Annotated in this window: 106 protein-coding genes, 1 other RNA gene and 2 pseudogenes (2 of these 109 cut by a window edge); 36 read left to right on the top strand and 73 right to left on the bottom strand. The window is 64.5% G+C overall.

The features are described 5' to 3' along the window. Window positions 1–1,036, top strand: the 3' portion of a protein-coding gene (locus EJ069_RS03990) for a 1-aminocyclopropane-1-carboxylate deaminase (RefSeq protein ID WP_126060185.1). 38 nt of this gene lie to the left of the window's left edge; 1,036 of the gene's 1,074 nt are visible here — the last part of the coding sequence; its start codon lies off the left edge, out of view; it ends in the stop codon at window positions 1,034–1,036. Between the two features lie 29 nt (window positions 1,037–1,065). On the opposite strand, the gene EJ069_RS03985 is transcribed toward EJ069_RS03990, so the two are convergent. Both EJ069_RS03985 and EJ069_RS03980 read right to left on the bottom strand, forming a co-directional pair. After that, complete coding sequence (locus EJ069_RS03985; protein WP_126060184.1) at window positions 1,066–1,791, bottom strand: hypothetical protein; 726 nt, start codon at window positions 1,789–1,791, stop codon at window positions 1,066–1,068. Window positions 1,792–1,795: 4 nt separating this feature from the next. Next, on the bottom strand, window positions 1,796–2,908 hold the full coding sequence (locus tag EJ069_RS03980; RefSeq protein ID WP_126060183.1) for an endonuclease/exonuclease/phosphatase family protein: 1,113 nt from the start codon (window positions 2,906–2,908) through the stop codon (window positions 1,796–1,798). A 165-nt stretch (window positions 2,909–3,073) separates the two neighbouring features. Between EJ069_RS03980 and EJ069_RS03975 the strand changes: the two genes are divergently transcribed. Both EJ069_RS03975 and EJ069_RS03970 read left to right on the top strand, forming a co-directional pair. Next, window positions 3,074–3,679 (top strand): BA14K family protein, encoded by a 606-nt coding sequence (locus tag EJ069_RS03975; RefSeq protein WP_126060182.1) that lies wholly within the window; start codon window positions 3,074–3,076, stop codon window positions 3,677–3,679. 165 nt (window positions 3,680–3,844) lie between these two features. Next, window positions 3,845–4,129 carry a PilZ domain-containing protein gene (locus EJ069_RS03970; protein WP_126060181.1) on the top strand — a complete coding sequence of 95 codons (285 nt, stop codon included), beginning with the start codon at window positions 3,845–3,847 and terminating at the stop codon, window positions 4,127–4,129. Window positions 4,130–4,346: 217 nt separating this feature from the next. Here the strand turns inward: EJ069_RS03970 and ilvC are convergent, their stop codons facing one another. The 3 genes from ilvC to EJ069_RS03955 form a co-directional block, all read right to left on the bottom strand. Then, window positions 4,347–5,366, bottom strand: a complete 1,020-nt coding sequence (gene ilvC, locus EJ069_RS03965; protein WP_042644009.1) for a ketol-acid reductoisomerase — start codon at window positions 5,364–5,366, stop codon at window positions 4,347–4,349. A 24-nt stretch (window positions 5,367–5,390) separates the two neighbouring features. Next, a complete protein-coding gene (locus EJ069_RS03960) occupies window positions 5,391–6,044 on the bottom strand; it encodes a TetR/AcrR family transcriptional regulator (protein ID WP_126060180.1) in 654 nt (217 codons plus the stop codon). A gap of 128 nt (window positions 6,045–6,172) precedes the next feature. Then, window positions 6,173–6,628, bottom strand: a complete 456-nt coding sequence (locus EJ069_RS03955; protein ID WP_126060179.1) for a MarR family winged helix-turn-helix transcriptional regulator — start codon at window positions 6,626–6,628, stop codon at window positions 6,173–6,175. 96 nt (window positions 6,629–6,724) lie between these two features. On the opposite strand from EJ069_RS03955, the gene EJ069_RS03950 reads away from it, so the two are divergent. Beyond that, on the top strand, window positions 6,725–7,030 hold the full coding sequence (locus EJ069_RS03950; protein ID WP_126060178.1) for a Rieske (2Fe-2S) protein: 306 nt from the start codon (window positions 6,725–6,727) through the stop codon (window positions 7,028–7,030). Window position 7,031: 1 nt separating this feature from the next. Then, the gene (locus tag EJ069_RS03945; protein ID WP_189341646.1) at window positions 7,032–7,751 is read left to right on the top strand and encodes a glutathione S-transferase family protein; all 720 of its coding nucleotides are present in this window, start codon (window positions 7,032–7,034) and stop codon (window positions 7,749–7,751) included. Here the strand turns inward: EJ069_RS03945 and EJ069_RS03940 are convergent. Beyond that, window positions 7,705–8,934 (bottom strand): NAD(P)/FAD-dependent oxidoreductase, encoded by a 1,230-nt coding sequence (locus EJ069_RS03940; protein ID WP_126060176.1) that lies wholly within the window; start codon window positions 8,932–8,934, stop codon window positions 7,705–7,707. The genes EJ069_RS03945 and EJ069_RS03940 overlap by 47 nt on opposite strands. Window positions 8,935–9,007: 73 nt before the next feature. Further along, window positions 9,008–9,418, bottom strand: coding sequence for a helix-turn-helix domain-containing protein (locus EJ069_RS03935; RefSeq protein ID WP_126060175.1), 411 nt, complete (start codon window positions 9,416–9,418; stop codon window positions 9,008–9,010). 170 nt (window positions 9,419–9,588) lie between these two features. Here EJ069_RS03935 and EJ069_RS03930 point away from each other — a divergent pair, with 170 nt between their 5' ends. Further along, window positions 9,589–10,482, top strand: a complete 894-nt coding sequence (locus EJ069_RS03930) for an SDR family oxidoreductase (RefSeq protein WP_126060174.1) — start codon at window positions 9,589–9,591, stop codon at window positions 10,480–10,482. 36 nt (window positions 10,483–10,518) lie between these two features. Here the strand turns inward: EJ069_RS03930 and EJ069_RS03925 are convergent, their stop codons facing one another. The 4 genes from EJ069_RS03925 to EJ069_RS03910 all read right to left on the bottom strand — a co-directional run bounded on the left by EJ069_RS03925 (window position 10,519) and on the right by EJ069_RS03910 (window position 16,405). Continuing rightward, window positions 10,519–11,559, bottom strand: coding sequence for an aldehyde reductase (locus tag EJ069_RS03925; RefSeq protein ID WP_126060173.1), 1,041 nt, complete (start codon window positions 11,557–11,559; stop codon window positions 10,519–10,521). 45 nt (window positions 11,560–11,604) lie between these two features. Then, complete coding sequence (locus tag EJ069_RS03920) at window positions 11,605–13,524, bottom strand: potassium transporter Kup (RefSeq protein WP_126060172.1); 1,920 nt, start codon at window positions 13,522–13,524, stop codon at window positions 11,605–11,607. Between the two features lie 140 nt (window positions 13,525–13,664). Then, on the bottom strand, window positions 13,665–15,578 hold the full coding sequence (locus EJ069_RS03915) for a potassium transporter Kup (RefSeq protein ID WP_126060171.1): 1,914 nt from the start codon (window positions 15,576–15,578) through the stop codon (window positions 13,665–13,667). Window positions 15,579–15,664: 86 nt separating this feature from the next. Then, the gene (locus EJ069_RS03910) at window positions 15,665–16,405 is read right to left on the bottom strand and encodes a pyridoxine 5'-phosphate synthase (RefSeq protein WP_126060170.1); all 741 of its coding nucleotides are present in this window, start codon (window positions 16,403–16,405) and stop codon (window positions 15,665–15,667) included. 108 nt (window positions 16,406–16,513) lie between these two features. Here EJ069_RS03910 and EJ069_RS03905 point away from each other — a divergent pair, with 108 nt between their 5' ends. Both EJ069_RS03905 and EJ069_RS03900 read left to right on the top strand, forming a co-directional pair. Beyond that, a complete protein-coding gene (locus EJ069_RS03905; protein ID WP_126060169.1) occupies window positions 16,514–16,912 on the top strand; it encodes an STAS/SEC14 domain-containing protein in 399 nt (132 codons plus the stop codon). A gap of 302 nt (window positions 16,913–17,214) precedes the next feature. Continuing rightward, complete coding sequence (locus tag EJ069_RS03900) at window positions 17,215–18,141, top strand: transposase (protein ID WP_245456620.1); 927 nt, start codon at window positions 17,215–17,217, stop codon at window positions 18,139–18,141. Window positions 18,142–18,421: 280 nt separating this feature from the next. Here the strand turns inward: EJ069_RS03900 and EJ069_RS03895 are convergent, their stop codons facing one another. The 8 genes from EJ069_RS03895 to EJ069_RS03860 all read right to left on the bottom strand — a co-directional run bounded on the left by EJ069_RS03895 (window position 18,422) and on the right by EJ069_RS03860 (window position 28,522). Next, a complete protein-coding gene (locus tag EJ069_RS03895; protein WP_126060167.1) occupies window positions 18,422–19,549 on the bottom strand; it encodes an ATP-dependent RecD-like DNA helicase in 1,128 nt (375 codons plus the stop codon). Between the two features lie 141 nt (window positions 19,550–19,690). After that, the gene (locus tag EJ069_RS03890) at window positions 19,691–20,035 is read right to left on the bottom strand and encodes a nitrile hydratase accessory protein (protein WP_126060166.1); all 345 of its coding nucleotides are present in this window, start codon (window positions 20,033–20,035) and stop codon (window positions 19,691–19,693) included. Continuing rightward, window positions 20,022–20,681, bottom strand: coding sequence for a nitrile hydratase subunit beta (nthB, locus tag EJ069_RS03885; protein WP_126060165.1), 660 nt, complete (start codon window positions 20,679–20,681; stop codon window positions 20,022–20,024). The genes EJ069_RS03890 and nthB overlap by 14 nt, the downstream gene beginning before the upstream one ends. Then, window positions 20,678–21,295 (bottom strand): nitrile hydratase subunit alpha, encoded by a 618-nt coding sequence (nthA, locus tag EJ069_RS03880; RefSeq protein ID WP_126060164.1) that lies wholly within the window; start codon window positions 21,293–21,295, stop codon window positions 20,678–20,680. Before nthA ends, nthB begins: the two co-directional genes overlap by 4 nt. 62 nt (window positions 21,296–21,357) lie before the next feature. Further along, on the bottom strand, window positions 21,358–24,507 hold the full coding sequence (locus EJ069_RS03875) for an efflux RND transporter permease subunit (protein WP_126060163.1): 3,150 nt from the start codon (window positions 24,505–24,507) through the stop codon (window positions 21,358–21,360). Next, entirely contained in the window at window positions 24,504–25,805 is a 1,302-nt protein-coding gene (locus tag EJ069_RS03870; RefSeq protein WP_126060162.1) for an efflux RND transporter periplasmic adaptor subunit, read from the bottom strand. The genes EJ069_RS03875 and EJ069_RS03870 overlap by 4 nt, the downstream gene beginning before the upstream one ends. Window positions 25,806–26,085: 280 nt before the next feature. Next, entirely contained in the window at window positions 26,086–26,658 is a 573-nt protein-coding gene (gene ilvN / locus EJ069_RS03865) for an acetolactate synthase small subunit (protein WP_042644054.1), read from the bottom strand. A gap of 82 nt (window positions 26,659–26,740) precedes the next feature. Continuing rightward, the gene (locus EJ069_RS03860; protein WP_126060161.1) at window positions 26,741–28,522 is read right to left on the bottom strand and encodes an acetolactate synthase 3 large subunit; all 1,782 of its coding nucleotides are present in this window, start codon (window positions 28,520–28,522) and stop codon (window positions 26,741–26,743) included. Between the two features lie 385 nt (window positions 28,523–28,907). Between EJ069_RS03860 and EJ069_RS03855 the strand changes: the two genes are divergently transcribed. Both EJ069_RS03855 and EJ069_RS03850 read left to right on the top strand, forming a co-directional pair. Next, window positions 28,908–30,827: a sigma-54-dependent Fis family transcriptional regulator gene (locus tag EJ069_RS03855; RefSeq protein WP_126060160.1), complete on the top strand. Its 1,920-nt coding sequence runs from the start codon at window positions 28,908–28,910 to the stop codon at window positions 30,825–30,827. A gap of 167 nt (window positions 30,828–30,994) precedes the next feature. After that, window positions 30,995–32,803, top strand: a complete 1,809-nt coding sequence (locus EJ069_RS03850) for an NAD(P)/FAD-dependent oxidoreductase (protein WP_126060159.1) — start codon at window positions 30,995–30,997, stop codon at window positions 32,801–32,803. A 93-nt stretch (window positions 32,804–32,896) separates the two neighbouring features. On the opposite strand, the gene EJ069_RS03845 is transcribed toward EJ069_RS03850, so the two are convergent. Genes EJ069_RS03845 through EJ069_RS03835 form a run of 3 tightly spaced genes read right to left on the bottom strand, consistent with a single transcriptional unit; the run spans window position 32,897 to window position 34,341 of the window. Beyond that, a complete protein-coding gene (locus EJ069_RS03845; RefSeq protein WP_126060158.1) occupies window positions 32,897–33,424 on the bottom strand; it encodes a GNAT family N-acetyltransferase in 528 nt (175 codons plus the stop codon). A gap of 37 nt (window positions 33,425–33,461) precedes the next feature. Continuing rightward, window positions 33,462–33,770 (bottom strand): hypothetical protein, encoded by a 309-nt coding sequence (locus EJ069_RS03840; protein WP_126060157.1) that lies wholly within the window; start codon window positions 33,768–33,770, stop codon window positions 33,462–33,464. A gap of 4 nt (window positions 33,771–33,774) precedes the next feature. Next, a complete protein-coding gene (locus EJ069_RS03835) occupies window positions 33,775–34,341 on the bottom strand; it encodes an XRE family transcriptional regulator (RefSeq protein WP_126060156.1) in 567 nt (188 codons plus the stop codon). A gap of 152 nt (window positions 34,342–34,493) precedes the next feature. On the opposite strand from EJ069_RS03835, the gene EJ069_RS03830 reads away from it, so the two are divergent. Beyond that, window positions 34,494–36,320 (top strand): ATP-binding protein, encoded by a 1,827-nt coding sequence (locus tag EJ069_RS03830; RefSeq protein WP_126060155.1) that lies wholly within the window; start codon window positions 34,494–34,496, stop codon window positions 36,318–36,320. Between the two features lie 173 nt (window positions 36,321–36,493). Here the strand turns inward: EJ069_RS03830 and EJ069_RS03825 are convergent, their stop codons facing one another. Further along, window positions 36,494–37,285 carry a GGDEF domain-containing protein gene (locus EJ069_RS03825; protein WP_126060154.1) on the bottom strand — a complete coding sequence of 264 codons (792 nt, stop codon included), beginning with the start codon at window positions 37,283–37,285 and terminating at the stop codon, window positions 36,494–36,496. A gap of 126 nt (window positions 37,286–37,411) precedes the next feature. Beyond that, a complete protein-coding gene (miaA, locus tag EJ069_RS03820; protein ID WP_126064620.1) occupies window positions 37,412–38,356 on the bottom strand; it encodes a tRNA (adenosine(37)-N6)-dimethylallyltransferase MiaA in 945 nt (314 codons plus the stop codon). Here miaA and serB point away from each other — a divergent pair. Both serB and EJ069_RS03810 read left to right on the top strand, forming a co-directional pair. Then, the gene (gene serB, locus EJ069_RS03815; protein WP_126060153.1) at window positions 38,346–39,233 is read left to right on the top strand and encodes a phosphoserine phosphatase SerB; all 888 of its coding nucleotides are present in this window, start codon (window positions 38,346–38,348) and stop codon (window positions 39,231–39,233) included. The genes miaA and serB overlap by 11 nt on opposite strands. Then, window positions 39,230–39,802, top strand: a complete 573-nt coding sequence (locus EJ069_RS03810; protein ID WP_126060152.1) for a GNAT family N-acetyltransferase — start codon at window positions 39,230–39,232, stop codon at window positions 39,800–39,802. The genes serB and EJ069_RS03810 overlap by 4 nt, the downstream gene beginning before the upstream one ends. 46 nt (window positions 39,803–39,848) lie before the next feature. Here the strand turns inward: EJ069_RS03810 and EJ069_RS03805 are convergent, their stop codons facing one another. From EJ069_RS03805 to EJ069_RS03780, 6 genes are all read right to left on the bottom strand, one after another. Beyond that, entirely contained in the window at window positions 39,849–41,366 is a 1,518-nt protein-coding gene (locus tag EJ069_RS03805; RefSeq protein WP_126060151.1) for a DegQ family serine endoprotease, read from the bottom strand. A gap of 142 nt (window positions 41,367–41,508) precedes the next feature. After that, window positions 41,509–41,697 (bottom strand): DUF2065 family protein, encoded by a 189-nt coding sequence (locus tag EJ069_RS03800; RefSeq protein ID WP_126060150.1) that lies wholly within the window; start codon window positions 41,695–41,697, stop codon window positions 41,509–41,511. Between the two features lie 6 nt (window positions 41,698–41,703). After that, window positions 41,704–42,666: a protease modulator HflC gene (locus EJ069_RS03795; RefSeq protein ID WP_126060149.1), complete on the bottom strand. Its 963-nt coding sequence runs from the start codon at window positions 42,664–42,666 to the stop codon at window positions 41,704–41,706. Then, the gene (gene hflK, locus EJ069_RS03790; RefSeq protein WP_126060148.1) at window positions 42,666–43,772 is read right to left on the bottom strand and encodes an FtsH protease activity modulator HflK; all 1,107 of its coding nucleotides are present in this window, start codon (window positions 43,770–43,772) and stop codon (window positions 42,666–42,668) included. Before hflK ends, EJ069_RS03795 begins: the two co-directional genes overlap by 1 nt. 247 nt (window positions 43,773–44,019) lie before the next feature. After that, the gene (locus EJ069_RS03785) at window positions 44,020–44,538 is read right to left on the bottom strand and encodes a dihydrofolate reductase (RefSeq protein WP_126060147.1); all 519 of its coding nucleotides are present in this window, start codon (window positions 44,536–44,538) and stop codon (window positions 44,020–44,022) included. Further along, window positions 44,538–45,554 (bottom strand): DUF4424 domain-containing protein, encoded by a 1,017-nt coding sequence (locus EJ069_RS03780; RefSeq protein ID WP_126060146.1) that lies wholly within the window; start codon window positions 45,552–45,554, stop codon window positions 44,538–44,540. Before EJ069_RS03780 ends, EJ069_RS03785 begins: the two co-directional genes overlap by 1 nt. Window positions 45,555–45,696: 142 nt before the next feature. Here EJ069_RS03780 and cobF point away from each other — a divergent pair, with 142 nt between their 5' ends. Then, on the top strand, window positions 45,697–46,461 hold the full coding sequence (cobF, locus tag EJ069_RS03775) for a precorrin-6A synthase (deacetylating) (protein ID WP_126060145.1): 765 nt from the start codon (window positions 45,697–45,699) through the stop codon (window positions 46,459–46,461). Window positions 46,462–46,557: 96 nt separating this feature from the next. Here the strand turns inward: cobF and EJ069_RS03770 are convergent, their stop codons facing one another. The 4 genes from EJ069_RS03770 to modA all read right to left on the bottom strand — a co-directional run bounded on the left by EJ069_RS03770 (window position 46,558) and on the right by modA (window position 49,614). Beyond that, the gene (locus EJ069_RS03770) at window positions 46,558–46,899 is read right to left on the bottom strand and encodes a winged helix-turn-helix domain-containing protein (protein ID WP_042644082.1); all 342 of its coding nucleotides are present in this window, start codon (window positions 46,897–46,899) and stop codon (window positions 46,558–46,560) included. Window positions 46,900–46,983: 84 nt separating this feature from the next. Next, window positions 46,984–48,096 (bottom strand): molybdenum ABC transporter ATP-binding protein, encoded by a 1,113-nt coding sequence (modC, locus tag EJ069_RS03765; RefSeq protein ID WP_126060144.1) that lies wholly within the window; start codon window positions 48,094–48,096, stop codon window positions 46,984–46,986. After that, on the bottom strand, window positions 48,093–48,797 hold the full coding sequence (gene modB, locus EJ069_RS03760) for a molybdate ABC transporter permease subunit (protein WP_126060143.1): 705 nt from the start codon (window positions 48,795–48,797) through the stop codon (window positions 48,093–48,095). Before modB ends, modC begins: the two co-directional genes overlap by 4 nt. Before the next feature lie 22 nt (window positions 48,798–48,819). Further along, window positions 48,820–49,614: a molybdate ABC transporter substrate-binding protein gene (gene modA / locus EJ069_RS03755; protein WP_126060142.1), complete on the bottom strand. Its 795-nt coding sequence runs from the start codon at window positions 49,612–49,614 to the stop codon at window positions 48,820–48,822. Between the two features lie 163 nt (window positions 49,615–49,777). On the opposite strand from modA, the pseudogene EJ069_RS33135 reads away from it, so the two are divergent. Next, a pseudogene (locus EJ069_RS33135) lies at window positions 49,778–49,986 on the top strand (molybdopterin-binding protein). A gap of 5 nt (window positions 49,987–49,991) precedes the next feature. Here the strand turns inward: EJ069_RS33135 and EJ069_RS03745 are convergent. Beyond that, window positions 49,992–50,786: a thymidylate synthase gene (locus tag EJ069_RS03745; protein ID WP_126064619.1), complete on the bottom strand. Its 795-nt coding sequence runs from the start codon at window positions 50,784–50,786 to the stop codon at window positions 49,992–49,994. Window positions 50,787–50,926: 140 nt separating this feature from the next. Next, window positions 50,927–51,238: a DUF2853 family protein gene (locus tag EJ069_RS03740; RefSeq protein WP_042644091.1), complete on the bottom strand. Its 312-nt coding sequence runs from the start codon at window positions 51,236–51,238 to the stop codon at window positions 50,927–50,929. Between the two features lie 167 nt (window positions 51,239–51,405). On the opposite strand from EJ069_RS03740, the gene ssrA reads away from it, so the two are divergent. After that, window positions 51,406–51,766, top strand: a transfer-messenger RNA (tmRNA) gene (gene ssrA, locus EJ069_RS03735). A 106-nt stretch (window positions 51,767–51,872) separates the two neighbouring features. After that, entirely contained in the window at window positions 51,873–52,430 is a 558-nt protein-coding gene (locus EJ069_RS03730) for an AAA family ATPase (RefSeq protein WP_126060141.1), read from the top strand. A gap of 45 nt (window positions 52,431–52,475) precedes the next feature. On the opposite strand, the gene EJ069_RS03725 is transcribed toward EJ069_RS03730, so the two are convergent. Continuing rightward, on the bottom strand, window positions 52,476–53,681 hold the full coding sequence (locus tag EJ069_RS03725; protein ID WP_126060140.1) for a multidrug effflux MFS transporter: 1,206 nt from the start codon (window positions 53,679–53,681) through the stop codon (window positions 52,476–52,478). A 207-nt stretch (window positions 53,682–53,888) separates the two neighbouring features. On the opposite strand from EJ069_RS03725, the gene EJ069_RS03720 reads away from it, so the two are divergent. The 4 genes from EJ069_RS03720 to EJ069_RS03705 all read left to right on the top strand — a co-directional run bounded on the left by EJ069_RS03720 (window position 53,889) and on the right by EJ069_RS03705 (window position 55,662). Further along, window positions 53,889–54,572, top strand: coding sequence for a TetR/AcrR family transcriptional regulator (locus tag EJ069_RS03720; RefSeq protein ID WP_126060139.1), 684 nt, complete (start codon window positions 53,889–53,891; stop codon window positions 54,570–54,572). Window positions 54,573–54,688: 116 nt separating this feature from the next. Beyond that, window positions 54,689–55,219: an SspB family protein gene (locus EJ069_RS03715; RefSeq protein ID WP_042644144.1), complete on the top strand. Its 531-nt coding sequence runs from the start codon at window positions 54,689–54,691 to the stop codon at window positions 55,217–55,219. 9 nt (window positions 55,220–55,228) lie between these two features. Next, entirely contained in the window at window positions 55,229–55,426 is a 198-nt protein-coding gene (locus EJ069_RS03710) for a DUF4169 family protein (RefSeq protein WP_126060138.1), read from the top strand. Between the two features lie 8 nt (window positions 55,427–55,434). After that, a complete protein-coding gene (locus EJ069_RS03705) occupies window positions 55,435–55,662 on the top strand; it encodes a ribbon-helix-helix domain-containing protein (protein WP_126060137.1) in 228 nt (75 codons plus the stop codon). Between the two features lie 248 nt (window positions 55,663–55,910). Here the strand turns inward: EJ069_RS03705 and EJ069_RS03700 are convergent, their stop codons facing one another. Together EJ069_RS03700 and EJ069_RS03695 are read right to left on the bottom strand one after the other, a co-directional pair. Beyond that, the gene (locus EJ069_RS03700) at window positions 55,911–56,837 is read right to left on the bottom strand and encodes a transposase (protein WP_126059570.1); all 927 of its coding nucleotides are present in this window, start codon (window positions 56,835–56,837) and stop codon (window positions 55,911–55,913) included. Between the two features lie 332 nt (window positions 56,838–57,169). Beyond that, on the bottom strand, window positions 57,170–61,099 hold the full coding sequence (locus EJ069_RS03695; RefSeq protein ID WP_126060135.1) for an AsmA family protein: 3,930 nt from the start codon (window positions 61,097–61,099) through the stop codon (window positions 57,170–57,172). 187 nt (window positions 61,100–61,286) lie between these two features. Here EJ069_RS03695 and EJ069_RS03690 point away from each other — a divergent pair, with 187 nt between their 5' ends. Next, a complete protein-coding gene (locus EJ069_RS03690; protein ID WP_126060134.1) occupies window positions 61,287–62,255 on the top strand; it encodes a Dyp-type peroxidase in 969 nt (322 codons plus the stop codon). A 14-nt stretch (window positions 62,256–62,269) separates the two neighbouring features. On the opposite strand, the gene EJ069_RS03685 is transcribed toward EJ069_RS03690, so the two are convergent. Continuing rightward, window positions 62,270–63,685, bottom strand: a complete 1,416-nt coding sequence (locus EJ069_RS03685; RefSeq protein ID WP_126060133.1) for an FAD-linked oxidase C-terminal domain-containing protein — start codon at window positions 63,683–63,685, stop codon at window positions 62,270–62,272. Between the two features lie 165 nt (window positions 63,686–63,850). Here EJ069_RS03685 and EJ069_RS03680 point away from each other — a divergent pair, with 165 nt between their 5' ends. Beyond that, window positions 63,851–64,336 (top strand): thioesterase family protein, encoded by a 486-nt coding sequence (locus EJ069_RS03680; RefSeq protein WP_126060132.1) that lies wholly within the window; start codon window positions 63,851–63,853, stop codon window positions 64,334–64,336. Window positions 64,337–64,481: 145 nt separating this feature from the next. Continuing rightward, window positions 64,482–64,679 (top strand): hypothetical protein, encoded by a 198-nt coding sequence (locus tag EJ069_RS03675; protein ID WP_042644109.1) that lies wholly within the window; start codon window positions 64,482–64,484, stop codon window positions 64,677–64,679. Window positions 64,680–64,690: 11 nt separating this feature from the next. Here EJ069_RS03675 and EJ069_RS03670 read toward each other — a convergent pair whose 3' ends face one another. Then, complete coding sequence (locus EJ069_RS03670; protein WP_126060131.1) at window positions 64,691–65,167, bottom strand: Lrp/AsnC family transcriptional regulator; 477 nt, start codon at window positions 65,165–65,167, stop codon at window positions 64,691–64,693. An 88-nt stretch (window positions 65,168–65,255) separates the two neighbouring features. Here EJ069_RS03670 and EJ069_RS03665 point away from each other — a divergent pair, with 88 nt between their 5' ends. Further along, window positions 65,256–66,179 (top strand): DMT family transporter, encoded by a 924-nt coding sequence (locus EJ069_RS03665; RefSeq protein WP_126060130.1) that lies wholly within the window; start codon window positions 65,256–65,258, stop codon window positions 66,177–66,179. Between the two features lie 9 nt (window positions 66,180–66,188). Here EJ069_RS03665 and EJ069_RS03660 read toward each other — a convergent pair whose 3' ends face one another. Beyond that, the gene (locus tag EJ069_RS03660) at window positions 66,189–67,037 is read right to left on the bottom strand and encodes a dienelactone hydrolase family protein (RefSeq protein WP_189476443.1); all 849 of its coding nucleotides are present in this window, start codon (window positions 67,035–67,037) and stop codon (window positions 66,189–66,191) included. Between the two features lie 356 nt (window positions 67,038–67,393). On the opposite strand from EJ069_RS03660, the gene EJ069_RS03655 reads away from it, so the two are divergent. Then, window positions 67,394–67,828, top strand: coding sequence for a hypothetical protein (locus EJ069_RS03655; protein WP_126060129.1), 435 nt, complete (start codon window positions 67,394–67,396; stop codon window positions 67,826–67,828). 16 nt (window positions 67,829–67,844) lie between these two features. Here the strand turns inward: EJ069_RS03655 and EJ069_RS03650 are convergent, their stop codons facing one another. Continuing rightward, window positions 67,845–70,157, bottom strand: a complete 2,313-nt coding sequence (locus EJ069_RS03650) for a glucose/quinate/shikimate family membrane-bound PQQ-dependent dehydrogenase (protein WP_126060128.1) — start codon at window positions 70,155–70,157, stop codon at window positions 67,845–67,847. Between the two features lie 238 nt (window positions 70,158–70,395). On the opposite strand from EJ069_RS03650, the gene EJ069_RS03645 reads away from it, so the two are divergent. Next, on the top strand, window positions 70,396–73,038 hold the full coding sequence (locus EJ069_RS03645) for a UvrD-helicase domain-containing protein (protein ID WP_126060127.1): 2,643 nt from the start codon (window positions 70,396–70,398) through the stop codon (window positions 73,036–73,038). A 9-nt stretch (window positions 73,039–73,047) separates the two neighbouring features. On the opposite strand, the gene EJ069_RS03640 is transcribed toward EJ069_RS03645, so the two are convergent. The 5 genes from EJ069_RS03640 to EJ069_RS03620 form a co-directional block, all read right to left on the bottom strand. Further along, on the bottom strand, window positions 73,048–74,094 hold the full coding sequence (locus tag EJ069_RS03640; protein ID WP_126060126.1) for an ABC transporter permease: 1,047 nt from the start codon (window positions 74,092–74,094) through the stop codon (window positions 73,048–73,050). Next, window positions 74,091–74,888, bottom strand: coding sequence for an ATP-binding cassette domain-containing protein (locus tag EJ069_RS03635; RefSeq protein ID WP_126060125.1), 798 nt, complete (start codon window positions 74,886–74,888; stop codon window positions 74,091–74,093). The genes EJ069_RS03640 and EJ069_RS03635 overlap by 4 nt, the downstream gene beginning before the upstream one ends. 88 nt (window positions 74,889–74,976) lie before the next feature. After that, window positions 74,977–75,984, bottom strand: a complete 1,008-nt coding sequence (locus tag EJ069_RS03630; protein WP_126060124.1) for a substrate-binding domain-containing protein — start codon at window positions 75,982–75,984, stop codon at window positions 74,977–74,979. Between the two features lie 83 nt (window positions 75,985–76,067). Next, window positions 76,068–76,973 (bottom strand): sugar phosphate isomerase/epimerase, encoded by a 906-nt coding sequence (locus EJ069_RS03625; protein ID WP_189476155.1) that lies wholly within the window; start codon window positions 76,971–76,973, stop codon window positions 76,068–76,070. A 2-nt stretch (window positions 76,974–76,975) separates the two neighbouring features. Then, window positions 76,976–78,007, bottom strand: a complete 1,032-nt coding sequence (locus EJ069_RS03620) for a Gfo/Idh/MocA family oxidoreductase (protein WP_126060122.1) — start codon at window positions 78,005–78,007, stop codon at window positions 76,976–76,978. Between the two features lie 197 nt (window positions 78,008–78,204). Between EJ069_RS03620 and EJ069_RS03615 the strand changes: the two genes are divergently transcribed. From EJ069_RS03615 to EJ069_RS03605, 3 genes are all read left to right on the top strand, one after another. Next, window positions 78,205–79,230: a LacI family DNA-binding transcriptional regulator gene (locus EJ069_RS03615; protein WP_126060121.1), complete on the top strand. Its 1,026-nt coding sequence runs from the start codon at window positions 78,205–78,207 to the stop codon at window positions 79,228–79,230. Window positions 79,231–79,520: 290 nt separating this feature from the next. Further along, window positions 79,521–81,002 carry an esterase-like activity of phytase family protein gene (locus EJ069_RS03610; RefSeq protein ID WP_126060120.1) on the top strand — a complete coding sequence of 494 codons (1,482 nt, stop codon included), beginning with the start codon at window positions 79,521–79,523 and terminating at the stop codon, window positions 81,000–81,002. A gap of 107 nt (window positions 81,003–81,109) precedes the next feature. After that, the gene (locus EJ069_RS03605; protein WP_126060119.1) at window positions 81,110–82,582 is read left to right on the top strand and encodes an MATE family efflux transporter; all 1,473 of its coding nucleotides are present in this window, start codon (window positions 81,110–81,112) and stop codon (window positions 82,580–82,582) included. Window positions 82,583–82,686: 104 nt separating this feature from the next. On the opposite strand, the pseudogene EJ069_RS03600 reads toward EJ069_RS03605, so the two are convergent. Next, window positions 82,687–83,946 (bottom strand): annotated as a pseudogene (locus EJ069_RS03600) (MFS transporter); the annotation flags it as partial. 86 nt (window positions 83,947–84,032) lie between these two features. Between EJ069_RS03600 and EJ069_RS03595 the strand changes: the two are divergent. Beyond that, complete coding sequence (locus tag EJ069_RS03595) at window positions 84,033–84,608, top strand: TMEM175 family protein (protein ID WP_126060117.1); 576 nt, start codon at window positions 84,033–84,035, stop codon at window positions 84,606–84,608. Between the two features lie 4 nt (window positions 84,609–84,612). Here the strand turns inward: EJ069_RS03595 and EJ069_RS03590 are convergent, their stop codons facing one another. Next, window positions 84,613–84,894 (bottom strand): hypothetical protein, encoded by a 282-nt coding sequence (locus EJ069_RS03590; protein WP_126060116.1) that lies wholly within the window; start codon window positions 84,892–84,894, stop codon window positions 84,613–84,615. Window positions 84,895–85,045: 151 nt separating this feature from the next. Between EJ069_RS03590 and EJ069_RS03585 the strand changes: the two genes are divergently transcribed. Continuing rightward, a complete protein-coding gene (locus EJ069_RS03585; RefSeq protein ID WP_126060115.1) occupies window positions 85,046–85,912 on the top strand; it encodes an SDR family NAD(P)-dependent oxidoreductase in 867 nt (288 codons plus the stop codon). 8 nt (window positions 85,913–85,920) lie between these two features. Here the strand turns inward: EJ069_RS03585 and EJ069_RS03580 are convergent, their stop codons facing one another. The 3 genes from EJ069_RS03580 to EJ069_RS03570 all read right to left on the bottom strand — a co-directional run bounded on the left by EJ069_RS03580 (window position 85,921) and on the right by EJ069_RS03570 (window position 87,882). Next, window positions 85,921–86,418 (bottom strand): low affinity iron permease family protein, encoded by a 498-nt coding sequence (locus EJ069_RS03580; protein WP_189476151.1) that lies wholly within the window; start codon window positions 86,416–86,418, stop codon window positions 85,921–85,923. A 322-nt stretch (window positions 86,419–86,740) separates the two neighbouring features. After that, entirely contained in the window at window positions 86,741–87,382 is a 642-nt protein-coding gene (locus EJ069_RS03575) for a DapH/DapD/GlmU-related protein (RefSeq protein WP_126060114.1), read from the bottom strand. Between the two features lie 71 nt (window positions 87,383–87,453). Further along, window positions 87,454–87,882: a CreA family protein gene (locus EJ069_RS03570; RefSeq protein ID WP_108702807.1), complete on the bottom strand. Its 429-nt coding sequence runs from the start codon at window positions 87,880–87,882 to the stop codon at window positions 87,454–87,456. Window positions 87,883–88,131: 249 nt separating this feature from the next. Between EJ069_RS03570 and EJ069_RS03565 the strand changes: the two genes are divergently transcribed. Both EJ069_RS03565 and EJ069_RS03560 read left to right on the top strand, forming a co-directional pair. Beyond that, window positions 88,132–88,716: an SCO family protein gene (locus tag EJ069_RS03565; protein WP_126060113.1), complete on the top strand. Its 585-nt coding sequence runs from the start codon at window positions 88,132–88,134 to the stop codon at window positions 88,714–88,716. A 58-nt stretch (window positions 88,717–88,774) separates the two neighbouring features. Beyond that, on the top strand, window positions 88,775–89,647 hold the full coding sequence (locus EJ069_RS03560) for a 50S ribosomal protein L11 methyltransferase (protein WP_126060112.1): 873 nt from the start codon (window positions 88,775–88,777) through the stop codon (window positions 89,645–89,647). A 9-nt stretch (window positions 89,648–89,656) separates the two neighbouring features. Here EJ069_RS03560 and EJ069_RS03555 read toward each other — a convergent pair whose 3' ends face one another. Continuing rightward, window positions 89,657–89,842 (bottom strand): hypothetical protein, encoded by a 186-nt coding sequence (locus tag EJ069_RS03555; protein WP_126060111.1) that lies wholly within the window; start codon window positions 89,840–89,842, stop codon window positions 89,657–89,659. A 345-nt stretch (window positions 89,843–90,187) separates the two neighbouring features. On the opposite strand from EJ069_RS03555, the gene EJ069_RS03550 reads away from it, so the two are divergent. Then, the gene (locus EJ069_RS03550) at window positions 90,188–92,032 is read left to right on the top strand and encodes an aminopeptidase P family protein (RefSeq protein WP_126060110.1); all 1,845 of its coding nucleotides are present in this window, start codon (window positions 90,188–90,190) and stop codon (window positions 92,030–92,032) included. Between the two features lie 96 nt (window positions 92,033–92,128). On the opposite strand, the gene EJ069_RS03545 is transcribed toward EJ069_RS03550, so the two are convergent. The 12 genes from EJ069_RS03545 to EJ069_RS03495 form a co-directional block, all read right to left on the bottom strand. Further along, window positions 92,129–92,425, bottom strand: a complete 297-nt coding sequence (locus tag EJ069_RS03545; protein ID WP_126060109.1) for an AzlD family protein — start codon at window positions 92,423–92,425, stop codon at window positions 92,129–92,131. After that, window positions 92,422–93,150: an AzlC family ABC transporter permease gene (locus EJ069_RS03540; protein ID WP_126060108.1), complete on the bottom strand. Its 729-nt coding sequence runs from the start codon at window positions 93,148–93,150 to the stop codon at window positions 92,422–92,424. The genes EJ069_RS03545 and EJ069_RS03540 overlap by 4 nt, the downstream gene beginning before the upstream one ends. A gap of 119 nt (window positions 93,151–93,269) precedes the next feature. Beyond that, complete coding sequence (locus EJ069_RS33695) at window positions 93,270–93,839, bottom strand: hypothetical protein (protein ID WP_348639372.1); 570 nt, start codon at window positions 93,837–93,839, stop codon at window positions 93,270–93,272. After that, window positions 93,791–94,663, bottom strand: coding sequence for a hypothetical protein (locus tag EJ069_RS33885; protein ID WP_348639357.1), 873 nt, complete (start codon window positions 94,661–94,663; stop codon window positions 93,791–93,793). The genes EJ069_RS33695 and EJ069_RS33885 overlap by 49 nt, the downstream gene beginning before the upstream one ends. Window positions 94,664–94,692: 29 nt before the next feature. Beyond that, a complete protein-coding gene (locus tag EJ069_RS03530) occupies window positions 94,693–95,790 on the bottom strand; it encodes a branched-chain amino acid ABC transporter permease (RefSeq protein ID WP_245456429.1) in 1,098 nt (365 codons plus the stop codon). 1 nt (window position 95,791) lies between these two features. Then, complete coding sequence (locus tag EJ069_RS03525) at window positions 95,792–96,691, bottom strand: branched-chain amino acid ABC transporter permease (protein ID WP_126060107.1); 900 nt, start codon at window positions 96,689–96,691, stop codon at window positions 95,792–95,794. 6 nt (window positions 96,692–96,697) lie between these two features. After that, entirely contained in the window at window positions 96,698–97,402 is a 705-nt protein-coding gene (locus EJ069_RS03520; protein WP_126060106.1) for an ABC transporter ATP-binding protein, read from the bottom strand. Window positions 97,403–97,417: 15 nt separating this feature from the next. Beyond that, window positions 97,418–98,572, bottom strand: coding sequence for an ABC transporter substrate-binding protein (locus EJ069_RS03515; RefSeq protein ID WP_126060105.1), 1,155 nt, complete (start codon window positions 98,570–98,572; stop codon window positions 97,418–97,420). 42 nt (window positions 98,573–98,614) lie between these two features. After that, entirely contained in the window at window positions 98,615–99,340 is a 726-nt protein-coding gene (locus EJ069_RS03510; RefSeq protein WP_126060104.1) for an ABC transporter ATP-binding protein, read from the bottom strand. A 130-nt stretch (window positions 99,341–99,470) separates the two neighbouring features. Beyond that, window positions 99,471–100,055 carry an XRE family transcriptional regulator gene (locus tag EJ069_RS03505; RefSeq protein WP_126060103.1) on the bottom strand — a complete coding sequence of 195 codons (585 nt, stop codon included), beginning with the start codon at window positions 100,053–100,055 and terminating at the stop codon, window positions 99,471–99,473. 172 nt (window positions 100,056–100,227) lie between these two features. Beyond that, entirely contained in the window at window positions 100,228–101,025 is a 798-nt protein-coding gene (locus EJ069_RS03500; protein ID WP_189476148.1) for an N-formylglutamate amidohydrolase, read from the bottom strand. Window positions 101,026–101,044: 19 nt separating this feature from the next. Then, the gene (locus EJ069_RS03495) at window positions 101,045–102,454 is read right to left on the bottom strand and encodes an aldehyde dehydrogenase family protein (RefSeq protein ID WP_126060101.1); all 1,410 of its coding nucleotides are present in this window, start codon (window positions 102,452–102,454) and stop codon (window positions 101,045–101,047) included. Window positions 102,455–102,611: 157 nt separating this feature from the next. Between EJ069_RS03495 and EJ069_RS03490 the strand changes: the two genes are divergently transcribed. Continuing rightward, complete coding sequence (locus tag EJ069_RS03490) at window positions 102,612–103,370, top strand: SDR family oxidoreductase (protein WP_126060100.1); 759 nt, start codon at window positions 102,612–102,614, stop codon at window positions 103,368–103,370. A 23-nt stretch (window positions 103,371–103,393) separates the two neighbouring features. Here the strand turns inward: EJ069_RS03490 and EJ069_RS03485 are convergent, their stop codons facing one another. From EJ069_RS03485 to ftsA, 7 genes are all read right to left on the bottom strand, one after another. Next, on the bottom strand, window positions 103,394–104,086 hold the full coding sequence (locus EJ069_RS03485; protein WP_126060099.1) for a TIGR02453 family protein: 693 nt from the start codon (window positions 104,084–104,086) through the stop codon (window positions 103,394–103,396). Next, window positions 104,086–106,293 (bottom strand): NAD-dependent DNA ligase LigA, encoded by a 2,208-nt coding sequence (gene ligA / locus EJ069_RS03480; RefSeq protein WP_126060098.1) that lies wholly within the window; start codon window positions 106,291–106,293, stop codon window positions 104,086–104,088. Before ligA ends, EJ069_RS03485 begins: the two co-directional genes overlap by 1 nt. Window positions 106,294–106,772: 479 nt before the next feature. After that, a complete protein-coding gene (recN, locus tag EJ069_RS03475) occupies window positions 106,773–108,446 on the bottom strand; it encodes a DNA repair protein RecN (protein WP_126060097.1) in 1,674 nt (557 codons plus the stop codon). Between the two features lie 8 nt (window positions 108,447–108,454). After that, a complete protein-coding gene (locus EJ069_RS03470; RefSeq protein ID WP_112127203.1) occupies window positions 108,455–109,324 on the bottom strand; it encodes an outer membrane protein assembly factor BamD in 870 nt (289 codons plus the stop codon). Between the two features lie 200 nt (window positions 109,325–109,524). Continuing rightward, on the bottom strand, window positions 109,525–110,472 hold the full coding sequence (gene lpxC, locus EJ069_RS03465; protein ID WP_126060096.1) for a UDP-3-O-acyl-N-acetylglucosamine deacetylase: 948 nt from the start codon (window positions 110,470–110,472) through the stop codon (window positions 109,525–109,527). A 356-nt stretch (window positions 110,473–110,828) separates the two neighbouring features. Then, window positions 110,829–112,496, bottom strand: a complete 1,668-nt coding sequence (gene ftsZ / locus EJ069_RS03460; protein ID WP_126060095.1) for a cell division protein FtsZ — start codon at window positions 112,494–112,496, stop codon at window positions 110,829–110,831. Window positions 112,497–112,563: 67 nt separating this feature from the next. Beyond that, window positions 112,564–112,576 carry the end of a cell division protein FtsA gene (gene ftsA / locus EJ069_RS03455; RefSeq protein WP_042637743.1) on the bottom strand. It continues 1,295 nt past the right edge of the window, so 13 of the gene's 1,308 nt are visible here — the last part of the coding sequence; its start codon lies beyond the right edge, outside the window — the gene reads right to left on this strand; its stop codon occupies window positions 112,564–112,566.

The raw sequence follows: 112,576 nt of genomic DNA, 5'->3' as shown, positions 1-112,576 counted from the left end.
CTTCGGCCCGACGCCGATCGAGCATCTGCCGCGTCTCAGCGCGGCGCTTGGCGGCAAGGTGCGGGTCTATGCAAAGCGTGATGACTGCAATTCCGGGCTGGCCATGGGAGGCAACAAATTGCGCAAGCTCGAATATATCGTGCCCGATGCGATCGCGTCGGGCGCCGACACGCTGGTGTCGATCGGCGGCGTGCAGTCGAACCACACGCGCATGGTCGCCGCGACGGCCGCCAAGATCGGTATGAAATGCGTGGTCATCCAGGAGAAATGGGTGCCGCACTACGATGCGGTCTACGACCGGGTCGGCAATATCCTGCTGACGCGCCTGATGGGAGCCGACAGCCGGCTCGTCGACGATGGTTTCGACATCGGCATTCGCAAGAGCTGGCAGGATGCGATCCAGTCGGTCAAGGATGCAGGCGGCAAGCCATACCCCATTCCTGCCGGCGCCTCGGTGCACAAGTTCGGCGGTCTGGGCTATGTCGGCTTCGCCGAGGAGGTCGCGAAACAGGAAGTCGAGCTCGGTTTCAAATTCGACTACATCATCGTCTGCGTCGTGACCGGCTCGACGCAGGCCGGCATGATCGTCGGCTTCGCCGCTCAAGATCGCGCCGACCGGGTGATCGGCATCGATGCCTCCGGCACGCCCGACCAGACCCGCGCCCAGGTCCGCCGAATCGTCGACGACACCGCCGCTCTCGTCGGGCTGGGCCGCGCCGTCCGCGAGGACGAAATCGTCATCAACCCCGACTATGCCCATCCCGCCTACGGCGTTCCATCGAACGAAACGAACGACGCGATCCGGCTGGCGGCCCGCACCGAGGCGATGATCACCGATCCGGTCTATGAGGGAAAGTCGATGCAGGGGCTGATCGACCTGACGAGGAAAGGCTTCTTTCCCGAGGGCGCGAGAATTCTCTATGCGCATCTCGGCGGCGCGCCGGCCATCAACGGTTACAGCTATTACTACAAGGACGACGGCGTTACGCGCAAAGGCGCGCCGCGTGACGACGCGCTGCCACCGCTCTTTCCATAGAGCGCACCCGCTGGCACTGATGCTACGGGTCAGGAAACCTTGTCGCTGCCATCGAAATGCCATTCGATCAGCGGCTTCATATGCCCCATCAGCCCGTCGGGCAAATCGGCGGCGTGGCGGATTACGACTGGCCCTTCGATCTCCGGATCGGCCTCGGCGGCGACGAAGGCGCTGATGCGCCGCGCCAGTGCGTCGGCCGTTTCGGCGACACGGTAGCGGCGGAAGATCACCGTGCCGCGCGCCGTCGATAGCGCATGATAGCGCTGTCCACGCTCGGCCGCCGAAAGATCGAGCCCTGTCTCCTCTCCCACCTCGCGGATCATGTTGGAATCGACGTCGACCTGACCGTCGCGAAAATCGACCGGCTCGAACGAACCGGCGGCGAAATACACGCGGCCGGCATTGATCGTGTGCCGGCCCATGCGGATCGCCACCAGCGCGTTGTCCCCGGCGACCAGCATGGCATGCGCATAGGCGTGCTCGGCGCCGGAATTCTCGCGCCGCTTGCGCCACAGCATGAAGGTCGAATAATTGACCGCATGGCAGCGGCCGACGAGGCGGCTGTCGCGGTACGCCAGCTCGGAAAGCAGCACCACCGTGCCGTCGAACAGCGCCGGTTTGGCCGCGATTTCCTGACGCCAGTTCTCGGCGATCGCTTCCGCATTGCTGACGGCGAAGGGGTGCGGCCCGGGATCGAGGCGGACGTCGATCGCATCGACCGGCAGGATGACGTTGCGGGGCAGATCGAAACTCAAAGGGTCACGCCATGTCCAATGTGATTGCCACGGGGCAATGGTCCGACGCTTTCGGCCTGTCCCAGCCGGCGCGCGGAAAGCGCTCGACCTCCTGCCCCGCCGGGAAGATGGTGCGCCAGGGCTGGCCGTTGCGGATGATGTCGGGCACGGCGGTCGCGTTCTTCGCCGCCAGGGCTTTCGACAGGAGGATGTAATCGAGCTGGCAAAGATGCCGCTCCTCCGGGCCGCGCGTGTGGTAGAAGCTCCAGCGGTCCATCTCCGGCCGCCGCTCGACGACATTCTCGCAGAAGCCGCCGGCGGTCAGCACATTGATCGAGGACTGGGCTTCATCGACGACCTCGAAGCGATAGCCGTCGAAGCTGTCGCCCTCGATCCTCACGCGCTGCCGGTAATCGTTCATATCGCCGCAGATCGCCCAGCGCTTGTCGGCGGCATGGTCCTTGCCGAAACGCTCCTCGATGATGCGGCGCACGGCCTGCGCCTCGGCCATGCGCAGCGGCATTGTCGCCTCGCGGCCGTCCAGCCCGTTGCGCGGCGAGCCCATCGACTTGAAATGCACGAGATAGAGTGTCAGCGGCACGCCGCCGACAGTGAGGTCGACCTCCAGGCAGTCCCGCCGAAAGATGCGATCGCTGGCCACATGCCCGAGCGCCGCAAGCTCCGGCGTGAAGAGGCCGAACCGCTCGAACGTGACATAGGCGTGGCTCGTCATGCGCACGAACTCGATCGGCTCGCCCTGCATGGTCTCGTTGCGCATCATCACCGCGACATCGATGCCGCGGGAGTCGTTGCCGGCCGTGGTGTATTTCTGACGGTAGCCCTGCCCGATCATCTTGAACAGATAGCCATATTCGAACGCCTTCAGCGCCTCGATATTGTCGACCTCCTGCATGCAGATGATGTCCGCGCGGGTGGCCGCGATGGCGAGCGCCGTCAACTGGCGGGTGTCGTCGGACTGGGCGATCGCACGGGCCTGCTCAAGAGTCCGGTATTCCGCCTCGCTCTGGATGTCGAACAGCGCCAGCGTGCGGTCTTCATTGAGCTGGTTGCGATAGCCCGAGAAATCGAACCTGTTCATCAGGTTTTCGACATTGAAGGTGGCGAGGCGCAGCGACATGGCGGTGACCTTTGCGCGCAAGCGAGGCCGAAAACAAGAGCCGGTCGTATGCTCGTCATGGTTGATGGAACCTTTCCGTTCATCCTCCGTTCAGACGAAAAGTTCCAACAATAGCCCATTCCCGGGGTGCTCTGGGCGTGGGGCCTTTACTCCTTGGAGAGTGAAATGAAACCGCTGTTATCTTCCTTCAGATCCGGGCTTTTGGCCTTGGGACTCGTTGCCGGCGTGACCGCGCCGTCGGTGGCCGGCCCGATCCTGCAGCCCGATTTCTCGACCGCCAGCAGCGCGGTGGCACCCACGATCGTCCCCGTCCGCGACAGTTGGGCTGGCGGCAACAACTACTCGCCGCAGATATATGACTGGCGCTGGCGGCGCGGCGGCGAGTGGCGCGGCCGCGATTTCAGACGCGACGGCAACCGGCACTTCTCCCGCAACTGGGACCGCAACTGGGACAGAGACAGGTGGAATGGCGATGGCGACTGGCGCTGGCGGCACCATCACCGCCGGCACTTCCGTGACAGCGACGCCGCGATCCTGGGGCTGGGCCTTGGCCTTGGCTTGGGCAGCTTGGCCTACAACAATTACTACGATCCTTACTATTATGACCCCTATCCGCGCTATGTTCAGCCGCGGCGCATTTACCGGACGGAGCGGCTTTCCAGGGCCCATGTCCAATGGTGCTACGACCGCTACCGGTCCTATCGGGCCTGGGACAACACGTTCCAGCCCAACTACGGCCCGCGCCGGCAGTGCATTTCGCCCTATATCTGAGCGGCCTGCTGGCACAGAAACGGCGCCCTTCGCGGCGCCGTTTTATTTTGCCGCAACCCTGTGCCGCGACCTTGATAACCCTAAATTCATCGGCGGCGCCTATGCATCCAGTCGGTGCTCGACATGCCGATTCGCAGCGAAAAATTCGCCAGAACGTACCCTGCAATGGCCGAAAACGAACTCAGAATCCAACGCCGCCAACGCGTCCTGAAGGGCGCGGCGATCTTGACCGGCATCAACAATTCCGAGGTGACGTGCACGGTACGCAACATGCATTCGAACGGTGCGGAGTTGAAAGTGCCGATCGACGCACGCGTGCCGGACGAATTCCTGCTCTATGTGCCGGTCGATGGCATCGGCTACAGGGCCGTGGTGCGCTGGCGCCGCGAGGACCGCATAGGCGTCGAGTTCACCGGCACCGAGCCCAAGCCACACTGGCACTACGGCTGAGCTGCGGCGGCACTGCCGTCAATCTCGCAACGAAAAGGCCGGCGGATCGATCCGCCGGCTTGCAGCTTCGCGGCCGGAAGCTTGATGACAATTCGCCCTGCCGAGTCAGCTGGTGCGGGTTTCGAGAACCGGAGCGGAGCGGACATAAAGTCCGTGAGCACCGGAAGCGCAGAAACCTGCGGCAGATGGCCGGCAGGGTAGAATTGGCGCGAGCTTCCTAGTTCTTGGCCTTGTCGACCAGCTTGTTCTTGGCGATCCACGGCATCATCGCGCGCAGCTTGGCGCCGACTTCCTCGATCTGGTGGCTGTCGTTGTTGCGGCGGATGCCCTTGAAGCGCGCCAGGCCGGCCCGATATTCCTGCATCCACTCCGAGGTGAACTTGCCGGTTTGGATGTCCTTCAGAACGCGCTTCATCTCGGCCTTGGTGTCGGCGGTGATGATGCGCGGACCCGAGACATACTCGCCCCATTCGGCGGTGTTCGAGATCGAGTAGTTCATGTTGGCGATGCCGCCCTCATAGATCAGGTCGACGATCAGCTTCACTTCGTGCAGGCACTCGAAATAGGCCATTTCGGGCGCGTAACCGGCTTCCACCAGCGTCTCGAAGCCGGCGCGGATCAGTTCCACCAGACCGCCGCACAGAACAACCTGCTCACCGAACAGGTCGGTCTCGCATTCCTCGCGGAAGTTGGTCTCGATGATGCCGGAACGACCGCCGCCGACACCGCAGGCATAGGAGAGCGCGAGATCGAGCGCGTTGCCCGAAGCGTCCTGGTTGACCGCGACCAGGCACGGCACGCCGCCGCCCTTCTGGTACTCGCCGCGCACCGTGTGGCCCGGGCCCTTCGGCGCGATCATGACGACGTCGACCGAAGCCTTCGGCTCGATCAGGCCGAAATGCACGTTGAGGCCGTGCGCGAAGGCGATCGCGGCGCCGTCGCGGATGTTCGGGGCGATTTCGTTCTTGTAGATGTCGGCCTGCAATTCGTCGGGCGTCGCCATCATCATCAGGTCGGCCCATTTGGCGGCGTCCGCCACGCTCATCACCTTGAGCCCGTCGGCCTCGACCTTCTTGGCGGTCGCCGAGCCGGCTTTCAGGCCGATGGCGATCTCCTTGACGCCGGAATCCTTGAGGTTGAGCGCATGCGCCCGGCCCTGGCTGCCATAGCCGATGATGGCGACCTTCTTGCCTTTGATGAGATTGAGATCGGCGTCACGATCGTAATAGACACGCATTTGCTGTTCCTTCCCTTTTGAAGATCAGAAGGCCATAGGCCCGGTTTTTGCTCCGAAAAGAGCGAGAAACTGTTGCGTCGCGCGGCGGGCATCGCCGCCGATCGTCGCCTCAGTCAATTCCACCCGGTCGCCGAGCAGCAGACGGATCTGCACGTCGCGGCCGACCAGGCCGAAAAAGGTCCGGAACGCCGTCTCGGCGTCCTCGAAATCGAGCAGCCCGGCTTGACGCCCTGCTTCAAGCACCGGCTTCAGCCGCCTGGCCAGCGCGAAGCGGCCATTCTGCAGCACAATGGCGCCGAGGTCATCCTTGCCGGAGCCGGCATGGCCGACCGCCACGCGGTTGAGCGCGATCGACGTATCGCTGGAGATCACTTTGAGCCAGTCGGAGGCGAAGCGTTGGAGGCTTGCCGTCAGTGACGCGAGGTCGAGTCCCTTGCGATCGACCGGCGCCACGCGCACCTTGGAGGCCTGCCACTGCACCGTAGCGTTGAGCAGTCCGTCGCGGTCGCCGAACCATTTGTAGAGCGTTTCCTTGGAGCAGCTCGCCCGCCGCGCCACCGCGGTCATGGTGAGGTTGTCGCCCTCTTCCACCAGCAGGCGGAGCGCCGCGTCCAGAACGGCCTGCTGGCGCTCCGTCAGCGTTTCGCTTGTGTCGATATCAGCGCCCGCCTGCAGCACGTTGTTTCCCGGTTTTCTGGCCGCCTAGAGGCGTACCGTACGTTACGGTTCGGCTTATTGCGCATTCCTGTTTCCAATGCAAGGGGTGCGGCGAAAAATGACCGGCGAAACTGCGAAGGGCTCGTCAGCTAATCGCTGGCCGGCGGATCGCGCAGCCGTCCGAGCAGGCTGGCCAATGTCTTCAGCTCCTGGGCTGAAAGCCTGCCGTCCATTCGGTCGGCAATGCAAGTGCCATAGACCGCCCAAATGCGGCGGCGCATCTCCCGGCCGCTTGCCGTGATGCGCACGGTCTGCCCGCGGCCATCGTCGGAGACGGGCAGCTTTTCGACCAAGCCATCCGCCTCCAGCCGGGCCAGCAGCCGTGAGACGCCGTACTGCGCCAGCAGCACGCGATCGATCAGCTCGAACGGCCTGAGCCCGCCCTCGCCCGCTTCGGCGAGTTCGTGCAGCACGTCGTACCAGGCGAGCGGCGGCAGGGCGTTTGCCTTCAGCGCGTCCTCGGTCCTCTTGACCAGTTGGCGCGAGACCCGCACGAGGCGCGCCCAGGCTGCAATCGCTTCTGGAGATGGCGACGTCCTCGTCATCGGCGCAGCCTAGTCGATAGATGCAACTGCATCAAGCTTGACGATCGATGCATTTGCATCCATATAGATGCAATTGCATTAACAAGGAACTTTCCGATGAAACATGAAATCTGCAAGATCGCCGACATTCCCCAGATCGGCAGCCTGATCGCGCCCTTCTTCGGTCGCGAGGTCCATGTCTGGCGCAGCGGCGAGCGCATCCGCGCGGCTGCCAATGTCTGCCTGCATTTCGGCGGACCGCTGGACTGCAAGGACGGCACGCTTGTCTGCCAATGGCACGGCGCGAAATTCGACATGGAAAGCGGCGAGCGTCTCGAAGGACCGGCGCCGAAAGGCTCGCGCCTGATGTTCCTGTCGACCCGCGTCGAGGATGGCGCGCTCAACTATGTCTGGGGAGAGTGAGATGACCGCAAGACTCACCCTCGTCAGCCATCACCTCTGCCCCTACGTCCAGCGCGGCACGATCGCGCTTGCCGAGAAAGATGTGCCTTTCGATCGGCTCTATGTCGACCTTGCCGACAAGCCTGTTTGGTTCAAAGCTGTCTCGCCGCTCGGCAGGGTGCCTCTGCTCCGCGTCCAACACGGCCAATCGGAGGAGGTGATTTTCGAATCCGCCGTCATCCTCGAATTCCTCGAGGAAACCGAAGCCAATCCCTTGCACCCTGCCGATCCGCTGGCGCGGGCCAGGCATCGCGCCTGGATCGAATTCGGCTCGGCCATCCTCAATGGCATAGGCCGCTTCTATTCCGCCGCCGACGAAGCTGCTTTCCTCCATGAAAGCAGAGTGCTGTCCGAAATGTTCGCTCGCGTGGAGGCGGAACTGCCGGCCAGGCAAAGCGGCCCATGGTTCGGCGGCGAGCGCTTCTCGCTGGTCGATGCCGTCTACGGGCCGATCTTCCGCTACTTCGACACCTTCGACCGCATCGGCGATTTCGGCATTCTGGATGGCAAGCCGCGCGTCCAGGCCTGGCGCGTGGCCTTGAGCAGGCGGCAATCGGTCAAGGAGGCGGTCGGCGCGGAGTATCCGCGGCGGCTGCATGCCTTCCTTCGGGCCAAGGGATCTTACCTATCCGGGATCATCCGGCGGCAGGCCACTGAAACTCCGCAAGCCCGATCCGCCTGAACGGGTCGATCACCGTTCCGGCGACCATGGCGGCGAGGAATTGCGGCCCCGGCGGCACACGCGCCAGCGCCGCCACCATGCGGTCACGGACAAAGGGCAAAGCCGCTGAGTCCGACTGGTAGAACGGCGTCAGCGACAGTGACAGCGCCTGGAACACGCGCACATGCCAACGGCGTGCGCTGGCATAAGTCGCCAGCGCGTCGTCGAGGCTGTCCGCCCGCGCCAGCGCATGGCCGAGGGCGGCGGCGTCGAGCAGCGCCATGTTCGCGCCTTGCCCGAGCTGCGGGCTGGTCGAATGCGCGGCATCGCCGATGACGGCAAGCCGCCGGCCTGCCGGCAGTGTCATCGTGTGGTGACCGTAACGGGCGAGCGAGAGCTGCCCGAAACTGTCGATCTGGCTGGTGAAAGCCTCGCACTCCGGCCAGACCGAAACCACTCTCGCCTTCCATGCTTCGAGCCCCTCGGCCTTTACCCGTTCGGCATCGGCCGGCTTGAGGCTCCAGAAGAAGGCCGCCATGTCTTGCGCGCCAGGCTCCGGCCGGCCGATCGGCAGCACGCCGACCATGATGCTTGCCTTGTCGTAGCGCTGCAGCAGCGCGCTTCTGTCAAAGCCGTCCCGCCAGCCGAGCGACGCCCAGAACGCGCCATAGGCCAGCGGTCGCGGCATGGCGGCATCGCCTAGACAGTGCCGCAGTTTCGAGCGCGCGCCGCTGGCGTCGACAATGAGGTCGAACGGCCCGAGCCGCTTGCCGTTGGCGCAGACCAGCGTCGCGCGCTCGGCCGTCTCCGGTGTCTCGACCTCGACATCGGTCTCGATCGCGATCGCTTCGCGCAAGGCGGCGCGATGGAGCACGCCGAACAGCGCCGCCCGATGGACCGCGAGGCCGAAGCGACGGCCGCGCCGCGCGTCGTAGCGGACTTCGAGCACCGTGCGCCCGGTCTGGGCATCGGTGCCGTGCAGCCGCTCGATACGGCTGCCGAGCGAAAGGATGTCGTCGAGCAGGCCGAGATCGGCGAGCACTGTCAGCCCGGTCGGCTGCAGGATGAGCCCGGAGCCGACAGGCTTCGGCGCGTCGAAGCGCTCGAAGATGGTGACCTTGTGCCCCGCCCGCTTGAGATAGAGCGCCGCGGCCAATCCGGCCGGCCCGGCGCCGGCAATCGCGATGTCGTAGGATCTGCTCATTGCCCGCCCAAGCCAAGCCGGCCGGACAATCTCCCAACACAGCAGTCAAATCAAGCTGGCGCTTTGACGCCTGTCAGGCTTGAGCCGCGTCGAAAGCGGCGCGTGCCTCGCGCACGGCGTCATGGTTGAGCTCGGCCCACTGGACCAGCATCTGCAGGGGCGCAAACATCGAGCGCCCGAGATCGGTCAGGCTGTATTCCACGCTCGGCGGCTTGGTGGGGAACACCTCGCGGTGCACATAGCCGTCGCGCTGTAGCTCGTAAAGCGTTTGCGTCAGCATGCGCTGCGAGATGTCGGGAACCAGCCGGCGCAGCTCACCGAAGCGGTAGGGCCTCTCCGCCAGCGCCATGACCAGCAGCGAGCTCCATTTGCCGCTGATGCCCTGGATCACGTCGCGGACCGGACAGTCGGCGAAATTGCCGCCGTTGGTCATGGCCTTATAGACCTCGAGCTTGGCTTTCAGATTGAAGATCTTGCTGTCCATCGCGACATCCGCTGGTCGAGTTCGGCCGGCCGGGGTGGTTCCCCCGCCGTGCCTACCTCCCGAAAAACTGCCTTCTTTACGGCCCGAGGTCAATTCCTATTTTAGTGCTGGTCTCTTTTTGAGACCACAATTTGATCCGCCTTCGACGCAATTTTTTCAGGGACTCCCCCATGACCGAAACCCTTCTCGTCACCGGCGCTTCCGGCCAGCTCGGCCGAGCCGTCATCAATCACTTGCTGGAGGCGCAGAAAATTGCGCCCTCGAGCATCATCGCCGCCACCCGCAACCCCGAGAACCTCGCCGACCTTGCAGCGCGCGGCGTCGCCGTCAGGGCCGCCGACTTCAACGACAGCACCTCGCTGGAGAAGGCGTTCGCTGGCGCCGACCGGGTGCTGATCATCTCGACCGGCGACCTCGATCTGAAGACGGGCCGCCGGCTGAAGCAGCATGAGACGGCCGTGGCCGCAGCCAAGGCGGCAGGCGTTTCGCATCTGCTCTACACCTCGATGCCCAATCCCGAGCCGGGCTCGCCCGTGCTCTTTGCCGGCGATCACTACGGCACCGAGCAGGCCATCAAGGCGAGCGGCATCCCCTACACCATCTTCCGCAACGGCTGGTATCAGGAGAACCTGTTCATGTCGCTGCCGCACGCCATTTCGTCGGGCAAGTGGTACACGGCGGCCGCCGACGGGCGCATCGCCCACGGCGCGCGCGACGATATGGCCGCCGCCATTGCCGCCGGCCTCGCGTCCGGCTCCAAGGAAAGCCACATCTACACGCTGACCGGCCCGCAGGCCTACACCACGTACGAGATCGCAGCGCTGGTGAGCGAGGTGACCGGCAAGGCGCTGGAAGTCATCCAACTGCCGGACGAGGCGCTGACCGAAGGCGTCAAGGCGGCGGGCGTTCCCGAGGATTTCGCCCGCATCATCGTCTCCTTCGATGCCAACACGCGTGCCGGCCGCATTGCAGAGGTGACCGATGCCGTCGAAAAGCTCTCGGGACGCAAGCCCCGGACGCTGAAGCAGTTCCTCGAAGCGAACAAGACGGCCCTGCTCGGCTGAAGCAAGGCGCGCCTGAGAAGGCCTCTCAGGCGCGCTTCACTTCGACTTCTTGAGCAACCCAAGCCGGACCAGGCTTTCCGCAGTAGCAACCAGCGCCTCTTCCCGTGATCGCGGCGTCCAGCCAAGCAGGCGCATGGCCTTGGCGCTCGTCGCGTTCCTGGCTTTGCCCAGTTCCGACACGATCTGGGCCGCCTGCCCGTCGAACAGCCCGACGATCCGGACCAGCCAGTCCGGCAGCACTCTTGTCGTAACCCGCGACGCCGCATTGCCGAGCCGCGCTTTCAGCGTCCGCGCGATCTCGAGCATCGTCATGAAATCGCCGCTGATGGCCAGGAACCGCTCCCCTTTGGCGGCAGGATTGGTCATGGCGCGCAGATGCAGGTCGGCGACGTCGCGCGCATCGACGACGCCGAACACCATGCGCGGCAGTCCGGGCACCTCGCCATCCATCAGCCGCCTGATGAAATCCGTCGAGGTCGAATGATCCGGCCCCAGGACCGGCCCGAAGATGCCGACCGGATTGACCACTGCCAACTCCAGAGACCCGCCCTCGCGATCGATGAAATCCCACGCCGCCCGTTCGGCCAGCGTCTTCGACTTCACATAGGCGCTGACCTTTTCCGAAAGGTTGGTCCAGTTCTCCTCCGTGAAGGGCTTCTCGACGACCGGTGTCTGGCCATAGCCGACAGCGGCAAAGGAAGAGGTAAGCACGACACGTTCGACCCCGGCGTCGCGCGCGGCCCGCAGCACGCGCAATGCCCCTTCCCTGGCCGGGACGATCAGGTCGTCCTCATGCTTCGGCACGCCGGACGGAAAAGGCGAAGCGACGTGAAGGACGTACCGGCATCCGGCGACCGCCTCAGGCCAGCCTTTGTCGCTCATCAGATCGGCATGCACGAAGGAAAGCGCGTCGCTTGGCTCGGCGCCGCCGACCTTCAGCATCGCAAGAACATCGGCTTCGCGCCTGGCCGAGCGCACCGTGGTGCGCACGCGATAGCCAGCGTTCAGAAGCGCAAGGATGCAATGAGCGCCAAGAAAGCCGGACCCGCCGGTCACAAGCACCAACTCGCCGCTCATGCGCCGCCCCTTTAGCCACTGCTCCGGCCGATGCTCCGCAGTCTGTCAGATCGCGACCTGCGTGCCAATCTCCACCACGCGTCCGGTCGGGATCTGGAAATATTCCGTCGCGTCCGCCGCCGTCTTGGCCAGGCCGATGAACAGCCTGTCCTGCCAGATCGGCATGCCGGAATTGGGTGAAGCCTTCAGCGAGCGCCGCGACAGGAAGAACGACGTCGTCATAATGTCGAACTTCCAGCCCTGCTTGCGGCAGATGGCCAGCGCGCGCGGAATGTTGGGCTGCTCCATGTAGCCGAAGGTCAGCGTCACGCGCATGAACAACTCGTTGACCGTCTCCAGCTTGACGCGCTCGCTGTCCGGCACCACCGGCTGCGGCGCGGTCACCACCGACAGGATGACGTTCTTCTCATGCAGCACCTTATAGTGCTTCAGGCTGTGCATCAGTGCCGTCGGCGCGCTCAGCGGATCGCTGGTCAGGAACACGGCGGTGCCCGACACAAGCTGCGGCTTCTTCTTCAGGAGATTCGCCGCCAGGAAATCGAGTGGGATCTCGTTGCGGCGCGTCTTGTCGAACAGGTAGCGGCTGCCGCGCACCCAGGTCCACATGCCGAGGATGATGGCGAAGGCTACCGCGAGCGACGCCCAGCCGCCCTCGAACACCTTGACGATGTTGGAGGCGAAGAAGCCGATGTCGATCAGCGCGAAAACCACTGTCAGAGCGACGGCAGGCCAGATGTTCCATCTCCAGATGCGGGTCATGACGATGAACAGCAGCGTCGTCGTCACCAGCATGTTGCCGGTTACCGAGATGCCGTAAGCCGAGGCGAGCTTGCTGGATTCGCCGAAGCCGACCACCAGCAGCATCACCACCAGCGCCAACAGCATGTTGACGCGCGGCATATAAACCTGGCCGGACTGCTTTTCGGACGTATGGAGAATCTCGAGCCGCGGCAACATGTTGAGCTGCACCGCCTGCCGGGTCAGCGAATAGGCGCCGGAGATCACGGCCTGGCTTGCAATGACAGTCGCCGCCGTTGCCAGCACGACCATCGGAACAAGCGCCCAGCCTTCGTTCATTTCGAAGAACGGGTGGCCGACAGTGCCGCCCTTGGCAAGCACATACGCGCCCTGCCCGGCATAGTTCAAAAGCAGGCAGGGAAACACGATGGCAAGCCACGCCAGCACGATCGGCTTGCGGCCGAAATGACCGAGGTCGGCATAGAGCGCCTCGGCGCCGGTAACCGCCAGGAAGACGGCGCCGACGGTGACAAACGAAACGTCGGGCGAATTGATGAAGAAGGCCACGATGTAATGCGGGCTTATCGCCCACAGGATTTCCGGATCAGCGATGATGTGCTTCAGACCGGAAAGGCCGATGGCGAGAAACCAAATGGCGGTGACCGGGCCGAACACCAGGCCGACACCGCCGGTGCCGAAGCGCTGGACCGCGAACAGCACTGCTAGGATCAAAAGCGTCAGCGGCACGACATAGGGCTGGAAGGCCGGTGTGACGACATTCATGCCCTCGACAGCCGAAAGCACGGAGATGGCGGGCGTGATGACCGCGTCGCCGAAGAACAGAGATGCGCCCACAATGCCGATGCCAAGCACGATCGCCGAACGCGTCGGGAAAGTTCCGCGCGCCAGGGCCATCAATGACAGCACGCCGCCCTCGCCGCGGTTGTCGGCGCGCAGCACGAACATGATGTACTTCACGGTCACCGTGATCGTGAGCGACCATATGATCAGCGACAACACGCCCAGGATGTCGGCGCGGTTCGCGACATCACCGCCGGAAGAGGCGTGCAGCGCCTCGCGGAATGCATAGATCGGGCTGGTGCCGATGTCGCCATAGACAACGCCCAGCGCGCCAAGCATGAGCACCTTCGTGCTGTGCTGCTCAATTTCCGCGTGGCTCGATTGGTCGGCGGGTTCTGCGTCTGCACCACCATTGGCAAGGGCCATGGACGACACTCCGATAAAATGCGCGGTGCTCTACGCTTGCTGCAGTGCAATATCAAGTGCCCCAGCGTTAGGGCTCCCATGCCGCCGACGCAAGGCTTTCGGTATACGCAACGCCCGGCTCGTTCATCCGGCGGATCTCGTCAGATCGCGACCTGCGTGCCGATTTCAACGACGCGTCCGGTCGGGATCTGGAAATACTCAGTGGCATCCGCAGCCGAGCGTGCCAGGCTGATGAACAGCCGGTCCTGCCAGACCGGCATGCCGGAATTGGGCGAAGCCTTCAGCGAGCGCCGCGACAGGAAGAAGGACGTCGTCATAATGTCGAACTTCCAGCCCTGCTTGCGGCAGATGGCCAAGGCGCGCGGAATGTTGGGTTGCTCCATGTAGCCGAAGGTCAGCGTCACGCGCATGAACAGCTCATTGACCGTCTCCAGCTTGACGCGCTCGCTGTCCGGCACCACCGGCTGCGGCGCAGTCACCACCGACAGGATGACGTTCTTCTCATGCAGCACCTTATAGTGCTTCAGGCTGTGCATCAGCGCCGTCGGCGCGCTCAGCGGATCGCTGGTCAGGAACACCGCGGTGCCCGACACCAGCTGCGGCTTTTTCTTCAGAAGGTTCGACGCCAGGAAGTCGAGCGGGATCTCGTTGCGGCGCGTCTTGTCGAACAGGTAGCGGGTACCGCGGATCCAGGTCCACATGATCAGGCCCATCAGACAGGCGACCGTGATCGACACCCAGCCGCCCTCGACGATCTTGACGACATTGGCCGAGAAGAAACCGAGATCGATGACGCCGAAGAGCACCACCAGGGCCAGCGCGGTCGCAACCTGCCATTTCCACAGCCAGCGCATCACCACGAACAAAAGGATAGTCGTCATCAGCATCTCGCCGGTGACCGAAATGCCGTAGGCCGACGCAAGCGCGCTCGAGCTGCCGAAGCCGACGACCAGAAGCATCACGCCAAGCGCGACCAGAAGGTTGACCCTCGGCATATAGATCTGGCCGCTCTGCATCTCGGATGTGTGCTGCACCTCGATGCGCGGCAGAAGGTTGAGCTGCACCGCCTGCCTGGTCAGCGAGAAGGCACCGGAAATGACGGCCTGGCTGGCGATGACGGTGGCCGCGGTTGCAAGGCCGACCATCGGCATCAGCGCCCATTCGGGCAGCATCTGGAAGAACGGGTTGGTGGGCTTGCCGCCATGCGAGAGCACGAAGGCGCCTTGGCCGAAATAATTCAGCAGCAGGCACGGGAAGACGATTGCGAACCAAGCCACCACGATCGGCTTGCGGCCGAAATGGCCGAGGTCGACATAGAGAGCCTCCGCGCCGGTCACCGCCAGGAAGACCGCGCCGACGGTAACGAAGGCTCCGGTCGGTGTCGTGGCCAGGTAGTAGATCGCATAATATGGATTGATCGCCAAGAAAACCGACGGATCGTCGACGATATGGTAGACACCGGCCGCGCCGATCGCCACGAACCATGTCGCCGTCACGGGCCCGAACACCGCCGCCACCTTGCCCGTGCCGAAGCGCTGCACGGCAAAAAGCACGGCCAGGATGACCAGCGTGATCGGAACCACGAACGTATCGAGCGCCGGCGTGACGACTTCCAGGCCTTCGACAGCCGACAGCACCGAGATCGCCGGAGTGATGATCGAATCGCCAAAGAACAGCGCCGCGCCGCAAAGGCCGATCACCAGGATAAGCTTGGAACCCGGCGGGTAGGCGCTGCGCGCCAGCGCCATCAGCGACAGCGTGCCGCCCTCGCCCTTGTTGTCGGCCCTGAGCACGAAGGCGACATATTTGATCGTGACGATGATCGTCAGCGCCCAGACGATCAGCGACAGCACGCCGAGCACGTCATTGCGGGCAACCGAACTCGAAGACGCGTGCAGCGCCTCGCGAAAGGCGTAGATCGGGCTCGTGCCGATGTCGCCATAGACGACGCCCAGCGCGCCAAGCATGAGCACCTTGGTGCTGTGTTGCCGCTCGGTTTCGGCATGGCCCGAGCGTTCGAGGGATTCCGTTTCGCTGGCGTTGGCTAGCACCATGAACCCCACTTTACCGAATTCGTCACGCTGCGAGGCCACCGCGACGCGCGCGACACACCAAGACTGCCGAAACTACCCAAAGTCCCCTACCATCCGCAGGCCTTCAAGAACCGCCCGACCGTGCCGGCCATGCCATACTCCAGCGCATCGGCTGTCAACCCATGTCCGATCGATACTTCGGCCAATGCCGGGATGTGTTTGACCAATGGCGGTAGGTTCTCGACGGTCAGATCGTGGCCGGCATTGACGCCGAGCCCCGCCTTGAATGCGGCGTCGGCGGTTTTTCCCAGCCTTTCCAGCTCTTTCGCCGCCTTTGCGGAATCGGAATGGAAACCTCCATAGGGCCCGGTATAGAGCTCGATGCGGTCGGCGCCTGTGTCGCGCGCCGCATTGACCCCGTCCGGAACCGCATCGGAAAACAGCGACACCCTGAATCCGCTTTTCTTCAACCGCTTGACGATCGGAGTGAGGAACGCCGCCTGGGCGACGAAGTTCCAGCCATGGTCCGAGGTTGCCTGCGCCGGGTCGTCCGGCACCAGCGTCACCTGCTCGGGCTGGTTCTTCTCGACCAGCACCAGGAAATCCTCCGTCGGATAGCCCTCGATGTTGAACTCCGCCGTGGGGAATTCGTCGTCAATCAGAGCCCTGATCTCCGGCAGGTCGGAATGCCTTGTATGCCGCTCGTCTGGCCTGGGATGCACCGTCAACCCATGCGCGCCGGCGGCAAGGGCAATGCGGCCAAGTCCAATGACGCTCGGCCACGGCAGGTCGCGGCGGTTGCGCAGCATGGCGACGGCGTTGAGATTGACCGAAAGCTTGGCGGGCATGAGCTGGGGTCCAGTGGATCGGCGGGCATCTATAGCGCCTTTGACGGGAACAGATAGGGGGTTTCGCGTGTTCCAGGGGACAGTTGGAGGCTAAGGTGAGGATTTGCAGTGAATTTCCTTGAAGCCGTGCCGGCTATCCGCCGCATCGAGACCAACCGCGACGCGCTTTTTGCCATCGACGTCGTCGGCGATGTCTCGCCGGCCGATGCGGAAAACCTGTTCGGCCTGCTGGAAGCCGCCTACGCGCTGCATCCGAGGATCGACGTGCTGATCAGGCTGACCGACGAGGAAAGCGTCGACTGGGCCAATATCAAGCAGGACACGCTCCGGCAGGGCGTGGCCGACGCGATGGAACATGTCGTGCGCTGCGCCGTCATTGGCGAGCCGAGTTGGGCTTCCCTCGTCGCGGGCGTGTTCCCCAAAACGCTGCCTTTCGAAGTCAGGCGCTTCGATGTCGACGATGAGGAAGCCGCCTGGCAGTGGCTTGGCGCAAGGCCGACGGGCTAGTTCCTTAACACAGAAGTTTTGACCGGTTGGCTATGTGGCATGCCTTGGCGATTGGCCGAGACGCCTACCGCGATCGTCATCCACGGGCGGAGCAAGGAGCGAAGCGACGCGCGCAGACCCGAGGATCCTGTGTGTTGGTTCTGGTGTATGGTTCGAAGTGGGAAGAAGACCGAGTGGATCCTGGTCGTCCTTTCGGACAGGCCGTGGCATGGCCCGGTCCCTTCCCACCGGTGAACCATCAACCTGAACAGTTGCACGGGGCTGTTACAAGCAGACCTCGCACCACAGGAAGAGGCGTGGACATGATAGCCCAGAACTATGTCGGCTGCGACATCTCCAAGCAGTGGCTCGACTTTTTTGATGAGACAAGCGGCCGTCTTCGGCGCATCGACAACCAGGCCGATGCGATCGCGGCTTATGTGGCGGGTCTTGATCCCAGTCGGGACTTCGTCGTCATGGAGGCGACAGGCGTGCATGACCGGCTGCTGCGTCATGCGCTGGCCAAGGCCGGCGTGCCGTTCTCGCGGCACAACCCGGCACACACCCACCACTATTCGAAGTCGACGCGCCGGCGCGCCAAGACCGATCCTCTCGATGCCAGGATGCTGAGCGACTATGGCCGTCGCTATAACCCTGAGGCCGAGCCGGCCCCGAGCGAAGAAGTCGAGCGGCTTCAATCGCTTGCCGGCCACCGCGACCATCTGGTCGAGATGCGGGCAGCGCTGAAGAAGCACCTCGCCGAGGCTTTCGATGAGGCCGTCATTGCCGACCTGGAAGAAACGATCGCCTACTTCGACACGCGCATCAAAGCGCTCGAGAGCCGGATTGCCGAGGTCATTCGTCAAAACCAGGACACCGCTCGCGACCATGCGCTGATGGTCTCCGTGCCCGGTGTCTCCAAGGTCGGCGCGCTCTCGCTGCTGGCGCTCCTGCCCGAGCTCGGCCAGCGCTCACCCAAGGCGATCGCGGCACTGGCCGGCCTTGCCCCGTTCGACAACAAGAGCGGCAAGCTCAACCGCAGGAGCCATATCCAGGGCGGCCGATCACGCGTGCGCCGTGCCCTCTATATGGCTGCCCTCACCGCCGTCAGAACCTGTGAGCGCTTCAAGACCTTCTACACCGCACTTGCCGCCCGCTCAGGCTCCAAGAAACTGGCCATCATCGCCGTCGCAAGGAAGCTCTTGGTCGTCCTCAACGCCATCATGCGCGACAAAATCGCCTTCGCATGAACACAGTTGCCATGCCGTGAAATGGAAGCGCCGCGGCGGTCCAGAAATTCTGCACCGCTGCATACTTCGGTCCAGGTAACGGAATGGATTCTAGGGTCTGCGCGCGTCGCTTCGCTCCTTGCTCCGCCCTAGAATGACGAGGTTCAGAAGCCTCCAGCTCATCGCCAACGTTTGCGCTGACTACCCAGCGGACGTTGATAGCCTTGCCCTTAAAGCCTGCAATCTTTCAAAGTCACTGTGTTGAGGAACCAGGCCAGCCTCACCTGAACTCCTAACCTCCCTAGCGCACCACCGTCAGCCGCTCGGCGGCGCGGGTGATTGCCGTATAGAGCCAGCGCTGCCGGGTCTCCTTGAAGGCCCAGCTCTCGTCGAACAGCACGACGTCGTTCCACTGCGAGCCCTGCGCCTTGTGCACGGTCAGCGCATAGCCATAGTCGAAATCGTCGAAACGCTTCTTCTGCTGCCACGGGATTTCCGTGTCGGGATCCTCGAACGCCGCCTTGAGCAGCTTGATCTTGGCGACGCCGCGGTCGGGGTCGTCCTCTTCCGGCGAGACCAGAAGGTTGATGCCCGGCTTCACCGTCTCGCGCGAGGAGGTCATAACCTTCCACAGCGAGCCGTTGAGCAGGCCCTTGGCCGGGTCGTTGCGCAGGCAGACCAGCTTGTCGCCGGCCTGCGGAAAGTCCGCGTTGAACCCTTTCAGCTCGCGCAATCTTTGATTGTAGCGCCGGCGCGTGCGGTTGGTGCCGACCAGCACCTGGTCGGCCTTGAGCACCAGGTCCTGGTTGACTGCTTCCCTGCCGATCACCTGCGCGGTGCCGTAGTCGCCATGCATGAATTCCCGGCCTTCGCGCACGTCGAGCGCCAGCCGGATGATCGGGTTGTCGCGCGCCTGGCGGTGGATCTCGGTCAGCAGCACATCCGGCTCGTGTTCGGTGAAGAAGCCGCCGCCCGAGATCGGCGGCAGCTGCGCCGGATCGCCAAGCACCAGGATCGGCGTGCCGAAACTCTGCAGGTCGCGGCCGAGCTGCTCGTCGACCATCGAGCATTCGTCGATAACGACGAGCTTGGCGCGCGAAATCGGGCTTTGCCGGTTGAGCGAGAAGGTCGGCGACATCGAGGTCTTGCCGGTCACCTCGTCCTCGACCGATTCCTCACCCTTCGGTCTATAGATCAGCGAATGGATGGTGCGGGCGTTGGTCGCCCCCTTTGAGCGCAGCACCTGCGCCGCCTTGCCGGTGAAGGCGGCGAACTGCACCTGGCCGTCGACATGCTCGGCGAAATAGCGCGCCAGCGTCGTCTTGCCGGTGCCGGCATAGCCGAACAGCCGAAAGACCTGCGGCCGGCCCTCTTTGAGCCAGCGCCCGACCGCCTTCAGAGCCTCGTCCTGTTGGGGAGAAAATTCCATCTGTCCGACAGACCGGATTCGCAAGCGAAAGACAAGATTGGCCGCAATACCGACCGTTGTCGGCGACAAAGCGGCCACCTTCGATAGCCCAGGCTATCAGCCGGAAATAGGAACGTAAAGAGAACAAAGACGATCTACCGGCTAGCGCCCTGGATCATTCTCCAGCAGGATCGGCTTGCCGTGTGGCGTTGCGTGCGCGGCGCGCTCCCAGGCGGCGGCAAGCTCATCGACCTCGCCTTTGCGGGCGACACCCTTCCTGGACAGCAGCTTCTCCAGCGCCGCCAGCCAGTGTTCGTAGTAATCGTGCCCATCACTCGCCGCGCCAGGTTGCTTCACCTCGGCCGACAAGGCCTCCGCCCATTCGCTCCACGAAAACAGGCCCTTGTCGTGCAGCGCAACGGTCAGGGCGAAGGCTTCGGCCTGCCACGGCTCGGCGAAGACCGGCTCGTCGAAACCCGCCGGCAAGGCGCCTTCATGCCGGCTCAAGATAGCTCTCCCAGGCATCGATCGACACGCTGAGCGTCGGATCGGCGCCCTCGCCCCAGATTTCGGCTCCGTCGAACACCACGGTATAGACCCATTGCGGATTCTCGCCCTTGCCATGCGCATTGCTGTCCGGAAAGACGAAGCCGCCGCGAACGGCCTCGATCCTCCCGGTCTTATCGCGCGCGTAGCGTGGCAGGCGCGTGTGGCCGGTCGGGTTGAAATTCTTCGTCCGCACCCGGTCGCCCGCTTGGAACCGTGCCGGCATAGCGACAGGCCGGTCGCACGGCCCGCCCTTGGCGAGCACCGCCGGCACATCCGCTGCCTTGAGCACCCTTTTCGGCGTCGAGGCCGCATCGACCGCTCTGCCGGCGGCCAGGTCGCGCTCGGTGACGAAGCCATGGCGCTTCAGCAGCACCTCTAGCGCCTTGATCCAGATCTGGTAGTAGCTCGACGAATAGTAGTCGGCGGGATGCAGCGATTCCCGCGCATGCCGGCTTTCATCGATGTTCCACGCCCCCATGCCGCCGGCGGCGAGCGTCACGCCCAGCGCCCGCCTTTCCCATGCGGCGTGGAAATAAGGCTCGTCCTTCTCGGGCGCGACCGGCTCGAAGCCCATCTGTCCGCCAAGATCCTGCGGCCCGTTCATGCCGGCCCCCCCTCCGGCTCCTTGGCCAGCGCCGTGCCGATCATCGCGTCGCGGCTGACCAGCTCGGCGAGCTGCTCCTCGCTCCAGCCCTCGGTGCCTTTCGGCCGCATCGGCACCACGAGATAGCGAAGCTCGGCGGTCGAATCCCAGACGCGGATTTTCTTGGTACTGGGCAGCGTCAGCCCGAATTCCTCCAGCACGCCGCGCGGATCGATCACCGCCCGCGAGCGGTAGGGCGGCGCCTTGTACCAGACCGGCGGCAGGCCGAGCACCGACCATGGATAGCAGGAGCACAGCGTGCAGACGACGAGATTGTGCGTCTCCTCGGTGTTGAACACGGCCTGCATATGCTCGCCTTGGCGGCCGGTATAGGAGAGCGATTCGATCGCGGCGGTCGCGTCGCGCTTTAGCCATTCGGCGTAAGCCGGATCGTTCCAGGCCTTCGCCACCACCCGCGCGCCATTGCGCGGGCCGATCTTCGTCTCGTAGGTATCGACGATGACGTCTATGGCTGCCGGATCGATCAGGCCTTTCTGGGTCAGGATCGTCTCCAGCGCGCGCACGCGCGCCGCGAACGGATCGAGCTCGTTGTCGTGGTCATGATCGTGGGTCATGCCCCGAGACTAGGATCGGCTGCCGTTGGCCGCAAGCGCGAGGCCTTGGGCCAGCAGCGGGTCTACTCGGCCGCCACCTTCTTCGGCTCGGCCTCGCCGTCGAACAGCGAGCCCTGCTCGCCGCTCTCCACCACATGCAGCGCCGGCTGGTTCCGTCTCGACGAGAAGCTGAGCAGCCAGCCCGAGAAGTTCTCGAAATAGACGTAGATCACCGGTGTCACGAACAGCGTCAGCGCCTGCGAGGCGAGCAGGCCGCCGACCACCGCGATGCCGAGCGGCTGGCGCAATTCGGCGCTGGCGCCGGTGCCGAGCGCGATCGGAAAGGTGCCCATCAGCGCGGCCAGCGTCGTCATCATGATCGGCCGGAAACGCATCAGGCAGGCCTTGTGGATGGACTCCTTCGCCGACATGCCCTGTCGCCTCAGCTCCAGCGCGACGTCGACCATCATGATGCCGTTCTTCTTGACGATGCCGATCAACATCAGGATGCCGATCACCGCGATCACCGACAGATCCATGCCGGCGAAGCGCAGCGCCACCACCGCGCCAAGCACCGCTGACGGCAGGCCGGTGAGGATGGTGAGCGGATGGATGAAGCTCTCATAGAGCATGCCGAGCACGATATAGATCGTGAGAATCGCGCCGCCGATCAGCAAGCCCTGGTTGGCCAGCGAATCCTGGAAGGTCTTGGCGGTGCCGGCAAAGCTCGTCGAGATCGCCGTCGGCATGCCGATCTGCTCCTTGAGCTGGTCGATGCGGGTCACCGTGTCGCCGAGCGACACGCCCTGCGGCAGGTTGTAGGAGATCGTCACCGCCGGCAGCTGTCCGAGCTGGTTGATCGTCAGGGCGCCGGCCGTGCGGTCGACGCGGGCGAAGGCGCCCAGCGGCACCAGGGTGCCGCTCGACGTCCGCATCTGGATGGCCAGCATGTGTTCCGGCGACCATTCGATCTTGGGGTCGAGCTCGGTGATGACCTCATAGCTGTCGGCCGAACCGAAGATCGTCGAGACCTGGTCGGTGCCGAAGCCGCCATAAAGCGCGGAGCGCAGCGTGTCGGTGTCGATGCCGAGCTGGGCGGCCTTGTCGCGGTCGATCACGAGCGATGCCTGCAAGGCATTGTTCTGCAGGTCGCTGGTGACGTCGGTGAACACCGTGTGGTCCGCGGCCATGGCATCATTAAGCTTTTGTGCCCAGACGTCGGTCTGCTTGGTATCGAGCCCCTGAACCACGAGTTGGTAGGCGCTGGCGGACGACCGCGAGCCGAGCCGCAGGTTCTGCACCGGCTGCATGTAGGTCTCGATGCCCGGCACGCCGGCCAGCTGGCGTCTCAGATCCGAAAGCACCTTCTCGATGTTGGGACGCTGGTCCTTGCCTTTGAGCTGGACGAAGAGTTGCCCCTGGTTGAGCGCGTTGTTGCCGCTGCCGGCCGACCAGGCCACATGGTCGACATAGGGCGACTTCGAGAACACGCTGGCCACCTGCCCCTGCAGCTTCGCCATGGCGTCGAAAGAGATGTCCTGGCGCGCCATGGTGGTGACCGATATCTGGCCGATATCCTCCTGCGGGAAGAAGCCCTTAGGCGAAACCTGGATCACCCACACCGACGCCGCGGCGGTGGTGATGAAGACCAGGAAAACCAGGAAGGTGTGGCGCAGGCAGAAGCTCAAGAGCCAGTCATAGGCACGGGTGACGATGTCTTGCCTGCCGGCGCTATGCGCCTCGCGATCCGCCTTCGTCACCGACAACAGCCGCGAGCAAAGCATCGGCGTCAGCGTCAGCGAGACGAACATCGAGGCCAGGATGGCGACGGTCACCACGACGGCGAATTCGTTGAAGATGCGGCCGATGACGCCACCCATCAAAAGCACCGGAATGAACACCGCCACCAGCGAGATCGAGATCGAGATGATGGTGAAGCCGATCTCGCGCGCGCCCTTCAGCGATGCGTCGAAGGCCGACAGCCCGTCCTCTTCCATGTGGCGGAAGATGTTTTCCAGCATGACGATGGCGTCGTCGACGACGAGGCCGACGGCCAAAGTCAGTCCCATCAGCGAGATGTTGTCGATGGAAAAGCCGAACAGGAACATCGCGCCAAGTGTGGCGATCAGCGAGATCGGCACCGCCACCGCCGGGATGATCGTCGCCGTCACCCTGCGCAGGAACACGAAGATCACCATCACCACGAGCGCGATGGTCAACAGCAGCGTGAACTGAACGTCGTCGACGGCCTGGCGGATCGAGGTCGAGCGGTCGTTGAGCAGCTTGATCTGGGCGGCGGCCGGCAACTGGTCCTGGAAGGATGGCAGCATCGCCTTGACCTTGTCGACGACGTCGACGGTGTTGGCATCGGGCTGGCGCTGCACCGCCATGATGATCGCGCGGGTGCCGTCATACCAGCTCGCCGTTGTCGTGGTCTGAACGGAATCGACGACCCGGGTCACCTCGCCCAACCGCACCGGATGGCCGTTCTTCGTGGCGATGATGAGGTTGGAGAAACCGGCGGCGTTGGTCAGCTGCGTGTTGGCGGTGATCGTCAACTGCTGCTTGTTGTTCTGCAGCACGCCGAGCGGCGTGTTGCTGTTGGCAGAGGCGATCGCCGCCTGCAGCTGATCGATCGAGATGCCGCGCGCGGCAAGTGCGGACGGATCGATCTGGATGCGCACCGCGTATTTCTGCTGGCCGAAGATCGACACCTGGGCCACGCCGTCGATGGTCGACAGCGAAGGCGAGATGACGTTTTCCGCGAAGGCGTCGAGATCGGTCAGCGGAACCGTGTCGCTGACCAGCGACATCAAAAGGATCGGCGCGTCGGCCGGATTGACCTTGCGATAGCTCGGCGGCGAGGTCATTTCCGGCGGCAGCGATCTTTGCGTGCGCGCGATCGCCGCCTGCACGTCGGCGGCTGCCGCGTCGATATCGCGGTTCAGCACGAACTGGATGGCGATCGAGGTCTGGCCAAGCGAATTGGTGGTCGAGATCGAATCGATGCCGGCGATCGTCGCGAACTGCTTGATCAGCGGCGTGGCCACCGATGTCGCCATCGTCTCCGGCGACGCGCCGGGCAGGCTGGCCGAAACATTGACCACCGGAAATTCGGCGCTGGGCAGCGCCGCCACCGGCAGGAACTTGTAGGCAAAGATACCGCCCAGAATGAGGGCGAACGACATCAGCAGCGTGGCGACGGGCCTGCGAATGCAGAATTCGGAGATCATTGGGCAGCCCCGCCGGCCTTGTCTGCCTCAGCGACCTTCGGTGACGCCTGGTCACCGGATCCGGCCGCCTTGCCTTCATGCACCGCCGCGCCGTTCTTCAACCGTGTCTGGCCTTCGACGACGACCTTCTCGCCGCTCTTGAGACCATCGCTGATGGCGCTGTTCTGGCCCTCCGTCAGCGCCACCTGCACCGGCCGCATCTCGACCGTGTTGTCCGGCTTGACCACATAGACGAAGGGGCCCTTCTGGCTGGGCTGCACCGCGACCGTCGGAACCGAGGTCATCTGCGGCATCGTGCCGGCATCGAGCACCACATTCACATATTGTCCCGGCCACAGCGAAAGATCCGGGTTCGGTATGCTGGCCCGCGTGGCGATGGTGCCCGACGCGGTATCGACGCTGGAATCGACAAAGTCGAGCGTGCCCTTGCCGATGGGCGTGGGGTCGCCGTCCTTGGTGAGCATCACGTTGCCTTGCTGCGGGTCGGCGAGCGCCTTGTGCAAGAGGGCGAGGTTGCTTTCCGGCAGCGTGAAATTCACCTGCAGCGGGTCCATCTGCGTGATGGTGACAAGCGGCGTCGAGCTGCTCGAGTTGCCATTGCTGGTGGTGACGAGATCGCCGACCGACACGTTGACGGCGCCGAGCCGGCCCGAGATCGGCGCCGTGATGGTCGCGTAGCTCAATTGCACGGTGTCGGCGTCGATCGTCGCCTTGTCCGCGTCGATGGTTGCGGCCGCGGCTTTCTGTGCCGCCAGCGCCTGGTCGTAGGTCTGCTGCGTGCCGGCCTGCTTGGCGACAAGATCCTTGGCGCGCTGCAGGTCGGCCTGGGCGCTCACCAGCATCGCCTGGTCCTTGGCGAGCGTCGCCTGATCCTTGGCGAGCTGCGCCTTCAGCGCGCGATCATCGAGCGAAATGAGCAGATCGCCGGCCTTGACCATCTGCCCGTCCTTGACCGCGATCGACACGATCTGGCTGGAAACACGGGCATTGATGTTGACCACCTCCGGCGACGAGACGAAGCCGATGGCATAGCGGCGGATCGGAAAATCGGCGGTGGTCGCGACGGCGGAGACGATCGAGGCCGAACGCGGACCGCCGCCTTTCGCATTCTCGCCTTTCGCATTGTCCGAGGCACTGGCCGTCTTGTCGCCGCTCCCCTTCTTGGCGGTGGCGGTCGCGTCAGCCTGCTTGCCAGAAATCAGCTGCTGGACCCTGGTCAGCGTTGTGGGCGAATAATAGAGCCCCGCGGCCGCCAGACAGGCGACCGCAACAGCTGCAAAGGCGATTTTTCCGCGCATCGACAAACAAGCCCTCTACCCGACACGCCGATCCCGGTGGTCCATCCTAGCTCGATCCACGGTCTTTCGCCGCGAATTTCGCCGAATAGATAGGACACGGCTTTGGCGGAAAAGGGCCAAAACGCGGCATTACGAAGATTTAATGTGCACTGCACAATGGTTAGGCAGCCGGGTAACAGGGGATCCGACCGGGCTGTCCACCGATCCGAAAGGCCGCCAAGATGGACGACTGCCGGGCCAGAGAAACGATTGAAGCGGTGCGAGCGATCGCCCGCCTTTCTCACATCCCCTGCGGGCCACGGTTCATCGCCGCGACGCCGGTGCGGCAGATCTCGACCAGGCCAAGCGGTTTCATGATGGCGATGAACTGGTCGAGCTTGGAGCCCTTGCCAGTGATCTCGAAGATGAAATGCTCGGTGTTGGCGTCGATGACCGAGGCGCGGAAGGCATCCGCGAGCCGAAGCGCCTCGACACGGGCGTCGCCCGTGCCGGCGACCTTGACCAGCGCGAGCTCGCGCTCCAGCGGCCGCTCTTGCCCAAGCTCGTGCGAGCGCACGGTCAGGTCCACCACCCGGTGCACCGGTACGATGCGCTCGAGCTGATGCTTGATCTGCTCCATCACATGCGGCGTGCCGCGCGTCACGATGGTGATGCGCGACAGATGCTTCTCGTGCTCGGTCTCGGAAACGGTCAGGCTTTCGATGTTGTAGCCGCGGCCCGAGAAAAGCCCGATGACGCGGGCCAGCACGCCCGGTTCGTTGTCGACCAGCACGGAAAGCGTATGGGTTTCCGGCTTCTCGGTTTCCTTGGCAATGAAGTAGGCCGAGCCGGTCGGCTGAAGCTGTGCGTTCATGACGTGATTCTCGATTTCAGACTTCTGAGCTAATTCTCTGTTTGCGCAGGGCTATTCGCGATAGCCCGCCCTTGACGGCTGCCTACACCAGTTCCCTGCCCTTGGCGTCGATGGCATTGGCCACCGCCTCGTCGGTCGCCTCGTCCGGCAGGAGCATCTCGTTATGCGCCTTGCCTGAAGGGATCATCGGGAAGCAGTTGGCCAAGGTCGCCACGCGGCAGTCGAACAGAACCGGCTTCTTCACCGAGATCATCTCGCGGATCGCGTCGTCGAGCTCGTCCGGCTTGTCGCAGCGAATACCATGACCGCCATAGGCTTCCGCCAGCTTGACGAAGTCCGGCATCGCCTCGGTGTAGGAATGCGACAGCCGGTTGCCGTGTAAGAGCTGCTGCCACTGGCGCACCATGCCCATATACTGGTTGTTCAGGATGAAGATCTTGATCGGTGCCTCATACTGCACCGCCGAGCTCATCTCCTGCATGGTCATCTGCACCGAGGCGTCGCCTGCGATATCGATAACCAGCGCATCCGGATGCGCGATCTGCACGCCGAGCGCCGCCGGCAGGCCATAGCCCATCGTGCCCAGGCCGCCCGACGTCATCCAGCGGTTCGGCTTGTCGAAATGATAGTGCTGCGCCGCCCACATCTGGTGCTGGCCGACCTCGGTGGTGATGTAGGTGTCCATGTCCTTTGTCAGCGCATAGAGCCGCTGGATCGCGTATTGCGGCATGATGACGTCGCTGTTCATCTTGTAGGCCAGCGAATCCCGCGCGCGCCATTTCGCGATCTGCTCCCACCACGGATAGAGCGCCTTCTTGTCGGTCTTCGCGGTCGCCCGCCACAGCCGCACCAGGTCTTCCAGCACGCGGCCGACATCGCCCAAGATCCCGATGTCGGCATGCACGTTCTTGTTGATCGAGGACGGGTCGATGTCGATGTGGATCTTCTTCGAGTTCGGCGAGAACGCGTTGAGGCGGCCAGTGATGCGGTCATCGAAGCGCGCGCCGATGCAGACCATCACGTCGCAGTCATGCATCGCCATGTTGGCTTCGTAGGTACCGTGCATGCCGAGCATGCCGACCCAGTTCTTGCCGGATGCCGGATAGGCGCCGAGCCCCATCAGCGTCGAGGTGATCGGGAAGCCGGTGAGGTCGACCAGCTCGCGCAGCAGATGGCTGGCCTCCGGACCGGAATTGATGACGCCGCCACCCGAATAGATGATCGGCTTCTTCGCTCCGGCCATCAGCTCGACGGCAGCCTTCACCTTTTCTAGGTCGCCCTGGACTTTCGGCTGGTAGCTGGTGCGCGGCGCCGTCTGCGGCGGCACATAGATGCCCTTGGCGAACTGCACGTCCTTCGGGATATCGACCACGACCGGGCCGGGGCGGCCCGTGGTCGCGACATGGAACGCCTCATGGATGGTGGCGGCGAGCTCGTTGACGTCCTTCACCAGCCAGTTGTGCTTGGTGCAGGGCCGCGTGATGCCGACCGTGTCGCATTCCTGGAAGGCGTCGGAGCCGATCAGCGAGGTCGGCACCTGGCCGGTGAGGCAGACCAACGGGATGGAATCCATCAGTGCATCCTGCAGCGGCGTCACGGCATTGGTGGCGCCGGGGCCGGACGTCACCAGGAGCACGCCGGCCTTTCCGGTCGAGCGCGCATAGCCTTCGGCCGCGTGGCCTGCGCCCTGCTCGTGCCGAACCAGGATGTGCTCGACCTCGTCCTGTTGAAAGATTTCATCGTAAATCGGGAGAACCGCGCCGCCCGGATAGCCGAAGACGTGCTTGACGCCATTGTCCTTGAGCGCCTGCACCACCATTTCGGCACCCGTCATTTCGCGCCGCTCGTTCTGTCCATTGCTCATCGGTCTGGTCCCGTACTGTTTCGCCATCTGGCGATTGCTGGTCGTTTAGTTGGATTGGAGGCAATAAAAAAGGCCCCCGAGGGAGCCTGTGTGGTGCGCATGGGAGGTTTTCGCCCGGCGGTTACACCGCCTTGCCCACGCGCCAGCCTACGAGAATGAGTGCCGTTTTCATGGGCGCGGACAATAAGGGCGAAAACGCTGGCTCGTCAATGGGGTCCGGCGCGAATTCACCCGCCTGTGAGAAACGGCGCTGTTTCGCGCTACCATAGTACAGTTGAGCGCCCGCCGCCGAGGCACCAGTATGTGCCGATGCATGTCGCCCAGAAGGGTGGAGCGGTTGGGAGCACGACATGCAATGGTGTGACGTTGGCTGCGAGGAGGACGCATGGCTGGCGAACGGGAGCATATCCGCGAGATCGAAGAGGTGCTGTCCGGCGCGCGATCGGTCCGCGACGATATCGTGGTTCAATCCTGGCTGCGCTGTATCGATACGCATCGGCTTGACCCCGCACGTCCGACGGAAGCCTACATCGTGCCCGATACCCAGTTGCGCGAGCATCGCGAGCAGTCCGAAAGACTGATCGCCATTGCCCGCAGCGGGCTGGAGACATTGTTCAAGCAGGTCGCCGGCCAGAACTACGTCCTGCTGCTGGCCGACGCGAAAGGTGTCACCGTCGACTTCCTCGGCGACCCGCTGTTCATGGACCAGTTGCGCACGGCCGGTCTCTATCTCGGCTCCGAATGGTCCGAAAGCCGCACTGGAACCTGCGGCGTCGGCTCCTGCATCGTCACGGGCGAGGCGATGACCATTCACCAGACCGACCATTTCGATACCACCCACACGCCGCTCTCCTGCACCGCCGCGCCGATCTTCGACACCAAGGGCGAACTGACCGCCGTCCTCGACATATCGCTGTTGCGCTCGCCACAGCCGAAAGTCAGCCAGAACCTTGCCCTTCACCTGGTGACGGCGTCTGCCCGGCGCATCGAGCTCGCCAATTTGATGGCGCAGATGCATTCGGAATGGGTGCTGCGCTTCTCGCGCTCGCCCGAATTCCTCGACGTCGATCCGGAAGCAGCCATCGCGCTCGATGCCTCGGGCCGCATCCTCGGCACCACGCGCGGCGGAGCGCTGCTTCTGGCGCAGGCCGGAGGCGCCGACTGGAGGCTCTCCTCGCCGATCGGCCAGCCGATCTCGCGTTACCTCGATATGGATATCGACGACTTGCCGAATCTGACGCGCGGGCGCCCGACCGAGGAGCGGCTGGTGTTCGGCCGCAACGGCAGCGCGCTGTTCGCGCATGCCATCGAGCCGCAGCCGTCGAGCGGACGCCGCACACCTGTCGAGGCGCTGCCGAAACCGATCGCCGAGCTTTCCAGCGGCGATCCCGCCATGGCGGCCATGCAGGCGCGGGCCGCCAAGCTGGCGCGCACCACCATCCCGATCCTGATCCATGGCGAGACCGGTTCCGGCAAGGAATATCTCGCCCGCGCGCTCCATGACAGCTCCGGGCGCTCCGGCCCGTTCGTGGCCATCAATTGCGCCGCCATCCCGGAACATCTGATCGAGAGCGAGCTGTTCGGGCACGCGGCCGGCGCCTTTACCGGCGCCACGGCCAAGGGACGCAAGGGGCTGATAGAGAGCGCCGACGGCGGCACGCTTTTCCTCGACGAGATCGGCGACATGCCCTACGCGCTGCAGTCGCGCCTGCTGCGGGTGATCGCCGAGCGCGAACTGATCCCGGTTGGCGGCACAGCACCTCGGCCTGTCGACATCAAGATCATCTCCGCCTCGCACCATGACTTGCGCCGACTGGTTGCCGAGGGCCGTTTCCGCGAGGATCTGTTCTACCGGCTGAACGCCGCCGCGCTGACACTGCCGGCGCTGCGCGAGCGCACCGATTTCGAATGGCTGCTGGAACGGCTGGTCGGCGAGCGGGCGCGCCTTGCCGGTCGGGCGGCAAAACTGTCGCCGGCGGCGCGGCTGGCACTGATCCGTCATGGCTGGCCGGGCAACATCCGCGAGCTCGTCAACGCCGTGGATCTGGCGGTGGCGCTTTGCGAGGACGAGACGATCCATCCTTCCGACCTGCCCGATTTCGCCACGGCCCGCAAGGCGCCCCCGGCGCCTTCCGCCAGCCTGGTCGCGTTGCGCGCCCCCTCGCCCGAGGAAGAGCGCGCAGCCCTACTGGCCGTGCTGGCGGCGACCGGCTGGAACATTTCCGAAGCCGCGCGGCGTCTCGGCGTCGACCGCACCACGGTCCATCGCCGCATGAAGCGCCTGCGACTGGAGGCGCCGAACTAAAGTTGCAAGGGCTGTGGCGCGCCGCAGCGCATGCAACAGAAAATGCAACAGGCAAGGCGCCGCAAGAGCGTCCTAACAGATTGATTCCATTGATAGCACCAGATGAGCGCCACGGTTGGCACGCCGCTTGCTGCTCATGACGCACTCTAGCAAGTGGAGGAGAACAAATGCTCGAGAGAACACCCACCACCAAGGCACAGGCGCTGCTCGACAAGTTCGGCAAGGCGCTGGAAACCGGCGACATCGACAGCGCCGTCAACTGTTTCCAGGCCGACTGCTACTGGCGCGACCTCGTCACCTTCACCTGGAACCTGAAGACCATGGAAGGCCAGGACCAGGTTCGCGACATGCTGCAAGCGACGCTGGCCAACACCAAGCCGACCGCATGGGCGGTGGCCAAGGGCGAGGAAGCGACCGAGGATGGCGGCGTCATCACCGCCTGGATCACCTTCGAGACAAGCGTCGCGCGCGGTTTTGGCCTTGTGCGGTTCAAGGGCGACCTGATCTGGACCCTGCTCACCACGATGGCGGAGCTGAAAGGGCATGAGGAGAAAGCGGGCTTCAGTCGTCCGCTCGGCGCCAAGCACGGGCATGGCAAGGACCGCAAGACCTGGCGCGAGGAGCGCGACGACGAGATCGCCGAGCTCGGTCATACGAAGCAACCTTATGTCGTCATCATTGGCGGCGGTCAGGGCGGTATCGCACTCGGCGCCCGGCTGAAGCAGCTCGGCGTGCCCACCATCATCATCGAGAAGAACGAGCGTCCCGGAGACTCCTGGCGCAAGCGCTACAAGTCGCTCTGCCTGCACGACCCGGTCTGGTACGATCACCTGCCCTATATCGACTTCCCGAAGAACTGGCCGGTCTTCGCGCCGAAGGACAAGATCGGCGACTGGCTGGAAATGTACACCAAGGTGATGGAGCTGAACTACTGGGCCTCCACCACCGCCAAATCCGCCAAATATGACGAGAAGACGAAGGAATGGACCGTCGTCGTCGAGCGCGACGGCAAGGAGATCGTGCTCAAGCCCAAGCAATTGGTGCTGGCGACCGGCATGTCGGGCAAGGCGAACTGGCCGAAATACAAGGGCCAGGACATCTTCAAGGGCGAGCAGCAGCACTCATCGACCCATCCCGGCCCGGACAAATACCGCGGCAAGAAGGTGGTGGTGATCGGCTCCAACAACTCGGCGCACGACATCTGCGCGGCGCTGTGGGAAGGCGGCGCCGACGTGACCATGGTGCAGCGGTCATCCACCCACATCGTCAAGTCGGACACGCTGATGGATATCGGGCTTGGCGCGCTCTACTCCGAGCAGGCGGTCGAGAACGGCATGACGACGCGCAAGGCCGATATGATATTCGCGTCCCTGCCCTACCGCATCCTGCACGAATTCCAGATTCCGCTTTACCAGCAGATGAAGGAGCGTGACGCGAAATTCTATGACGACCTGGAGAAGGCCGGCTTCATGCTCGACTGGGGCGATGACGGCTCGGGTCTCTTCATGAAATACCTGCGCCGCGGCTCCGGCTACTATATCGATGTCGGCGCCTGCGACCTCGTCATCGACGGCTCGATCAAACTGAAGAGCGGACCGGGCGCCGCGGTGCAGGAACTCACCGAAACCGGCGTCAAGTTCGTCGACGGTACCGAATTGCCGGCCGACCTTGTGATCTATGCCACCGGCTACGGCTCGATGAACGGCTGGGCCGCCGACCTCATCTCGCAGGAGGTAGCCGACAAGGTCGGCAAGGTTTGGGGTCTCGGCTCCGCCACCACCAAGGATCCCGGCCCTTGGGAAGGCGAGCAGCGCAACATGTGGAAGCCGACGCAGCAGGAAGCGCTGTGGTTCCACGGCGGCAACCTTCACCAGTCGCGCCACTATTCGCAGTATCTTGCGCTGCAGCTGAAGGCCAGGCAGGTCGGGTTGCCAACCCCGGTGTATGGGCTGCAGCAGGTCTACCACAAGGCTTGAGGCCGGACGCTTTCCATAGATGGAAGCCCGCCACGGGCTTCCATCTATCCCGCCTTGAGCTTCGGGAAGGCCCACATGGTCGCAACTTGATGGCTATCGATCTTTCCCTATCCGCTTCCAGTAGATCAGCGTGCCGGTCAGCCCGCCATGCGGCTTCAGCGCAAAGTCGGGGATCTCGCCGGTCAGCCTGAAGCCGAGCTTCTCATAAAGCCCCGCCGCGCCTTCCTCGCTTGCCGTGTCCAGCACGAGCAGCGTGCGGCCCTTCTCGACCGCCAGTGCCTCCGCGGCGCGCATCAGTGCGCTCGCGACGCCTTTGCCGCGGTGGTGCCGGCCGGTCATCAGCTTGGCGATCTCGGCGCGGTGCGGCTGGTTGGGCGGAAAGTCGAGCAGCAGCGTGACAGTTCCTGCAAGCACTCCATCCTGCCATGCGCCCAGCACCACCCTTTCGCCGCGCTCGGCCGCGGCAAGCGACTTGCGCCAGAAATCCAGTGCCGCCTCCGCCGGCAATGGATACATGAAGCTCATCGATCCGCCGGTGGCGACGGTCTCGATCAACAGGTCGGCGAGCATCGCGACGGTCGCCGCATCGTCGCTCAACACCCGGATCTCAAGTGCGTTCATGCTGGTGTTCTCCAAGGCGAGGCGACATCGGGAAAGGTCATTCGAAATGGCTGCTCCGCCTGCGCCGCCGCGCCCGCCGGATTTCGGCGATCCGGTCGGCGTCGTCCGCGCTAAGATGGCGACCGCGCTCCAGGATCTCGAGCGTATATTCCTCATAGGTCAGCCCGAGGCGCTCGGCTCTCTCCAGACGCATCAGCATGACGGCCTGGCTTGGCGCCTTCCAGGCCTTGTCGTGGGCGGCGCGCCAGGCGCGGAAGACGTAAGCGTCGCCCTTGCCCCAGGGCGGGCCTTCATAATCGTCGAGCGGCGGCCCGCCATTGTGCGAGCGGTTTGGCCGGCGAGACACGGGCTCAGTCCCTGACCAGCGCCACGAGATACTCCGCGGCAGCCGGTCCGGGAGCATGAAAGACACAATCCGCCGGCGCCCCCAGCGCCAGGCAGTCGCCGGGCTCGAGCCGGTGCACCACATCACCCTCGGTGAAATCCAGCCTTCCGTCGATCAGCCATATCTGCTGCTTGATGAAGGCGTAGGAGGCGGCCGGAAGGCTGACCCTGGCGCCCGCCGGCAGGCTGACCCTGATCAATTCGAGCGGCATCTGAGATGCCGGCGACAGATGCCGCCGGATGTAGCCCGTTGCCGGATCCTGCCACACCGGCTGCTCGTCCCTGCGCGAAACGCCGCCGCCTTGCAGCTCGGCCCGCGCGATCAGCGTCGACAGTGTCATGCCGAAGGCGGCCGCGATGCGCACCAGGAGCGCCGCGGTCGCACTGGTCGTGCCGCGTTCGATGGCGCTCAGCATCGCTTTGGACACGTCCGAGCGCCCCGCAAGCTCGGCCAGCGACCAGCCCCTCACCATCCTTTCGGAGTGTATCCGCCGGCCGATCGTGGCAGTGATATCATCCGATATATCGTTCATTCGTCCAATATATCGGAATTGCGAATGCTGGGAAGAGGGTATTCGATCGAATTGTCGCGACCGGCTTAACACCGTCTACACCATTCGACCTCACCTCAATTTAACCCCGCCTGGATAGGGTCGACGCTCCAGGGAATGGGACCAGGTCAGTCATGTTTGTCGAACGCGAAGCCTCCGTTGGCGAACCGATTTCGCAGGAGCGCCGCAACGCCCTGCAAAGCGACAAACGCATTCTCGGCAATGTCGTGCAATGCGACGGCGCGCGCGCCACCATCAGCGCCTACGCCGAGGATGCCGACGGCACGGTCACCGGCCAATGGACGGTCGGCAAGATGATCTCCATCAATCTCGGCACGACGCGCACGGTCGGCCTTGTTTACGAGATCGGCAAATCGGACCGCGCCTGGAGCAATGAGGGCCAGAACCCGATCGAGGTCAGCATCGAATTGATCGGCGAGGTGCGCGACGGCGCGGAGCCCGGCGCCAAGCCGGTCTTCGACCGCGGCATCACCGCCTATCCGCATATCGGCGCCATCGCCCATCGTATCCGCAGCCGCGACCTGCAGGCGGTCTACGATCTGGCCGGACGCCATTCAGTCACCATCGGCACGCTGTCGCAGGATGAATCGATCGACGCCCACATCGCCATCGACGACACGCTGGCGCGCCATTTCGCCATCGTCGGCACCACCGGCGTCGGCAAGTCCACGGCGGTCTCGCTGCTCTTGCGCAAATCGATCGAGGCGCGGCCCGACCTGCGCGTGCTCATTCTCGACCCGCACAACGAGTTCGCGGCCTCGCTGCCGGAATATTGCGTCAAGGTCGATTCCAAGACGCTTGACCTGCCATTCTGGATGTTCAGGCTGGAGGAGTTCGCCGAAGTGCTGTTTCGCGGCCGCGAGACGGTGCCCGAGGAAGTGGATGTCCTGCGCGACCTGATCCCGGCGGCCAAGAACCTCTATCGCAACCCCGGATCCGGCACCTATGTTCGGCGCGGCAGCGATGCGCTGACGTCGGATACGCCGGTGCCCTACCGCATCGCCGATCTCATCAAGCAGATCGACGAGCGCATGGGCCTGCTCGAAAGCAAGAACGATCGCCCGGTCCTGAAGTCGCTGAAGACGCGCATCGAATCGGCGGCCGCCGATCCGCGTTACCGCTTCATGTTCAATTCCCGCCTGATCGAGGACACGATCCACGAGACGATAGGCAATATTTTCCGTGTCCCCAACCACGGCCGGCCGGTCACCTGCTTCGAGATGGCGGGTATGCCTTCGGAAGTGGTCAACTCGGTCTGCTCGGTGCTGGCGCGCCTGGCCTTCGACCTGGCCTTGTGGAGCGAGGGCCGGCTGAGGCTGCTCCTGCTTTGCGAGGAAGCTCACCGCTATATGCCGGCCGATCCGCGCCTCGGCTTCGCGCCGACCAGGCATGCGCTGTCGCGCATCGCCAAGGAAGGCCGCAAATATGGCTGCTATCTGGGTGTCGTCACCCAACGCCCGGGCGAGCTCGACCCGACCATCCTGTCGCAGTGCTCGACCTTCTTCGCCATGCGCCTTGCCAACGAGCAGGACCAGGCAATCATCCGCTCGGCGATCGCCGACTCCTCGGCCTCCACGCTCGCGTTCCTGTCCTCGATGGGGCAGCGCGAAGCCATCGCCTTCGGCGAAGGCGTCGCAACCACCATGCGGCTGAAATTCGAGAAGCTGGCGCAGGAGTTCATCCCCGGAACCGCGAAAAGGGAACAGGTCGAGCCCTCCGTGGACGGCAGCGACGTCGATCTGGCCATGATCGTCGAGCGGCTCCGCAACGTACCGAAGCCGCAGCAAGCCATGGCCTTCGCCGAGACCGTCGACTCGGCCCGGCAGGCCGGCGACCCGGACTATAAGAAGCCGGCTACAGCTGCCCCCCGCCCTCAGCCCGATGACGACTTCGACACCCGCTACGGCCTGAAGCCCTCGACCTTCGGCATGCGCAGTTGAACGACTAACCGCCCGACGTCGGACGGTGAGTAAATTCCGATAGAGAATTCGTCAGGCCGAGTCGGATGGTGCCGTTTGCGAGAACCGGAGCGGAGCGGACATCAAGTCCGTGAGCACCGGAAGCGCAGAAAACGGCGGCATACGGCCGGCCTCACGAATTCATTTTCGGAATTTTAGGCGCAGACGCGGTTGCGGCCTTGCTTCTTCGCCTCATAGAGCTGACGGTCGGCGCGGCGGTAGAAATCCTCCGCGCTCTCCTTATGGTCCCACACGGCAAGGCCGACGCTGGTGGTAACCTTGAGCCGCACATTGCCAGACAGGATCGACAGGTTGGCGATCGCCTTGCGGATGCGCTCGGCGAACCTGGCAAGCAGCTCGACATCCATGTTGGGCGTGACGACGGCAAACTCCTCGCCGCCCAGCCGCGCCACCACGTCGTGGTAGCGCGTCATGCTCCGCAGGCAGGTGGCCACAGCCCGCAGCACCTCGTCGCCGACATCGTGACCATGTGTGTCGTTGACCTGTTTGAAGTGATCGAGATCGAGGATCATCAGCCCGACCGGCCTGTCGATGCGCCGAAATTCGTGGAGATATTCACGCAGCGCATCGTCGAAATAGCGGCGGTTCTGCATGCCGGTCAGACCGTCGGTTAGCGCTGCCTGCTCGAGCGTCTGCGAACGGGCGCTGAGCGAGACCGTCATGGCCCTGAGCTTGCCCTCTTCCCGCACCTGGCCACGGATCAGCGGGTAGATGAAGAAAGTGCCGAAAAACAGCGCGGTCGCCAGCAGCGCGCCAGTGACGAAAAGCAATTTGTTCAGATAGACAATTTTGTCGCCGCGTGATGCCGCGTCGAGGTCCGAGGCGATGTCCTGCAATTGGCCATAGGCATGGAACGTCACCAGGCCGGCGGCCAGGATCACGAAAATAAACACGAAAAATGCGGATTCCGCCTTATGGAAACGCATCTACTCCCCGCACCACTGGAACCCTCGAGCTTATGCCACATCGGACCTTACGGACCGTTAACCCGGACAACCCTGGCGGGAATTAGAGCAAAGGATTTTAAGGCGCTGATTGAAAATGGCTTTTCGTCAGTCGTGAACTGCCGGTTGATCGCCCGGTCGCAACCTGCGCCACTCCACGCCCAGCTGGTGCCTGAACCAGGTCGATTGGCGCTTGGCATACTGCCGCGTCGCGATCTTGGCCCGCTCGATCGCCTCGGGAAAACCGGACCGTCCGGCCATCGCCGCCTGCAGCTCGCGTACCCCGATCGCTTTCATGGCCGGCAGATCCGGGTCGAGGCCGAGCGCCGTAAGCTGCCGCACTTCGTCAAGCGCGCCCTTGTCGAGCATCTGGTCGAACCGGGCCTCGATGCGCCGGACCAGTTGCGCCCGGTCCGGCTCGATCACCAGGAACCGAGCGCTGTCGCGGTCGATCAGCGGGCGGCCGCGCGCCGCCTGCCACTCCAGGAGGGAACGTCCCGAAGCATCGAGCACTTCGAGCGCCCGCACGATACGCTGACCGTCCGTTGGCCTGAGTTGCATGGCCATGGCTGAATCCTCGTGCATCAGCAGGCGATGCAGCCTTTCGGCTCCTTGCTCCTTGAGCTCGTAGCGCCAGCGCTCACGCACAGCCGGTGGAATGTCCGGCATATCCGAGATGCCTTCGGCCAGCGCGCGGAAATAGAGCCCGGTGCCGCCGACGAAAACAACCGGACGGCCCGACAGCACGCCGTCGTCAATCAGCTTCGTCACGTCGCGCAGCCAGGCGCCGGTGGAATAGGCCGTGGAGGGATGCACATGGCCGTAGAGGAAATGCGGCACGCGTGCCGTTTCGGCGGCGGTCGGCCGCGCGGTCAAGACGTCGAGCACCGAATAGCCCTGCATGGAATCGGTGTTGACGATGACCCCGTCACCGCGTTCGGCAAGATCGAGCGCCAGCGCCGACTTGCCGCTGGCTGTCGGCCCGGCTATCAGGATCGCGTTCTTGATGCGGCCTTCGCCCGCCTGCCTGCCGGAATGTTCAATGCCGCTGATCGCCACTCTAGTGTCCCGTCCAGAAGCCCGCGCCGTGCCGGCCTCGCTTGCGAATATGGCCTTGCAGGCTGCCGGCGCAAGCGCTGTCCGTTGGTTGGCTGAGGACGTCGCTTGCGACCTCGTCCTGCCGCAGACGCCGGATATCGGCGAAATGACCGCCAATCTGCGCGCCGCACTGGCGTCCGAGCCGGTCGATGTCATCGTCCAGCCCGCCGAAGGCAGGCGCAAGAAGATCCTGCTCGCCGACATGGATTCGACAATGATCGATCAGGAGTGCATCGACGAGCTTGCCGACGAAATCGGCGTCAAGGACCATGTGGCGGCGATCACCGCGCGCTCGATGAATGGCGAGATTGCCTTCGAGCCGGCCTTGCGGGAACGCGTCGCCTTGCTGAAAGGCCTGGACACGGCGGTAGTCGACCGCATCATCGCCAATCGGCTGACGCTCGCCGCCGGCGGCCGCGCATTGGTGCAGACGATGCGTGCCAACGGCGCTTGGACTGCGCTGGTCTCGGGCGGCTTCGACGTCTTCACCAGCCGCATTGCGGAGATGCTGGGGTTCCAGGAAAATCGGGCCAACCGCCTGATCGAGGAGGACGGCAGATTCGCCGGCATGGTGACCGAGCCCATCCTCGGGCGCGCCGCGAAGGCCGAAGCGCTGCTGGACATTGCCGCGAGGCTCGCGCTGACAACAGAGGATGCCATCGCGGTCGGCGACGGCGCCAACGATCTCGATATGATCCGTCTTGCCGGCACCGGCGTCGCGCTCCACGCCAAGCCGGCGGTGGCCGAGCAGGCCCGCATCCGCATCGATCATGGCGACCTGACCGCGCTGCTCTATCTCCAGGGCTACCGCCGGGACGAGTTTGCGGAATGAAGCCGATCCGCACCGAGCGCCTGATCCTCCGCAACTGGGAGGATCGCGACCGCGAGCTTTTCCATCGCATCAACTCCGATGGACGCGTGATGGAATTCTTCCCGTTCCGCCGCGACCGTGCCGCTGCCGACGCCAAGATGGACGAAGTCCGCGCCTGGATCGAAGAGGACGGCTACGGCTTCGCCGCGGCCGAGATTGCCGCGACCGGCGAATGCATCGGCTTCGTCGGCTTGTCCGGAACGGAAGACATAGACGTGCTGGCGCCCGGCACGATTGAGATCGGCTGGCGGCTGGCGCCCGAATTCTGGGGCAAGGGCTATGTCACCGAGGCGGCGGAAGCCTGGCTCGCCTTCGGTTTCGAAACGCTTGGCGTGGACGAGATCGTGTCATTCGCGGTCGCGGATAACCATCGTTCGATCGCCGTCATGAAGCGGCTCGGCATGCGAGCCGATCCCGGTGCCGACTTCGATCACCCCAGCGTCCCAGACAGCCACCCGCATCTCAAGCGTCATGTCATGTACAGGCTGTCGCGCGAGGCATGGCAGGCACGAAAAAGGGCGGCTCGTTAGCCGCCCTATTCACTGAAACATCAATCGCTTGCTGAACGATCCGGACTCAATCCATCCGGATCGTCACGAAACGCAGTTCCCCGGTCTTCGAGGCCAGCATCAGGAGCGCGTTCTTGCGGCCCTGCTCCTTCAGCGCTCCGATCCGGTCCATCACGTCCTTCGGCGTGCCGACCGATTCCTGCGCGATCTCGGTGATCACCTCGCCGGGCTGGATGCCGCGCTCCGCCGCGGGCGAATCCTTGGCGACATCGGTGACGACCACGCCGGACACGTCGGCGGCGATGCCGAATTTCTGCCGCGTCTGGTCGTTGAGCTCGCCGACCGTCATGCCGAGCACGGAGGCCGTCGACACCGGAGGCGTTGCCTTATCGCCACTGCCCTGATCGGTGCTGCCGTTCTCGCCGCTGGCCAGCTTCTCCCCGTCCTCGAGCCTGCCGAGCGTCACCTTGACCGTCTGCTCGACACCCTTGCGCACGATGACGACATCGACTGCCTTGCCGACCGGGCTTTCGGCCACGACGCGCGGCAGGTCGCGCATTTCATGGATATCCTTGCCGTCGAACTTGATGATGACGTCGCCGGCCTGGACCGTGCCATTATCGACCGGCCCGCCCTTGATGACGCCGGCCACCAGCGCACCCTTGGCGGTTGCCATGCCGAGGCTTTCGGCGATGTCGTCCGTCACCGGCTGGATGCGCACGCCAAGCCAGCCGCGCCGCGTCTCGCCATACTGGCGGAGCTGGTCGACGACGCCGGCGGCAAGCTGCGAGGGGATGGAGAAACCGATGCCGATGGAGCCGCCCGACGGCGAGATGATCGCCGTGTTGATGCCGATGACCTCGCCGGCGGCGTTGAACAGCGGACCGCCGGAATTGCCGCGGTTGATGGCGGCGTCGGTCTGGATGAAATCGTCATAGGGACCGGAATTGATGTCGCGGTTGCGCGCCGAGACGATGCCGACCGTCACCGTGCCGCCCAGGCCGAATGGATTGCCGATCGCCATCACCCAGTCGCCGACGCGCATCTTGGTGGAATCGCCGAATTTCACCGCCGTCAGCTTGTGGCCCTTGGGGTCGACCTTCAGCACCGCGACATCGGTCTTGGTGTCAGTGCCGACAAGCGTCGCCTTCAGCGTGATGCCGTCGGAGAAGTTGACCTCGATATCGTCGGCATCGGCGATGACATGGTTGTTGGTCACCACGATGCCCTGCTCGGCGTCGATGACGAAGCCGGAGCCGAGCGACTGCACTTTCTGCCCGCCGCCGCCCTTGTCGCCGCCGCGGTTCTTGAAGAAATCGTCGAAGAAATCCTGGAACGGCGAGCCCTCGGGCAGTTGCGGCATCGGCACCGCGCCCGGTCCTTCGGTGCCCTTCACCGTCTGCGAGGTCGAGATGTTGACCACCGCGCCGAGCAGGCGCTCGGCGAGATCGGCGACCGAAGGCGGTCCGTCGGCGGCGATCGTCGGCGTGACGAAGGACGGAACGGCAACAATGCCGACCGCGAATGCGGTGGCGCCGGCGAAGACCATACGCCGCGCCGCGCGCAACAGGGTGTCGGATATCATCATGGCCTCCCGGTTGTTCTGAAAAGGAAAGGCGCATCCGCAAAGGCGCCCGTCCGGTTCATGTTGGCAAAAAATACGGCACGTTTGCGGCTATAGCTATCGGCGCAAGATAAATCGTCAATCGCTTGGGCACCAAGGAATATCATAAGCCGCGGATCAGCCAGACGATGCCGACACCGACGGCGATAGCAACCAGCCCGCCGATCCGCAGCACATTTTCCGGCATTGACAGCACCTCGGCCGCGAGCTTCCGGGCCAAAGCCGGAAACCCTCCATAGACCAGCCCCTCGATCACCAGGACCAGGCCGATTGCTACCAGAAAATCCTGCACCGCCCGCTACTGGGCGGTGCCGGGTTGGGTCGCAGGCGCGGCAGGGGCCGTCGCGGGCGCGGCCGTTGGCGCGGAAGGTGCCGGGCCGGGCTTGCTGCCCGGATCGCGGAAGTAGCGGAAGAACTCGGATTCGGGCGAGAGCACCATCGTCGTTCCGGTGTTGTCCAGCGCCGTGCCATAGGCGTTCATCGAGCGATAGAAGTCGAAGAAGGCGGGATCGCGCTTATAGGCGTCCGCGAAGGTCGCGCTGCGCTGCGCCTCGCCCTCACCGCGCAGGATTTCCGATTCCTTCTGCGCCTCGGCAACGATTTCGACGACCTCGCGGTCGGCCCGCGCCCTGATGCGCTGCGCCGCCTCGTTGCCGCGCGCCCTCAGGCGCTCGGCCTCAGCCAGACGCTCGGCCTTCATGCGGTCATAGGTCTGCTGCGAAACCTCGGCCGTCAGGTCGGTCCGGCGGATGCGCACATCTTCGATGTCGAGGCCGAGCGAGGTCGCGTCGGGGCGCAGTTGATCGCGCACCTCGCGCATCATGTTGCCGCGCTCCTCGGAGAGCGCGGCCTCGAAATCGCGCAAGCCGTAGACGCGGCGCAGCGCCGCGTCCAGGCGTGTCCTCAGCCGGGCTTCGGCAAGTTCCACCTGGCCGGACACAGCCGCGCGGAACGTGCGCGGATCCGAGATGCGGTAAGCGATGAAGGCATCGACCTCGTAGAACTTGCCGCCCGAGACTTGCACGCGGATGTTGTCGAGGTCGAAGCGCATCACGCGCTTCTCGACCATCTGCACGCTGTCGGCATCGAAGAAGGCGAACGGCGCCTTGAAGTAGATGCCGGGCTCGTTCTTGACGTCGATGATCTCGCCGAACCGCAGCACGATCGCCTGCTGGCCGGCATTGACCACGAACACCGAGGAATAGAGCAGGAACAGGAGGACAGCCGCGATGACGGCGATGATGGGAAGACGGTTGGCCATCACTGGTTACCTCCCGTCGTGGCGCCCAGGGGGGCCGGCGGTGCTTTCGGCTGCAAAGCCGGCAGCGGCAAATAAGGCAGCACGCCCTGACCGTTGCCCGGCTCGACGACGACCTTGTTCGAGTCCTTCAGGATCCTCTCCATGGTTTCGAGATAAAGGCGCTTGCGCGTGACGTCGGGCGCCTTGGCGTATTCGTTGTAGACGGAGATGAAGCGCTGCGCCTCGCCTTCCGCCTCCTGCACGACCCGGTTCTTGTAGGCGGCTGCGTCTTCCCGGATCTGCGCCGCCTGACCGCGTGCCTGGCCGAGCTTCTGGTTGGAATATTGGTTGGCTTGCTCGACGAACTTGTCCTCGTCCTGCTCGGCGCGCTGCACTTCATCGAATGCGTCGGCCACCTCGCGCGGGGGTGCTGCGTCCTCGATCGAGACCGCGTTGACCTGGAGACCGGTCTTGTAGCCGTCGAGCGTGCCCTGGATGATCTCGCGCACCGCGGTTGCAATGCCCTGGCGATCGTCGCGGAAAATATCCTGGGCCGGGCGCCGGCCGACAACTTCGCGCATCGCGCTCTCGGCGACCTGCGCCAGCATGCCGTCGGGATCGGAGACGTCGAACAGGTAGGCTTTGGGATCCGAGACCTGATAGGCGACCGAGAACTGAACGTTGACGATGTTCTGGTCGCCGGAAAGCATCAGCCCGGAGCCGCTGCTCGCGCCGCCGCCGATGCTGACCAGTTGCTCGGAGATCTTGGCCGTCTCGACCGTTTCGATCGGCCACCAGTGGAAATGCAGGCCCGGCTGCGAAAGCTCGGTCTTGGGCTGGCCGAACCGCAACTCGACGGCGACCTCGTCGGGCTGCACGGTATAGATCGCTTTGAAGGCCCACAACGCGACGAGCGCCAGAGCGATGAGCCCGAGCACCGCCGGGCTGGCGCCGCCGCCGCCCGGAAGCGCGCGTCGCAGCCTGTCCTGGCCACGGCGGATGATGTCCTCGAGATCGGGCGGGGAACCCTGCGGTCCGCTTGGCCCTTTCGGTCCCTGCCCCCAGGGTCCCTGATTGCCGCCGCCGCCCCATGGGCCGCCGCCGCCGCTCTTGTCGTTCCAGGGCATGAATGTCCTTTCGCTTCGGTTCCCTCAGGCCTTGCGGCGCAATCCTAACGCAAGACCCAGAAAACCCATATCGGTTTTCGAAAAGGAATCATGCGCCAAAATCAAAGTATTACGGCGACCTCTTGTGCGTCCGGTTGGACGCGAGCCACCGCAACACCGTTCTTCTATAGGGACGCGTCGATCTGCTTTCAACGCGATGGGCCATCGTCCCCATGCGATTTGGATCGGTAGCGACCCTTTGTCGTCATCAACGGTCGTCGCGCCGGCGCTGGTAAACCGTGTAACGCGTGGCGTGGCTGTCTTTCTCGCCGGCGGGGAAATCCTCGGCGCTGACGACCTGCCAGATGCCTGGGTCGATCGGCGGAAAATGCGCGTCGCCATCGACGCTGGCCAGCACATGCGTCACATGCAGCCGGTCGGCAAGTGGCAAGGCCTGAGCATAGATCTCGCCGCCACCGACCACGCAGATCTCCTCCGCTCCCGCCATGCAGCGGCCGCGCACCCTGGCCAGCGCGATCGCGTCGCCCAGCGAGTGGGCCACTTCGATGCCTTCGGCGCGCCAGGCCTTGTCGCGCGTCACCACGATGTTGAGCCGGCCGGGCAGCGGCCGGCCGATGCCCTCATAGGTCTTGCGGCCCATGATGATCGGCTTGCCCATCGTATCGGCCTTGAAGCGCTTGAGATCGGTGGAAAGCCGCCACGGCAGGCCGCCCTCGCGGCCGATCACGCCGGTTTCGGCGATGGCGACATAGATTGCGATATCCATCAGCCGCCGTTCCCGCCATTGTCGGACGGCTCGAGCAGCAGGATGTCGATGTCGCGCTCGGGATAAAAATCTTTCGCGGTGATCTCGAATGTCGTCGGTCCGACCTTTTTGACATTGTCGCCGCAGAAGGAGACGAGGTTTTTGGGGCTGCCCTTGTCGATCGTCAGCTTGAAATTGCCGATGGTGCCGGAGGCCCAGTTCCCCCCCGTGGTGAGGATGTAGGCGATCCGGCTCTCGTAATATTTCGGGTAGCCGTCCGGATTCGCCTTGGCCGCCTTGCGCACCACGTTCTCGAACGTCTGATCCATGCAGTAGCGGGTCTTGTAAGTATCGTATTGCGGGCTCTGGAACTGGCCTTCGGAGAAGAAGCTGACCGAGGAGGTGCCGCCGACGCTTGGTTTGTAGCGGTGCGAGACATGGACCTCCTTGTTGGCCGGGAAGGTCGAGCGCCACCAATAGGTCGAGCGCAATTGCCAGAAGGGGACATAGGCGGTCTGCATGCCCGAACCGTCATCGGCAGTATCCTCGATGATGATGCCGCGGTCTTCCCAGTCCTTGGTGACATCCTTGGGCAGTTTCGCCAGCGCCGCCTTGGCGGCATCGCCGAACGGATAGAGCGGCACGTTCTGCGCTTTGAGGTCGGCAGTGATGTCGATGCCGAGCGCAAACGCCCTCTGCTCGAGCTGAGGCTTCGCGTCGACGCCGTCGATCGTCACCTCGAAGCCGAGGAAATTGTCGCTCTGCGCCTCCGGGAGCGCCGGCATCTCGTTGGGATCGCCCTCGATGTCGGGCATCGGGAACGCCACGATGGAGCTGACATCCTTGTCGGTGTTGTTGCGGAAGACATAGTTGACCGTCACCTTCTCCGGCGAGATGAAGAGGTCCTCGCTTTGCATGGCGACGGCATCGCTGCGCGACAGGATCAGCCCGCCGGTGCCGAGCTCGGCGACGGAATCATTGGCGAAGGCCGGAGCGGCCATGGTCGCCAGCGCCGCGGTCAGTATGGTGCGTAACATCGACCCCTCCTCTGTGCCGCTATACCGGGACCAGCCGGATGCGCATTTCCATCTACCCGTTTCAAGATAGCGTTTCAAAGCCCTTCGTCACCGTTTGCCGGTACTTCTGGACACCGCGCCGCCGATCAGGCAGGAGATCGCCATGCGCAAGCTTCTCGTCATCGGCATCGGCGCCGGTAATCCCGATCACATGACGGTCCAAGCCATCGACGGCCTGAACCGCGCCGACGTGCTGTTCATCCCCGACAAGGGGGCGAAGAAGAACGATCTCGCCGATCTGCGCCGGCAGATCTGCGACCGCTTCGTCACCAACCCGAAATCGCGCCGGGTCGAATTCGAGGTGCCGGTCCGGGCGGAGCCGACATCGTCTTACCGGACAACCGTCGACGACTGGCACGAGGCGATCGCCGAAATCTACGAGACCCTGATCCGCCACGAGCTTGCCGAAGACGGTTGCGGCGCCTTCCTGATCTGGGGCGACCCGTCGCTTTATGACAGCGCGCTGCGCATCCTCGAGCGCGTCCGGCTGAGGGGCAACGTGAGTTTCGATCTCGAAGTCATCCCCGGCATCACCGCGATCCAGGCGCTGGCCGCAGCCCACGCGACCGCGCTCAACCGCATCGGCGATTCGATCCTGGTGACCACCGGCCGCCGGCTGATCGAAGAAGGCCTGCCGGCCAATGCCGGCTCGACCATAGTCATGCTCGACGGCAAATGCGCCTTCAACACGCTGGCCGACATGGATGTCTTCATCCAGTGGGGCGCCTATCTCGGCACGCCGGATGAAATCGTCATCTCCGGACGCCTGGGCGATGTCGGCGCCGAGATCGAGAAGGTCCGCGAGGAAGCCCGGCGCAAAAAGGGCTGGATAATGGACACGTATCTGCTGAGGAAATCAGGGGAGTAAGTGAGTAGGGCAGTAAGGCAATAGGGCGCGCGCGCACATCCCATGCGCAAGCACCCCGGGACGTCACACTCTACTGCCCTACTGCCCTACTGCCCTTCATCCGGCATCGATCTCCGCCTGCAGCGCCTGCATATGGACGGCGGCGGCCGATGAAGCGGCCCGCTCTATGGCCCGGAAACGGCTGACGACCGCCAGACCTACCGATGTCAATTGCGCGCCGCCGCCCTTCTTGCCGCCGGTCTGCGCCGCGACCAGCGGCTTGCCGAACACGCGGTTCATGTCCTCGACCAGATCCCATGCATGCTTGTAGGACATCTCCATGCCGCGCGCCGCGGCCGAGATCGATCCGAAGGCGGCGATCTGCTCCAAAAGCTCAATCTTGCCGGGGCCGATCCGGCCGTCGGGGTCGAGATTTATCCGCAGGCTCAACGATGGCATGCCCTGTCCTCCGCGATCATGCCGAGACTACCCTCTCCGCCGCCAGATCGCTATTCCAAATCAACATAGCGATTTGGCCCTTCGTCAACCATCCGCCTCAACCGGCAGGCCCGCCCCGGTCGTTGCGCTGTCGAAGCTCACCGTCTTGATCACCGCGAAGACCTGCTGGCCGAGCGCCAGACGAAGGGTGTGTTTGGATTGTTCGGTGATCCGCGCCAGCACGATCGCGCCATTGCATTCGATGGCGATTTCCACGGTCGGCCCGATGCCGGGCCTGACGGCGGTGATCGTTCCCGCCAGAATGTTGAGCGCGCTGAGACCTCCCGGCCGCTCGGTCGCTATCATGACGTCGCGGGCGCGGATACGAATGCGCACCGGAGCGCCCGCTGCCATCGCCAGTTTCGGGACCCGGATTTCGCCGGCCGGTGAGGTCAGCACCGTCATGCCGAATGCCTCGTCGTGGCGCAGAACCTTGGTGTCGAGCACCGCCCCTCCCTCGCCGCGCTCTTCCGCCGGCAACAGGTCGAGCCGCTGCATGATCGCCTCGGTCGGGCCTGAGGCCGCGACCTTGCCTTGCGAAAGCACGACGACGTCGCTCGCCAGCCGCGCCACCTCGGCGACGGAATGGCTGACATAGACGATCGGAATCTTCGTTTCGTCGCGCAGCCGCTCGATATAGGGCAGGATCTCGGCCTTGCGCGCCTCGTCGAGCGAGGCGAGCGGCTCGTCCATCAGAAGCAGTTTCGGGCTGGCAAGCAGGGCACGGCCGATCGCGACACGCTGCTTTTCGCCGCCCGACAGTTTCGCCGGCCGCCGGTCGAGGAGATGACCGATGCCGAGCAGCTCGACCACCGCATCCATCTTGGCGTAGCGCTCGGAAGCCGGCGTGAACCAGCGGCCATAGCGCAGATTGCCGGCGACGCTCATATGCGGGAATAGCCGCGCATCCTGGAACACCATGCCGATCCGCCGCCTGTGCATCGGCACGAAGATCCGCGCTTCGGTGTCGACCAGCACCCGCCCGTCGACGGCAATGTGGCCCTTGTCCGGGCGGATCAGCCCCGCGATCAGGTTGATCAGCGTCGACTTGCCCGAGCCGGAAGGCCCGAACAGCGCCGTCAGCCGCCCGGCGCTGTCGAAACGCGCTTCCACGGCGAAGTCGCCCAGGCGATGGCGGATGTCGACCGAGAGCGTCATTCGATGTCCATCCGCCAGCCGACGCGCCGCGCCAGCACCTCCGAGGCGACGAGCGCGACCATCGAGATGACGATCGAGATCAGCGTCAGCCTGAGCGCGCCCTCGTCGCCGCCGGGCACCTGTGTGAAGGTGTAGATCGCTGAGGGCAAAGTCTGCGTCTCATTGGGGATGTTGGAGACGAAGGTGATGGTGGCGCCGAATTCGCCCATCGCCTTGGCGAAGGAAAGAATGGCGCCGGCAATCAGGCCGGGCAGGATCAGCGGCAGCGTGATGGTGGAGAACACCCAGAGCGGATTGGCGCCGAGGGTGCCGGCCGCCGCCTCGATTCTGCGGTCGACGGCCTCGATCGACAGCCGGATCGCCCGCACCATCAGCGGAAAGCCCATGACGCCGCAGGCCAGCGCCGCGCCGGTCCAGCGGAACGAAAAGACGATGCCGAAATGCTCGGCCAGAAAGGCGCCGGCCGGCCCGCGCCGGCCGAAGGTGAGCAGGAGCAGATAGCCCGTCACCACCGGCGGCAGGATCAGCGGCAGATGCACCAGCCCGTTGAGCAGGGTCTTGCCCCAGAAACGCCCTCGCGCCAGCAGCAGCGCAAGCAGGATGCCGGGCGGCAGGCTGGCGATCATCGCCACCGTCGCCACCTTGATCGACAGCCGGACCGCATTCCATTCGTCGGGAGTGAGGTCCAGCAGCCAGTTCATGTCAGCGTTTGGGCGATCTCTCTTAGTTGCTCGGCGCGAGCACCGTGAAACCCTGCTCCTTGAAGAGTTCGGCGGCTTTCGCCGATTCGACGCATTTCAGGAAGGCAGCCGTATCCTTGTCCTTCGAATCCGCGATCTGGGCAATCGGGTAGATGATCGGCGGATGCGAATCTTCCGGGAAGATGCCGACGACCTTGACGCCCTTCTCCGCATGCGCGTCGGTGGCGTAGACGATGCCCAGCGCCGCCTCGCCCGTCGACACCAGCTTCAAGGCTGCACGCACATTCTCGGCCTGCGCGACCTTGCCCTCGACGGACGACCAGACGCCCAGAGATTCCAGCGCCGCCTTGCCGTATTTGCCGGCCGGCACGGCTTTGAAATCGCCCATCGCAAGCTTGCCGTCGCCGATCAGCTTGGCAAGGTCGAAGCCTTTCTCGACCTTGGTCTCGACCGTGGAATCCTTCGGCGCCACCAGCACGATCTGGTTGCCAAGCAGCTTCACCTCGGTGTCCGGCTTGGTCAGCTTCTTGTCCGAGAGATACTTCATCCAGTCGAGGTCGGCCGACACGAACACGTCCGCCGGCGCGCCGCCTTCGATCTGCTTGGCCAGCGCCGAGCTCGCCGCGTAGGAAATGGTGGCGGCTTCTCCGACTTCCGGCTCGCAGGCCTTGTTGACGGCGTCGAGCGCGTCCTTGAGGCTCGCCGCGGCGAACACGACTACCTTGTCGTCGGCATGAGCCGCCGGCACCGCCGCCATCAGCATTGCCGTGAAACCTCCAATAGCGATCGCCTTCAACCCGAAACCCGTGCCCGTCATGAAGTCTCTCCCTGGTATCAAAATCCGTACGGCTCGAAGCCTCAGACCGATATATCCGGATGAACATAACAAGGAAAGGCTTTTCGCCTGTCGTGGCATTGTGTGGGCCGCCATGGTTCCGGTCTACGATAAATCGGAAACAGCGCTGCTCAAGGAGAGACGCATGAAGATCAGCGCCCGCAATATCCTGAAGGGTAAGGTCACCGAGATCGTCAGGGAGCGACCACCTCGCATGTCAGGATCGACATCAGCGGCGGGCGTGATCTTCACCACATCGACCACCAACGAGGCGGTCGCGACCTTGCCCTCGAGAAGGGCAAGCAGGCCTATGCGGTGGTCAAGGCCTCGGACGTCATGGTCGGCATCGACTGATCGAGTTAAACGGCGATCGGCGCCTTGATATTCGCGTCCGCGAAATAATTCTCGAGGCGGAAATCCTCGAAGCGGAAGGCGAACAGGTCCTTCACCTCCGGATTGATCCACATCGTCGGCAGAGCCTTCGGCGTGCGCCGCATCTGCTCGCGCGCCTGCTCGAAATGGTTCGAATAAAGATGCGCGTCGCCCAGCGTGTGGACGAAGTCGCCCGGCTTCAGCCCGGTCACCTGCGCCACCATCATGGTGAGCAGGGCATAGGAAGCGATGTTGAACGGCACGCCGAGGAAGATGTCGGCCGAGCGCTGGTAAAGCTGGCAGGAGAGCCTGCCTTCCGAGACATAGAACTGGAACAGGCAGTGGCAGGGCGGCAGCGCCATCGCCTCGACTTCAGCCGGATTCCAGGCCGAGACGATCAGCCGGCGCGAGTTGGGATTCCGGCGTATTTCCTTCAAAAGGCCCGCAATCTGGTCGATCTCGCCGCCATGGCCATCGGGCCAGGAGCGCCACTGCTTGCCATAGACCGGTCCGAGATCGCCGTTCTCGTCGGCCCATTCGTCCCAAATGGTGACGCCGTTGTCGTTGAGATATTTGATGTTGGTGTCGCCGGCCAGGAACCACAGAAGCTCGTGGATGATCGACTTCAGATGCAGCTTCTTGGTGGTCGTGACCGGAAAGCCGCGCGAAAGATCGAAGCGCATCTGGTAGCCGAACACCGAGCGCGTGCCGGTTCCGGTGCGGTCGCCACGGTCGCTGCCGTTCTCCAGCACATGCTTCAACAGGTCGAGATATTGGCGCATCGGCTCCGCCTCGATTCGGGTTACAGCCAATCATACCCGACCGACAGCCGGTCGAACACCGCAAAGCGGCTGCGGATGCGGGGCGCACCCAAAAGCCCACGGTGCCGGCACGGTTTCGTGCCGGCTGCTGTGGCCAGGACTCAGAGAGAGCCGAGTTTGCCGAGATCCTTGGCAACCAGGTAGTAGAAGGTCACGCGGCTCTTGGTGTTGTCTGCCTGCATCGCCTTGCAGGTCTTCTCGATCGAGGCATTCGCCTTAGCGGCATCGGCGATGCCGAGCTTCTTGCCGATCCAATTCTCGCGAACGCGATCGAGTTCCTTCGGGTCGGTGCAGGACACCAGCGAGGAATCGCGGTTCCTGAGCGCAATGCCCAGGTGCTTGACGATCTTATCGACCGCGTCGGCGCTGGCGCCGGCATCGTATTTCTTCACATCCGCAAGATAGTCGGCCATCGAACTTCCCCTCGTCGGCGCCACGGATCCGGTCGATGAGGGTTGTGGCGCGCCGCGCAACCTTTGCGCTAGGTCAGAGACTCCTCACCGGGAGCGAGATTTGATTGAGTGGGCGCGCAAGTCAACCCTTGGCTGCACAGTTTGACATTACGGATAACCGCCGGTTTGGCCTTTATTTTTCCCTCATCGCTCCCTATATTCGCTTCGTCGGCTTGACCGACTATGGCAATAAACAGGCGATGAAATAAGCCGTTCGGACCCGGGGGCGGTACCCGGCGCCTCCACCAAAAACCGCTCTGGCTGACGGAGCGGTTTTTGCTGGGGGCGAAATAGGATCGACGAAGGTGTAAAGATCGTACTTTTGCCCGGCATTGTACCACCGTCATCGGGCTAAACTTATAGTTGCCAACGACAACTATGCGGAAGCTCGTCTCGCTGCTTAATGCGGCGCGAACGCTTCAAATCAAGTCCTAGCGGTTCGCACTTCTAGGCGGGGTTCGGAGGTACCTGGCAACAGAAACCTCCACCTTCCCTTTTTTCCCTTTTTGCTTCTTCCCATCAATCGAACGGCCAAGGCTTGTCCGGCGCTTTGATGCGCGGCACGGCCTTGCCGCTCATCCTCCATGGACAGGCCATGCAAAACGATTCCGACCGATTCTTCGTGCTGACTGGTGGCCCGGGCTCGGGCAAGACGACGCTGATCGAAGCGTTGCAGGCCAAGGGTTTCGCGACGGCCCCCGAAGCCGGGCGCGGCATCATCCGCGACCAGATGGCCATCGGCGGCCCTGCCCTCCCCTGGCAGGACCGAGGGCTCTTTGCCGAGCTGATGCTGTCGTGGGAATTGCGCTCCTGGCACGCCGCGCCTGCTGAAGCCGGCCCGGTTTTCTTCGACCGCGGCGTGGCCGATACGATCGGCTATCTCAGGCTCTGCGGCCTGCCGGTGCCCGACCACGTCACAAGCGCGGCTGAAAAATTCCGCTACGCGCGCCGCGTCTTCGTCGCGCCGCCCTGGCCGGAGATTTTCAGCCAGGACGAGGAGCGCAAGCAGACGCTGGACGAGGCCGAGCGCACATACCGCTCGGTGACCGGCGTCTATGCGGAACTCGGCTACGAACTGGTGCCTTTACCTCTTGCCTCGGTCGAAGAGCGGGTGCGCTTCGTCATCGATCGAGCGGATTTGCGACGGATATGAAAAAGGCCGGGCGAGCCGGCCTTCTTGGTGTTGTTTCGAGGCGCCCTACTCCGCCGGCGCCTCGACCGCTTCGCGCGCGCGGCCGAGTGTCAGCTTGGCCAGCGTGAACGAGATCACGGCGCAAAGCGTGATGCCGGCCACCATCGGCAGCGGCGTGCCGTCGAAGAAGATGCCGGCGACGCCCATGGCCAGCGCGCCGATGGCGAAATGTAGCGTGCCCATCAGCGCCGAGGCCGTGCCGGCGATCTCGCCATGCTCTTCCATCGCCAGCACCGAGGTGGTCGGAATGACGAGGCCGAGGAAGCCGTAGCCGACGAAGAGCAGCGCCGCCATCACGTCGAGCCGGTCGACACCTGAGGCCATGATGGCGAACAGCGCCACCATCACCGTGGCATAGCCGGTGACCGCCACCCAGACGACGCGCTTCAACCCGAAGCGGTCGGCGAGCATCCCGGTCAGCTGCGACATGCCGATGAAGGCGACCGCGTTGATCGAGAAGAACACGCTGTAGACCGACGGCGACAGGCCATAATGGTCGATCAGGATGAAGGACGAGCTCGACAGATAGACGAAGAAGCTCGCAATGCCGAAGCCGGCGATCGCCACAAGGCCCAGGAAGTTGCGGTCGCCCATCAGGTAGCGGTAGCCGGCAAGCGCCGTGCCGAAGGACGAGCCGGCGCGCTCCTCGACCGGCCGCGTCTCTTTGAGCGAGGTGGCAAGCAGGATGGTGGCCAGGGCAGCCGCGCCCGTGACGGTCCAGAACACGGCACGCCAGCCGAAGGTTTCGATGATCTGGCTGCCGGTCAGCGGCGCCAGAATCGGCGATACCGAGAACACCAGCATCAGAAGCGACATCAGCTTGGCGGCCTCGTTGCCGGTGTGCAGATCGCGCACGATGGCGCGCGGCACCGCCATGCCCGCGCTGGCGCCCAGGCCCTGCAGGAAGCGGAAGGCGATCAGCCACTCGATATTCGGCGCCATGGCCGAGCCGACGCCGCCGACCATGAACAGAGCGAGTCCGGCATAAAGCGGCGCCTTGCGGCCGACCATGTCGGAGATCGGCCCGACGACGATCTGGCCGAAGCCCATCGACAGGAAGAAGATCAGAAGGCTCATCTGCACGGCGGCGGTGCCGGCATGCAGGTCCTGGCCGATCGAAGGCAGCGCGGGAAGATACATATCGATCGCAAACGGGCCGATCGCAGACAACAAGCCGAGCACGACCGCGATGCGGAGGAATTTGGGACTCATGATAAAGGCTCTTTTCGGATCTGGTTGCCGCCGGAATACCGGCGTCTGAACCCAGGACGTTCCATCCCGCGGGGAATCCTACAATCAGAGTGAATCATTCGCCCTATCAGGCGAACGTATTCGTCTCTCCAGCGGGATTTCCCTTTGTTGTGTCCACAAATTTAGACAGGCTTGTCCAATTCGTCAATCACCGCTATATAGATTTTCATGAAGCACGGCGTTTCTCCTGACACTTTCCCGCCACGCAGCCATGAGGCCAAGCGCGTGTCGGTGGTGGATGCGGCCGCTTCCGTCTTCTGCCGCGAAGGCTATGCCGGCGCCAATATCGACCTGATCGCGGCCGAGGCCGGGGTCTCGCGCCAGACCGTCTACAACCACCACGGCGACAAGGAAAACCTCTTCGTCGCCGTCGTGCGCGACCTGACAGATCGCTGCAATGCCGGCATCTTCGCCACCATCGCCAGCTTCCCCGACCAGCCCACCGACCTCGAGGCCGACCTGATCGCCTTCGCGGTGCGTATGAACCGCAATTGCATCTGCAACCGCGATGGCCGTTTCCTGCGCAAGCTGATCCAGGCCGAAGGCGGGCGTTATCCGGAACTGTTTGCCGAATGGCGCGAACACGGCCCTGGCCGCACCTGGTCGGCGCTTGCCGCCCGTTTCGCCCGGCTTGCCTTCGCCGGGCATCTTTCGATCGGCGACCCCGACGTCGCGGCGCGTCAGTTCCTCGCCCTCGTCAACGCCGAGCTTCAGACCACGTTCATGCTGGGCGGCACGCCAACCGAGGGAGAAGTGCTGCGCTCCGCCACCAACGGCGTGCGGACCTTCCTCAGCGCCTTTGCCAGGAAGAAGTCGCCAGCCGGCAAACAGGCCGCGCTCGCCCACGCCTGAGCGATCAAATCGCTGGCGCCCCTCTTGGCCTCACCGCTTTGCGCCTATATGCGGTTTACGCCGCGCTCAAGCTTGATTACAGCTATGCGGACGATTCAACGGAACCCGACCATCACATGGCCGACGACCACATCCGCTACGACATTCTGGCCCAGGAGGCACTGCGCGGCGTCATGCGCAAGGTCCTGGCCGAGGTCGCGCGCACCGGCCTTCCGGGCAATCATCATTTCTTCATCACCTTCCTGACCGGCGCGCCGGGGGTGCGCATCTCGTCGCGGTTGCGCGAGCGCTATCCGGAGCAAATGACCATCGTCATCCAGTTCCAGTATTGGGATCTCAAGGTGACGGATGCCGGCTTCGAGGTCGGGCTTTCCTTCTCCGACGTTCCGGAAAAGCTCGAGATCCCCTTCTCTGCCGTGCGCGGCTTCTACGATCCGTCGGTCAATTTCGAGCTCGAATTCGACGTCAAGACGGAGAGCGTGGAAGACGAGGCCGCCGCTCCGGCGCCTGAACCGATCGCCGTCGTTCCCGAGAAGAAGCCGGAAACCAAGAAGAAGGCCGCCGAGAGCGAAAAGAAGCCGGCGGTCGCCGAGACCGGCGGCAAAGGCGCCGACGTCGTCTCGCTCGACGCCTTCCGCAAGAAGTAGTCCGGCGCCATGGGCGAGGTCATCAATCTCCGCCAGGCCCGCAAGCACAAAGCGCGCACAGAGAAGGAACGTCAGGCGAGCGAGAACCGGGCGTTGCACGGCCGCTCGAAGGCGGAGCGCGAGCGCGACCGGCTGACATCGGAGAAGGCCGAGACATTCATGGCCGGCCATCGCCGGGATAAGCCCGACGACCCCGGCAAGCGCTGAGTCCTGCAATGGCCGCGGTCGAAAAACGCTCGGTAACGATTCGCGGTCACCGCACCAGCTTTTCGCTGGAGCAGCCCTTCTACGACGACCTCGTCACCATCGCCGCGCAGCGTTCGCTGTCGCTCGCGGCCCTGGTCGCCGAGATCGACGAGACGCGCACCCGCGATGCCAACCTGTCGTCGGCGCTGAGGCTCTATGTGCTGGCCTGGGCGAAACGCGGCGGCGGCACCATATAGCCCCGCTATCTCCGACGCTTTGGTGCGCCAAGCGTTGAGAGCGCCATAAGTCGAGACATGACGACGAAAACGCAACCGCCGGAGATTGGTTGAAGCCGCGCCCCAACCTCGTCATTCTATGGCGGAGCAAGGAGCGAAGCGACGCGGCGCAGACCATAGAATCCATGCCGTGACTTGGAAGCGTTGCTGCGGTGCAGAATTTTGCTCTGTTGCACGCCTTGGCGAAGGTAACGGCATGGCAACTGTGTTCATGCGAAGGCGATTTTGTCGCGCATGATGGCATTGAGGACGACCAAGAGCTTCCTTGCGACGGCGATGATAGCCAGTTTCTTGGAGCCTGAGCGGGCAGCAAGTGCGGTGTAGAAGGTCTTGAAGCGCTCACAGGTTCTGATGGCGGTGAGGGCAGCCATATAGAGGGCGCGGCGCACGCGTGATCGCCCGCCCTGGATATGGCTCCTGCGGTTGAGCTTGCCGCTCTTGTTGTCGAACGGGGCAAGGCCGGCCAGTGCCGCGATCGCCTTGGGTGAGCGCTGGCCGAGCTCGGGCAGGAGCGCCAGCAGCGAGAGCGCGCCGACCTTGGAGACACCGGGCACGGAGACCATCAGCGCATGGTCGCGAGCGGTGTCCTGGTTTTGACGAATGACTTCGGCAATCTGGCTCTCGAACGCCTTGATGCGCGTGTCAAGGAAGGAGATCGTCTCTTCCAGATCGGCAATGACGATCTCATCGAAGGCCTCGGCGAGGTGCTTCTTCAGCGCTGCCCGCATCTCGACCAGGTGGTCGCGGTGGCCGGCAAGCGATTGAAGCCGCTCAACTTCTTCGCGCGGCGCCGGCTCGGCTTCAGGGTTATAGCGACGGCCATAGTCGCTCAGCATCCTGGCATCGAGAGGATCGGTCTTGGCGCGCCGGCGCGTCGACTTCGAATAGTGGTGGGTGTGTGCCGGGTTGTGCCGCGAGAACGGCACGCCGGCCTTGGCCAGCGCATGACGCAGCAGCCGGTCATGCACGCCTGTCGCCTCCATGACGACGAAGTCCCGACTGGGATCAAGACCCGCCACATAAGCCGCGATCGCATCGGCCTGGTTGTCGATGCGCCGAAGACGGCCGCTTGTCTCATCAAAAAAGTCGAGCCACTGCTTGGAGATGTCGCAGCCGACATAGTTCTGGGCTATCATGTCCACGCCTCTTCCTGTGGTGCGAGGTCTGCTTGTAACAGCCCCGTGCAACTGTTCAGGTTGATGGTTCACCGGTGGGAAGGGACCGGGCCATGCCACGGCCTGTCCGAAAGGACGACCAGGATCCACTCGGTCTCCTTCCCACTTCGAACCATACACCAGAACCAACACACAGGATTCCAGGGTCTTCGCGACGGAGCTTCGCTCCTGCTTCGCCCCTGGAATGACGATCGCGATGGGCGTTTTGGCCAATCTCCAACGCATGCCACCTGCCAATGCAAACAGAGCCGACCGGTCTGGGGACCAGCTCCGCCGCGCCTGCGGCGAAAAGCTCAACCGCCGTCGAGCGACTTCAACAGATTGTCGATCGTGAACGGATTGGCCTTCGGCTTGGCCGGCGGCGGACTCGAACCGTCATTGACGCCGGGGAGTGACTGGTCCGCCTTTGGCGCCTGCTGAGCCGCCTTGCGAGCTGCTTCCAGCTTCGCCTGCTCCGCCTTCTTGCGATCGGCCTCTGCCTGCGCCTTGGCCGCCTCGTCCGCGGCCCGCCGCTCGGCCTCGGCCTTCGCCTGTTGCTCGGCCCTCGCCTTGGCGTCCGCTTCGGCCTGAGCCTTGGCGTCGGCTTCCGCCTTCGCCCTCGCCTCTTCGTCGGCCTTGGCTTTTGCCTCGGCTTCCGCCTGTGCCTGCGCTTCCGCTTCGGCTTTCGCCCTGGCCTCCGCCTCGGCCTTCTGCCGCGCTTCTTCCTCTTGCCGGCGCAATTCCTCGGCCGCCCTGTCGCGCTCCGTCTGCAGCGCCGCGTAATAGCGCACCTCGCGCCTTAGCCGCTGCTTCTCCAGCAGCGCCGCCTGCATCGCCTCGACCCGCTGCTGCTCCTTCTCCAGCGCGCGCTGCGTCAGGAATTGCGCCAGCGGACCGCTGTCGAATTGGGGCGCAGCGCCGCCGAGCGGGCCGGCCAGGCTGAAATTGACGGCAGGCTCCGAGCCGACCAAAGCCTCGTCGCCGGGACGATAGGTCAATGTCCCCTTTGCGGTGACGGTGCTGGTGTTGAGATCGGCGGTCACATCGGCGGACAAGCTCGCGCCGGGACTGCCGAGGCTGATCGGCGGCGCCCGCAGCGTCCCGTTGGCGACGGTGAAGGCCACGTCCGTGTCGCCGGCGGCAAAGCTCCCCTCGCCTGCGATCTGCGGCGCGAACTCGGCCGTCTTGGCCGCGTCGATATCGCGTCCGATCGCATCGGCCTTGGCGATGATGGCGGCAAACCCGTCCGGATTGATGCCGTCCACCTTCAATCCCTTCAGGGCCGCGGTGCCGGATCCGGACAGAGCGGTGATCATGGCGTCGACCGATTTGCCGCTGGTCGAAAGCGCCGCCGAAAGATCGCCGCTGCCGCCGATACCGGCATCGGGGAGAACCGCTGAAAGATCGCCGCCAGCCAGCCGCATTTGGCCGGAGAACAGGCCGGTGCCTTCGGTGTTCTTCAGGTCGAACAGGCCGGTCAGATCGCCGCCATAGAGCTTCGCCTTGAGATCGGAGACGTGGATGCCTTCGCGATCGAGCTTCAGCGAGAAGGAGGCGTCATGCGCCGTCGCGAAGGGCCCCACGGCCAGCGCCGACGTGTCGAGATCGAGGTCCGCGTTGAACGGCAGCGTCGACTTCTGGCTGAATGGCGTCGTCGGCCATCCGCCCTTGGCGGACGCGAAGGACTGGTCGCCGAACAGCGAGACTGCCAGCGGATCGAGGTCGAGCTCATCGAGCGCCAGCGCCCCGGCAAGATGCGGCAGCCCATCCTTGGCGTCGATGTTGATGTCCCCGGACACCGCCGCCTTGTTGATTGAGCCGGTGAGGCCGCTCAGCACCAGGAGCCCGTTGCCGAAATCGGCATCGGCCGCCAGCGACGTCGACGTGCCCGTTCCCATGCCGGGCAGGCCTACCCCTGTGGTCATCAGCCACGGCTCGATATCGGCAGCTTCAAGATTGACCTTGCCCTTGGCTGTAGGGCCTTGCGCCGTATCGGCGACCGTTCCGTCGAAGCTCGCCCTGAAGTCGTCGGCGGTCAGATTGAAGCTGGTCGCGAGACCGCCGGCGATAGAACCCTTCGCCGAGACGTCGGTGTTGGCGTGGCCGAGCATGCCGAGCGGCAGCGCCGGCAGGCCGTAAAGCGCCAGCAGCGTCGTGGCATTGTCGTTGCGGGCGTTGAAGGTGATCGACACCGGAGCCTCGGTGAGCTTGTCTGCGCTTCCCTTGCCGGAAAGCGAAGCCGAGAAAGCCGAGCCGCCGGCATTGCCCTGGGCCGAGAGCGCCAGCCCCGAGGTGCCGTCGCCATTTTCGGCGGCGCTGGTCAAGAGATCGATGCGCGCATCCTGGAACAGTTCGGGATAGGCCGCCGCGCGGCTTGCCAGGCCTTTGAGCACGGCATTGTCGGGATAATGCTCGGCCGCGACATCTATCAGCGGCTTGAGGTCCACAGCAACGATGGAGGCGTTGAGCTTGCCGGTCGGGCTCTGCGGAAAATCCTTGACCCGGCCCGTGGCGCTGATCGAGGCGCCGGCCAGGCCGCCGATCGACAGCCGGTCGATCTCGAGCAGGCCCTCTCGCAGCCGCAGCGCGGTGTCGACGGTGTCGGCGCTGAGCCCGCCGGCGCTGACCGGCCCTGCCTTGATCTGGAAATCGAGATCGCGGTCCGAAAAGCGGTTGGCACCCTTGTCGCTGATGAAGATCGAAGCGAAGGCCGCGAGCCCATCAAGGTCCATCTCGCCGCCCGTCAGCCGCATCAGCACGGAAGGCCTGGCGCCGTCCGGCTGGCTGGAATCGATTCTGCCGGAAAATTTCGCCTTGCCGAGGATGAGTTCGAGATCACTGAAGGACTGCCGGTTCTCGCTGAGGTCGACCTTGGCCTTGAAGCCTGCAGCGGGCAGCCGGCGGATCGCCTCGTCAACATCCTTCGACAGCCAGGCGGCAAAGCCGGAAGGCTGCCCGACCGCGAGCAGCAACGAGCCGGTGAAGCCGAAATGGTCTTCGACGCTCAACATGCCGTCGGCTTCGAGCGTCGTGCGGCCCGGCAGCGTCGCGGCTAGCGACTTGACCGACCAGCCGCCTTCGACCGGCTCGGCCGACAGCCGCACGTCGCGCACCGTCGTGTCGCCCGCCACCACCGCCGGCAGCCTGACATCGAGCGTGCCCGGTATCGTCGGCTTCGGCATGTGCTGCAGTGTCTGCTCGAATGCAGCGATGCGCTGGTCGAGGGTGAAACCTGACCCGGCGGCTCCGCCGACGGCCTCGTCGAACTGCACCTGCGCCCCGCTGGCCTCGACCGCAAAATGCGGCTTCAGGCCAAGATCGACAGAGGCCTTGCCGTCGGCGGTGTAGGGGTTGTCGAGTGGCCCGGTCTCGAAACGGAACTCGTCGACATTGAGCTTCTGGTGGTCGAGCGCGAACTTGCCGTTCAGCCGGAAGCCCGGGTCAGGCTTTCCGGTGCTGATCTTGACCGGTTCGCCATCATTACCGCGCAGCTCGGCCGAGTTCTTGTCCGCGCCTGAAATCTTGAACTGTCCGGAATAGACCGTGGCGCCCTTGACGATGCCGGCATTGCCGTCGGTCTCGATAATCAGCGGATAGGCAGCGGGATCGGCTTTCAGCCTGAGCCGCATCTGGCCGTCGGCCTCGACCTTGCCAGTCGAGGCCGAGACGTCCGTGCGCAGGCCGTCGAAGCGCAGCGTTCCGTCCATGCGCCATGGGCCGGTAAGCGCCTTGGCCGAAATGGTCGAGTTGATTTCCGAGATCAGATGGCTGCGTCCGCCGGCGGCATGGCGCAACTCGATCTGCCCCTCGGTCACCGACAGCTTCTCGATGGCGATCTGGCCGGGGTTGAAGGGCGTCGACGGCCGCAGCGTCCAGTCGACGGTGCCGTCGCCGGCCACATTGATGATGGCTTTCGGATGCACCAGCCGCATGTCGAAGATCAGCACCTCGCCGCGCAGGAAGGGTGCCAACTCCGCATCCATGGAGAAGGTCTCCACCGTCATCGCCGGCTGGCCTTCAGGCCCGCCGGCGACCTCGACATTTGAGAAGGTCACCGAGGGAAACGGCAACAGCCGTGCCGTCGCGTCGCCCTTCACCGTCACCTTGCGGCCGAGTATGGCGCTCGCCTCCCGCTCGAAATCGCCCCGGTAACCCGTCCAGTCGATGAAATACGGCACCACCAGCGCCGCGCACAGCACCAGCACGAACAGGCCACCGAAGATCACGAACAGGCGGGCGAGCATCTGTTTCCCGGGTTGAAAGTCAGCCGCACTCTACCTGCATCCGCGTGTCCATAAAGAGGCAATTCAACGTGCGGCAGCCGCCAATGTCTCCAGTTGCGCGACCGCTCGTCGTCGGGATATCTCTTTTGCGAATCCCTGCCCATCCGGCCACGTCCTTGGCCGCCATACCCAACACGGAGCGTCCCCGATGTCAGGCAAGAACTGGGATAGAGTGCCCATCGACGCGCAGAGCGTCGACGCTCCGCTGTCGACAGCCGCGATTTTCCTCGTCGTCACGATCGGCAGCGACCAGGCCGCGCTTTCGACCGCCGCCTCGGTGCTCAGCGAGCTCGACGATCTGGTCAAGAATGTCGGCTTCCGCGACCTGTCGGGCCGGCTGTCCTGCATCGCCGGCATCGGCGCCGGGCTCTGGAACCGTCTGTCGCCCAACCGCCGGCCGCGCGAGCTGAAACCGTTCGCGCCGATCGAGGGCGCGGCCCATTCGGCGCCCTCGACGCCGGGCGATCTCCTGTTCCACATCCGTGCAGAGCGGCCGGACATGTGCTTCGAGCTCGAGCGCATCCTGCTGGACGCCCTTGGCGGCAGCGTGACCGTCGTCGACGAGGTGTCCGGCTTTCGCTATTTCGATGCGCGCGACCTGCTCGGCTTTGTCGACGGCACCGCGAATCCGACCGGCCTCGACCTGCCCGCCTCCGCCTTGGTCGGCGACGAGGACGGCGACTTTGCCGGCGGCAGCTACGTCGTCGTGCAGAAATACCTGCACAACATGGCGGCCTGGAAAGAGACGCCGACCCATGTCCAGGAAGAGATCATCGGCCGCACCAAGATCGACAACATCGAGATCGATGACGACGACAAGCCGCGCAAGTCGCACAAGTCGCTGGCCACGATCGAGGACGACGCCGGCAATGAATACGACATCTTGCGCGACAACATGCCGTTCGGCCGTCCCGGACAGAACGAGTTCGGCACCTATTTCATCGGCTACACGCGCTATCTGTGGGTGATCGAAAAAATGCTGCAGCGCATGTATGTCGGCGAGCCGCCTGGCAGCTACGACCGGTTGCTCGACTTCTCCACCCCGCACACCGGCACGACCTTCTTCGCGCCGACGCGGCCGATGCTGCAGAAGCTTGTCGAGGGCGCGGCGGAATAGATCGGGGCGGCGCGTTACCCCGCCGCCGGCAGAATCTTGCCCGGATTCATGATGTTGAGCGGGTCGAGCGCCTGCTTGATGGTGCGCATGATATCGACGCCATGCCCTAGTTCGTGACGCAGGAAGCCGACCTTGCCCTGGCCGATGCCGTGTTCGCCGGTGCAGGTGCCTTCCATGGCGATCGCGCGCATGTTGAGCCTGGCGACGAATTTTTCCGCAAGCGCGATCTCGGCCGGGTTGTCGACATCCATCAGCACCAGCACGTGGAAATTCCCGTCGCCGGCATGGCCAACGATCGGCGCGACGAGGCCCATCTCGGCTATGTCGGCCTCCGTTTCGGTGACGCACTCGGCAAGCCGCGAGATCGGCACGCAGACATCGGTCGACAGGCCCTTGGCGCCGGGACGCAGCGTCAGCGACGACCAGTAGGCGTCGTGCCGCGCCTTCCAGAGCTTTGTCCGCTCTTCCGCGACGCTGGTCCACAGGAACGGCCCGCCGCCATTCTCCTCGGCGATCATGCCAAAGGTTTCGGCCTGTTCGGCCACGCCCGCGTCGCTGCCGTGGAACTCGACGAACAGGCACGGGCTTTCCGGATAGTCGAGCTTGGAATAATTCTTCATCGCCCGCATCTGCAGCGCGTTGACCAGCTCGATGCGGGCCACCGGAATGCCCATCTGGATGGTCGCGATCACCGTGTTGCAGGCCGCCTCCAGGCTCGGAAAGGGGCACACGCCGCCGGAGATCGCCTGCGGGATGCCCTGCAGTCGGAGCGTCAGCGAGGTGATGATGCCGAGCGTGCCTTCCGAACCAACCAAAAGCCGCGTCAGGTCGTAGCCGGCCGAGCTTTTCTTCGCCCGCTTGCCGGTCGTCACCGTCTCGCCGTCGGCCATGACCGCGGTCAGCGACAGCACGTTTTCGCGCATCGTCCCGTAGCGCACCGCGTTGGTGCCGGAAGCCCTGGTCGCCGCCATGCCGCCCAGCGAAGCATTCGCGCCCGGATCGATCGGGAAGAACAGGCCGGTGTCGCGCAGATGCCTGTTGAGGTCCTCGCGCGTCACGCCGGGCTCGACCGTGCAGTCGAGATCCTGCGGATTGACGGCGAGGATCCGGTTCATGCGCGAGGTGTCGATGGAAATGCCGCCACCCGGCGCGTTGGTGTGGCCCTCGAGCGAGGAGCCGACGCCGAAGGCGATCACAGGCACGCGGTGGGCAGCGCAGGCGCGCACGATCTCCTGCACATCCTCGGTCGTCTCGACGAAGGCGACGCCGTCCGGCGCCTGGGTCGGGATATAGGTGGTGGTGTGCGCGTGCTGGCCGCGTATCGCCTCGCCGGTCTGGAAGCGCTCGCCGAAGCGCTGCTTGAGGATGCCGAGCACCGCGGCAATGCCTTCCTCGTTGCGTTCGACGGGATTGAGGTCGCTCAAAGCCATGAATTCCTCCGCGAATGGACCAGCGGCCACTCTTGATATGCAGCTATGGATGATGCCTAAAGCAATTCCAGGAAAAGTGTGAAGCGGTTTTCCGTCCGGAATTGCGCCGGAACAAAGAGAACCTCACCCACCACCCCCTGTCCAGCGACGATCAAGGAAAATCAGATGACCATCCCCGCCCCGTTCATTTCCGACCCGATGGACATCGAGAAGGACTGGATCGACTACAACGGCCATCTCAACATGGCCTATTACAACGTGCTGTTCGACCGCTGTTCGGACGTGGCCTTCGAGATGATGGGCATGGGGCCGAACTACGCAAGGGATCGCCGCCTCACCATCTACACGGCGGAAGTCCATGTCTGCTATGTCCAGGAGCTGCACCTCGACCACAAGGTGAAGGTCTCGTTCCAGCTCATCGACCACGACGAGAAGCGGCTCAGGGCCTATCAGGAAATCCGCCATGTCGACGGCTGGCTGGCCGCCACATCCGAGCAGCTTGCCCTGCATGTCGACATGGCCGGGCCGCGGGTCGCCCCCTTCCCGGCCGACGTGATGGCGAAGGTCGAAGCGATGCGCGCCGCGCATGCGGCGCTGCCGATGCCCGAGCGCGCCGGCCGCTCGATCGGCATCAAGCGCAAGAGCGCTTGAAAACCGGCGCGCCCGCGTTAACCTTACCAAGGTTTTAACGTGAACAAGTCGCTTGAGTCCGTTGAACGACTCAGTGACGCGTTTGAAAACCGCCCTACCGGGTTTGCGCGCGGGCGGCTGGCGGAATGCGGTGCGAGGACAGTGCATGAAAACCGACATCAAGGTCGAGGTGGAGCGCTTGGCGGCCGATCCACGCATCACCGACTATGATTTCTGGCGATCGCTGAAGAACGTCGACAACGAGATCTTCCACATCGCCAACAACAACGAGCCTATCCCGTTCGACATGATACGCTGGCGCGCGATTTTGACCCAGGCGCGCATGCGGCGCGGCCACGCCTGATTCGTCCCCCGTCACTTTTGCCTGAACCCGCGCAGCGGCGAGCGCGGCTCGACCGGTGACGACTGGATGATGGCCGTGTTGGTCATCGCGTAAGGGATGATCCGGTCGATCACCCGCTCGAGTTCGCTCACCGAGCCGACATGCGCCAGCGCGATGAAGCAGTCCTCACCGGTCACGCGGTCGCATTGCGCGATCTCCGGCAGCTCGCGGATGATGTCCGCCACGACGGAAAGCTGTCCCGGAACCGGTCTGATCCTCAGCCAGGCCGACAGTTTCAGCCCGAGCGCGGCCGGATTGATCCTGACCGTATAGGCCTCGATCACGCCGTTCTCCTGCAGCTTGCGGAGGCGCTCCGCCACGCTCGGCGCCGACAGCCCGACCGCGCGCGCCAATTCCGCCGTGCTGATGCGCGCGTCCTTTTCCAGGAGCCGCAGGATCTTCAGGTCCACAGCGTCCAGCTCGGCATCTTCATTTCGACGGTTTTTCAATTTTTTTGTCTTCCATTGGAGTCCAAAACGACAAACAGAACGTCGATCGCACATATAAGTCATGCATTTCGCCTGCGATAATGCGCGCATGACCAGCCAAACGCAAACGCCAGCTGCAAACCCGGCCGCCGGCAGAACCGACGCCCCGCGCCCCATCCTTGCCCTCGGGGGATTGGCCAATGCGCTGCCGCCGCATGTCTGGTTCTGCGTCAGCGCCGTGTTCCACTATCTCGGGCCGGCTTTCGCAGTGCTGCTTTTCGACCAGGTCGGCGTGCTCGGCATGGCCTGGCTGCGCATCGCCACCGCCGCTCTCATCTTCGCCCCATTGACCAGGCCCTGGCGCGTCTTCGCGCGCGCCGACCGCGCTCAGCGACTGCTTTTGCTGGCCTTCGGCGTCTGTCTGGCGGTGATGAACTGCTCGTTCTATCTGGCGCTCGACCGCCTGCCGATCTCTCTGGTGGCGGCGATCGAGTTCGTCGGCACGATCGGGGTGGCGCTGGTCGGCCTGCGCAGCCCGCGCAACTTTGCCGCGCTGGCTGTCGCGGTCATCGGCACCTTGCTGCTCATCGACGTCAAATGGTCGAGCGATCCGGCCGGCCTGTTCTGGGCCTTTCTCAACGGCGCTCTCTTCGTCGGCTATATCGTGATCGGCCATCGCGTCGCCCAGGCAGGCTACGGCATTGCCGGCCTCGGCGCCGCCATGGCGGTCGCATTCCTCGTCGTGTTGCCCATCGGCTTCCGCGAGGCGCTGCCCGCCTTCTCGTCGCCGCAACTGCTTGTCGCGGCGATCGGCGTCGGCGTCTGCTCCTCGGTCATCCCCTATATCTGCGACCAGCTCGCCATGGCGAGGCTGCCGCGCGCGAGCTTCGCGCTGATGCTCTCGTTCCTTCCGCTCACGGCAACGCTGATCGGCGTCATCGTGCTGCGCCAGGTGCCGAGCGCCACGGACTGCATCGGCATTGCGCTGGTGATCGCGGGCGTCGCCATGCATAAGCCGGCAGCAAATACCTGAACTGTTCGGCTAGGTGAGCTTCTCTTTGAGAAACGCGATCGTCCGGCCCCAGGCGAGATCGGCGGCTTTCTTGTCATAACGCGCGGCCGAGGTGTCGTTGTTGAAGGCGTGGTTGGCGCCCTCATAGACATAGACCTTGTATTCGACATGCGCGGCGCCGAGCGCTTTCTTGTAGGCATCGATGCCCGCATTGGTCCGGCTGTCGAGACCGGCATAATGAAGGAGCAGCGGCGCCTTGATCTTCGCGGCATCCTCGGCCTTGGGCTGCATGCCATAATAGGCGACGCCAGCGCTGAGATCGGGCGCATGGACGGCCAGCTGGTTCACCGCGCCGCCGCCCCAGCAGAAGCCGACCGCCCCGACCTTGCCGTTGCCGTCCTTGAGGTTCTTGAGATAGGCGACCGTCGCCACCCCGTCTGCCGCGACTTGGGCAGGGTCGAGCTTGGCGAACATGTCGCGCGCCTTATCCTCGTCGGATGGCGTGCCGCCAAGCGGCGACAGGAAGTCCGGCGCGAGCGCCACGAACCCTTCCAGCGCCACGCGTCGGGCGACATCGCGGATATGCGAGTTGAGCCCCCTGTTCTCATGGATGACGATGACGGTGCCAAGCTTGCCCTGCTGGTCGGCCGGCTTGACCAGATAGGCTTTCATCTCGCCGCTCGAGCCGGGATAGGTGATGTCCTCGCCCTTAACGCGGCCATCGTCCTCGGCGACGATCGCCGCCTTGGCGGAGTTGGCCGCCAGCATCGGCGCGATCGCGGCCGCCGCGGCGCCCGAGCCCGCCAGCCTCGTCAGCTGCTCCATAAAGCGGCGTCGGTCGAGCGTCAGATGCGTGTATTCGTCATAGGCGTCGATCATCGCCTGAGTAATAGGAGGTTGCGTGATGATGGGCTGCGTGGGCTCGCAACGGGTTCGGTCATGGCTGTCCTCGACGTAGTGCATGTCGCCCAAAAGTGCGCAGCGCGACACGGGAATCCATTTCCGACGTGGCGCGCTTTAGGCGGGTGATCCGCAAGATAGGGTCGAGAGCTGCAGGGTCCAGTCACGCCGGGGTGACAGATCCTGCGAGGGATTCCTGACGGAGCGGTGCGCCGGCAAGCCAGCTTGATTCATCACATTTTGGTCATTTCCGAAAGGCTTGATGGTGCTGTCACATTGGGACGAGAAATTGCCGGAGCCGCCTTGCCGATACGAATGACGAAAAGGGGAATGCCATGAACGTCCAGGATATCATCAACACCGTTTCCTCGAAGGCCGGCCTCGACGAGCCGACTACCGAGAAAGTCGTCGGCACCATCTTTTCCGTGCTGGAGCACGAGGCGGAAGGCACCAGCGTTTCGTCTTTCTTCGCCCAGATCCCCGGCGCCGACGCGCTGGCCCAGAAATATGACGTGATGGTCGCCGGCGCGGCCAATTCGGGCGGCGGCCTGCTGTCGTCGCTGCAAGGGGCGCTTGGCGGCGTGCTCGGCGAGAAGGCCGGCGCGCTGATCAACGGCATCGCGGCGCTTAAAGCGTCCGGCCTCGACATGGCGCAGATCCGGCAGGCCGGCGAGACCCTGATCAAGCAGGCCGAAGCTGCCGCCGGCCCCGATCTCACCAATCAGGTGCTGGACCAGGTGCCCAGCCTGCGGGGCCATCTCGGGCTTTGAAGCCCGACGCCTTCCCTCACTTGGGCAGCGTGTAGGCCATCACATAGTCGCCCGGCTTGGTGCCGACGGAGCCGTGGCCGCCGGCGACGATGACGACGAACTGGCGGCCGTCGGCCACTGTGTAGGTCATCGGCGTCGCCTGGCCGCCCGCCGGCAGCCGCGCCTGCCAGAGCTGCCTGCCGGTGGTGAGGTCGTAGGCGCGCAGATAGTCATCGACCGCCGCGCCCAGGAAAGCGACGCCGCCCGCCGTGATCATCGGCCCGCCGATGCCTGGAACGCCGACCTTGAGCGGCAATGGCAGCGGCGTCATGTCGTAGACGGTGCCGTTGCGGTGCTTGTAGGCGATGTTTCCGGTCTTCAGGTCGACACCGGCGACATAGCCCCAGGGCGGCGCCTGGCAGGGGATGCCGAGCGGCGACAGGAACGGCCCCATCACCACCGCGTAAGGTGCGCCCTCGTTGCGGTTCAGCCCCTGCTCGCTGCCCTTGGTGTCGCCTGGCGGCGGCACGTCCGCGCGCGGGATGAGCTTGGACGTGAACGCCAGGTAGGTCGGCATGCCGAACATCACCTGCCGCACCGGATCGACCGCGACACCGCCCCAGTTGAAGACGCCGAAATTGCCGGGATAGATCAGCGAGCCCTGCAGCGAGGGCGGCGTGTAGCGCCCCTCATAGCGCAATTTCTTCAACTCGATCCGGCAGGCCAGCTGATCGAACAGAGTGATGCCCCACATGTCGGCGCCGGTCAGCGGCTTCGGATTGAAGGAAAGGTCGGAGGCCGGCTGTGTCGGCGAGGCATGATCGCCCTCAATGGCGCCACCGGGGGCCGGCACGTCCTTCACCGGAATGATCGGCTCGCCCGTGCGCCGGTCGAGGACGTAGAGATCGCCCTGCTTGGTCGGCCCGACCAGCGCCGGCACGATGCCGTTTGCCGTCGTGATGTCGACCAGCGACGGCTGCGCCGGCACGTCCATGTCCCACAGATCGTGATGCACGGTCTGCCGCACCCAGCGCAATTGTCCGGTGTTGAGATCGAGCGCGGCGATCGAGGAGGAGAACTTCTCGACATTGGCGCTGCGGCCCATGCCAAGCTGGTCCGGCGTCTGGTTGCCGAGCGGCACGTAAAGCAGCCCGAGCTTCTCGTCGGCGCTGGCGGTCGACCACATGTTGGGCGAGTTGTGGGTATAGGTCTGCCCGGCGGGCAGCGGCGTCGTCACATCCGGATTGCCGGAATCCCAGTTCCACAGCAGCGCGCCGGTGTCGACGTCGAAGGCGCGGATGACGCCCGACGGCTCCTCGGTTGAGTAATTGTCGTTGACCGCGCCGCCGACGATGATCTTGCCGGCGACGATCAGCGGCGCCGAGGTCGAATAGTAATAGCCCGATTTCGGATAAGGCATATTGCCCATCAGGTTCAGCGTGCCGCCCTCGGCGAAGGACGGACACAACTGCCCGTTGGTGGCGTCGAGTGCGATCAGGCGAGCGTCCGACGTCGGCAGGTAGACGCGCTGCGCGCAGGGCTGGCCGGCGGCGATCTTGGCATCGGCATAATAGGACACGCCGCGGCAGGTCTGGTGCTGGCGGTTGTTGTCGAGCTTGATCTTGGGATCGTAGCGCCACTTTTCCTTGCCGCTCGCGGCATCGATGGCGATGGCGAAGTTGTGCGGCGTGCAGATGAAGAGCGCGTCGCCGATCTTCAGCGGCGTCACCTGATAGGTCGTTTCGCCGATATCGTCGGGGCCTTTCACATCGCCGGTGCGGTAGGTCCAGGCTGGCTGCAACTTGGCGACATTGTCGGGCGTGATCTGGTCGAGCGGCGAATAGCGCTGTCCGAACGGCGTGCGGCCATAGAAGTGCCACTCGCCGGCCGGCATGTCGCCGCCGAGATTGGCCGCCGCCGCCACCTTTTCGGTGCCGAGCGTGCCGGCGATGTCGTGCGGATCGGCGGTCATCGAATAACCGGCGACCGCCAGCGAGGCGAGCACGGCCAGGATCAGTGGCGCGCGTCCGTCGGGGCCGCGCAAGCCGCGCCTTGCCCATGGCGTCAGAAGCCACAGGGCGATGAGCACGATGACGCCGCCGCGCGGACCGAGCTGCCACCAGTCGAAGCCGATTTCCCACACCGCCCAGCACAAAGTGGCGAGCACGAACAGCGCGTAGAGCCAGAGCGAGGTCGACCTGCGCCTGAACAGCAGCCAGGCCGTGATCAGGAAGACGAGGCCGGCGATCAGGTAGTACCAACTACCACCCAGCGCGACGAGCCAGATGCCGCCGCCGCCGAGAATGAGACCGATGAGGAAGAGGACGAGGGAGGTGATGGTGACAGCCAAGACGGTGCTCCTTCGACTGTTGCGCGCATCAAGCAATTCCAGGAAAAGCGTGAAGCGTCTTTCCGTCCGGAACTGCGTCAAACAAGATAGAGCAGCTTGCGGGGTGCGACAGGCCCCGCCCTGCCGGCAGCTTTCCCCTCACCCGCTCCGGCTGTCAAGTTGATCCGGGACACGCGAAACTAGAACAAAACGTAGACAGTTCTGGTCTTTCGCTCCCGAATCACTACATTCGGGGGCGATGTCGGGCTTTTCCGAAGACATGCCTTTTTTCGATGAACCGAATGCGCGGCCGGCTGCGGCCCCGTCCGGCATAGCCGCGCGCGCCATGGCGGCGCGCAGCGGCCAGAACAGCGCGCCCGATTATCTGAAGGGCCTGAACCCGGAGCAGCGGCTCGCCGTCGAGACGACCGAAGGCCCGGTCCTGGTGCTTGCCGGCGCCGGCACCGGCAAGACGCGCGTGCTCACCACCCGCATCGCCCACATTCTTGCCACCGGCAGGGCCTTCCCGTCGCAGATCCTGGCCGTCACCTTCACCAACAAGGCCGCGCGCGAGATGAAGCAGCGCATCGGCCACCTGATCGGCGAAGGCAATGTCGAGGGCATGCCCTGGCTCGGCACCTTCCACTCGATCGGCGTGAAGCTGTTGCGGCGCCATGCCGAGCTTGCCGGGCTGAAATCCGATTTCACCATCCTCGACACCGACGACGTGGTGCGGCTGATCAAGCAGTTGATCCAGGCCGAAGGGCTGGACGACAAGCGCTGGCCTGCCAAGACCTTCGCCCAGATGCTCGACAACTGGAAGAACAAGGGCCTCGGCCCCGACGAGATTGCGGAAGGCGATGCGCGCAGCTTCGGCAACGGCAAGGGCCGCCAACTCTACAAGGCCTATCAGGAACGCCTGCAGACGCTGAACTCCTGCGACTTCGGCGACCTGCTCTATCACCCGATCCGCATCTTCCGCGCCTATCCGGACGTGCTGAAGGACTATCACCGCAAGTTCAAATACATACTGGTCGACGAGTACCAGGACACCAACACCGCGCAATACATGTGGCTGCGCCTGCTGGCGCAGCGGCCCAATGCCGGGCGCTCTGCGAGTTCCGACTCGGCCGAAGGCCGCAAGCCCGACCGGGCGTCCGAGCCGTTGCGAGGCCCCCGCGGAGGGCCCGCGCCGGCAGGCGCGGAACAGCCCGTGAGCGTGAATATTTGCTGCGTTGGCGACGACGACCAGTCGATCTATGGCTGGCGCGGCGCCGAGGTCGACAACATCCTGCGCTTCGACAAGGATTTCCCGGGCGCCACCATCATCCGGCTGGAGCGCAACTATCGCTCCACCGCGCATATCCTCGGTGCTGCCTCCCACCTCATCGCCCACAATGAGGGCCGCTTAGGCAAGACGCTGTTCACCGACCGCGACGACCCCGAGGACGACAAGGTGCATGTCCATGCCGCCTGGGATTCGGAGGAAGAGGCCAGGGCCATCGGCGACGCCATCGAGGCCTATCAGCGGCAGAAGCACAATCTGAATGACATGGCGATTCTTGTGCGTGCGTCCTTCCAGATGCGCGCCTTCGAAGACCGCTTCATCACGCTGGGCTTGAATTACCGCGTCATCGGAGGCCCGCGTTTCTACGAGCGCCTGGAAATCCGCGACGCGCTGGCCTTCTTCCGCGTCGTCGCCAACAGCGGCGACGACCTCGCCTTCGAGCGCATCGTCAACGTGCCAAAGAGGGGGCTCGGCGAAGCCACCATCCGCCAGATCCACGACACCGCGCGCGCCATGCGCGTGCCGATGCTGGAGGCGGCCGCGACGCTTGCCGAAAGCGACGAGCTGAAGCCGAAGCCGCGCGCCGCGCTCCGCGAGGTCGCCGCCAATTTCGAGCGCTGGCAGAAAGCGCTGGAAACGAAGCCGCACACCGAGCTCGCCGAGACCATTTTGGAAGAGAGCGGCTACACCGACATGTGGAAGAACGACCGTTCCGCGGACGCGCCGGGGCGGTTGGAAAACCTCAAGGAGCTGATCCGCTCGATGGAGGAGTATGAATCGCTCCGCTCCTTCCTCGAGCATGTCGCGCTGGTCATGGACGCCGAGCAGAATGCCGAGCAGGATGCCGTCTCGATCATGACGCTGCATTCGGCCAAGGGCCTCGAATTCGAAACCGTTTTCCTGCCCGGCTGGGAGGAGGGCCTCTTCCCCCACCAGCGCGCGCTGGACGAAGGCGGTCGCTCCGGCCTGGAGGAGGAACGCCGGCTTGCCTATGTCGGCCTGACGCGGGCGAAGAAGAACCTGCACATCTGGTTCGTCTCCAACCGTCAGATCCACGGGCTGTGGCAATCGACCATCCCGTCGCGCTTCGTCGACGAGCTGCCGGAAACCCATATCGACATCGCCGAAGGCGGCAATAGCTACGGCGGCTACGGCAATCCCTATGGCGGCGGCGCTTTTGCATCGGGACGCGGTGGCGGCCGGCAGAATCCTTACGGCGCCTCGCGCTTCGACAATGTCGGGGCGAAAGACCAGGGCAGCTTCTCCAACACCTATGCCACGCCCGGCTGGCAGCGCGCCCAGGCCAACCGCACCGAAGCGACCGACCGCAACTGGGGCACCCGCTCCGGCCATCAGGTCGAGCGCATCGGCTATGGCGAGACGGATAGCGGCTACGGCGCCGGCCGGACTAGTGTGAAGGGCCGTACTATCGAGGGCGAGCTGGTCGCCAAATCCGTCGCCGACACGCCATCCGCCTTCAATGTCGGCGACCGGGTATTTCACCAGAAATTCGGCAACGGCAACATCGCGGCGATCGAAGGCAACAAGCTCACCATCGACTTCGACAAGGCGGGGCAAAAGCGCGTGCTGGACGGGTTTGTCGCGCCGGTGTAATCGGCCTCCTCACCTGTACCTCGCCTGATTCCATTTATGGCCGAGCAGCGACAGGATGATGATCAGCCCGTTGAAGAACTGCACATAGAAGCCGCTGAGGCCCGCCGCCACCACGCCTGTCTGGATGAACGACACCGTGACCGCGCCGATCGCTCCGCCGACGACCGTGCCGATGCCGCCCCAGGTCGGCGTGCCGCCGACGAACACCGAGGCCAGCACGGGCAAGAGATAGCCGTCGCCCGCCGTTGGCCACCAGGTGAAGTTGATCATCACCGAGAAGGTGCCGGCGATCGCGGCGCCTATGCCGGTGAAGACGAACACCTTCACCCGCACGAGCTTGACGTCGATGCCCATCTGCTTGGCGCTATCCGGGTTGTCGCCGACCACCTTGACCTGCGCGCCGAAGCGGTGCCGGTTGAAGAGCAGCGCCGAGAACACGACGAAGGCGATGGCCCAGAAGATCTGCACCGGGATGCCCCATATCTGGCTGGAGAAGATCTTGTAGGCCGCGCTGTCGGCCAGATTGGTCAGCGCGGTCGACTTGCCCTCGTTGATGATCTGGATCAGGCCGCGCAGCAGGAAGTTCATGCCGAGCGTGGCGATCAGCGACGACAGCCCGCCATAGACGACCAGCGAGCCGACGAGGAAGCCGAGCAGCGTGCCGGTGACCAGAGCCGCGGCAATGCCGAGGAATGGATCGTAGCCGGCCTGCACCACCAGCGCGAAGACCCAGGAGGCGAAGCCCATCGTCGCCGGGAACGACAGGTCGATCTCGCCACAGGTGACGACGAAGACCAGCGGCACGACCACGAACAGCGCGACCGGCAGCGTCGTCAGCACCGAGCTGTAGAGATACCAGGTGGTGAAGACGGTCGGGTTGGCGATCATGAACACCGCCATCATGACGATGAACACCGCGAGCGTGCCGAGCGAAGCGCGGTTGTCGAGGACGAAGCCGCGCAGCCAGTGGTTCGACGGATGGCCCCACTCCTTGGCAGCCTGGCCGCTTGTTCTCCTGAGAGGCGTTTGCAGATCGGGTTCCATCGCCTTGCTCATTGCGCTCTCTGCTCCGCTTCGCCGGCCTCGTGCAGTCCCGGCAGGCCACCGGGATGCGCTACGTCTTCCATGAAGTTGATCAGGTCGTCGGCCGACTTCACCTCGCTGCGATCGGCCGTCAGCGCCACCTTGCCGCGGTCGAGCACGACGAAACGGTCGGCGATGTCGAAGACGTGGTGGATGTTGTGGCCGATGAACAGGATCGAGCGGCCGCTCGCCCGCACCTGGCGCACGAAATGGAAGACCTTTGCCGTCTCGGTCAGCGACAGCGCCGTCGTCGGCTCGTCGAGGATGATCAGTTCGGCCTGCTTGTAGATGGCGCGAGCGATCGCCACGCCCTGCCGCTCGCCGCCCGAAAGCTGGCCGACGATCGACTGCGGCGTGAACACTTTCGAGGTGAAGCCGATCTCGCGCATCAGCCGGCTCGCCTCCGCGACCTCCTTGTTGACCTTCAGCCATCCCATGAAGCCGGTGAGCTCGCGGCCCATGAAGATGTTGCGCACGATGGTCTGCTGCACGGCCAGAGCCCGGTCCTGGAACACGGTCTCGATGCCGGCGTCGCGCGAACGTGCCGCGCTCCATCCGCTGACCGGTTTGCCACGCACCAGGATTTCGCCGCTGGTCGGCCTGACCACGCCGGACAGGATCTTGATCAGCGTCGACTTGCCGGCGCCGTTGTCGCCGATCAGGCCGACCACTTCGCCGCGATCGACGCTGAGGTTGACGCCGCCCAGCGCATAGACCTGGCCGTAGGATTTCTTGATGTCGCGCAGTTCGATGATGCGTTCGCTCATGCGATCCTCGCTTGAATTGTCTGTTATGCCTGCCTCGTCCGCAGGCGGTCCCGCCGGCCGGGTTGGGTCCGGCCGGCGGCCTGGGAGGTCAGCGCAACGCCTGCTTGGCGAGCTCTGAGACGATCTCGTAGTTCTGCGGCGTGACGAAGCCGGCGCCGGTGTCGACATTCATGGGCGCAAGACCGAGCACCACCTGCTGGCACAGGCTGAGGATCGGCAGATAGCCTTGCATGAACGGCTGCTGGTCGGCCGTCAGCTGCACCCAGCCGCCCTTGAAGGCCTCGACGATCTGCGGGCTGGTGTCGAAGCCGAAATTGAAGATGTCGCCGGGCTTCCTGCCCGCCGCCTGCATGTAGGTGGCGACATTGCCGAGCATCTGCCCGCCGGGATAGCCGACCGCCTTGACACCGGGATTGTTGAGCAGCGCCGCAGTGATAGGCGGGATCGCGAGATTGGGATCGGCTGCCCATTCGGTTTGTGAATTGATCTGAACGACATCGACGCCGGCCTCCTTGAGCGCGGCGACCGTCCCACGCTCGCGCGCGCCGCGGCTCTCATTCTCGAACGGTCCGATCATGATCGCCTTGTCGCCGGCCTTCAGCCCGGCCAGCTTGAACGCCTCGGCGCCGAGCGCGCGCCCCTGCTGCTCCTGCTGCGCGCCGACATAACCGCCGCCGAACGCCGCCACCACGGTCGGTACCGGAACGTTCTGGTACATCATCTTGATGCCGTCCTTATGCGCCTGTTCGGCCAGCGGCATGATCGCAGCGTCGCCCGGATGGCCCATCATGGCGATGCCCTGCGGCTTGACGGCGACCGCCTCGCGCAATTGCTGCACCATCTTTTCGACGTCCCAGCCGGAAAAGATGTAGTCGACCTTCGGCCCGAGATCGGCCGCCGCCTGCTTGGCGCCATTGTAGACGATGGTGCCGAAGGCGTCGCCCTCGGCGCCGCCGACGAAGAAGCGGATGTGCACGTCCTTGCACCATTGGGCGTCAAGCGCCTTTGCCGGCAAGGTGGAAATCGAGGCGCAGAGCGCCGTGGCCGCCGCCACAACGGTCGAGCGCAGAACAGTTCTTCTGGTCGTGATGCTCATGCACGTTCCTCCCTTTTGGTCCCTCGCAAGCGGAGGGTTTCGACAATGATTTGGATCGGCCGGCTCCTCCCGCCGGCCGGCACTCAAACCGGATTGGGCAGGTAGCTGTTCCCTCCCCGGCATTGCTTGAGATATTCCAGCGCCCGGACCTGGCCGGTGATCTCGAGGTCGCCGCGATAGACCGGGTCGTGCCAGCCCTCGATGTCGATGGCGCCCTTGTAGCCGGCCAGCCGCAATTCGCTGATCACCCGCGTCCAGTCGCTGTCGCCGAAGCCCGGCGTGCGCATCTGCACGAAAGGCAGGCGGCCGAACACGCCATGCTCGCGGATGACGTCCCAGCGCACCGTCGCGTCCTTGCCATGGACATGGAAGATGCGCGGCGCCCATTTGCGGATCTGCGGGATCGGGTCGATCAGGTAGACGAGCTGATGGCAGGGCTCCCATTCGAGGCCGAGATTGTCGTTGGGCAACTCGTTGAACATCAGCTCCCAGGCGTCCGGGTTGTGGGCGATGTTCCAGTCGCCGCTCGCCCAATTGCCATCCATGGCGCAGTTCTCGAAGGCGATGCGCACGCCCTTGTCGGCGGCGCGCCTGGCCAGCGGCCCCCACACCTCGCGGAAGCGCGGCAGGCTGTCGGTCAGCTTCTTGCCGCGGATGCGGCCGGTGAAGCCGCAGACCATCGAAGCGCCGAACAGATGCGCGTTGTCGATCACCGTCTCCCAGGCGGCGAGCACGCCGCGATCAACCTCGCCGCTTTCGAGCGGATTGCCGAAAACGCCGAGCGACGACACGGTGACGTCCGCATCACCGATCGCTTCGCGAATTTCGCCAGCGAGGCGCTTTAGGTCCTTGCCGCCCAGCGTCTGCCAGAAGAAGGGCTGAATGCTCTCGAAGCCAAGCGGCAGGATGTCCCTGACATAGGCGGCCGGATCGTCGAGATTGGCCCGCACCATGGTGCCGATCCTGATATCGAGAAGCGGGTTCGGCATCGTCATCCTTCCTGGGTCGCGATCGCCACACGCCGTCCGGTCTCCGCGCTTTCGATCGCGCCGAAGACCATGGCGAGGCTTTTGATGTTGTCGACGCCGCGGGTTTCCGGCTCGCTGCCGGTTTCGATCGCGCGCATGAAATCCTGGATGATGCCGAGATGTCCGCCCACCCGATCGGCGGGGTCGAGCGCCGGCACCTCGATTGAATGCGTCTTGTCGATGATACCGTCGCGGCCCGACGCGACCACCTCCGCCTTCAGCCCGTCATGGCCGTCCCACAGCAGGCTGCCGCGCTCGGCGACGATGCGCCAGCTGCCTTCCCAGCTGGTGCGGAAACCGTCGGCGCACCAGGAGCCGGCATAGGTGAAGACCTTGCCGCCGCCGAGGTCGAAGACGGCGCTGGCCGACGAGCCCTGCCGGTACCACGAACTGGCCGGCTCCCATTCCTGGCAATAAACGCTGGCCGGCTCGCCAGCGACCATGTAGCGCGCGGCGTCGAAAGTGTGGATCGCCATGTCGAGCAGCAGCACATGGTCCATCTCCTCGCGAAAGCCGCCGAAATGCGGCGCGATGAAGAAATCGGCATGGATGCTGGTCGGCCTGCCGATGGCGCCGGAATCGAGGAAGCGCCTGATCCGCCTGACATTGGCGACATAGCGCCGGTTCTGCACGACCGCATGGACGCGCCCGGCCTGCCGCGCCGCCGCGATAATGGCCCGCGCATTCTCTGGGCTGTCGGCCAGCGGCTTTTCGGTCAGCAGGTGGCAATGATGGGCAAAGGCAGAAAGCGCGACCTCGCGGCGTGCCGCGGGAACCACGACATCGAACACGGCGTCGGGTTTCGTCTCGTCGAGGACGGCGTCGACGCTGGTGCCGATGACGGCGTTGCTGAGATCATATTCGCGCGCCCTCGTTCGCGCCCGCTCGGCATCGAGGTCGACAAGGCCGGCAATGGCGAGCCCGTCGATCTGCCTTGCGGCATCGAGCCACTGCCTGCTCATGGCTCCGCACCCGACCAGGACGACCTTCATCATCCAGCGCTCCTCCTCCGCTCGGCCCCTCCAGTCCGAGTGTCACGGCATTTCCGGCATCACCGTAAACGTTTTCCCGTAAACGTTTACGAGAACACACCCGATGGCATAGAATGTCAATCACCTGCTCGCGAAAATCGACACCCGCTGCTTGGCCTGAAGGGCGGCCGGTGCTAGCGAAGACAGGGGGAGAACCGGCCTTGGCGTCCAGCATCCACGATCTCGCGCGTCACCTGAACATTTCGATCGGCACCGTGTCCCGCGCGCTGAACGGCCGCGCCGATGTCAACGCGGAGACGCGCCAGCGCGTGCTGGAGGCGGCCAGGACGCTGAACTATTCGCCCAACCAGTCCGGCCGGAGTCTCAGGAAAGGCGCCACCCATTCGATCGCCTTCATGCTGCAACCGCATCCCGGCGACCAGCAATATGGCGAGCCGTTCTTCATCCCGTTCCTGACCGGTCTGCAGGCGCGGCTCGCCGAAAGCGACCTCGATCTGATGGTCGTTATGGGCGAGCCCGGCCAATATCAGCCGGAGAGGCTGCGCCGCGTGGTTGAGACGCGCCGGGCCGACGCGGTCGTGTTGGCCAATACACGGCGGGAAGACGACCGGATCGACTATCTCAGCAAGGCCGGCTTTCCCTTCGCCACGCTTGGCCGAAGTCAATCCGGCGGCGACAGCTATCCTTCGCTCGATATTGATTTCGAGAGGGCGGGTGAGGAAGCCGTCGACCGGCTGGTCGCGCGGGGCCACCGCCGCATTGCCGCCATCCGCCCTTCGCTCGATCTCAACTTCGGCTACCTGTTCCTCGACGGATACCGCAAGGCGCTGCAGCGGCACGGCATCGAGGTCGACCCCGGCCTGATCGCCGACGGCTTCATCAACGAGACCGGCGGCTATCAGGTGACGCCGCGCGTGATGCTCTCCAAGGACCGTCCGACAGCCATCATCTTCAACAATGACGCCATGGCGCTCGGCGGCTGCAAGGCACTGGCCGAGATGGGCATCAGGCCCGGCCAGGACATCGCGGTGATCGTCATCGTCGACACGCCGCTTTGCCGCTACTTCTCGCCAACGCTGACCGCCTTCCGTCCGTCGCTGGAGCCGATGGGCCGCCGGCTGGCCGAGATGCTGCTCGCCTCCCTCCCCGCCTTCGCCGGTCCCGAAGGCGCACGCATCATCCGAGAGGTCTGGCCGCTGGAGCTAGTCGCCAGAGAGAGCGATTGAGGCGTTAGCGCTTTCCCTTCTCCCCTTGTGGGAGAAGGTGTCGCCGAAGGCGACGGATCAGGGGTGTTCCAGGGAACGCCAGCGCCTCACTCTGCTGGAACACCCCTCATCCGTCTCGGCGCTATCGCGCCGATCCACCTTCTCCCACAAGGGGAGAAGGAAGAAGCGCCACCTGTCACGCAACCATCACGTTCACGTCCTAGACCGCTCGGCGGCAAGGGCTGGTTGCATCGTCGGCGCCGCGCCCTTTTGAGCCAATGGCCGCTCTGCTCGTCACGAAGGGGATTTCCATGAAACATCTCAACCGAACCGTCGCGCTCGGCGCGGCACTTGCCCTGTTCACCGCCCTCACCCCGGCGCTCGCCGACGGCGTCGCCTATGTCAACAAAGGCCTCGTCGGCGTCGGCCGCATTCCGGCCAGCCAGAAGGACAAGTTCGGCGAGACGTTCGGTTCGGGTTCCGGCATGGCGATCGACACCAAGGGCTGGTTGCGCGACGGCGCGGGCTACAAGGGCTCGCTCTGGCTGCTGCCGGATCGCGGCTATAATGTCGTCGGCACCACCGATTACCGCCCGCGCCTCAACACCATCGCGATCGAGCTGACCCCGACCGCTCCAGGTGCCGCGCCCGCCGGCGGGCAAGAACAGTCAGGCGTCAAGGCGACGCTCGCCGACACCATGCTCTTGACCGACGACAAGGGCGCCGATGCGACCGGTCTCGACCCGCTGAACGGCGTGCGCCCCGCCGCTGGCGACATGCCGATCCTGCCTCAGGCCGACAACGGCAAGCTTTCGCTGGACGACGAAGCGATCGTGCGCCTGCCCGACGGTACCATGTTCATCTCCGACGAATACGGCCCCAACATCTACCGCTTCTCGGCCGAGGGCCGCCTGATGTCGGCGACGCAGCCGCCCGCGGCCCTGGTGCCGATGCGCCACGGCAAGCCGAATTTCGCTTCCGACAATCCCGGCCCGGGTGCCGCCGAGCCCGATCCGAAGGATCCCGAGACCGGGCGCCAGAACAACCAGGGCCTTGAAGGCATGTCGATGACGCCCGACGGCAAGTTCCTGATCGCGGTGCTGCAGTCGGCGACCCGCCAGGACGGCGGCGATTCCGGCTCGACGCGCCAGAACACCCGCGCCCTGGTCTATGACGCTTCCGATCTCGCTCACCTCAAGCTGGCGCATGAATATGTCGTGCCGCTGCCGGTGTTCAAGGACGCCAAGGGCAAGACCAAGGTCGCCGCGCAGAGCGAGATCGTCGCGCTGTCCGACAAAAGCTTCCTGATGCTGGCGCGCGACTCGGGCAACGGCCAGGGCCTGAAGGGCGAAGAATCGGTCTATCGCAAGATCGAGATCGTCGACCTCTCCGCCGCGACCGACATCGCCAACGGTCCCTTCAATGCCGCCGACAAGCCGGTGGCGCCGAAAGGCGTGCTCGACCCGTCGGTGACACCGGCCAAGCTGACCTCCTTCATCGACATCAACGACACGGGCCAGCTCGGCCGCTTCGGCCTGCACAATGGCGCGCCGAACGACAGGAACAACCTGTCCGAGAAGTGGGAGGCGATGTCGCTGGCGCCCGTCCTCGATCCGAAGCTTCCCGACGACTATTTCCTGTTCGTCGCCAACGACAACGACTTTCTCACCCAGGACGGCTTCCAGGTCGGCGCGCCCTACAAGGCCGAGGACGGCGCCGATGTCGACACCACCTTCCTGGTCTACCAGGTCACCCTGCCTGGACTGTCTGGGAACAGCCTCGCCGCGAACTAGTTCTGCTTCAGCCGTATGCAGAGCGGGCATACGGCTGAGCGCGGAACGGATGCATGAGCATCAGGCCTGCGATAGCATCGCGGGCCTGATTCATTTTCGGTGCTGCCATGGATGACGACAAGCCCACTCGAAGGCGGACCCACGACCTGACCAGCGGGCCGATCCCGCGCACGCTGCTGCTGTTCGCGCTGCCGGTGCTGGGTTCCAACGTGCTGCAGTCGCTCAACGGCTCGATCAACGCGGTCTGGGTCGGCCGCTTCCTCGGCGAGGCTGCGCTGACGGCGACCTCGAACGCCAATCTGGTGCTGTTCCTGATCCTCGGCACGGTGTTCGGCATCGGCATGGCGGCGACCATCCTGGTGGCGCAGTCGGTCGGCGCCCGCGATCTGCCCGAGGCGAAGCGTATCGTCGGCACCAGCGCCACCTTCTTCTTCCTGGTCTCGGTCGTGTTCGCCGTCTGCGGCTGGATCTGGGTCGACGCCATCCTGACCGGGCTCGGCACGCCGTCGGACGCCTTGCCGCTGGCGCGCAGCTACCTGCGTATCATCTTCGTCGCGGTGCCGATGATGAACCTCCTGTCCTTCGTCATGACCGTGCTGCGCGGCGCCGGCGACTCGCGAACCCCGTTCGTCTTCATGGCGCTGGCGGTCGTTCTTGACGTCGTGCTCAATCCGCCGCTGATCCGCGGCGTCGGCCCCTTCCCCGAGCTCGGCATCGCCGGCTCGGCGACCTCGACGCTCATAGGTCAGACGGTGAGCGTCATCGCCATCCTGATCGTGCTTTATGTTCGCAAGCACCCGCTGCGGCTGGCAGGCGCCGACCTCGCTCTGCTGCGGCCCGACCCGGCGCTGCTGCGCATCGTCGTCTTCAAGGGCATCCCGATGGGCCTGCAGATGATCGTCATCTCGGCCGCGGCGCTCACCGTGATGGGCATCGTCAACTCCTACGGCTCGCAGGTCGCCGCCGCTTACGGCATCGCGGCGCAGCTCTGGACTTATATCCAGATGCCGGCGCTGGCCATCGGAGCCGCCGTCTCCTCGATGGCGGCGCAGAATGTCGGCGCCGGCCGCTGGGACCGCATCGGCAAGGTCGCCGCCTCGGGCGTCGGCTTCAACCTGGTGCTGACCGGTGCGCTGGTGGCGCTGCTCTTCGTCTTCGACCGCCCGGTGCTCAGCCTCTTCCTCAGCAATGACAGCGCCGCGATCGACATTGCCGCTCATATCAACAGGGTGGCGTCCTGGTCGTTCATCCTGTTCGGCATCACGATCGTGCTCTTCGCCACGGTGCGCGCCACCGGCGCCGTCATGCCGCCGCTGATCATCCTGATCATCTCGGTGTTGTTCATTCGCACCGGCTTTGCCTATTCGATGCGCAGCGTCCTCGGCCAGGAAGCGCTGTGGTGGAGCTTTCCGGCCGGCTCGATCGCTTCGCTAGTGCTCGCCGCCGCCTATTATCGTCTCGGGCGCTGGCGCACCACGCATATGATCGAGGGCCGCCCGGCGGCCGGCGAGCCGCCAGACACCGGCCTCGGCGTGCCGCGCCAGCGCGCCAATCTTGCGCCTGATACACCGGCCAGCTGAGATTTGGAGCAATTCCAGGAAAAGTGTGGGCGGTTTTCCGTCCGGAATTGCGTAAAAACAAGGAGATGGAGCGGTTTGCCGTTTCCATGAAACGGTGAAGCGCTCTAGCGCGCGTATTTGACGCCGAAACCGAGCGCCACCAACGAGAAGACGATGATCATGCCGGCAAAGGCCAGGCTTGCCACGGTGGCGTTGGCCAGGCTCGACAGCACGCCGATGCCGATCACCGGCAGCGCGTTGCCGCAGAAGCAGCAGATGAAGAAGGCCGAGACCACCTCGGCGCGACGGTCGGCCGGCGCGATCTGATTCACCACTTGCAGGCCGCCGCGATAGCCGAGCGCCGCCGCCGCGCCGCAGACCGCGGTCGCCGCGATCATGAGCGCCATCGAGGCGTAGATTTGCGCCGCGACGACCAGCGCCACGGCCGGGATCATCAGGACGAGCGCCGCGAGCATGGTGGAGCGGCTAGCAAGCCGGGCGGTGGCCACGATGGTGATGGCCGCCGCAATCGACAATTCGAAGAATAGCCCGCCGGCTTCGGCATGATTGGTCACGTGCAGTTGCTGCGCGAGAATGCTCGGCGCCAGCGCCGCATAAAAGCCCACAAGCGCCATGGCGCCAAAGCCGGTCACCGCCGGCGCCACGAATTGCGCGCGGATATTGTCGGGCACCGAAAGCCGTGGCCGCAGCGAGACGTCCGAGAGCCGCCCCGGACTGGAGACCGTTTCCCGCGTGCGCCAGATCAGCACGGTCACCAACGCAAGCAGGACGAGATAGCCGGCAAATGTCAGCCTGAGGGGCCAGGGCGCATATTGGGCGAGCAGCCCCGCCATGAGCGCGCCGACGCCGAGACCGATGAAGTTGGTGCTGGTGGTGATGATAGCGGCGCGCGACTTGTCCTTGCCTTCGATCAGCTCGGCCAGCCAGGCGGTGCCCGCACCCGCGCCGACGCCGATGCCGAGCCCGCTCAGAATGCGGGCGACGTCGAGCCAGGCGAGGTTTTCGGCAGAGAGGAAAAATAGCGCGCTGACCACGGCAACCCCCATCGCGGCGAGCGCGGCGGGACGGCGGCCGATCACATCCGACACCCGGCCGAGGAACAGCAGCGCCCCCAGATTGCCGACAACGTAGACGGCGTAAACCAGCGTCAGCGTGACCTGCGAGAAGCCGAAGGCCTGCTTGTAGATGATGTAGAGCGGGGTCAGCGCGGTGCTTCCGGCAAAAAGCGCGGCGATCATGGCGGCGACGGCGGCCTTCGCGGCCCTCCCGCCAAGCTCATGGTCACGCGTCATGGTTTGAGCGTAGCTGGTCATGGCGACCTCCGAGGGTTGTAAGCCCAACGCCCATATAATGGCGCTGTTCCAACCTGCGAATGTCCTCCTGACAGTTCAGGCCGGATGGTCAGCCGCGGCATCCTCCCTTAACGTCGACGCAAAGCGAGGGAAGAATCATGGGCAAGGGACGGGTCGAGGCATTCACCGATGGCGTCGTCGCCATCATCATCACGATCATGGTGCTGGAACTGAAGGTGCCGCATGGCGAGGATTTTTCCGCCCTCTTGCCGCTGTGGCCGGTCTTCTTCTGCTATGTGCTCTCCTTCATCAATGTCGGCATCTACTGGAACAACCTGCACAACATGTTCCACACCGTGCAACGCGTCGACGGGCGCGTGCTGTGGGCCAACATGAACCTGCTGTTCTGGCTGTCGCTGATGCCGGTGACCACCGCGTTCATGGGGGAGAATCACTTCGCCCCGGTGCCGGTCGCCGTCTATGGCTTCGACCTGGCGCTTTGCGCCGTTGCCTACAACATCCTGGTCATCAAGCTGCGCCATCTGCACGGCGCCGAGACGACCTTCGCCAGGGCCGTGGGGCACGACGAGAAAGGCAAGATTTCACTGGCGCTCTACATCGCCGCCGTCCTGCTCAGCTTTCTCAACCAATGGATCAGCGTGGCGATCTACGTGCTTGTTGCGGCGATCTGGTTTGCGCCCGACAAGCGCTTCGAGAGGCTGATCGAAAAATAGGAAGCTATTTTCGCATCGCCTTCAGCTTCTCGGCGACAGAAGCCGCAAGGTCGGCATAGCGCTCCTCCAGCCGCTCGGCCGCCTTGATGATCGGGAAGTCATGGCCGAACTTCTCCAGCGCAAGCCGCAGCTTCTCGGCGAAATCCGCCTGCTTCTCCAGCGCCGCGAACAGTGTTTTCACCTGCGTCTCGCTGATATCGGGATTGGCGAGCATCTTCGGCACCTCGCGGCCCATCTCGTCGCCATTGGCGGTCTGCTCTTTGAGGATTCCGATCCAGTCGGTCAAATACCGAGCTCCTTTTTCAGGACAGCATGCGCGGCAGGCACAGCGATGGTCAACCCGTTGCGACTGTCACGGTCGCCCATCGGGACGAACCAGCCTTGCCTCGGCGGCGGCGAGCGTTAAGTTCGGCGCGACCCGAACAAGGATGGAAACCATGACCAGCGACGCCGAAATCCAGACCGCCCTGCCGGCTTTCGCCTCGGGCAACGTCGCCGTCATCACCGGCGGCGCCAGCGGCATCGGCCTCGCCGCCGCGAAACGGTTCGCGGCGATGGGCATGAAGACGGTGCTCGCCGACATAGGCGGCGTGCGCCTCGACCAGGCCAGGCAAGCAGTCGCGGCGATCGCCGGCGACGATGCCGTGCTGCCAATCCCCACCGACGTCTCCAAGGCCGAAGAAGTCGACCGGCTGGCGGACCTCGCTTACGGCGCCTTCGGTGCGGTGTCGGTGCTGATGAACAATGCCGGCGTCGGCAACAATCCAGGCAAGCCCTGGGAGAACCGCGACGCCTGGAAGCGGCTTCTGGACATCAACTTCTGGGGCGTCGTGCACGGCACCGAGGCATTCGCGCCACGCATGCTCGCAGCTGGAAAACCGGGGCTCATCATCAACACCGGCTCCAAGCAGGGCATCACCACGCCGCCCGGCAACCTCGCCTACAACGTCTCCAAGGCCGGCGTGAAGACGTTTACCGAAGGGCTGGCGCACGCGCTGCGCAACGAGCCTGGGGCGAAAGTGTCGGCGCATCTGCTGATCCCCGGCTTCACCTACACCGGCCTGACCGAAGGCGCGACGGAAAAGCCCGCCGGCGCCTGGACCGGCGAGCAGGTGATAGACTTCATGCTGACATCCCTCAGCGACGGCGATTTCTACATCCTGTGCCCCGACAACGAGGTGGCGCGGCCGACGGATGAAAAGCGCATGGCCTGGGCGATCGGCGACATCATCGAGAACCGTCCGGCCCTGTCGCGTTGGCATCCCGATCACAAGGACGCCTTCGCGGCCTTCATGGACCGCTGACGGCCCTTTCAAGCAGCGGCTTTCTTCTTCTTGGAGGCGTTCTTCCCGGCCGCAGGCTTCTTTGCGGCCGCGCCGGTTGTCTTGGCCGCATGCCTCGTACCGTTCTTTCCGGCCGTGGCCTTGTTGGCGGCCGTTTCGGCGATCTTGCGGTCGTGCCGCTTCGCCGCCGCCTCGCATTTGGCGCGGATCTCCTCGACCTCGGATTCCGTCAGGTGCTCGATGCCGATGAAATGATTGTGGGCGCGGCTGACCCTGATCAGCTCGTCGAGCTTGGCCTGGATCGCCGCGCCGTCGCGGTTCTGAGTGTTCTGGATCAGGAACACCATCAGGAAGGTGACGATGGTGGTGCCGGTGTTGATGACGAGTTGCCAGGTATCTGAAAACCCGAAGATCGGGCCACTTGCCGCCCACACAACCACGATCAGCACGCAGATGGCGAAGGTCGGCGGCAGGCCGGCCAGATGCGCCACCCGATTGGCCATCCAGGTAAAAGCCTTCTCGATCATGCAAATTCCTCAAAAACCGTGGACGCGCGGGCATTTGCGAAGAAACAAGCAGCCACCGCATCGGGTTCCAAAGGGTCGAATTTTCGTCACGGGACGGGGCTGCAATCAGCCACACGCCAGAAGCGCAGGCGCGTGAAGAAACACCTTATCGGTTTGCTTGCGATAATGCCGGTGCAGGCCAGAAAGCCTGTTCCTTCCGCTTCACGCGGTTTGCCTCCAGCCCCTTCCGCCGCGCCACCCCCGCATGGCGGAAGGGGCGCCACTCCCGACAGAAGCTTAACATCCAGACAGCGCCGTTGTGCTTTCAACGGCATTCTGTGTGTCAGCAAGTATCGCCTTCCCAGCGATGGAGGAAGGCCTCGATCTGCATGGCTTGCATGTCGGGGATTGCGCTCGCCAGTTTCTCCGGCGCCCAATCCCACCAGGCCAAGGCCTCGATACGCGCCGCGACTGCCGCTGAGAAGCGTTCGCGCAAGGGCTTCGCCGGAACGCCGGCGACGATCGTGTAGGGCGCGACGTCATGCGTCACCACGGCATTGGCGCCGATGACGGCGCCGTTGCCAATCGCAACGCCCGGCATGACAACCGCGCCATGGCCGATCCAGACATCGTGGCCGACACTGACCGGTTTGGCTTGCCGGCGCGCGCGAAATTCAGTGTCGACGCCCAGCCAGCGGAAATACTCGTTCGGCCGGTAGCTGACCTTATGCTGCGTCAGCCGCTCGATCGGGTGCTCGAGCGCGTTGATGCGGCTGTTGGCGGCGATCGAGCAGAACTTGCCGATCGTCGTGTAGATCGCTTCCGAATGGCGCTCGAAATAGGAAAAGTCGCCGACGCTCACCTCGCGCAGGATCACCCGCTCGCCGATCGAGGCATAGCGGCCGAGCTTGCAGCCTTTGAGCTCCGCGGTCGGATGGATGCGCGGCTCGGGATCTTTCAGGACAAGGTTTTCAGGACGGTCCATGAAGCGGCTTTACGCCGGCGGGGACGGCCTCGCAAGCGCGACCTGCCCCCCGCCAAGCCTGTCTCGGGAGACTATTGCGGCTTGCCCTTGGTCCACACCACGTTCTGGCCGTAGAGCGGCACGGTGGTGACCGACATCTTCGCCGAGCCGTTCTGCACCTGGCGCGAATGCGACAGATAGATCAGCGTCTCGTTCTTCCTGTCGTAGATGCGGTTCACCACCTGCTTCTTCCAGATCAGGCTGAGGCCCTGCTTGAACACTTCCTCGCCGCCCTCGCCCATATCGATGTCGCCGATGGTGATCGGCCCGGTCTGGCGGCAGGAGATCGAGGAATCGGAAGGATCCTCGAACCAGTTGCCCTTATGCAGCCGGTCGATGATGCTGCGGTCGAAATAGGCGACGTGGCAGGTGACGCCGTCGACCTTCGGGTCCTTGATGGCGTCGATCATGATGTCGTTGCCGACCCAGTCGACACCCACTTTGCCCACCTCGTCGGCCATGGCCGCGCCGGCGCTGAGAGCAAGACATGCGGCGAACAAGCCGATCAGTTTTCGCAAAAGTGCCTCCTGGGTTGGCGTTTGCTGATGTCAGGTGGGACAAGATCGTGGCGTTTGCAAGCCGCCCGACACGGGGTTTGTGCTCCACCTGGATCTCTGCTTGCGGCAACGCGGCATCTTTGCGTGCCCGGCGCAGACCCGCTAAGAGTGTCGCCAAACTTGCCCCAAGGCAATCACGACGGACATTCACTGATGATGCGTTCAATCCTGGTCGGCATTCTCGTCCTGATGGCGGCGGGCATCGGCTGGCTGACGTTCGACTGGTACCGCGGCCATTATGGCGGCGAGCCCTTCGGCGCGCCCTTCACGCTGGTCGACCAGAAAGGCGCGCCGATCACCGAAGCCGCCTTCAGGGGCCATCCGAGCGTCGTGTTCTTCGGCTTCACCCATTGCCCGGAAGTCTGCCCGACAACCCTGTTCGAGCTGGCCGGGTGGCTGAAGACGATGGGCGACAGCGGCAAGAACCTCAACGCCTATTTCGTCACCGTCGATCCGGAGCGCGACACGCCGGAGACGATGAACACCTATGTCAGCAACTTCTCTGATCGCATCACCGGCATCACCGGCGATCCGGACAAGGTGCATGCCATGGCCAAGGCCTTCGGCATCTATTGGAAGAAGGTCGACACCGGCGACGGCGACTACACGATGGACCATACGGCCTCGGTGCTGCTGCTCAACGCCAAGGGCGATTTCGCCGGCACCATCGCCTATGGCGAGAGCGCCGACACCGCCGTCGCCAAGCTGAAGCGGCTGGCGGCTGGTGGGCAAACATGATCCCGAAAAGTGGGAACCGGTTTTCGGAAAAGATCATGTTCAAGCAAGAGTCTTCCTGATGGGCCAGACCAGGCTGCACCTCACCGCCAGCAAGATTGAGGCCGACCGCATCTTCGCGGCGCTGGACGCCGCCTTCGAGGATGACGGGCTGCCGATCGCCGTGCTGGAGCTCGACGAGGAAAAAGACATCCACGAAGTGTCGCTCTATGCCGACGGCGATATCGATCCCGTCGAGGCGCGGGTCAGGGATATCCTGGCCGGTCTCGGCCTGCCGAAGCCCGTCGAATGCGAGACCCTCCCCGATATCGACTGGGTGTCGCGCTCGCTGGAAGGCTTGAAGCCGGTCCGCGCCGGCCGCTTCATCGTCCACGGCTCACACGACCGCGCCAAGCGCCACGCCGGTGATCTCGCCATCGAGATCGAGGCAGGCCTTGCCTTCGGCACAGGCCACCACGGCACCACCGCCGGCTGCCTCGAAATGCTGGAGCAGGTGGTGCTGCGCGAACGGCCGCGCAACGCGCTCGACCTCGGAACCGGAAGCGCGGTGCTTGCCATCGCGCTCGCCAAGCTCGCGCATATTCCTGTGCTGGCGACCGACATCGACCCGGTCGCCGTTCGCGTCGCCGCCGCCAACGCCCGCCTCAACCATGTCAAGGCGCTGGTCGAAACGGTGACTGCGCCGGGCTTCCACAACCCGATCTTCGCCAGGCGCGCGCCTTTCGACCTCATCGTCGCCAACATCCTGGCCCGGCCGCTGATGCGGCTCGCGCCTCAGATGGTCCGGCATATCAGGCTCGGCGGCTCGCTGGTGCTTTCCGGCATCCTCGACCGGCAGCGCGACGCGGTGATCTCAGCCTATGTCGGCCAAGCCTTCCGCCATGTGCGTACGTTGCATCGCGAGGGCTGGGTGACCATCCACCTCAAGCGCTGAGGCGGTTACTCACACATAAAGCGAGTTTGCCGCCTTCTTCAGCTCTTCGCGATCGTAGCCATTGGCGTTCAGCGTTTCATCGTCGAGACAAAGCAGCGCCCCGTTGACGTAGCGGGTCGCCTCGCGCCGGCGAGCTTCGATCAGCGCGCTCATGGCGTTTCTGAAAAATCCGCGTCTGGCTGGAAGCGTGGACATGACAGTCTCCTTTGCAGGACAACAGGATTCATTCCTCCACATCCGGGAAACTAAGCTCTGCCGACCTGTCTGGAAATCAACGATTCTGCATAGCGACCATGCGCAAAGACGCGAGCGCGCCCGCCTGGCTTGCACATCGTCGCTTCAGCATATCTGGATCATATGGCGTCTGGTGACAGATCCGTTTCAATTGGCACACGAAATGCTCTAAAGCATGTCTCCCGAAAGTGGGAACCGTTTCGGGATAAAGACATGCGTAAGATCAAAAACCTAAAGCGCATGGAGCGAATCTGAAAGATCGCGACGCGCTTTAGGTTTTTGACAAGCATCCGAGGAGAGGCCACCATGTTCCAGACCTTTGATTCCGCTGGCGATCCGGCCGTCGGCAAGCCGCGCGTGGCGTTGCTGCGGCAATGGCTGGCCGACAATGGCTTGGATGGCTTCATCGTTCCCCGCGCGGACGAGCACCAGGGTGAGTATGTCGCCGACCGCTCGGCGCGGCTGAAATGGCTGACCGGCTTCTCCGGTTCGGCCGGCGTCGCCATCATCCTGCGCGACCGCGCCTTCATCTTCGTCGACGGCCGCTACACGTTGCAGGTCCGCAACGAAGTTGATCTCGGTATCTTCACCGTCGAAAGCCTCATCGACAATCCGCCGGCCAGCTGGATCAAGGACAATCTCGGCAAGGGCGCAAGGCTTGGCTTCGACCCCTGGCTGCATACGATCGGCGAGGTCAGGGCGCTGAAGGCGTCGGCCGAGCAATCCGGCGCGACCTTGGTGCCGCTCGACAGGAACCCGATCGACCTCATCTGGAAAGACCAGCCCGAGCCGCCGCGGGCGCCGGTGGAGTTGCAGGAGCTCAATTTTGCCGGTGAGCTCGCCAAAGACAAGCTTGTGCGGCTTGCAGGCGCCATCCAGAAGGACGGCGCCACCCATGCGGTGCTCACCGATCCCTCTTCCATCGCCTGGACCTTCAACATCCGTGGCGGCGACGTGCCGCATACACCCCTTGCGCTCGGCTTTGCCATCCTCGCCGCCGACGGCAAGCATCAGCTGTTCATGGACCAGCGCAAATTCCCGCGCCAGGTCGCGGCTTATCTTACGCAATTGGCTGACCTGCACGACCCGGGCGAGTTCGAAACCGCCATTGTCGAGCTGGCCAAAAGCGGCGCCAGGTTCGCGCTGGATCCGGTGCTGGCGGCGGAAAAGCTGCGGATGCTGACCGAGGACAATGGCGGAACGGTCGTCTTGGCGGCTGACCCGGCGCGTATTCCCCGCGCGACCAAGAACCAGGCCGAGATCGCCGGCAGCCGCGCCGCGCATCGCCGTGATGGCGCGGCAATCGCCAAGCTGCTGTGCTGGCTGGATCGCCAGAAGCCCGGCACGCTCGACGAAATCGCCGTCGTCACCAAGCTGGAGGAAGTGCGCCGCCAGACCGGCGAGGAAACCCAGATGCCGCTGCGCGACATCTCCTTCGACACGATTTCCGGCGCCGGCCCGAACGGCGCGATCATGCATTACCGCGTCTCGCGCGCCACCAGCCGCAAACTGGAAAGCGGAGAACTGTTCCTGCTCGATTCCGGCGGTCAGTATCAGGACGGCACCACCGACATCACCCGCACGGTTCCGATCGGTGAGCCGACGCAGGAGATGCGGGAGCGCTTCACGCTCGTGCTGAAGGGCATGATCGGCATCTCGATGCTGCGTTTCCCCGCCGGCACGCGCGGCTCGGAAATCGACGCCGTCGCGCGCGTGGCGCTGTGGAAGCATGGCTGCGACTTCGCCCATGGCACCGGCCATGGCGTCGGCTCCTACCTTGCCGTGCATGAAGGTCCGCAGCGCATCGCCCGGACCGGCACCGAAAAGCTGCTTGCCGGCATGATGCTGTCCAACGAGCCAGGCTATTACAAGGAAGGCGCCTACGGCATCCGCATCGAGAACCTGATCCTGGTGACGCCGGCGGAGCAGATCGAAGGCGGCGACATCGCCATGCACGGCTTCGAGACGCTGACGCTGGCGCCGATCGACAAGCGGCTGATCCGCACCGAGCTCCTGACGCGCGATGAGTTGCACTGGCTCGACCAGTATCACGCCTGGGTGCTGGCCGAGATTGGCCCGATGGTCGACGGCGAGACGCTGGCCTGGCTGGAGAAGGCGACGGCGCCGCTGCCGCACGACGCGAAGATTTGAGATTGGCTTCTTTCTCCCCGTTTTACGGGGAGAGATGCCCGGCAGGGCAATGAGGGGCAGCGCCGGCGGTCCGAAACGATCGCTCCGGCAAAATTGCTACCCCACAAACTGCCGTGCGACGATCAACACCGCAGCACCGGCCAGGAACATCGGCATCAACCCGCCGCGCAGCGAGACCAAAGCGGTGACCACCAGCGCCGCCCATTCGGCGGGCCCGGCGCCAAGCACTGCCGGCGCGACCAGCGTCGTCAGCACCGCGGCCGGCACGGCGTTCAGCCCCGCCTCGACGCGCGGATGGATATTCTCGAAGCGCGAGATGACGAGGTGGCCGCCGACACGAGTCAGATAGGTCGCGATCGCTCCGGCAAGGATGATCCAGAAGGTCGTGCTCACGGCCGCTCCCCTATTCCGCTGTGATGCGGCGGCAGGACCACCGCCAGCAGCACGCCGGCGACTGCGCCGATCGAGACATGCCAGGGAGAGCCGACCGTTTTGTAGGCGATGATCGATGCGGCCGCGCTTGCGGCGACGACGGGCAGCCAGAGCGGCCGCTTGCGGAAACCGAGGACCAGGCCGAGAAAGTAGATCGGCAGCAGGAAATCGATGCCCAGCGCATGGGTGTCCGGAATGAGCTTGCCGAACACCGCGCCCAACCCGCTTTCGATCACCCAGAACAAATAGACCGGCAGCCCAAGTCCAAGATACCAGACGAACCCGACCGGCTTGCCTGACACGGCCCTCGCCTCCGCCACGGCAAATTGCGGGTCGGTGAGGATGAAGTAGCCCAGCGCCTGCTGCAGCAATGGCCAATGCGCGATGCGCCGGCCGATGCCGGCCGAATAGAGCACATGGCGGAAATTCACCGCGAAGATCGACAGCACGATCAGCCATGGCGCGACATGCTGGCCGAACAATTCGATGCCGACCATCTGGCTGGCGCCGCCATAGATCATGGCGCTCATAAGCAACGCCTCGATCACCGAGAAACCATTGTCGACGGCGATCGCGCCGAACAGGATGGCGAATGGCGCAGAGGCGACGACGACCGGCATCGACAATCGCACGCCGTCCCAGAAATCGCCGCCGGTTCTGCTCTCAGAGATTGCTTCCGTTACCATGCGCCGCTCCTTGAGCGGCCTCATGTAGGGAGCGTCGCCCCGCTTGTCACACCAATTCGCTTGACCCAGCGATCAGCGGAACTGATCGCCGGGTGCGAAGCGTCGAAAGCTTTGGCGACTCAGCTGACGAAATAGCGCTGCCATTCGAAGTCGGTGATATGCGACGCCTGCCAGGCATCGAAGGCCGCCTGCTCGGCGCGACGGCTCTCGGCATAATTGTCGCGGAACGCCTCGCCGAAAGCCTCGGCGCAGAAATCGGATCCGGCGAAAGCCTCAATGGAAGCGTTCAGCGTGCGCGGCAGCTTCGGCTTGTCGAGATTGGCAAGGTTGCTCGTCACCGGCGGCTCGAGCGGCAGGTTCTTCTCGATGCCTTCGCAGCCTGCCGCCAGGATGGCGGCGATCGACAGATAGGGATTGACGTCGGCGCCGGGCGCTCGGTGCTCGAACCGGCACGCGGCATCGTTCGGCGTGGTGATGGCGCGGATCGGCGCGGTGCGGTTCTCGAACCCCCAGGCGACGTCTTCCGGCGACCACGCGCCGCGGTCGAAGCGGCGGTAGGAATTGACCGTCGGCCGGAAGAAAATATGCGTCTCCTGCATGCGGTTGAGCACGCCGGCGAGGAATTTTTCGGCGACCGGCGTCAGCCGGTTCGGGCCGGCGGCGAAGGCAGGCTTGCCGTTCTGCCACAGGCTGACATGGTGGTGCGCGCCGCAGGCACTTTCCTTGCCCGGGGCTGGAAGCGCGTCATAAAGGTGGCGACCAGCCCACGCTCGGCGCACAGCTCGCGCAGATGCAGCTTGGCGCGCATCGCCGCATCCGCCGCCGCCAGGGCGCTCTTCGGCGTCAACGCATATTCATACATGCCATAGCCATATTCGGTGACCAGCGAGGCGACGCCGATCTCGATGCTCTTCATGCGCGTGATGAACTCGGCGGCGAAATCCTGGTACTCGCCGCTGCGCACCAGATCGTAGTTGATCAGCGAATGGCCCCACGGCTTCAGCTCACGATAGCGGCCGGCGCGCATCAGATCGTGGTCGGCGTGGAAAATGCCGAACTCGTATTCGAGGGCGAATTTCGGTTCGTAGCCGAGCGCGCTGGCGCGCTCCTCGACACGGGCGAGGACGTTGCGCGGATCGTAGGCGCAAGGCGCGCCGTCGAGCATGTAGGAGCGCGTGATGGCGGAAGCGAATTTCGGCTTCCAGCCATGCTGCACCACCGTATCCGGGTCGATGATGCCCTTGATGTTGGGAAAGCCGTTCTCCTCATTGGCGCTCGGCGAGGCGAAGGCGACATCGCCCATCGGCTGGCCGTCGCCATGGGTGACGCAATAGAGGATGGCGTTGATCGACTCGCCGGATGTGGAAAGCTTCAGCGGCGCGATCTTGGAGCGCACGACGCCCGACGTATCGACCGTATGCACCTCGACGAACTCGACGCCGCGCGATGCAAGCTCGGCCTGCAGCGCCTCGAGCTTCGGCGCATACACCGCCACCCTGTCCTCAAAATCCACGTTCAACCCTCCACCAGGAAATGACGACGCTATCTGGCGTTGCGCCGGAAAAGAAGCGATACAAGCTCGTCGAGCTCATGCCGGCCGCTGATGCCGCTTGGCCGGAACGCCATGCAAAGCACGATGACCACGCCGAGCGCCACGCCCGACAGTCCAAGCAGCTGCGGCATTTGGATACCCGCGACGGTCACGCCGGACTCGATGCTGCGGATGAATTCCAGCCCGATCGAAAGCACGATGACGCCGGTCACCGCCCCGGTCACCGTCGCCATGCCGCCAAGGATCAGCATCGCCAGCGTGTTGAAGATCATCTGGAAATAGAAAAGCTTCGGGCTGATCGTGCCGGCGAAATAGGCGTAGAGCACGCCGGCGAGCCCGCAGATCAGCGCCGACAGCACCCACGACATCAGCCGCAGCTTCTTGGCGTCAATCCCTAGTGCCGCCGCAGCCTGCGGGCTCTGCGCGCTGGCTCGCAGCTGCAGGCCCCAGCGGCTGTCCTTGAACAGCCGCGCCGCCACGATCGCCAGCACCGCGAAGACCAGCATCCACGGCAGGCCGACCACTTTCGGAATGCCGAAGAAAGCCTGGTTGCCCTTGAACAGGTCCGTCCAGTTGAGGAACACCGAATGGACGATGATCAGCAGCGCCAGGCTGACGATGGTCGCGGCGACCCCCGACAGCCGGCTGATCACCTTGCCGCTGACCAGCGCCATTATGCCGACGACCAAAAGCGCGATGAGCGCCGACGAAACCGGGTCGAGCTCCAGCCTCGCAAAGCCGAACGGCGCGTTGGGGATCGACAGCTTCTTCATGGCAAGCGGCGTCGACAGGATGGCGACGCCATAGGCGCCGAGCCCGACAAAGGCGCTGTGGCCGAGATTGGCGATGTTGGAATTGCCCATGAACACCTGCAGCCCGACCACCACGATCAGGTTCACGAAGGCGCCGAGCGCCAGGAAGGTGTAGTAGGTCGGCGCGAAATTCAGCACCAGAAGCCCGATCACCAGCACCGGGAGCGCCGTCACCAGACCGCCGACCAGCGAGCGGACAACCGCGTTGCCGGACTGCGCGGCCGCGGCCGGAGCCGCCATCTGTTCGACCGCTTGCGACAATTCGGAGCCTGCCATGTCAGATCTCCTTGTCGCCGAGTTCGATGCGTTGGCCGAGCAAGCCTTCCGGCCGGTAGATGAGCAAGGCGACGATGATGGCGTAGGTGAGCGCGTCCTTGAAGCCCGCATATTCCTGCGGCAGCGCGACGAGCAGGCCGACCTCGATGAAGCCGAGCAGCATGCCGCCGACGGCAGCACCCGGCAACGAGCCGAAGCCGCCGATAACGCAGGCGACGAAGGCCTTCAGCACCAGGCCGAAGCCGAGATCGGGAGAGACGCTGCCGCGCCGCGCCAGGATGAAGACGGCGGCGATGCCCGCCAGCGCGCCGGAAATCGCGAACGCCGTGGCAATGACGCGATTTGCCTTGATCCCCATCAGCCGCACCGTGGCGAAGTCGCGCGAGGCGGCGCGGATGGCGAGCCCAAGCGTCGAGCGGTTGAGGAAGAGCACCAGGGCCAGGATGGTCAGGCCCGACACGATCAGCTCCATCACCTGCAGTGACGACACGGCGAAGGGCCCGAAGAACCACATCTGGTTCAAGCCGTTGAGGACCGAGACCGACTGCGGCTTGGGCGAGATCAGAAGCATGAAAAGGTTCTGCACCACGATCGAGACACCGAAGGCGGTGAGCAGCCCGGTCGTGGTCGGCGCGTAGCGCACCGGCCGGAAGGCGACGCGCTCGAACACCACCGCCGCCAGCGCCGCCATGCCGACGGCGAGCAGCACCGCGACGAAGGGCGAGGTCAGCCCGAGCGCGGCAGCCAGGAACACGCTGTAGGCCGAGACGCCGATGATCTCGCCATGCGCGAAATTGACCAGCCCCATGATCGAGAAGACGACGGCCAGCCCGAGCGCCACCAGGGAATATTCCGCGCCGAAGGCAAGCGCGTTGAGCAGTTGCTGCAGGGCGTAGTCCATCGCCGCCTACCCGCCGATATAGAGGTTGAACAGGCCGTGCTCGTCGGCGAGCCTGGCCGGCGGTCCGTCATAGCGCAGCGTGCCCGAGCTCACGACATAGACGCGGTCGGCGAAGCGCAGCGCCTGCCTGGCGTTCTGCTCGACAACCAGCAGCGTCAGCCCTTGCGCCTTGAGCTCGCCGATGAAATCGAAGATGAGCGCCACGATTTTTGGCGCCAGCCCAAGCGACGGCTCATCGAGCAGCAACAGCTTCGGCCGCGACATCAGCGACCGGGCGATCGCCAGCATCTGCTGCTCGCCGCCCGAAAGCGTGCCCGCCGCCTGGCCGTAGCGCTCGGAAAGCACCGGAAACAGCGACAGGAACCGCTCGATGTCCTGACGCACCCCGGCAGGGTCGCGCCGTGTCGCCGCCCCCAGCCGCAGGTTTTCGCCGACGCTTAAGTTGGCAAAGATGTGCCGGCCTTCCGGCGTCGAGGTCAGCCCAGCGCGGATGCGGTCCTCGGTGCGGACATGCGAGATGTCCTTGCCGTCGAGCACGATGCGGCCCGAAGCCGGCGTGACCAGCCCGGTCAGCGCGTTGATGGTCGAGCTCTTGCCGGCGCCGTTGGGCCCGAGCAGGGCGACCAGCTCGCCCTGCCCGACTTCCAACGACAGCTCGCGCACCGCCATGACGGCGCCATAGCGCACGACAAGCTTCTCGACCTTCAGCACGTCTTCCCGCCCCGCTTAGTTCAGCGCCGGAACGAAAGTCGGCGGCGTGTCGGTGATCAGCACCCGCTTGCCGTCGGCAAAGCCCATCACTGGAACGGCCTTCACCGGATAGCCCTTCTTCTCGGCGAAGGAGATCGTCGGCGCCGTGGTGCCCGGATAGCCCCCCGGCGCCCGGATCGCCTCGCGCAAGGCGGCGGGGTCGACGGTGCCGGCCTTCTTCGCCGCTTCATAGCTGATCTGCACCATGTCGGCGCCAAGCGCGTCGAAGATGCCGTTGATCTTGTAGCCATCGGCCTTGCACTGGGCGAGGAATTTGTCGATCGGGCCGTCGACGCCGGTCGCGCCATGGGTCGCGAACATCACCTTTTCCAGCGATTTCGGATCGCCGACGGTGCCTTCCAGCGACTTGTCGTCGAAAGCGTCGCAGCCCGCCACCCAGCCGTCATAGCCATTGGCGCGCAATTGCCGGATCAGGATGCCGACATCGGGCAGCACGGCGCAGATATGGATCGCGTCCGGCTTCTGCGGCAGCGCCTTGATCGAGGCGATCTGCGGCGACCAGTCGGTGGTGCCGTAGGAATAGTTGAACTTGCCGACAACCTTGCCGCCGAGATGCTCGAACACTTCGCCGAACCACTCCGGCAGCTTCTCCGAGTAGGACCCGGCATCGGGCGACACCATCAGCGCCACGGTCCGCGCGCCCTTGCCGTAAAGCGCGTTCGCGGTGGCCGAGGCGTTGATCGGATCTGGCACGGCGCCGGCGATGAAATTGTCGAGCCCGGCCTGCTGCATTTCGAGCTGCGTGTTCGGCGCCGAGAACACGGTGGCGCCGTATGGCTGAGCAGTCTGCGCCATCGGGATCAGCGCATCCGGGAACGGCACGCCGGTGATGACCTGCGCGCCGGCATCGAGGAATTTCTGGCCGAGCGAGACCGAAAGCTGCGGATCGGACCGGTTGTCCTCGATCATCAGCTCGACCTTGGGGTCGTTCGCGCCGGCAGCCTTGTTCAGCCTGTCGGCCATGCAGCGCGCGCCTTCCGCCTCGCTATAGGGCGCGTAGGCGCCGGTCATGGCGACCGCAAGCCCGATCTTGAGATCGGCCGCGCCCGCATGCCCTGCCTGCAGCAGCCCCGCGGTCAGCACCGCCGCTCCCAGCAAAATCTTTTCCATTCTACCCCTCCTTCATCTCATTGTGGTTGTTCTTCCGGGCCCTCAGGCTGTTTCCGACTGCCCGACATAGACCTCGATGACGCGCGGATCGCGCCACACGTCTTCCGTCTCGCCCGAAGCGATCACCTGGCCCTGGTCCATCACGCAAAGCCGGTCGCAGAGCCGGTTGATGAAGCGCAGATCGTGATCGATGACGATGGTCGCGCAGCCGACGTCGCGGCGGATGCCCTCGATCGCCATCGCCAGCGTCTCCGACTCGGCCTCGTTGAGTCCGGCGGCCGGCTCATCGAGCAGCAGCAGCGACGGCCCCAGCGCCAGCGCGCGGGCGATCTCGAGCCGGCGCTGGCTGCCGTAGGGCAGCGTTCCGGCTGGGCTGTCGGCGAAGCCCGCCAGCTCATATTGCTGCAGCAGCTGATCGACGCCGATCCGCTTGGCCGCATCGGGGCGCACCGCGCGGCAGGTGATATGCGCGACCTCGACGTTCTGGCGAACGGTCAGATCCTTGAACAACCTGATGGTCTGGAAGGTGCGGCCTACCCCTGCCCGCGCGCAATGCTCCGGGCCCCGCCCGGTGATCTCCTCGCCCGCCAGGCGCACGCTGCCGCTGTCCGGCTTGAGCACGCCGGAGATGGCGTTGACGAGGGTGGATTTGCCGGCGCCGTTCGGACCGATGAGGCCGAGGATCTCGCCGGCCTCGCAGGTCAGCGAGGCGTTGCGCAACGCCTGCACGCCGCCGAATGTCTTGCTGACTGCCTCAACCGACAGCATCGGTCATTTCTCCCATTCCGGCCGCTGGCTGTTCTCCTGTCGGCCGGTCAAAAGGATGCTAGTCCTCCGACTTTTCCATAACAAGCATTTTTTTCCATTTTAGAAAAATTCTTGACGGAAGGTCGTGTGGTCAGACGCCTGCTCCTGGCGCCAGCCCGTCGCGCGGCACCGTGTTCGACATCAGCATGATGACGGGCTCGTCGCCGAGCGCGACATAGGCGTGCTGCATCTCGCCGTCGAACAGGATACTGTCGCCTGGCTGCAGCACGGTCGGGTCGTAATGGAGCGTGTGCAGCTGCAGGCTGCCGCTCAGCACATGGATGAACTCCTCACCCGAATGGCTGCGCCAGCCGCCGTTTTCCTCGAAGCTTCTGGCGCGTAGCGTGACGCGCCAGAAAATGTTGGTCTTGTCGCGGAAATCGCTGCACAAGACCTCGAATTCCATGGCGTTGCCTTCATGCAGAATGCCGCTGCCGGCGCGCGTGATCGAGCGGCGCGCCTGCGGTCCGGGCTTCGGGCTGAACAGGAAGGAGGCCACCGGCACATGCAGCACGCCGGCTATCATCAGCGCGATGTCGACGGTCAGCCTCGCCTTGCCGTTCTCCAGCTTCGAGAGCTGCGAAACGGAAAGGCCGGAGCGCTCGCTGAGGTCGCGCAAGGTGATGTTCTGCTGCTTGCGCGCGTCGCGGATCTTGCTGCCCACATTGCCGTGCATCGTCCACGCCCTTGGCTGTCGTGTTTCCAATTTGACAAGCTCTAGAGCAATTCCAGGAAAAGTGTGAGCGGTTTTCCGTCCGGAATTGCGCAAAAACAATGAGATAGAGCGGTTCGCCGTTTCCGTGAAACGGTGAAACGCTCTAGCGTTCCGCCATATGAGCGTCCAGCCTTTAGACGGCTACGGCTGATTGCGGCCATAGGGATATCGCGACGGTGGCAAAGGCATTTTCAAGAAGGCGGCCGACGCGTTCGAAATTTTCCGGATCGGCAAGCAGGTCGTTGCGGACCTCGAGATAGAGGCAGGGCCGGCCCTGCTGCAGCCCGTGCCGGTTCAGCGTGTAGCCGACGGCCTGGCGCCAATCATAGGGTTCGTTGTCACCAATCCTGAAGCCTGCTTCCGCGCCCTGTGCGCCCAGCGTTTTCAGCACCGAATTGACGAAGGGCGACTGTTCCCGCCACAGCACGCCGATATCGACATTGCGCTTCACCCCGGCCATGACCGGCGTGAAGGAGTGCACCGAGATCAGCGCGCGCCTGCCGGCGGCGGCTTCGACGATCGCCCGTTCGACCGGCGCCCAGGCGACAAGCTTGCGCAGCCTCGCATCCGCCGCGTCGACCGCCAGATTGCTTGGCACCGGGATGCCGCCGAGGTCCGGCCGCATGAAATCCCACTCATCGGCGGGGCGGTTATAGTCAAGGAACAGCCGCGAATAGTGCGCGATGACGGCCGGCGCGCGCAGTGTTCGCGAGAGCCGCCGTGTGAGCGCATCGACCCCGATGTCGACCGCGAAATGCGTGCTGAGATAGGGCTCCGCCAGGCCAAGATCTCGCCACGGCCCCGGCACGACATTGCCGGCATGCTCGGCGATCAGGAGATAGGGGCTGGCTGCATCCGGCAGCAACCGCTCCACGCCGGCCGCTGCAAGCGCAGCAACGGCCGCATCGGCTAGTTTTTCAAGGTCCCGCATGACCGGATGCCCTTGGCGCTCAGGCGATGACGGAGCGGACATGGTAAGCCTTCGCCGCCGTCGCCTCGATCAGGCCGGCGCGTCCATTGGTGCGTCCGAGACCGGAATTCTTGATGCCGCCCCAGGGTAGATAGAGGTCGGCGTGGTCGCAGCGGTTGAGATAGACCGTGCCGGCCTCGACCTCGTCGAGCAAGGTCACGCCGCGCTCGACATCGCGTGTCCAGATGGAGGCGCTGAGGCCGTAGTCGCTGTCGTTCATCAGCCGGATCGCCTCGTCGTCGCCGCCAACCGCCTGGACGCAGGCCACCGGCCCGAACAGCTCGTCGCGCATGATCTGCATGCTGTGATCGACGCCGGTCAGCACCTCCGGCGCGACATAGGCGGTTCCGAGGCTTGCCGCCTTGAGGGCGCCTTCCTGCGGCATCAGGCGCTTCGCCCCTGCTTGCACTGCGCTTTCGGTGAGGCCGCGGATGGTGTCGGCAGCAACCGCGCGCACCACCGGGCCGACCATCGGCTTTTCGCCGATGGGATGGCCGATCGACCATTTCGCCGTTTCGGCGACTAGCGCCTCGACGAAGCGGTCGTGAATCAGGCGATCGACATAGATGCGCTCGACCGAGCAGCAGGACTGGCCGGCGTTGGAATAGGTGCCTTCGGCGATCAGCGGAACCGCCGCTTCGAGGTCGGCGTCGGAGCGCACATAGGTCGGATCCTTGCCGCCGAGTTCCAGATGCACCTGGGTGAAGGTGCCGGCCGCTGCCGCATGCACGCGCCGGCCGCCATTGACCGAGCCGATGAAATTGACCGCGTTGAGGACACCGGAAGCGATCAGCCGCTCGGCGTCCGGATGGTCGAGATGCAGGCTCTGGAACACGCCTTCCGGTCCGCCGGCCGCGCGGAAAGCCTCCTCGGCAAGCTCCGCGATCAACGGCGTCTGCGGCGAATGCTTGAAGATCACCACATTGCCCGCAGCAAGCGGCGAGGTGACGAGGTAGCCGAGCATCGCGGTCGGGTAATTCCAGGCGCAGATCGACAGATGCAGCCCGCCGGCCATCGGCTTGGCGTAGCGGCGGATGTTCTCATCCGACGGATACGGCATGTCTGCCAAGGTCTCCGGCGCCGCACCGGCAAGCAGCTCCCCGATCAGCGCCAGGCGCGGCGTCTCGTCGGCCTGCCACAAGGGCCTGCCGATCTGCCACGCCACCGCTTCGGCAAGCGGGGCGGCGCGCGCCTTCATCTCCTCGCCGAAGCGCAGAAGGATCGCCAGGCGCTCGGCCAGCGGCGTGCGCCTCCAGCCCGGCAACGCCGCGCGAGCCCGGGCGACCGCGGCCTCGATCGCGGCGCCGTCGGCATAGTTTCGCGTGGCGTAGATCGAGCCGTCGACAGGAGAGGTCACCGAGAAGGTCCGCGCGCCGGAATGCAGGTTCATGGTCTTGGAATCCACCCAAAAGGAAAGCCGTCAATCGCGGCACGATATCGCGATTTTCCATTTTGGCAAATTTTTTCGAATACGGCTTGATGGAATTTTTGTCCGCCCCTATTGTCCCGCCATCGCGCCTTGGCGCCAACATCAAGAGGGGTGACGGATGGTCGTCTTTGATTTCACCGGCAGGCATGCGGTCGTAGCCGGCGCCGGCGGCGGCATGGGCGAGGCCATCGCGCTTGCGCTGCTCGATGCCGGCGCCTTCGTCACCGCCATCGACGTGAAAACGCGCCCGGCCTCGCTTGCCGGTTATGACGATCGCCTGACCTTCGCGCAGGGCGACCTGACCGACGCCGCTTTCGTCGAACAGGTCATCGGCGCCGCCGGCCGCGAGCGCGGCGGCATCGACTATCTCGCCAACGTCGCCGGCGTGCTGTGGTTCGGCCGCGACAAGTCGGCGCTGGACATGGATCTCGGCGTCTGGGACGACGTCTTCAACATCAACCTGAAAGCCTTCGTGCACACGGCGCGCGCGGTCGTTCCCCATATGCGCGCCGGCGGGCGCGGCGGCGCCATGGTGCATTTCTCGACCATCCAATGGTATCGCGGCGATCCCAACCCGCAGGACGCCTATCAGGCCTCGAAGGCCGGCGTGTGCGCGCTGTCCAAGTCGCTCGCCATGCAGCTTGCCGCCGAGCGCATCCGCTCGAACGCGATCTGCCCCGGCATGGCGCTGACGCCGCTGCAGGCGCGCTGGGACACCGAGGAAAAACGCGCCGCCGTGGCGAACTACGCGCCGCTCGGCCGCATCGGCACCCCGCAGGACATGGCCAATGCCGCGCTGTTCCTGCTGTCGGACGCTGCGAGCTACATCACCGGCATCGAGCTCGCCGTCGATGGCGGCCTGTTGATGCGGATGTAAGCCCTGGCGACTGCCGAATGGCGTCAGGCAGCAACGGCCGTCCCCTGGATCGCCCTGCCCCAATCGAGCAGCGGCTTGGCGCGAAGCGTGAAGTCGACGAGATCGTCGACCAGCGCCGGCGAATGGATCGTCGCCGGATCGATGTCGTGCCGGACCACGAAATGCCGGTTGCGCACCGCCTGGGCGAGATCCTCATCACCGACGTCTTCGAAGCCGCGCGGCGCCCGCTTCAGGCGGTCCTCCGCATCGAGTTCCAGCCCGGCCTTCTTGAGCGATGAAACCATGGCGCGGAACGCGGCCGGCTTGGTGACGATCGCTTTGCGCATCGCCTGCAGCAATTCAGGCGCCGGCTGCCACCAGGCAACGCCGGCAAAGCACCGCTCGAGTCCGATATGCACATAGAAGACACCTTGCTCCATCTTGGTGCCGTCGGGCGAGAGGATCGCCGACAGGTGCCGGTTGTAGGGCCGCTTGTCCTTTGAGAAGCGCACGTCGCGATTGATGCGGAATAGCGACCTCTTGCGGTCGCCGCGCAAGCCGAGCTTGGCCGCGTCGAAGCGCGTGGTGAGCGTCTCAACCAGATCGCAGAACGGTTCGTGCAGCTCGCTCTCGTAAAGGTCGCGGTTTTCCTGGAACCATTCCCGGCTCTGGTGGAAATCGAGCGCCTTCAGGAATGGAATGGCCTTCTGCCCGAACCCCTTGAACGCGCCGGCCATCAGCTGCCCCTGCCGATGCGCTGCAGCCAGTTGTCCTCGTCGATCACCTCGATGCCGAGGTCGCTCGCGACTTTCAGCTTCGAGCCGGCGCCGGGACCCGCCACCACCAGGTCGGTCTTGGCCGAAACCGAGCCCGCCACCTTGGCGCCGAGCCGCTCCGCCATTGCCTTGGCTTCCGAGCGCGTCATCTTTTCCAGCGTGCCGGTGAACACCACCGTCTTGCCGGAGACTTCGCTGCCGGCCGAGATTTCCATGACATAAGGCTTGGGGTGGACCTGCGCGAGCAAGGCATCCAGCACGTCGTCATTGCGCTCATTGCCAAAGAAATCGCGCAGCGCGTTGATCACCGTGTCGCCGATGCCGTTGATCGACGGGAAAACCGTCTGCGGGTCCTCGGCCTTTGCCGTTTCCTTGCCGATGCGGATCAGTTCCTCGATGGTCGAGAACTGTCGGGCAAGCACGGCAGCCGTCGTCTCGCCGATATGGCGAACGCCGAGTGCGAAGATGAAGCGGTCGAGCTCGGGCTCGCGGCGCGCGTCGATGGCGGCGAAGAGCTTGTCGAGGCCCTCATAGTTGCGCTCCTCGACGCTGCGCACATTCTTGCGTGTCTTGCCCGACGCCTCCTCGCGCAGCCGCGCCTGCTCCTCGCGCCGCTCGGCCAGCGCCTTGGTAACGGCCGGACGGCGATCCTTCAGCGTGAAGATGTCGGCCGCGGTCTTCACCAGCCCCGCATTGAAGAAGAGGTCGATGTTTTCTGCGCCCAGGCCCTCGATGTCGAGCGCGCCGCGCGATACGAAGTGGCGCAGCCTCTCCACCGCCTGCGCGGCGCAGATCAGCTCGCCGGTGCAGCGGCGCCGCGAATCCTCCTTGCCGGTCTTTTCGTTGATCTCGCGCGTCGCCGGCGAGCCGCAGACCGGGCAGGTATGCGGAAATTCGTAAGGCACGGCATTAGCCGGACGCTTGTCGATGACGACGCTGACGATCTGCGGGATGACGTCCCCCGCCCGCTGGATCACCACTGTGTCGCCGATGCGCACGTCGATGCCGTCGCGGATCGGCTGACCGTTGCTGTCGAAGCCCTTGATGTAGTCTTCATTGTGCAGCGTGACGTTCTCGACCACCACGCCGCCGACGGTCACCGGCGCCAGCCGCGCCACGGGCGCCAGCGTGCCGGTGCGGCCGACCTGGATGTCGATCTTCTCGACCGTCGTCATCGCCTGCTCGGCCGGGAACTTGTGGGCGACGGCCCAGCGCGGCTCGCCGGTGACGAAGCCCCAGCGGCGCTGCAACTCAAGCTGGTCGACCTTATAGACGACGCCGTCGATGTCGTAGCCCAACGACGAGCGCAATTCCTCGATATGATGGTACTGCGCGATGAGTTCGTCGATCGACTTCGCCCGCACCATCAGCGGGCTGACCTTGAATCCCCACTCTTTGAACTTCTGCACGGAATCGTACTGTGTCGGAGCCGGATCGGCGGTGGTGTAACCCCAGGCATAGGCGAAGAATTTGAGGTTGCGGCTGGCCGTGACCGACGGGTCCTTCTGGCGTAGCGATCCGGCCGCCGTGTTACGCGGATTGACGTAGTCCTGGCCGCCTGTAGCCGCCGAGCGCTGCTTCAGCGCCTCGAACTCCGCATAGGTCATATAGACCTCGCCACGGATCTCGATCGTCTCTGGCCAGCCCGAGCCCTGCAGCTTCTTCGGGATGTCGGCAATGGTCTTCAGATTGGCGGTGATGTCCTCGCCGACCGCGCCGTCGCCGCGCGTCGCGCCCTGCACGAACACGCCGTTCTCGTAGCGCAGTGAGGCCGACAGGCCGTCGATCTTCGGCTCAGCGGTGAAGGCGATGTCGAGATCCTTGTCGCGGTCGAAGAAGCGCCGGCCGCGTTCGATGAAATCGGCGACGTCCTGATCGGTGTAGGCCTTGGCGAGGCTGAGCATCGGCACCGCGTGCCGCACCTTGGCAAAACCTTCGGCCGGCGGCGCGCCGACCCGGCGCGACGGCGAATCCTCGCGCACCAGATCGGGAAAGCGTTCTTCGATGGCGAGGTTGCGCCGTGCCAGCGCATCATATTCGGCGTCCGAGATCGTCGGGGCGTCCTCAGTGTGATAGCGCCGGTCGTGCTCGGCGATCTCCGCCGCGAGCCGCTTCAGCTCCTCCGCGGCTTCACCCTCGCTCAGCGATTCGACTGGTTTTTCCGACATGCATCAGTCCCTGGATTGTGGCGCGCCACTATAAATCAGGATTCGTCGGCAGGGCTCGTAGAAAAATCATTGGCCAACGGCAGGATACAGCCATCTGCTGACTCACCTTGCAAGGTTGGAGAAGCAAGCGCCGAGCCGGGATTTTTGACCGTTCGGCTTTGTTTTTGTTGGCAGGTGCCATGCCTTGGAGATTGGCCGAAACGTCCACCCGTCGTCATCCACGGGCGTAGCGACGCGAAGCGGAGCGCAGACCCGAGGATCCATGCCGTGACGCCAAGGCGTTGCAACGGGTTCAGAAGTTCTGCTCCGCGGCATTCCTCGGCCAAGGTAACGGCATGGATTCCAGGGTCTACGCGGTACGCTTCGCTTCCCGCTCCGCCCTGGAATGACGACGGGATGGGCGTTTCAGCCAATCTCCAAGACCATGCCACCTGCCAAGGCAACCAGAGCCGACCGGTCAAAATCCCTATGTCGACTAACTACGCCGCGGCCGTGTTCTCGCGCAGCAACCTCTCCGCAGCGGCGCGTGCCTCGTCGGTGATGACGGCGCCTGCCAGCATACGCGCGATTTCCTCCTGGCGCGCGGCGCGGTCCATTTCGGCGATGCCGGTGGCGACACGGTCCTTGCCGCCGGATTTGGAGATCAGGAAATGTGTCGCGGCGCGTGCCGCAACCTGCGGCGCATGCGTGACGGAAAGCACCTGTACGCGCTTCGACAGCCGCGCCAGCCGCTGGCCGATGGCGTCGGCCACAGCGCCGCCGACGCCGGTGTCGATTTCGTCGAAAACCAGGGTTGGTGCCGAGCCGCGATCGGCGAGCGCCACCTTCAGTGCGAGGAGAAAGCGCGAGAGCTCGCCGCCCGAAGCGACCTTCATCATCGGCCCCGGCCTGGTGCCCGGGTTGGTGCGCACCCAGAACTCGACTTGGTCGATGCCTTCTTCCATGCGGCTTTCGGCATCGCTCCCCATCTCGACGATGAATTCGGCCCGTTCGAGCTTCAGCGCCGGCAATTCGGCCATCACCGCTTTGGTCAAGCCCGATGCCGCCGCCTGGCGCAGGGAGGAAAGCTGCGCCGCCGAAATATCGTAGGCCTCGCGCGCCGCGGCGGCATGCTTTTCCAGCGCGTGCAACCGCTCCTCGCCGGCATCGAGATCGGCAAGATCGGCCACCATCGTGTCGCGCAGTTGCGCCAGATCGTCCACCGCGACATTGTGCTTGCGCGAGGCGGCGCGCAGAGCGAAAAGCCGCTCCTCCGCCTTCTCAAGGCGTTGCGGATCATATTCGGTGGCGCGAAGCGCACCTTCCACGCCGGACTGCGCCGCATCGAGCGAGATCATCGCCTCGTCCAGCGATTTCACCACGTCGTCGAGCAGGCCCGGCGCTTCGCCCGCCTTGCGCTGCAGCCGGCGCAACAGGCTGGCAAGCTGCGGCAGCGGCGAGGACGGCCCCGACAGCACATCCTGCGCGTCATGGATTTCGGCGGCGATCTTCTCGACCCGCATCATCTGCGCGCGCAGTTCGGCAAGCTCCGTCTCCTCGCCCGGCTGCGGATCGAGTTTCGCGAGCTCGGCGACCGAAGCGCGCAGATAATCGGCCTCGCGCGCCGCCGCCTCGACCTTGGCGCGATGCCGCGAAAGCTCCTGCTCGCAGTTTCGCCAGTAGCGCCAGGCTTCGCCCGTGCCGCGCACGGCGCCCAGATGGCCGCCGAAACTGTCGAGCAAGTCGCGATGCGCGCCGGGATCGACCAGCGCGCGCTCGTCATGCTGGCCGTGGATTTCGACCAGCGCGCGGCCGACATCGCGCATCAGCGTGACGCTGGACGGCTGGTCGTTGACGAAGACGCGGGTGCGGCCGTCGCCGGTCTGGACACGGCGCAGGATGATGTCGCCATCGTCCTCGATGTCGTTTTCGGCAAGCAGCGCGCGCGCCGGATGGTTGCGCGGCACGTCGAACACCGCGATGACCTGGCCTTGCGCCGCGCCATGGCGGACGAGCGAAGCGTCGCCGCGCGCGCCGAGCGCCAGCGACAAGGCATCGAGCAGGATGGATTTGCCGGCGCCGGTTTCGCCCGTCAGCACCGAAAGCCCAGGCAGGAAGTCGATGTCCAGCTTCTCGATCAGGACGATATCGCGGATCGACAGTCTGGACAGCATCGCAAGCTTCAGGCGCCGGTGATCAGCTTCCCGGCCTTGGAGATCCACGATCCGGCATTCTCGCGCGGCTCAAGCCCGTTGCTCTGCAGGAGCTTGTAGGAATCCTTGTACCACTGGCTGTCCGGATAGTTGGTGCCGAGCACCGCCGCGGCCGTCTGCGCTTCCGAGGTCAAGCCCATCGCATAGTAGGACTCGGTCAGGCGCGCGAGCGCCTCCTCGACATGGCGCGTGTTGGAATAGTTCTCGACCACGGTGCGGAAGCGCTTCACGGCGGCGATGTATTCGCGGCGCTCGAGATAATAGCGGCCGACCTGCATCTCCTTGCCGGCAAGCTGGTCGTTGGCGAAGCGGATCTTGTCCTTGGCGTCGGCGACATATTCGGAGTTCGGCCAGCGCGTCACCAGATCCTGCATGGTCTGGATGGTCTGGCGGGCTTCCTTCTGATCCTGGGTGACGTCCTTGATCTGCCGGTAGTAGCTCAAGCCGATGATGTATTGGGCGTAGGCGGCGTCGTCGGTCGACGGATAAAGCGTCAGATAGCGCTTCGCGGTGCCGATCGCCTCGTCATAGTTGCCGGCGCGATAGTCGGCGAAAGCCCCCATCACCATCGATTTGCGAGCGAATTCCGAATAGGGATGCTGGCGGTCGACCGCATCGAACTTCTTGCTCGCCTCGTCGAGACGGCCGGCATTCATATTGGCCAAGCCCTGGTTGTAGAGGACGTCGGCGGGCTCAGTCTGATCGACATAGGTCGCCAGGTTGACGTCCTTCTCGGAGGACATGCAGGCCGAAAGAACAAGCGCGGGAGCAACCACCGACAGCGCCAGCAAAACACCCCGACGCGGCGTTACCGATTGACCAACTCGCGAAAAAAACATGTTTGGATTCCGCCCCTTCGGCGTCGTTTCGGTCCGGGCCGAAGCCATAAACCATTATCCCCTTGCCCGGCAACGCTATGTCCGGCCAATCGCACATTTTTGTGGCGGCCTGGCGCTGCGACCGAGGTTGTGCAATTTCAGCGATTCGTGATGCAATCGCGCAACACAACCTGACTACAACGCCAGAAAACTCTTAAAAATCAGATCACCCAGGGTGCGTAAACCGGCCGGCTGACGGCAATCATCTCGGCGACGCGGCCACGCTCGCGGCGCCGGGTCTCGACGATCTCGAAGGCCGTGTGGTCGGAAAGCAGCCGGCGCAACGCGGACGCGTTCATCCGGTGGCCGCCGCGATAGGAGCGGAAACAGCCGATGAAGCGCGCGCCGGCCAGCGCCAGATCGCCCATCGCATCGAGCGTCTTGTGGCGGGCGAACTCATTGGGATAGCGTAACCCGCCGACATTGATGACGCGGTTGTCGTCGCCGATAACCAGCGAGTTTTCGAGCGACGAGCCGAGCGCGTAGCCGGCGGCCCAAAGCCTCTCGACGTCCTTCATGAAGCCGAAGGTGCGGGCACGCCCAATGTCGCGGCGGAAGATGTCGGGGTTGATGTCGGAGGCGAATTGCTGACGGCCGATCGCCGGACTCTCGAAATCGATCTCGACCTCGAACCGCGTGCCGTCATAGGGACGGAATTCCGCCCAGGACGCGCCGGCTTCCACGCGCACCGGCTTGACGACGCGGATATAGCGGCGCTTCACCGCCAGCGTCTCGATGCCCGCCTGGTCGAAGGCTTCGACGAACGCCATGGCGCTGCCGTCGAGTATCGGAACTTCCGAACCGTCGATCTCGATGATGAGATTGTCGATGCCGAGGCCGAACACCGTCGCCATCAGATGCTCGACGGTGCCGATATGCGCGCCGGCCGGATCGCCAAGCATGGTGCAAAGATCGGTAGCGCCGACTTCCGCGACCAGGGCGCGGAGCTCACGGGCTTCGCCGCCGCTCGAGAGATGGAAGACGATGCCCGTATCGGCGTCGGCCGGCAGGAAATGAACGGTGACGGTCTTGCCGCTGTGGACGCCGATGCCAGTCAGCGTCGCGCGCGATTTCACTGTCGTCTGATAGTCGTGCAAGAGTAACCCCATACGCCCAAAATGCCTGCGTCCGCTCCATCGGCCTTGGGTATCTTGCAGCCAGTGAACGGTCTGGCGCTCGCATGGAATGCGGCAAAATAAGCAAGAGCACGCGGCTCTGTGTGATCGGCAGGCAGGGCTACTCCCCGAATCCCGGCAAACCGACTTTAGTCCGTGGCGAAGATAGTGGCCCGCCCTGGAGACTCCAAATCACGGTTTCTTACCCCGTGTAACCACGGGGTTTTGTTAAAAATAGATCGTAAGCGATTGTTTTTAATATATTTTGCAAAAGCAACAAGCAGACGATTTCTCGTCTGCCTGTTAACAACCGTTATATATCGTTAACGATCGGCGGTGCGCCGTATCGCTCAGTTGGCCTGGCGGCGCAGGAAGGCCGGGATTTCCAGCTGATCATCTTCCTGGACCGTGCGGGCCTGCGGCGTCAGCCGGCCCTGATCGTCGAGCTGGCCGCGGCGCGGCGCGTAGAGCGCAGGATCCTGGCTGGCGAGGCGGCGCATCTCGGGCGCTGCCTGGCGCAGCTTCGGTTCGCGCGGCTGCGCCGGCTGGAGCCGGGCCGGCTCTTCCTCGCGGCGGGTCAGGCCGTTGGTCAGCCGCTTGATCAGCCCCATCGGACCGCTGTTCTCATGGTCCGCCGGGCGGGTCTTGGCTTCGACCTCAGCCCTCACCACCGGCGGAAAATCCTCCACGCGCGGCATGCGCTGCGGAGCGGCGGCCACTGGCTGCGGCATCTCGCGCTGCGGCGCGGGCTGCTGCATGACCTGCGGCTGCATCACCGGCTGCGGCTGCGGTTGCGGCTGGGCTGGCGGGGCCTGGAAGATCTTGCTCTGCGGCCGGAAGTCGTCGACCGGCGCGGGGCGCGGCTGCGCCATGGCGGCTGCGTTTGCCTCGGCAAGCTGGATCGCCTCGGCGACCGGGTCGACCGCGCGCGGCTCGTAGGCCTGCGGCTGAACCGGAGCGGGCCGGATTTCGGCGACCGGAGCAGCCGCCGGCCGGGCGGCCGGCTTCTGCGGCGCGCGGATCGAGATCGGCGCCGCGGCGATTTCGGCTGCCGACTTGTCGATGCCGGTGGCGACGACCGACACACGGATCACGCCTTCCAGTTCCTCGTCGAAGGTGGCGCCCAGGATGATGTTGGCGTCCTGGTCGACCTCCTCGCGGATGCGGGTCGCGGCCTCGTCCACCTCGAACAGCGTGAGGTCGCGGCCGCCGGTGATCGAGATCAGCAGGCCCTTGGCGCCCTTCATCGAGGTCTCGTCGAGCAGCGGGTTGGCGATCGCGGCTTCGGCAGCGGCCATCGCGCGGCCCTCGCCTGAAGCTTCGCCGGTGCCCATCATCGCCTTGCCCATCTCGCGCATCACCGAGCGGACGTCGGCGAAGTCGAGATTGATCAGGCCTTCCTTGACCATCAGGTCGGTGATGCAGGCAACGCCCGAGTAGAGCACCTGGTCGGCCATGGCGAAGGCGTCGGCGAAGGTGGTCTTGTCATTGGCCAGCCGGAACAGGTTCTGGTTGGGGATGACGATCAGGGTGTCGACGCATTTCTGCAGCTCCTCGATGCCCATGTCGGCCGTCTTCATGCGGCGCTGGCCCTCGAAGTGGAACGGCTTGGTGACGACGCCGACGGTGAGGATGCCCTTCTCGCGCGCCGCGCGGGCAACGACCGGAGCGGCGCCCGTGCCTGTGCCGCCGCCCATGCCGGCGGTGACGAAGCACATATGCGTGTTGGAGAGGTGATCGATGATCTCGTCGATGCACTCTTCCGCCGCCGCGCGGCCGACTTCCGGCTGAGAGCCGGCGCCGAGGCCTTCGGTGACGTGCGCGCCAAGCTGGATCAGCCGCTCGGCCTTCGACATGGTCAGCGCCTGTGCGTCGGTGTTGGCCACCACGAACTCGACGCCGCGCAAGCCGGCGGTGATCATGTTGTTGACGGCATTGCCGCCGCCGCCGCCGACACCGAACACGGTGATGCGTGGCTTGAGCTCGGTGATGTCCGGCTTCTGCAGATTGATGGTCATTGTCTCCGTCCTTTGCCTTTCCCGCCGCCTCGCCGCTGCGGCCGCCTATGGGGCTGTCCCCGTCAAATTAAAAACTGTCT

Source organism: Mesorhizobium sp. M2A.F.Ca.ET.043.05.1.1 (assembly GCF_003952445.1).
Taxonomy (GTDB): Bacteria; Pseudomonadota; Alphaproteobacteria; order Rhizobiales; family Rhizobiaceae; genus Mesorhizobium.
This window is presented reverse-complemented; position numbering and strand designations above follow the sequence as displayed.

Excerpts from the sequence above, each read along its gene's own strand:
- hflK (WP_126060148.1), bottom strand. The coding sequence starts at position 43,772 with ATGCCCTGGAACGACAAGAGCGGCGGCGGCGGCCCATGGGGCGGCGGC.
- EJ069_RS03770 (WP_042644082.1), bottom strand. The coding sequence starts at position 46,899 with ATGCCATCGTTGAGCCTGCGGATAAATCTCGACCCCGACGGCCGGATC.
- EJ069_RS03870 (WP_126060162.1), bottom strand. The coding sequence starts at position 25,805 with ATGCGCGGAAAAATCGCCTTTGCAGCTGTTGCGGTCGCCTGTCTGGCG.
- nthB (WP_126060165.1), bottom strand. The coding sequence starts at position 20,681 with ATGAACGGGCCGCAGGATCTTGGCGGACAGATGGGCTTCGAGCCGGTC.
- EJ069_RS03560 (WP_126060112.1), top strand. The coding sequence starts at position 88,775 with ATGGGCCAGACCAGGCTGCACCTCACCGCCAGCAAGATTGAGGCCGAC.
- EJ069_RS03935 (WP_126060175.1), bottom strand. The coding sequence starts at position 9,418 with ATGGACAGCAAGATCTTCAATCTGAAAGCCAAGCTCGAGGTCTATAAG.
- EJ069_RS03900 (WP_245456620.1), top strand. The coding sequence starts at position 17,215 with ATGATAGCCCAGAACTATGTCGGCTGCGACATCTCCAAGCAGTGGCTC.
- EJ069_RS03610 (WP_126060120.1), top strand. The coding sequence starts at position 79,521 with ATGAAACATCTCAACCGAACCGTCGCGCTCGGCGCGGCACTTGCCCTG.
- EJ069_RS03705 (WP_126060137.1), top strand. The coding sequence starts at position 55,435 with ATGGCCGCGGTCGAAAAACGCTCGGTAACGATTCGCGGTCACCGCACC.
- EJ069_RS03510 (WP_126060104.1), bottom strand. The coding sequence starts at position 99,340 with ATGCTGTCGGTTGAGGCAGTCAGCAAGACATTCGGCGGCGTGCAGGCG.
- EJ069_RS03470 (WP_112127203.1), bottom strand. The coding sequence starts at position 109,324 with ATGTTTTTTTCGCGAGTTGGTCAATCGGTAACGCCGCGTCGGGGTGTT.
- EJ069_RS03715 (WP_042644144.1), top strand. The coding sequence starts at position 54,689 with ATGGCCGACGACCACATCCGCTACGACATTCTGGCCCAGGAGGCACTG.
- EJ069_RS03980 (WP_126060183.1), bottom strand. The coding sequence starts at position 2,908 with ATGTCGCTGCGCCTCGCCACCTTCAATGTCGAAAACCTGATGAACAGG.
- EJ069_RS03490 (WP_126060100.1), top strand. The coding sequence starts at position 102,612 with ATGGTCGTCTTTGATTTCACCGGCAGGCATGCGGTCGTAGCCGGCGCC.
- EJ069_RS03845 (WP_126060158.1), bottom strand. The coding sequence starts at position 33,424 with ATGAACGCACTTGAGATCCGGGTGTTGAGCGACGATGCGGCGACCGTC.
- EJ069_RS03675 (WP_042644109.1), top strand. The coding sequence starts at position 64,482 with ATGAAAACCGACATCAAGGTCGAGGTGGAGCGCTTGGCGGCCGATCCA.
- EJ069_RS03895 (WP_126060167.1), bottom strand. The coding sequence starts at position 19,549 with ATGGAATTTTCTCCCCAACAGGACGAGGCTCTGAAGGCGGTCGGGCGC.
- EJ069_RS03540 (WP_126060108.1), bottom strand. The coding sequence starts at position 93,150 with ATGGTAACGGAAGCAATCTCTGAGAGCAGAACCGGCGGCGATTTCTGG.
- EJ069_RS03725 (WP_126060140.1), bottom strand. The coding sequence starts at position 53,681 with ATGAGTCCCAAATTCCTCCGCATCGCGGTCGTGCTCGGCTTGTTGTCT.
- EJ069_RS03945 (WP_189341646.1), top strand. The coding sequence starts at position 7,032 with ATGACCGCAAGACTCACCCTCGTCAGCCATCACCTCTGCCCCTACGTC.
- EJ069_RS03595 (WP_126060117.1), top strand. The coding sequence starts at position 84,033 with ATGGGCAAGGGACGGGTCGAGGCATTCACCGATGGCGTCGTCGCCATC.
- EJ069_RS03585 (WP_126060115.1), top strand. The coding sequence starts at position 85,046 with ATGACCAGCGACGCCGAAATCCAGACCGCCCTGCCGGCTTTCGCCTCG.
- EJ069_RS03620 (WP_126060122.1), bottom strand. The coding sequence starts at position 78,007 with ATGATGAAGGTCGTCCTGGTCGGGTGCGGAGCCATGAGCAGGCAGTGG.
- EJ069_RS03955 (WP_126060179.1), bottom strand. The coding sequence starts at position 6,628 with ATGACGAGGACGTCGCCATCTCCAGAAGCGATTGCAGCCTGGGCGCGC.
- EJ069_RS03710 (WP_126060138.1), top strand. The coding sequence starts at position 55,229 with ATGGGCGAGGTCATCAATCTCCGCCAGGCCCGCAAGCACAAAGCGCGC.
- EJ069_RS03875 (WP_126060163.1), bottom strand. The coding sequence starts at position 24,507 with ATGATCTCCGAATTCTGCATTCGCAGGCCCGTCGCCACGCTGCTGATG.
- EJ069_RS03950 (WP_126060178.1), top strand. The coding sequence starts at position 6,725 with ATGAAACATGAAATCTGCAAGATCGCCGACATTCCCCAGATCGGCAGC.
- ilvN (WP_042644054.1), bottom strand. The coding sequence starts at position 26,658 with ATGAACGCACAGCTTCAGCCGACCGGCTCGGCCTACTTCATTGCCAAG.
- EJ069_RS03805 (WP_126060151.1), bottom strand. The coding sequence starts at position 41,366 with ATGATATCCGACACCCTGTTGCGCGCGGCGCGGCGTATGGTCTTCGCC.
- EJ069_RS03580 (WP_189476151.1), bottom strand. The coding sequence starts at position 86,418 with ATGATCGAGAAGGCTTTTACCTGGATGGCCAATCGGGTGGCGCATCTG.
- ftsZ (WP_126060095.1), bottom strand. The coding sequence starts at position 112,496 with ATGACCATCAATCTGCAGAAGCCGGACATCACCGAGCTCAAGCCACGC.
- EJ069_RS03690 (WP_126060134.1), top strand. The coding sequence starts at position 61,287 with ATGTCAGGCAAGAACTGGGATAGAGTGCCCATCGACGCGCAGAGCGTC.
- EJ069_RS03850 (WP_126060159.1), top strand. The coding sequence starts at position 30,995 with ATGCTCGAGAGAACACCCACCACCAAGGCACAGGCGCTGCTCGACAAG.
- EJ069_RS03605 (WP_126060119.1), top strand. The coding sequence starts at position 81,110 with ATGGATGACGACAAGCCCACTCGAAGGCGGACCCACGACCTGACCAGC.
- EJ069_RS03625 (WP_189476155.1), bottom strand. The coding sequence starts at position 76,973 with ATGCCGAACCCGCTTCTCGATATCAGGATCGGCACCATGGTGCGGGCC.
- nthA (WP_126060164.1), bottom strand. The coding sequence starts at position 21,295 with ATGACCCACGATCATGACCACGACAACGAGCTCGATCCGTTCGCGGCG.
- EJ069_RS03575 (WP_126060114.1), bottom strand. The coding sequence starts at position 87,382 with ATGGACCGTCCTGAAAACCTTGTCCTGAAAGATCCCGAGCCGCGCATC.
- EJ069_RS03920 (WP_126060172.1), bottom strand. The coding sequence starts at position 13,524 with ATGGCCCTTGCCAATGGTGGTGCAGACGCAGAACCCGCCGACCAATCG.
- EJ069_RS03795 (WP_126060149.1), bottom strand. The coding sequence starts at position 42,666 with ATGGCCAACCGTCTTCCCATCATCGCCGTCATCGCGGCTGTCCTCCTG.
- EJ069_RS03970 (WP_126060181.1), top strand. The coding sequence starts at position 3,845 with ATGGCCGAAAACGAACTCAGAATCCAACGCCGCCAACGCGTCCTGAAG.
- EJ069_RS03505 (WP_126060103.1), bottom strand. The coding sequence starts at position 100,055 with ATGCACGGCAATGTGGGCAGCAAGATCCGCGACGCGCGCAAGCAGCAG.
- EJ069_RS03700 (WP_126059570.1), bottom strand. The coding sequence starts at position 56,837 with ATGATAGCCCAGAACTATGTCGGCTGCGACATCTCCAAGCAGTGGCTC.
- serB (WP_126060153.1), top strand. The coding sequence starts at position 38,346 with ATGCCGCTGATCGCCACTCTAGTGTCCCGTCCAGAAGCCCGCGCCGTG.
- EJ069_RS03570 (WP_108702807.1), bottom strand. The coding sequence starts at position 87,882 with ATGGCCGACGAGGTGGGCAAAGTGGGTGTCGACTGGGTCGGCAACGAC.
- EJ069_RS03930 (WP_126060174.1), top strand. The coding sequence starts at position 9,589 with ATGACCGAAACCCTTCTCGTCACCGGCGCTTCCGGCCAGCTCGGCCGA.
- modA (WP_126060142.1), bottom strand. The coding sequence starts at position 49,614 with ATGACGGGCACGGGTTTCGGGTTGAAGGCGATCGCTATTGGAGGTTTC.
- cobF (WP_126060145.1), top strand. The coding sequence starts at position 45,697 with ATGCGCAAGCTTCTCGTCATCGGCATCGGCGCCGGTAATCCCGATCAC.
- EJ069_RS03740 (WP_042644091.1), bottom strand. The coding sequence starts at position 51,238 with ATGGCCGACTATCTTGCGGATGTGAAGAAATACGATGCCGGCGCCAGC.
- EJ069_RS03720 (WP_126060139.1), top strand. The coding sequence starts at position 53,889 with ATGAAGCACGGCGTTTCTCCTGACACTTTCCCGCCACGCAGCCATGAG.
- EJ069_RS03685 (WP_126060133.1), bottom strand. The coding sequence starts at position 63,685 with ATGGCTTTGAGCGACCTCAATCCCGTCGAACGCAACGAGGAAGGCATT.
- EJ069_RS03695 (WP_126060135.1), bottom strand. The coding sequence starts at position 61,099 with ATGCTCGCCCGCCTGTTCGTGATCTTCGGTGGCCTGTTCGTGCTGGTG.
- EJ069_RS03525 (WP_126060107.1), bottom strand. The coding sequence starts at position 96,691 with ATGGACTACGCCCTGCAGCAACTGCTCAACGCGCTTGCCTTCGGCGCG.
- EJ069_RS03555 (WP_126060111.1), bottom strand. The coding sequence starts at position 89,842 with ATGTCCACGCTTCCAGCCAGACGCGGATTTTTCAGAAACGCCATGAGC.
- EJ069_RS03630 (WP_126060124.1), bottom strand. The coding sequence starts at position 75,984 with ATGAGCATCACGACCAGAAGAACTGTTCTGCGCTCGACCGTTGTGGCG.
- EJ069_RS03495 (WP_126060101.1), bottom strand. The coding sequence starts at position 102,454 with ATGAACCTGCATTCCGGCGCGCGGACCTTCTCGGTGACCTCTCCTGTC.
- modC (WP_126060144.1), bottom strand. The coding sequence starts at position 48,096 with ATGACGCTCTCGGTCGACATCCGCCATCGCCTGGGCGACTTCGCCGTG.
- EJ069_RS03925 (WP_126060173.1), bottom strand. The coding sequence starts at position 11,559 with ATGAGCGGCGAGTTGGTGCTTGTGACCGGCGGGTCCGGCTTTCTTGGC.
- EJ069_RS03810 (WP_126060152.1), top strand. The coding sequence starts at position 39,230 with ATGAAGCCGATCCGCACCGAGCGCCTGATCCTCCGCAACTGGGAGGAT.
- EJ069_RS03860 (WP_126060161.1), bottom strand. The coding sequence starts at position 28,522 with ATGAGCAATGGACAGAACGAGCGGCGCGAAATGACGGGTGCCGAAATG.
- EJ069_RS03660 (WP_189476443.1), bottom strand. The coding sequence starts at position 67,037 with ATGATCGACGCCTATGACGAATACACGCATCTGACGCTCGACCGACGC.
- EJ069_RS03655 (WP_126060129.1), top strand. The coding sequence starts at position 67,394 with ATGAACGTCCAGGATATCATCAACACCGTTTCCTCGAAGGCCGGCCTC.
- EJ069_RS03515 (WP_126060105.1), bottom strand. The coding sequence starts at position 98,572 with ATGGAAAAGATTTTGCTGGGAGCGGCGGTGCTGACCGCGGGGCTGCTG.
- EJ069_RS03730 (WP_126060141.1), top strand. The coding sequence starts at position 51,873 with ATGCAAAACGATTCCGACCGATTCTTCGTGCTGACTGGTGGCCCGGGC.
- recN (WP_126060097.1), bottom strand. The coding sequence starts at position 108,446 with ATGCTGTCCAGACTGTCGATCCGCGATATCGTCCTGATCGAGAAGCTG.
- EJ069_RS03485 (WP_126060099.1), bottom strand. The coding sequence starts at position 104,086 with ATGGCCGGCGCGTTCAAGGGGTTCGGGCAGAAGGCCATTCCATTCCTG.
- EJ069_RS03975 (WP_126060182.1), top strand. The coding sequence starts at position 3,074 with ATGAAACCGCTGTTATCTTCCTTCAGATCCGGGCTTTTGGCCTTGGGA.
- EJ069_RS03645 (WP_126060127.1), top strand. The coding sequence starts at position 70,396 with ATGTCGGGCTTTTCCGAAGACATGCCTTTTTTCGATGAACCGAATGCG.
- EJ069_RS03830 (WP_126060155.1), top strand. The coding sequence starts at position 34,494 with ATGTTTGTCGAACGCGAAGCCTCCGTTGGCGAACCGATTTCGCAGGAG.
- EJ069_RS03910 (WP_126060170.1), bottom strand. The coding sequence starts at position 16,405 with ATGCCCGCCAAGCTTTCGGTCAATCTCAACGCCGTCGCCATGCTGCGC.
- EJ069_RS03680 (WP_126060132.1), top strand. The coding sequence starts at position 63,851 with ATGACCATCCCCGCCCCGTTCATTTCCGACCCGATGGACATCGAGAAG.
- lpxC (WP_126060096.1), bottom strand. The coding sequence starts at position 110,472 with ATGGGGTTACTCTTGCACGACTATCAGACGACAGTGAAATCGCGCGCG.
- EJ069_RS03500 (WP_189476148.1), bottom strand. The coding sequence starts at position 101,025 with ATGCGGGACCTTGAAAAACTAGCCGATGCGGCCGTTGCTGCGCTTGCA.
- EJ069_RS03825 (WP_126060154.1), bottom strand. The coding sequence starts at position 37,285 with ATGCGTTTCCATAAGGCGGAATCCGCATTTTTCGTGTTTATTTTCGTG.
- EJ069_RS03550 (WP_126060110.1), top strand. The coding sequence starts at position 90,188 with ATGTTCCAGACCTTTGATTCCGCTGGCGATCCGGCCGTCGGCAAGCCG.
- EJ069_RS03640 (WP_126060126.1), bottom strand. The coding sequence starts at position 74,094 with ATGAGCAAGGCGATGGAACCCGATCTGCAAACGCCTCTCAGGAGAACA.
- EJ069_RS03635 (WP_126060125.1), bottom strand. The coding sequence starts at position 74,888 with ATGAGCGAACGCATCATCGAACTGCGCGACATCAAGAAATCCTACGGC.
- EJ069_RS03530 (WP_245456429.1), bottom strand. The coding sequence starts at position 95,790 with ATGGCAGGCTCCGAATTGTCGCAAGCGGTCGAACAGATGGCGGCTCCG.
- EJ069_RS03835 (WP_126060156.1), bottom strand. The coding sequence starts at position 34,341 with ATGAACGATATATCGGATGATATCACTGCCACGATCGGCCGGCGGATA.
- EJ069_RS03745 (WP_126064619.1), bottom strand. The coding sequence starts at position 50,786 with ATGCGCCAATATCTCGACCTGTTGAAGCATGTGCTGGAGAACGGCAGC.
- EJ069_RS03940 (WP_126060176.1), bottom strand. The coding sequence starts at position 8,934 with ATGAGCAGATCCTACGACATCGCGATTGCCGGCGCCGGGCCGGCCGGA.
- EJ069_RS03855 (WP_126060160.1), top strand. The coding sequence starts at position 28,908 with ATGGCTGGCGAACGGGAGCATATCCGCGAGATCGAAGAGGTGCTGTCC.
- ilvC (WP_042644009.1), bottom strand. The coding sequence starts at position 5,366 with ATGCGTGTCTATTACGATCGTGACGCCGATCTCAATCTCATCAAAGGC.
- EJ069_RS03785 (WP_126060147.1), bottom strand. The coding sequence starts at position 44,538 with ATGGATATCGCAATCTATGTCGCCATCGCCGAAACCGGCGTGATCGGC.
- ligA (WP_126060098.1), bottom strand. The coding sequence starts at position 106,293 with ATGTCGGAAAAACCAGTCGAATCGCTGAGCGAGGGTGAAGCCGCGGAG.
- EJ069_RS03665 (WP_126060130.1), top strand. The coding sequence starts at position 65,256 with ATGACCAGCCAAACGCAAACGCCAGCTGCAAACCCGGCCGCCGGCAGA.
- EJ069_RS03565 (WP_126060113.1), top strand. The coding sequence starts at position 88,132 with ATGATGCGTTCAATCCTGGTCGGCATTCTCGTCCTGATGGCGGCGGGC.
- EJ069_RS03780 (WP_126060146.1), bottom strand. The coding sequence starts at position 45,554 with ATGTTACGCACCATACTGACCGCGGCGCTGGCGACCATGGCCGCTCCG.
- EJ069_RS03915 (WP_126060171.1), bottom strand. The coding sequence starts at position 15,578 with ATGGTGCTAGCCAACGCCAGCGAAACGGAATCCCTCGAACGCTCGGGC.
- modB (WP_126060143.1), bottom strand. The coding sequence starts at position 48,797 with ATGAACTGGCTGCTGGACCTCACTCCCGACGAATGGAATGCGGTCCGG.